Source organism: Spirosoma sp. (assembly GCF_048594605.1).
Lineage (GTDB): Bacteria > Bacteroidota > Bacteroidia > Cytophagales > Spirosomataceae > Spirosoma.
Genome location: NZ_JBMDWV010000133.1, coordinates 1 through 113,976, shown reverse-complemented (window position 1 = coordinate 113,976; position 113,976 = coordinate 1). Strand labels below are relative to the sequence as shown.

Here is a 113,976-nt window from a genome sequence, read left to right as displayed (position 1 = left end):
GGCGATCCAGAACTGAATATTCTGCAAAGTATGTTCATGAACATCGCCACAGCCAAAGTGTCGACTTCGGCGCAGGAAGCCCGTGAGATGAATTACCTCCGCCCTACCGATCAGATCGTGCTGAACCGGAGCCGCTTACTCACCGAAGCCAAGCAAGCTGCGATTGATCTGGCCGAAAATGGCTATACGCAACCCAAACCCCGCACTGACATCAAGGTGCAGGGCAAAACGGGAATTGCGCTTTTCAAGGCGGGTATAACGGCCATGCGCATGGGCAACTACATTTCGGATCATGACGCAAAAATTGCCGACAAACTGGCTTACGTTATTTGCGGTGGCGATTTGAGCAGCCCGCAAAACGTATCGGAACAGTACCTGCTCGATCTGGAACGGGAAGCGTTTCTGTCGCTCACCGGCGAAAAGAAAACTCTGGAACGTATCCAGAGCCTGCTGACAGGGGGCAAAGCATTGCGGAATTAAGTCTGCTAGTGTCTGGCTATATGCATATAGCCAGACACGCTTTCTGCTCAAACCTCCTGCTACGAAAGATAGATCTTTGAATATATACACTGACCAAATAGAAAACTATATATTTTTTCTTGTATTTTTAGAGGTTACTCAGCATATACGTGATTATATAAATCGACTATATGAAAACCTCATTTCTGATTTTAATTAACCTGCTTTTGATAAGCACAGCTTTTGGTCAGAAAAAAACTGTAACCAAACTGTACTTCTATTGCGACCCTGCCACTGAGCTTTCAACGGTATCCAATTCTGGCAATCCTATTAAAATTAACAGATGCACTTTAGTAGAAACGACGCTGGATAGTTTAGGGCTTAAGATCTTCAAAAACAAAACGATTTATATCCCTCTCAAACCTGGTGAGACTTATTACTTTCGTCGTATCATCAGCAGTCATGCAGGATTGGCTACAGCTACGCTAAGTGCCTGTTCGGAAGAAGATTTTTGGCTGAACGGTTATTTTTCGGGCATGGGTACTTATCGTCATTATTCCTTAGACCGGGATACGGGGCTCAAACTTTTGGCTGAAGAGAAATAAGAAAACAGGCCTTTTCGTATCAGATCGATATATTGCTGCTTATATAACTTTTGAAGCACTCCCAACCTTCTTGCATTTATAGAAATCAATACAGTTGTGAAAAATCTATATTTGCTTTCACTCATTAGCTTGTGGGCTTGTCAAGAACCTGACTGCCAGAAAGGGGCTGATCAAACGACAGGGTTGGTTCTTCGTACCCTAGATAGAAGTTATTTGGCTTACGACCAGAAACAGGTGATCGCTCCTCACCCATTGATGGACGTAGTAATTTTGTAGTCGTAGCGAAACTGCCTTCTGACTATCAGATTGACTATGTGCGTAATCAATAAATTTACTCAAGATATATTTTTTATGTCCTTAAACCAACGGGTGGATAGCCACTTTCTGGTTTTAGTTTCTTTATATAAGATTCGTTATAAAAGAGTTTCTATAATGTAATTTTTTTGATTTTCAGCACATTAATTCTTCATAAGATAACACTGAACACCAAATAAGGAAGCGACGAACGTGTAAAGACAGGTTCCGACTGGTTAAAAAGCATCTGTAGTACCATCGATGTTTTTAGCCAGTTGTAGACGAATGACCTGAATTTTAGACTACCTTAAAAACCGAAAAACGATAGGTTATCCGCATTTTCAATACGATACGTCTTTAACCATTTTTTCAGTAGGTTGGCGTCGGAGAAAGCTTTGAGGTCAGATTTAAGCTGTTTGATCTCGCGCTTCATCTGAGCAATGTCGCTGTTAAGGCTGAATTCCAACGCCATCGGCGAACTGATCAGATAGACCGATTTACCCATCATTTCCGACAATTCGTTTTGTACTGTAGCAAGTTCGTTATCCAGCTCGTCGGTCTGTTGTTTCAGTATTTTGTTGTAATACCTAAGCTGTTCGTCGGCCAGGTTTTCGAGATGTGCCTTGTCGATACGTTCAAATTCGAGTTGCAGACGTAGCAAGGTCAATAAATCACTCTTCTCATAAGCCTCCGTTACGCGGTGCATGATTTCCGTTTTGCGCTGCTTTTCGGATTCTTCCGGTTCCCGATCCGGGTGAAACGTCTTCACCAGATCCATATACAACGTACGCACAGCCTTTGTGACGCTACGTTCCTCGGCTAGCTTTTTGGCTTCCAGCGCCTGCTGCTTTTCCGTTTTGGGCTTTCTGAATTTCCTATCGTCGGCCTGTCGCCGTTGTTCGGCTTCACGCTGCGCTATCTGCTCCTGAACGGAAGCGTTGATCTGTTGTGGATCACGAATATCTGCGTTGTCGTCGAAATGAACGCCGAACATAGTCTCCATCATTTCTTTCATCAGGTCGGCAGTTAGCTCATCCGATTCGGCACTGGTGTTGTCGAAACCATTCGCATCGTACTTGTCATAAATAACTTTCAGATCGGTTAATCCATGTGTATCGATCAGCTCAAAAGTCATTTCCTGAATCAGATGACTCAATTTTTCTTTTCAATTTTTGCTAGTTCACTACGCTCGTAAGCCCGGTCGAACACCCGTACCATATCGGCCCGAAGCTGTGCATGCTGTTCTACCAGTGGCCGGTAATCCGTCTGAATACGTAGCTGGATTTTCTGAGCTACGTTGCGCAGTTCGGCTAATTCGTCGGTTAGGGTTTCAATTTTCTGGATCAGTCGATTGAATTCTTTCTGCGATTTAGAGAGAACGGCTTTGTTTTTGGGCGTACTGATCTGGACAATATGCTGTTGGGGATGTCTGGACATTTGCCTCAGGTTGTCGTTGAAATCGTAAAGTTATTGCTATTATGCGGTACGTTCCCCGGAAGACTATGTTTGCTACGTTGCTTCACAAAATCAGCCACTTCGATTCGAACCATCGGCTATTGATTTCGCTCGCTGTTGCTGCGCTAACCTTTTTTATAGTTCCCTATTCGCGTTCAAGCCCTATCCATCTCACTATTGTCTGGATTTCGTTTGCTCTGAGCGTACTAATTCTGGCCTGGATAACCATTTTCGTTGCTCACCCCCGCGACCTGCCTACTCTCTCTCGGATGGAAGATTCGAGTCGATTGCTGATTTTGCTGGTTGTTGTAGCAGCGGCTATGGCCAGCATTGTTGCGGTGATCTATTTACTTGGATCAACAAATAAGCAGGACCCGAACCATCAGCTAAAGATTCTGGTAGCTGGACTGGCCGTTATAAGCTCCTGGTTTTTAGTGCACACCGTTTTTACGCTACGTTACGCACACTACTTCTATGGTGATGACCCTAAACAGAAAAAGCGTCCTGGCGGACTTGATTTCCCGAACGAGCCCGAACCGGATTACCTGGATTTTGCTTACTTTTCCTTTGTGATTGGCATGACCAGTCAGGTTTCCGACGTAACGATAGGGTCGAAATCGATACGCCGGATAGCGTTGATGCACGGAGTCCTCTCATTTGCATTCAACGCCATAATTGTTGCCCTCACAATCAGCGGGCTATCGAGCTTACTGTAAGCTTATCGACTGGTACTACGTCCTTTTTTCTTCGCTTTCTCCAGCTGTTCACGTTCATATTCTTCCCGCTGGTTTTTATCGGCGAGTAAATTCCGATAGAGGCCATTTAATACGTAAATATCATCGATCTCCTCAATTAGCTGATGCAGTTGTTCACGAACCTGATTAATATTCATTCCGATAAATTGGTTGTATTACGTCGTTACCCTGATAACAACGATTTGCGGGTTTTTGGTCAGTGAAAAAAGAAATAACCCAGTGCAATTCCGGCAACTACACCGACAAAATCAGCGAACAAACCGTACGGAATGGCGTAACGCGAATTGCGAATACCGACCGAACCGAAGTATAGCGCCACAATATAGAACGTAGTGTCGGCCGATCCCTGAAAGATGCACACCAGGCGCCCAACGAACGAATCTGGACCAAACTGTTTCATGGCGTCGATCATCAGGGCCCGCGCTCCGGCCCCGCTCAGCGGTTTCATCAGAGCTACGGGCAATGCATCGGTAAAATCGGTGTTCATACCCGTCTGCGCAAACAGGTATTTCAATCCGTCGACAAGGTAATCCATCGCACCGGCATTCCGGAACGCGCCAATCGCCACCAGCATTCCAACCAGATAGGGTATAATTTTTACGGTTGTCTCGAAGCCTCCTTTTGCCCCTTCGATGAACGTTTCGAAGATCGGTACGTTCCGACGTAGTGCGCCCAGCAGAAACGCCACGACAATGGTCAGCAGGATCAGATTGCCCGTTACTTTCGAGATAATCTCGATTTCCTCTTTCGACTTACCCGACAGATACCACAGCGCCAAACCAAGCAACGTAGTGATACCGCCAAGCCAGCCTAAAACGGTTGGATTAATCAGGTTGATACGTTGTTTGATGGCTACGGCAATTAAGGCTACTACGGTTGTTACGTAGGTTCCGATGACGCAGGGAATGAAAACATCCGACGGGTCTTTTGCGCCCAGAATCGCTCGCTGCGCCATAATACTAAGCGGAATAATCTGCAGGCCCGATGTGTGTAACACCAGAAACATAATCTGCGCGTTCGACGCCGACTCTTTGTTTGAATTAAGCTCCTGCAAACTGGCCATTGCCCGCAATCCGAACGGCGTAGCAGCATTGTCGAGGCCGAGCATATTCGCCGAAAAGTTCATAATCATCTGCCCATTGGCCGGATGATTTCTCGGTACTTCCGGAAACAGTTTATTGAAAAACGGACCAATAATACGGGCTATGAGGTTAATGGCTCCCGCTTTTTCACCCACGTTCAGCAGACCCAGAAAGAAAGTCATTACGCCTGCCAGCGGCAACGCGATGTCCATTACGGCAACTTTCGACGATTCGAAAAGCCCTTCAACAACAACTTTAAAAATTTCGGTATCACCCAGAAAAATCAGTTTGGCGAGCGCCACCAGAAACGCAATAACAAAAAAAGCAACCCAGATATAGTTTAGTGCCATAGTAAGGCGAACGTAACAAGTTTTCGTTTTATTTACGACATGATTACAAAAAAAGCTAGGTCACAGAGATGCACAAAGACGCACAAAGACACGCGGAGAAAGCTCTTTGTGTATCTCTGTGTTTTCTCCGTGTATCTCTGTGTCCCAATCCTTAAAGCACAATCGTCAGAAGCGGCCATGATCAAACAAGGGCTCGTCGACGTACAGAAAATAGACCCCAGTATTCTGGTTGAGCTGAAATACTCGACAACCGATAATTTTATTGGCAAAGATGTGTACGACGATCTGACGCGGGCGTATATGCAACCAATGGCCGCTAAAAAACTGGCAGCCGCCAGTAAGTATCTGCAGGCACACCACCCCAACCTTCGGCTGCTGGTGTACGATGCCGCCCGGCCGCAGGCCGCCCAATGGAAACTCTGGAACGCCCTGCCCAACATGTCGGAAAACGAGCGTCAGAAATACGTAGCAGACCCACGAAAAGGCTCCATTCATAGTTACGGTTGCGCAGTGGATTTAACCGTTGCGACAAAAGAGGGTAAACCACTCGACATGGGTACGAAGTACGATTACTTTGGCGAGTTGGCGTATCCATCACAGGAGGACCGACTGCTGAAAGCCGGTAAATTAACCCAACAGCAAATCGACAACCGGAAAATTTTACGAACCGCCATGCGGCAGGGTGGCTTCAGTCCAATTGAATTTGAGTGGTGGCATTTTAACGCCCTCTCCCGCGCCAAAGCGAAAATGGCCTTTCGAATTGTGGATTAATACGTATTTAGACAGTGAAATAGTAACAACGCATCCTGCTCAATTGCAGCAAATACTATGCGGTATTTAGTAAGCCTTACTGCTACCTTATTTCTTTTCTCAACCTGCACACTGGCTCAGTCCGATTCTATCCGTTTAGATGTCTCTACACTAAAAGGGTCAGTTGTTCAAAGCCGTTTCTATCAGGCAGAGTTTGGAATAACATATTTAACGCTGTCAAATGGCATTAAGATCGCGCTAAAGCCAATTGCTGGTGAGAAAGACAATACAGGAGACTCAGCGATTTATATCAAGGCGGAAAGTTTAAATCAGAAAAAGCAGTACACGCGTATTGATAACGTAAGTGCACGAATAGCTGGTCATCTAATTCGTAACACAGGGGTTGCCAATCTTAACCGAGAACAACTTAATCAATTCCTGAAAAAGAACAATACTCATTTTGAAGCGACGGGTAGTAGTGTGTCTCAGGGCATCAATATGCGTACTTATAACCGCCATGTTGAAGCGGCTTTGCAGCTGGTTTATACCTTTTACACGCAGCCCCTTTTAGATTCTTCAGCATTGCGCCGAGCCTTAGACGAACTAATTCGTATTTACCAACAACCACAGTCTGACGTATCGCTAAATCATATCCTATCCGATAGTTTGCGAAAGGTATTATACCGGGATGATTACGAACTTACGGCCAATGATTTGCTTCGTGTAAATCCAGTTCACGCGTTCCAGCTTTTCAAAGAGCGTTTTGCCAATAACGTTGACGTAACGTTCACAGTTGTTGGTACGTACTCATTAGATGCGATGATTCCTTTGCTGGAAAAATACATAGGTAGCCTCCCAACCACAAAGCGCCGATATCGCCAAAAGGAGGAGGATGAAGGAAGCTTCCCAAATCCTCGTCTGCAGAAAGTTATTTATCTTTCTAATTTAACCGAGGCAGTCGTTGATTTGGTATTTATCGGTAAATTCAGACAGGTAGACGCTGATCATACTGCGTTAATCAATGCTTACGTAAACCTCCTCAAGAAGAGACTCAACCGACAAGTCGGCCGTACAGCACTTGCTAACGAGCAATTTCTGGTTGCGAAACAGTCAGGTGGCTTATTAAACGGGACTCGAAATCGAAACCGACGCACAGGGGTTCATATACAAATTCATTGTTCGCCAGCTCGCATCAGCGCAGTTACCGACTTAGTACGTACCGAAATGAGCCGATTGTTTCACCAACCGATTCCAGAGGCTGATCTCGCCGAATTCAAGCAAATAACTCAAAAAAACAACGCTATTTTTCTTAACAATAGTTATAGCTGGAATTTACTACTCTGGAGTAGTAGCTTTAGACCTGACTGGCCCGTTAAAGTTTATAATTCGGTTGCGCAACGTCTGGAATATATTAATCCAGGAGCACTACAGAAAATAGCCCGGTGCTATGCTCGAACAAAAGATATAATCACATTGACATTCTTACCCGTCCCCCCAAACAAATGACAAACTTACCGCGGGTTCTAAACACCAGATTATCAATCAGCCTGACGTTGCCTAGATGAGCTGCCAGCTAGATCAAAACCAGACTTTCATATACTGCTGATTTAATTCGATTACGTTGGCGGATTCCAGTTCCTGAATCAGTTGGTGGAGCGATACTCTAAATAAATCCAGTAATAGCCGGTTACGCAAATTACCTGTGGTTATATAAACGAGTTTATAAGGTTGTCGCTTCACCAGATACGTATTCAGAAAATCAACATCTTTGGTGATAACAATTCGCTCTTCGCTCATACTACGTTCACAAATGTATTCATCCGCAATACGTGTGTTTGTGAGTAATGCCGAAGCATGTAGCGCATCATAACCTTTAGATTGCAACCACTCTGACAATAAATGAGGTAGTTGTTCGTCAACTAAAAATTTCATGCAGCTAGGGGAAGCGATCTAAAATGGGCCAGTTGAACTGCATAATCAAGACTGGCTTTAATATCTTCTGCTTCAAGACCTGGATAGTCAGCCAGGAGTTCATCCCAGGTAGCCCCGCCCGACAGCAATTCCAAAATTGTTGTAACCAGGAGCCTAGACCCACGAATTGTTGGCTTGCCGTGGCAAATAGCTGGATCTATAGTGATTCGAGATTGCATACTGCTTGACATTTTATCAAAATTAATCAAAACACCAGATTATCAATCAGCCTGACGTTGCCTAGATGAGCCGCCAGACAAATGGCAGTCTGACCTGGTGCAAGCACTTCACTGGCAGTCTGGAGCGTATCAGCGTTGACAATCTCGACATATTCCAATCGAAACGCGGGCTTATCGGCAAAGAAACCCGCCATAGCCGCTTTTACCTGTGCTACGTCGTACCCTTCAGCTAATAGCTCGCGGCCCAGAGTGAGCGCCTGAAACAACGTAGTGGCCTGTCTCCGCTCATCTGTCGTCAGGTTTCGGTTTCGTGACGACATGGCTAATCCGTCGTCCTCCCGTACGGTTGGGCAACGTATCAGTTCGACAGGAAAGCTCAGGTCTCGAATCAATCGACGTATCACGGCAACCTGTTGCAAATCTTTCTGCCCAAAGTAAGCTCGATCCGGTTGCACGATGTTGAACAGTTTAGCAACCACAATCCCGACGCCGTTGAAATGGCCCGGTCGAAATGCGCCTTCCATTACCGTTTCCAGTTCTCCAAAATTCAGACGTAGCGCAGGCGGTGCGGGGTACATTTCTTCTACAGAAGGAGCAAACAATACATCACAGCCAGCAGCTTCAAGTTTCCTGCTATCCTCTTCCAGTGTCCGGGGATATCGGGCCAGATCGTCTGGATTATTAAATTGAACCGGATTCACGAACACACTGCTCACTACAAGATCGTTCTCCTGCCGTGCTTTTTCGATGAGCGTAATGTGGCCTTCGTGCAGCGCACCCATCGTCGGAACAAGGCCGACTTTTTGGGTTGAGCGTAGTGAATTCAGATGCTGGCGAAGGCTCGTAACTGTGTCAAATCGATGCATACTACTTCATTTTTTTCTGGCTACAATGATACGCGCTGAGTATCTTTTTTCGGGCAAAATGTATTGAAATCTGAGAAAAATTTGCTTAATTTTGCAAGTTTTTTGGTTCAATCAGACAACACACGTTCCCTTACTTATGAGCAAATTACGAATCCTTTACGTAGCCAGCGAGATCAATCCTTTTTTAAAAACGTCTGATGTTGCTGACTTCGTCCGCAAGCTGCCACAGGCCATGCAGGAGCGGGGGATGGAAATCCGAATTCTGGTGCCGCGTTTTGGACTGATTAATGAACGCAAAAACCGGTTGCACGAAGTAGTAAGGTTATCGGGTATCAATATTGCCGTAGGCGACGATGAGAAGCCGCTGATTATCAAGGTAGCGTCGATTCCAACGGCGAAACTGCAGGTTTATTTCATTGATAATGAGGACTATTTTCAACGCAAGTACGTCTTTCATGACAAAGAAAACCGTTTTTACGCCGATAATGATGAACGGGCTATTTTCTTCTGCAAAGGGGTTTTAGAAACCGTTAAGAAGCTGGGATGGGCTCCCGATATCGTTCACTGCAACGACTGGATGACGGCTCTGATTCCATTGTACCTGAAAACGACTTACAAAAACGATCCTATGTTTAAGGATACAAAGTCGGTTTTCACCGTTTATAACAACTCATTCGAGCATCGTTTTGAGGGCGATATTATCGAAAAAGCTCGTATGATGGATATCGACGATGAAATGCTTACTGAGTTAAAAACAGCTGATTTTCAGGGATTCATCCGAATTGGTTCTGCGTATGCGGATGCCGTTGTTCGGGGCGACGAGGATTCGAGCGAAAGTCTCAACGCTATTTTGAACGATCTGCCTGAGCACAAATTTGAGGCAACGGAAGATGAGGACGTAACGGATCGCTATTATAATCTTTATACACAATTGGCCGGATAACGTAACGTTTACGTTAAGACGTTCATAAATCGACACAACAAAAAGCCGGAATGTCCGGCTTTTTGCGTTTACTTTACTTCGGAAAGCAGTACGTACAACCAATTATTAATCAGGATTATGTGTGGAATTGTAGCCTACGTTGGCCACCGGGAAGCGTGTCCACTAGTCATAAAAGGATTAAAACGGCTTGAATATCGGGGTTATGATAGTGCTGGCGTTGCCCTGATGAACGGGCAAGGTTTGAGCGTTTACAAAAAAAAAGGGAAAGTAGCGGCTTTAGAGCAGGAACTGGCAGATAAAGAAACTCATGCGACTATTGGCATGGGACACACGCGCTGGGCCACGCATGGCGAACCTAACGACGTAAACGCCCATCCTCATTACTCGTTTCACCGAAAGCTGGCCATCATTCATAACGGCATTATCGAAAATTATTCGGCCATCAAACAGACCCTTCTGAAAAAAGGGCACACGTTTACGAGCGAAACCGACACGGAAGTGCTGGGGCAATTTATTGAAGACATTTGGGAAAATCAGGCCGGGGCATCGGATGCGGGTACGTTAGAGGATGCCGTACGGCTGGCTCTACAGGAAGTTGTGGGAGCTTATGCGATTGTAATCATGAACGAAGCTGACCCAACGCAACTTATTGCCGCCCGGAAAGGCTCACCGCTGGTGATTGGTGTGGGGGAGAATGAGTTCTTCCTGGCCTCCGACGCTACGCCGATTGTGGAATATACCAAAGACGTCATCTACCTGAACGATTATGAAATTGCGGTGATTAAGGACGGTACGTTAAAAGTTGTTACGCTCGACAACACGACAACTACGCCTTACGTCCATAAGATTGAGCTGGAACTGGAAGCTATCGAAAAAGGTGGTTTCGACCATTTTATGCTCAAGGAAATCTTCGAACAGCCACGCTCCATTGCCGATTCGATGCGGGGCCGGGTTCAGGCCGATCCGGGTACGTTACAGCTCGGCGGTTTGCGCGATTACCTGGATAAGCTGGCTAAGTCGAAACGTATCGTGATTGTAGGTTGTGGTACGTCGTGGCACGCGGGTCTGGTGGCTGAATATGTTTTTGAGGAACTGGCTCGAATCCCGGTTGAGGTTGAGTACGCGTCGGAGTTCCGCTACCGGAACCCAATTATTAAAGAAGGCGATATTGTGATTGCCATCTCGCAATCGGGCGAAACAGCCGATACGTTGGCGGCTATTGAACTGGCGAAATCGAAAGGGGCTACCATTTTCGGGGTTTGTAACGTAGTTGGTTCATCCATTGCGCGGGCAAGCGACGCCGGTGCGTATACCCACGCAGGGCCAGAAATCGGCGTAGCCAGCACCAAAGCCTTTACTGCCCAGGTAACTGTATTGACACTTATGGCCTTGGCCGCTGCAAAACGGAAAGGCACGATTTCGGATTCGTTATTTCGGCAATTACTGGCCGAGATGGAGAGCATTCCGACGAAAGTTGAGAAGGTGTTACAAGCTGCCGATAAGATTAAGGAAATAGCTTACATCTTCACCTACGCCCGCAACTTCATCTATTTGGGTCGCGGTCTGAACTTTCCCGTTGCGCTCGAAGGGGCGCTTAAACTTAAAGAAATCAGTTACATACATGCCGAAGGGTATCCTGCTGCCGAAATGAAGCACGGGCCCATCGCGCTGATTGACGAAGATATGCCGGTAGTGGTGATTGCCACGAAAGACAGCTCGTACGAAAAAGTCGTTTCGAATATTCAGGAAGTGAAAGCCCGTAAAGGTCGGGTTATTGCCATCACAACCGAAGGCGATACACATTTGCCCGGCATGGTTGATTTTACTATTGAGATTCCAAAAGTGCATGACGTATTGATGCCATTGGTATCAGTTGTTCCTCTGCAATTGCTTGCATATGACATTGCCGTGATGCGCGGACGTAACGTCGATCAACCCAGGAATCTGGCGAAGTCAGTAACGGTAGAATAAGTAGCAAATAGCGAAAAGTGAAAGCGCGGTAAAGGCAACTTTATCGCGCTTTTTTACTACGTGTGTTACGCACCATCCTGCTCACCTAACCAGTCGACATCAACCTGATCGTCGGTTGGGTGATTGAAGACAATCTCCCGCAACCAAGCTAAAAACTGATCTTCCTTATCAAGCTGTAGATGACTTGACGGATCAACTGGTCCTTTCTGCATTCCGTCTGCCAGGTACGTTGCTATGGCAGACGGGCGAAAGAAATGACTATGGCATCCATCCGTTGCTTCCAGATCGATGACTGAACGGACTCACGATCTGATATTTCTCCCTCAATTTTTGAGATGCCAGGCACTTCCATTACGTAGTAGAGTAGTCCATAAGCCATTGACCTCATTTATAGAAACGTCAGCTGGCAAATTTTAAAACAACTACACAACACAGACTAATTATAAAACTCGATGGGCCTTATTCATTAGTAAACTGGATAATAAATCCTCCTTTGGGCGCAAAAGAATGTTGCCAAGTAGACGTAATTAGATAGGTTTCCGTTTTAAAGTTCATCAATGAATCCGCGCCTTCCGTAATTACTTTAAATTTAGAAAAACCCTTGGCATACTTAGCCAGATTTAACTTGACCGGTACTACGTTATTCGTACCATTTATACCCACAATGTAAGAAAGACGCCCCTTCTGGCGAGCGAGTATGATCTGTTTTCCTGGTTCAGCCACAATACTTTCCGTATTATCCCAACTGGCAGGCATGTCTTTCAATAACTGTCGAACCGCTACAGGCAGGGAATCAAACATTTCTTTTGAATCCGCAAAATGGATAATTCCCGACGTATAGACCATGGCCGTAGCCAGTTCATGAACCGCCGTGTTCAATCGGGGATATTTTCGGATGGTCAGGGCAAACGGAGTATAGTCAGTAGGGCCGGCTACATTTCTGGTAAAGGGTAACACCGTGTTCTGCTCGGCGGCCAGGTCAGGATATCTGGCTTCATAGAAATAATGCTCGGTTCCCAGAACTGCTTCGGCTGTCATGAAATTTGGCCAGGTTCGGTGCCAGCCTCTTGGTACAGTAGTGCCGTGAAGGTTGATCAGTAAATGCTCCCTGGCGGCATCTTCGAAAAGGGTAGGTAAGCAGGCCATCACCTCCTGCCGATCTGAGCACCAAAAATCGATTTTGACCCCTTTAACGCCCATAGCCGCCAATTCTTTAAATCGCTTTCTTCTTTTTTCTGCGTCGAAATACCCAGCCGAATAACCCCACACCATAGGTTTGACTCCCCTGGCAGCCGCTTTTGCGATAATACCCCCTTCTTTGTCGGCTTTCTCCCAACCGGCATCGAACAACGTATAGCCGAAACCCAATGAGTTGGCCAGATCCGTAAACTGGTTATACCTATCAGGAGAATGATCCTCGGGATGAGACCACCAGGACCAGGTGGCTTTGCCCCCTTCGATCCAGGACGTATCGTCCAGTTTAGAGGCAGGCGCTAAATCGGTAATCAGGCTTGACAGCAGGATGTCCCCGGCCTGGTCCCCAACGATGATCACCCGCCAGGGCATCGTCCAGGGAAGCGTGGATGTTGGATGATTGTTCTCGCTTAAGGGTAACGTATATTTTTCGTCCTTTTCAGCAAAGGCAATTTTATACAATCCGCCCCTGGAATCGGGTTGCAAATGACAACCTGTAAACGCGCCATCTGTTGCAGACTCGGCCAGTAACAACCAGCTCTTGCCATCATTTACCTGAAAAAGGGCAGGCATACACCATCCCACCGACGGATTACGAGGGTTGCTGATTGAATCGCCGGGATGTATGTTGAAGTAAAAATCTTCATAGCCCGGAGTGACCTTCCCCGCTTTATTATACGGCTGCAACCAGCCCCTGGCATTTTTTTCAATCTGAAATCCTGTGATCTCCTGTTTGATCACCCGTGGCTTATTCGTCTGATCCGGAAACCGGTAGCGGAACGCAACGCCTTCATTTCCGGTAACCAAATCTATAATCATCAGGGCTCCCGACTTATTTTTAAAGGTTATGCTCCTGCTTTCAAGAACATGGTTTATCGTCTTGACATTGCTTACCTTCAATTCGTAGTTCTCCCTTCTCATTTCAATAGGAGACACATTAACGAGAGACAGCCCAGACGTAAAATCCTGATCATCACAGACAAGGCCAAGCGGAGAATCGGCAATGATACGTTTATTGCCGCGTGTTACGTTGTAGTGTAGTTCTCCGTTTTTACTCAAAGACACGGTAATTTTATTGGCTCCAAGCTTTGAGCTTAGGCCCATTGATTGGCTTACTGCTTTAAAACTGCTGAAAAGAAAAATTGCGCCGATTAAAAAGGGAAGGGTTTTGTCAATCAATCCATTTCTCATACTACTAACTGGGGTTCTTCGGGCCGATGTGGAGCGGTCCATGTAAAACATAATTTTTAAGGTACGCATCTTCATTAGAGAGGGCGCTTTATAAAACGCTTTCGTTCATAGCGGCTTTTGGCTGATTCGCTTGCTTCTGAGCAAAGAGCCAGTCTAACAATCCTGGTGTCTTAATTACTTCCTCCCAAATGCTATGAGCGGCAAAGGGATATTCTGTATAGCGGGGAGCACCGCCCACTTTTTTCAACGCTCGAATCATGTCGCGGGAGCCACTGACGGGCACATTCCTGTCTTTGGCTCCATGAAATGCCCAAACCGAAACGGATTTCATCCGTTGAGCCTGACGGGGATTCCCTTCCCCGCAGACAGGAATAGCAGCTGCGAACAACTCAGGGTGTTGTCCAATAAGATACCAGGAGCCATAACCACCACGAGATACGCCCGTTATATAACGCCTTTTTGGATCGATGGGAAATGCTTTGTCCAGAGCAAGAATAGCCTCAGTCGCTAAGGGGGCGATGGAAGGCGTGTTCGCTACCCCGCCCCAGCCTGAGTGGGGTGGGCATCGGGGCACCAGCACAAAAGCAGGATATTTTCGTCTGTTTTCATCAGTGGCCAACCATTTCGCCATTGGACAGGCGTCAATCTGTCGGGTGTTGTCTGACCAGCAGCTATAGGGCAGTCCAACGACGAGTGGGTAACGCTTTTCGGGATCGTACGGAAAGGGTTTCAGGAGTCGATACAATAAAGTATCACCCTGAGTGCCAATAAATCGCCCTTCGTCAAATGGCTGGGCCAACGTAGCTTCCCGAACTGAAATATGGGTCTGGTGGTAGCTTTCTCCTATAAGCTGGATAGCTACCACAAAGACACAAATCGTGAGAATAGCCAGAGTTCCCCTGGCGATAACCCATCGGTTAAGGGAAGGCGACACGGCTTCGCGACTATCAGCTCGACGAAGTTCATCAACAAAATTGAACAGAAGAAGGATAGGAACGATTTTTTCAAATAGCGATAGCCACTGCCGGATCAAATCCAGTTTAGCGTTCGGTGGATAAGGGGGTGCGTCCACAAACCAAATCACGCTCACCAGTTGAGCCAGATAAAGTAGCGCTACGACAAAACCGGTACGTTTCAGCCAGGGCTTATGGCTAGCTTTAGAAAAACAAAGACTAAGTGCATAAGTCAGATAGGTGATAATACCAAGAAACAGCACTACTTGCGGGTATTGGCCAAGAAGCGGATACAGCCTTGCCAGCACCAGGTAAAGCAGCGTAGCAACGGTGATGCAAGAAGCCACTAATCCTGTCCAAAAGGTAGCCTGATAGTTCCGAGAACGATAATACATCAACAGCAGGATAGCCGTAGTCAGAGCGATGAAGTTGGTCGCTAAAAACCAGCCAGGAAATGACGCCAGTGCATACAGATCAATGCCAAGCCGAAAATGGAGCCAGCTTTGGAATAAGCCAGCTATCAGAGTTAGCCCTAAGCTAATGCAAAGATTTTGGTAGAACTCTTTCGTCATAAAGTCATTAGCCGAACATAATCCGGGATGGGAATTAAAGACTTGCCAGAGTGAGATTTACTAGTCTAAGAATTAGCTAAAATGCCTGCGCAGTTGCCGCGTCCGTTGTGTTTAATGTACCGGGTTTTATCCTAAATCCCGAACACGTTCAGCGGATGAAAGCTTTTTATCCCTACCAACCCGACAACTTCTTTGAGTTGCTCCGAAATATTCATTATTGATGAGCCGACCTAAACCGTCCAGAAAAACGGCATTGTCAATAGAAAAATAAAATAGCCGCGCCCCTTATTTTACAGCACCGGCTGCCGGATAGGAATCGACGGGCTGTATTAGGGTAAAAACAGTTGGGCACGTAACAGGATAACTGGAAAGTAAAAATCTCCAAATCACTTCACAGATTCCTGTTTTTCATGAAATTTCAGGCAACCGCTGACCAAAGATGGGGCTATTTACGGCAAGGCAAACGCTACGTACCGATCACCCGACTTCGTTTTGAGTTTGCCACCTCCGCAGGCAATCACTACGTATTGTTTACCGTTGACGGCGTAAGTACTCGGGGAAGCATAACCAGCTGCAGGCAGTTTAGCCCGCCAGAGCTCACGGCCCGTTTTGCGGTCGAAAGCACGTATCAGTTCGTCGCGCGAGGAGGCAATGAAGAGTAAACCGCCTGCCGTAACAGCCGGGGCACCATAGTTGTCGGTGCCCGTCGGAGGCAGCCCCTTGGCCACCAGTTCAGGGTACTCGCCCAGCGGAACTTGCCAACGGTGCTCGCCTGTGTTCATGTCGATTGCCGTCAGCGTACCCCAGGGTGGACGACTCACAGGGTAGCCGGCCCGGTCGTACCAGCGGGTAAAACCAGTGTGGTGGTAGGGAGCCGTGTTAAGATCTGTGTTGCTGGCGACGGATGTTGTTTTGCCGAATAAAAAATCCACGATGGCCTTCCGCTCAGTTTCCTTCAGAGAGGTGAATGCAGGCATCATACCCTGGCCTTTGGCCAGCACCTGAGCTACAGAGGTTTCGCTACGTTTTTTAGCAATACCCATCAGTGCCGGATAGCTTCCGTCATGAGAGCCCTCCCGATTTTGGCCGTGGCAGCCAGCACAGTGAGTTTGGTAGAGTTGGCTACCAGTGCGTTCAACGGCCCTGGATGATAATGAACCGGCGGGAGTTGGAACCAGACCCATAGTAACCGGAATTTGCTTGGCAGGAACGTACATTACGCCCGTTTCGTCTACTGCAGCCCCGCCCCACTGCGCCCCGCCGTCGGTGCCGGGAAAAAATACGGTTCGGTTTGGACTCAGAGGAAGCGGATAGAACTCCTTACCCTTTTGCCAGCGCCGGAGCTGAGCTACAATGGTGTCGCGGTCGGTGACAAAGTCATTAATATCACTTTCTGAAAACGATTGCCGGGTAAAAGGCGCGGGCTTGAGAGGAATCGGCTGAGTGGGCCAGGCTTTTTCACCTGGAACGCTGGAAGCGGGCATGGGTCGTTCCTCAATCGGAAACAGCGGCTGCCCCGTGACCCGGTCGAAGACAAACAGGAAACCTTGTTTGGATAGAACCGATACGGCATCCACTTTTTTGCCGCCATGCATAACGGTGAATAAATTGGGCGGTGCGGGAATATCGCGATCCCAGATATCGTGGTGGACAGTCTGAAAATGCCAGAGTCGCTTGCCAGTGGCCGCGTCGAGGGCCACAAGGCTGTTACCAAACAGGTTCTGTCCAGGCCGTGTACTTCCATACAAATCGAAGGCCGCCGTCCCAGTGGGCACGTACACAATACCTCGCTGCCGGTCGATGGCCATACCCATCCAGTTGTTGGCACCACCGAAGTTGCGGTAGCCGTCTTTGGGCCAGGTGTCAGCTCCATATTCGCCGGGATGCGGGATGGTATGGAATGTCCAGACGAGACGCCCCGTACGCAGATCATAAGCGCGCACATCGCCGGGCAGGGCAGGTGCAACCTCCGATACCCGGTGACCCATGATGAGCAGATTTTTATACACCACGCCCGGCGTGTTGCTCACTACGTACTCATCAGCGCCGGGACGGGCGAGCCCCTCTTTTAAGTTGATTTTTCCCCCTTTGCCAAAACTGGTCACTGGCTTACCCGTTCGGGCGTCGAGTGCGTAAAGCAGCGAGCCGTAAGCGAAGAAAATTCGGGCCTGTTGTCCATCGGTCCAGTAGGTAACGCCCCGGCTATTCATAGCGAAGGTATCGTCGGTGAAGTTCGTTTTCCAAAGCTGCCTGCCCGTGGCTGCGTCGAGCGCAAAGGCCTGCGAGCCAGCCGAAACGCCGTATAGTATGCCGTCGATAATAAGCGGGTTGCATTGAATCTGGGTGTTGTTTTTAAGCGTATCGACTCCGCCAGAGGCATACTCCCAGGCAACCTGTAAGCCCGCAACGTTGCCGGGATTTAGCTGCGTGAGGGGTGAAAAATGGTTGCGATCGGGTCCGCCGTTGTATTCTGGCCAGTCGGTGGTACCGGGTTTATCGGTCATGCTGAGGAGGCAAAGGGTCAGCAGTAAGGTGGGGTAGGCAAAGCGTTTCATGAGTAGGTTCAGGGAAAGTACAAATGAACGCAAAATGGCTGAAAGTTGTGGGACTTTGTGGGACTGCCCTAGGTGTAGTCAAGTTCTTTTTGGTTCAGCCTACCAATGTCATCTGTTGGCCTATCACGAAGCTGATCCGTGTCCGCAGTTGATAAAGCCTGGCAGATCTGTTACGAAGCTCAGCGGCAGTATAGCAGTTTGCCAGCAACTATCAGTTAATCATTTTTACAGAGCTCCTGCTCCTTCCAAATCATCTACGAAAACATCCAGTTATTTCAGTACAATACGTTCTGTGTGTCTCTTTGAACTCACTGATTACTTACCACAACGAGCTAACTTTTGAGTCAGTTTGATAAAATTATTGGCTACCTTGTCATCCAGAAATACTGCTTACTCAGCGTTCGCTCTTAAATCAACGTCCTCATGTCTCTTCCGCCGGAAGCTTTCACCATTGGTGTGGAAGAAGAGTATCAAATCATCCATCCCCAAACCCGTCAGTTACGCTCCCGGGCAAAAGCTGTTCTAGCCAAAGCCCGGCAGAACCTGGGCGATCAGGTAACCCAGGAAATGTATTTGTCACAGATCGAAGTTGGCACCTCCATTTGCCACACCCTCCAGCAGGTACGACTCGAACTTCAGGTTTTGCGGGGTCAGGTTATCAATGCCGCCCATAAATCGGAGAGTCTGCTGGTAGCCGCCGGTACACATCCCTTCTCTCATTGGCAGGATCAGCAATTGACACCTACTGAGCGCTATCGGGGACTGGAAACCGACTTTCAGCAACTTACCCGGGAACAACTCATTTTTGGGTGTCATATTCACGTGGGCATACCCGACCGGGAACTGGCCATTCAAGTGATGAATCGCGTCCGCCCCTGGCTAAGTACCTTACTGGCCCTGTCTGGTAATTCGCCTTATTGGCTGGGAAACGACACAGGCTATGCCAGCTTCCGCACCGAAATATGGAGCCGCTGGCCAACAGCGGGTATTCCCTATCACTTTGATTCACGGGCTGACTATGATGGCTTGATCAAGGCTCTCACGCTCATAGGTAGCATTGCTGACGCTTCCAAGATATACTGGGACGTGCGCCCATCCTCTCATTTTGAGACTCTGGAATTTCGCGTTACCGATGTATGTCTAACCATCGATGAGGCTGTATTGGTGACGGGACTAATTCGGGCATTAGTCAGGACCTGTGCTCTGGAGGCTGAAACGAATAGTACTATATCGGCGATACGCCCTGAGATCTTACAGGCCGCCAAATGGCAGGCTGCTCGCTATGGACTTTCGCATACGCTAATTGATCCTCTGGCGGGTCGGGCGGTGACCGCAGCCGACGCTATTCGCCAAATGCTAACCTACGTTCGCTCCGCTCTGGAAACGTATAACGAATGGGATGAGGTTTCGGCCTTAGTTCAACAGGTTATCAAGGGAGGAACTGGCGCCGATCGGCAACGGGCTGCCTTCAAACGAACAGGCAATCTGAACGACGTAGTTGATGTAATGGTTCGGGAAACGGCGATGGGAGCGGTACTAAGCTAAACGGGTAACTATTCAGACGGACATACGGCCTTCAACAGGTTCGGGGTCAACATTCACCGACGACTTTTTAGCCAAACGGCTGTTTTTTGACACAGAAACTGACCATTATCCGATCGTAACCGTTACGAAACGCCTTTATAAAACGGTCCCGACTTTAACGATCAGCCTTCTCCGGAGCCATCAGCAACAGTGCCTTTACTTCGCCTACCTGCCCGTTTGGGATTGAGGTAGCCCTGAGCACAATCCGATGGTGGCCGCCAGGGAACTCAAGCCTACCCAGCGACAGCCATGCCCATTCCTTCTCGTAGACTTCCTTGCGGAGAATCCGGTCAGGGCTTGCTTTGAGTGGAGGATCGAAGCTTCTGCGCAAGGTTTGTTGCAACGACTTATTGGCCGCTGTAACGTTCAGTATCGCTCCACGGGCCGCATCCGGAGCGGTATACTGTAGGCTCAGTTGATACGTGCCCGGCCGCTCCACTATCACATCCCACCAAATCGAGTCGGCGGGTGACTGCCAGTTTATCAGCCAGTCATTTGCCCAGCCGTTGCCTTGTTTATACCGCAACTTGCCCGAAAAGTGGGCCTCCGGTGCCCGCAACAGCACCCGCCGAGCTGCCACTGGCACGGGTCGGGATGGTGCTATTGTTTGAGATACTTCGTTGAACCAGCGCTCGTAGGCAGCTTGTAACATTTGTAGCGACTGGGGGTGTTCGGCAGCCACATCCCTGGTTTGCGAGGGGTCATCGAGCATATCATAAAGCTGGGGCTTCCCTTTTTGCTGAACCAGCCGGTACTGAGTGGTGCGAACGCCCCCTGGCTCAGCAGGAAGGCCGGCCGTGCTCATATCTGCTACGTGTGTAAACAGCAGGCGGTCAGCCAGCGTATCAGTACGCCCCGTCAACAGGCCTGCCAGGCTACGGCCATCAAGCGGGTGGGCAGGCTTAAAGCGTAAACCACATAAATCGACCAGTGTCGGCAGTAAGTCGATATGGGCAGCATTGGGATGAATCCGGGTTTGCGGACGGACCTTATCCGGCCAGCGTACAAACAGCGGTACGCGTACCCCTCCCTCATCGACCGACCCTTTAATCCCTTTCATGTCCCCATTGAAGCGATGCCCATTGGGGCCGTTGTCGGTGGCAAATATGACAATCGTGTTTTGGGTCAAACCCATTTGATCCAGCCCGGCCAGTAGACGCCCCACGTTATCATCTATGTTTTCGACCATGCCGTAAATGCTGGCTTGTTCATCGCCAAGACCTTTAGCCTTGTATTTGTCAAAGTAACGGTCAGGAACCTGGTGAGGACTATGGGGAGCGTTGAAGGGGACGTAGCAAAAGAAAGGCCGGGATTGATGGCTGCCTATAAAGTTCAGAGCAGCTTCGGTCAGTACGTCGGTGATGAATCCTTTCGTAGATACCATCTCATCGTTGTGCTGTAAGTGGGTATCAAAGTAATTATTCCAGTGGCCGGCACAAAAGCCCAGAAACTCATCAAACCCCTGCCCGTTGGGGTCTTCCGGCGCGTGTTCGCCGTTGTGCCATTTACCGAAACAGCCGGTGGCATAGCCGTTCTGACGGAACACTTCGGCTAAGGTAAGTTCATCACTGCGCATGCGTTCCCAGCCCTGTGTCACCGAAACCGTACCTGTGCGAAGGTGATAGCGGCCCGTGAGCAGACTAGCACGGGTTGGAGCACAAAGCGGGCTAACAAAAAAGTGCTCGAACTGCGCTCCGCTTCTGGCCAGGCGGTCGAGGTTGGGGGTTTCTACAGAGCGATTCCCGTGTAGTCTCAGGTCGCCCCAGCCTTGGTCGTCGGTTAGGATAAACAATACGTTGGGCCTGGCAGCGGCTACCAACGGGCTGGTAACTGGACGGCAGGTCATCCATGCACTGATCATCAGCGCAGCTATGCCTATCCAAAAAGGGGTTTTCATCACCAAAAAGTCATTACTCAAGTCAAACCGGTTCCTGATAAGTTGAATACTACGTTGTCTGCTTAACAGTTAATAAAAGAAAAGTTGCCCCTTCCCTACTGAAAATCGCTTATTAAACTTTCCGAATAAGCGTAGCACAAGATACTATAACCAGATCAGGATTGGATAGGGTCATCCGTAACAGAAAACCACTCTAAGCGTACGCGTGTAGCCCGTACGCAACTGCAGCATTGAAATCACCCGCATGAGCAACTTAGTAACCATCACCATCAATGCCAGCCAGGAAAGCCTCGAAACGCTGAACCAATGGATTTAGAAATAGGCCAATACTTCGGCCGAGATTAATAAAATAGCGAACGTACTGATCAGAAATAAGGTACTATGATGTCGCTCTTCGTTCCTGACAGACTCGCCATACTTCCTCTGTTACGTAGTAGAATATCAATTAGAAGATAAGCTGGAATGATGAGCCAGGCTAACTCTGTTCTTAGCGTTTGTAAGAATACTCAATGCATGGAGATACCTGAGGTTACGATTTAGCGACGAGCCGTCTGCTTCAATCAGTGTACAATTACTTAAAGAAGCGCACCGCTAATACGAAACAGGAGAAACTGGTTCATATTAGCGACAAAGCAGAAATTGAAACTTTGTTTCTACTCCTTGCCCATTAATCGTGCCTGGATTCCAGCGTGGCATCAAAGCACCCACGCGCACCATTTCTTTTTTCAACGTTGGATCAGAATCATACGTTGGGATCAATTCCATGACTTTACCGGTTCCATCAAGGGTAGCTGTTAACCAGGTCTTTCGGCCTAATTTAACCGGAGTGTCCGTTTCCTCCATTTGATGGAGAACAAAAGCATTTAGCTTGTTTTCTCCGCCCGGAAACGAAGGCGGAGACTGTGTTTTGATCGTTGGTAAAGGACCAAATGTATTATAGGTAATTATTGGCTTACCTCCATTGAGTCCACTTTGTGCCAGCGAACCTGAACCACTAGCGATCAACAACGTAATGCAAAAGAAAAATAACAAGGAAAGATTTGATTGACTGAGCATATTCTTTATCGTTCTTTTTTGAGAAGATGCACCACGTAATCAGTTAGTTGCATACCAACACACAATATATCCTTTATTATTCTACTGTCTCAAGAAGTGGAGGACAGATAAGGTAAACGATCAGTCAACCAACTTAAAGAATCGTCAATCTGAGAGTAACTTTTTAAGCAGTTTCATCGTTTGCAGGTGGTTTAGAATACTGGCATGTGTTGCACCAGGGATTACCAAAAGCTGATCTTCAGAAGTCAAAACCGAACGTAGCTGATAAGCAGTACTGTGCGGATTATCGGTGCTGACGACAACAACCGGACTGAGCGCATTCTGAACATCCTGGTCGGTGAGGAACGTGAAGCCATTCACCGAGGGGAAAGGGTAGTATAGCAGATACGTAAAGCGATCACTAAAATCTCCACCCGCCGAGGCTGGATCAATCAGGAAAGTAAATTTGGGACGATTCGTTGAGGCTAGATGAGCCCCTATCCGGCCGCCCAAGGAATAGCCACATATCACAATCTTGTTTTCCGAATACCGGCGCTTCAGGGAGTCGTAAACAGTTTGCGCATCCGTGTAAAAATTAGCTAAGCTGATGGGTCCTTTACTTTTGCCGTGCTGACGGTAATCGGTGATCAACACGTCGTAGCCAAATTGGAGAAAAAAAGGGGCCATCGTTCCCCAGTTGGCTAGCGTACCCCCATTGCCTTTCCAGAAACAGACTACTCCCTTCGGTTGAGAAGCCTTGAAAAGCAAAGCATTTAACAACCCCTCTTTCGGAGTTTTTATCATTAATTCTTCCAGGGGTTGGGCGAAGTTATAGCGATACGTATCAGATAACTGGGTGGATCGATACCGATTCGTCTGCTGGTCTTTTTCAACGTAGAGGAACAGATAAATACCCAGGTAGAGAAGTAAAACGATGAGTAGCGAAATCCGAGTCCACCTATTGTATTTTGTTTTCTTCATTTTGCCCCGAGTCCCTGGAATCAAATCTAAGTGATTGATTTTAAAAGGATTTATTAATATATGTTAAACATCGGATCAAGAGTTGCAGTAATCAAACCCAATTTGAGAAATAGCTTTACGGCTATTCTATCGTCTCAGTAAGGAGCGTTTATCGAAATGATCTTAAGTCGGGATCGCTAGCTCTTACAACAAGCATTTTCCTCGATCAGGCTTGTTCAAACCATTAGCAAACAGGCTGATAATGGATAATTCGCTATTTAAATCATAAATTATCTTAAAGGGCTAGCAGCCAGGGTTTTACTAAAAATATTAAGTGTAGATTGTGACGGTCAACAAAGCATAAGCAATCGATCATGACCAAAGCGTTTGGGAAGTACTACATTGACCTAACTAAGTTTAATCTGGGCCTGTCTCTAATAGTCACTTTCATTAAGAGCCCAGTGGAGGGTATACTATTCTTTTTAACTGGGGGAATGATCTTGAGTCTTATTGCCTATGAATACTATTACAGGGATGAATACTATTTCTATCACAATTTGGGCCTCACCAGAACAAGGCTAGTGCTATCGGCCTGGCTTTTTAACCTGGGCATATCAGCCCTTTTGGGATTGGGTACCTTTCTGTTTAACTGATATGCATCTAACTGTAAAGAAGATAGAGAAATATTTCGGAAAGCAAGCCATCCTCAAACTGGAAAACTTCGAATTAAGAACGGGTGAAACGGTCGGCATTTTTGGCCGGAATGGTTCAGGAAAATCTACTTTGATGAAAATACTGTTTGGAACGATTAAGGCAAATGCCTGCTCACTCCAGCTGGATGCGGTGCCATTTGATCCCGCCACTACTATTGCCAGGAAGTTGATTGCTTACCTACCCCAACATAGCTTTTTACCTACTGACCTAAAAGTTAGGGATCTTATTCCCCTAATGCTTCCTGACGGAGAAGCTCAAAATCGGGTGTTCTACTCACCGGGTGTAGCCTCCTTAGACAAGCAACGGATTGGTTCCCTCTCCATCGGCCAAGTAAAATACCTGGAGTTTCTTTTAGTAGCCTACCTGGACCACCCCTTCCTGATGCTGGATGAACCGTTTTCAATGATTGACCCTCTCTATCACCAGATCATAAAAGACGTTATTTGTTCTTTAATGGCTAGCAAAGGTGTTCTCGTGATCGACCATTATTACGATAGCGTATGGGAGGTAACAAATCGAAACTATGTTCTGGTTGATGGGTCACTATCCCTTATCTGGACAAAGGACGAATTAACTAAAAATGGTTATTTGCCAAGTCGTTCCTGATTCAACGATTTCTCATCTAATCTTAGCCAGCAGTATAGGCCATAGCTGTTTTCCCAGTTGTTAGCCAGAACTTTTCTTTTGGGTGCATAAGTATAATCATTCTTTTGTGTCGCTATGAGGAGTATTTATCGATAAGTGGTTGCTGACACACTAACTCATACTGCGCATGCTTAAGGGTTGTCCGGCTAGACAATACGTTCAGTCATGGGTGAGCATTGTAGAGTCGAATTCTAAAACAGATCCTGGTGAATTACTCCTTATGTAGGCTGAAAGTCTTCAATTCTTTGCCTGACGCAAGTACGAAACAGGTCTAAAGCATTACTATTAGCTTATAAAATCCCTGTCTCTGCCGCATTAACTAAATTAAGTTACATTGCTAAGGGCATCGTCTGATGCTGCATTCTTTCATAAGATTGTATGATCACTGGATATAAGTCCATTTTAGGTACTTAAGCTATTCTACTGTCTATCGGTGGCGCATTAGTAGAACCCCCTCCCTGGGTTCTTGGAGCAAAATACTCTTTTCGTTAATTAATGTTTTCAGCGGTTCATTGGTTAAGGTATCCAATAATCGATAGCGCAATTGATAGGTTTTTACGCGGTTCGCAGTTTGAGTCCATTTCATGATCTTACAGTGGCAATTCGCATTTTCAGGTGTGTTGGTAACTTCTTCGAGTGAGCCGCCTTTCCCCTGCTTAATGAATACGTTCCGAATCCCGATCATCTCGTTGGCATCGCCCGTATCGAAACTCCAGGTTGTGGCAATGCTGGTGAGGTACTTCCTGCCTTTATCGAGCCTTAAGAGTGCATGAATGGGCGATTCAACTTTTCCCGTAGTATTCTTGATCCGCGAGTAAATCGATACTAAACCCGGCGATTCAAACTGCATATAGCCAACATGATCGATGTTGGCTCCGTGCCGATAATATAGAAAATAGCCGTCCTTATAGGTTATTTCCACCAGGTTATTGGCTACCTGATGATACCGATTGGGATCGTTGACCCGAGCCTGTGGAGCCCCTGTATAATATAGCCATATACCCGACAAACTGTCAATCTCAGCCTGAGTTGGCTGATAGGGTAAAATATTCAGGTCGCGACGTATCGTTGCCCACTCATTTCGTTCCGCTATCCAACGGGCGCTTACGAACACAAGTAAGACCACCAAAAAGAGCAGACTACCCAGCCACACTACCGTCTTTTTTCTACCTGAATCCTTTAGCCGACGAGTCAACGCTTCGTTTTGCTGTTGAGAGTCTGCCAGTTGCTGCTGAAGCGCTTTCTGCTCATCAAGCCGCACCCGAACCGACGCATCCACGCCTTCAATAAGGTTATCATCCAGCGGATTTTGTTCGAAACCCTGGCGGCCAACACCGTACAAATAAATATAGCAGGCATCAAGCAGAAACGGTCGTGGATTGGCAACGAGCCCGTTATACGCATCTTTTACCTGAACGCCGGTAATGTCATACTTTCGATGCGGATAGTCTACCTGTCTGGGGTTCGGATCAGGAAGATAGGGCGCGTGTCTGAGTTGATGCGCCGTATTAGGCAATTCATAACTGATTGAGCTAAGCAGTTTAGCAATGTCTTCGTAGTTTTTGGGGCTGGTATTCCGTACAATTTGCTGGCCTGTTGCCAGCTGATACGTATCAATCACTTTTCCAAGCAGATAAATGATCTCCTCCTTTCCCGTTTTAATTTTCATTTAACTGTCTGCTGGATAAGCGTTTATAAAATTTAATTAAGGCTTACTAAATTTTCCTAAAAATACGAGTCATTTAGTAAGCTTGAAAGGTACTTATCACCAGGCTTGAGAGTGAGAATCAATGGAGAGTAAGTATATATTTACCAAATTCTCCGTTTTATCCAAACGAATATCGACAAATCAACAGAAAACAACCTTCGTTGTTAACCGTATCAATTCATAGTGGACAGCTTAATATAATTATATACGTTTTGAAACAGCCTGAAATCCTTTTTCTAAAAATAGTCTTCCTACTTAGTTTACTGCTAACCCCTTCCTTGTATGCCGCCAAAGTCGATTCGCTGGACATTCCCAGCGGGGTTATGAAGAAAACATTGCGGGCAGTGGTTGTTTTGCCCAATTCGTATCAGTCAACCGAAAAAAGTAAGACGAGTTACCCGGTACTGTATTTACTCCATGGCGGCTATGGTCATTTTAATGACTGGATCACCAAAATGCCCGACAAGACGCTGCTGCACCGACTCGCTGACCAATACAATTTTTTGATCGTACTACCCGAAGGAGAGGTTTTCAGTTACTATCTGGACAGTCCCGTCGTAAAAGATAGCCAGTTTGAGACCTATCTGACCAAAGAAGTAATTGGAAAAATTGACAATACGTACCGGACCATCCGGACGGGCAAAGGCCGGGTAATCACAGGACTTTCTATGGGTGGTTATGGGGCGTTGTATCTAGCCACGCGCCATCCTGAGCTTTACTGCGCGGCTGGCAGCATGAGTGGTGCCTTAAACGTAGACATGAATACCTGGAAATTACCGCCTGATGCGGCTAAGGGTATTCGAGCTGAGTTTGAAAAGATTTTAGGGCCTTTTTCTCAATCACCGGATGGCTGGGCGGCTTACTCGGTCGTAGGGATGGCCGATAAAATGAAAGCCAATGGGCTGAAACTGGTGTTTGATTGTGGCGTCGATGATTTTCTGATTGAACCCAACCGGGAACTGCACCGTCGGCTGGTGTTCAATAGCACGCCACACGATTATACCGAACGCCCTGGTGGGCACAGTTGGGAGTACTGGCAAAACTCGCTTCCTTACCAAGTCTTATTTTTTAGCAAAGTGTTCGCCGAAAATGACGTAATGATTCGCTAAGGCAACTCACTTATCAGGCCCTCCACTATTTACAAATCGAATTTCAACCTATAGCATCCATGAAAACCAAACCGATTCTACTTACCTTATTTGTTCTCGCGGTGCCCCTATTGTCTGTCGGGCAAGTCAAAGACCCTATCGTAGCAGGCAAAGGTATCGCTACGGTCTCGACCGAATCAGGCGACGTTCGAGGCTACATTCACAACGGTACGTTTACGTTCAAAGGGATTCCTTACGCTAAGGCTGAGCGGTTTATGGCTCCGTCAAAACCCGACTCGTGGACGGGAGTTCGATCTTCAATGACGTATGGGCCTGTTTGTCCGATGGACCCAACCACGACCACGAATGACGAGATTGAATTTCCGTTTCAGCACAATTGGGGCTATACCAACGAAAACTGTCTGAGCCTGAACGTCTGGACGCCCGAGATCAGCAAAGCCAAAAAGCGCCCCGTTATGGTTTGGTTGCATGGTGGCGGGTTTACAGCCGGTTCGTCAGTAGAGTTACCGTCTTACGATGGCGAAAATCTAACTAAAAAAGGCGACGTAGTGGTTGTTACAGTCAATCACCGGCTGAATATCCTGGGCTTTCTGGATTTGTCGGGCTATGGCGAGAAATACAAAAACTCGGCGAATGCGGGGCTGATGGATTTAGTGTCGGCTTTACAATGGGTGAAACAGAATATTGATCAATTTGGGGGCGATCCGGGTAACGTAACCATTTTTGGCCAGTCGGGTGGTGGAGGTAAAGTAACCAGCCTGATGAATGCCCCTTCAGCGAAAGGCTTGTTCCAGAAGGCCATCGTGCAAAGTGGTAGCTACATAACCAGTTTTGCGGAAAGCGATCTGATGAAAAAAGTCAGTACTGCCCTGCTCGAAGAACTAAAGCTACAACCTAACCAAGTCGATTCGTTACAGAAAATCTCGTACGAGCGGTTAAATGCGGCTGGTAAAAGGGCACTACGAAAAGTATCTGATGGACTGAAAGCCGAAGGAAAGCCAGCTTTTGGATTAGGCTGGGGACCCATTCATGATGGCAATGTGCTGCCCTACCAACCGAACGAACCGGCGGCTATCGCCCTTTCTAAAGATATTCCGCTGCTGGTTGGTTCAACAAAAAATGAGTTTACCCCCTTTAATCCGGCTACACGCAACATTTCGATGGAGGGCGCCAAAGCCAACTTACAAAAAAAGTATGGTGATAAAACCGATGCTTATTTGGCTGCCGTGAAAAAAGCTTATCCTGAAACCGTAAAGCCATCCGATTACATCGATATCGATCTAAACTTCCGGCCACTCACTGTTCGGCAGGCCAATGCGAAAGCAGTTCCGGGGGCGGCTCCGGTGTATATGTATCTATTCACCTGGCAGTCGCCGGTAATGGATGGAATCTATAAAGCCATGCACTGTATGGAAATTCCGTTCGTTTTCGACAACATCAGCCGTTGTGAAGAAATGACCGGTGGTGGTAAAGAAGCGCATACCCTGGCCGATAAAATGAGTCGGGCGTGGATTGCCTTCGCCCAAACGGGCAACCCTAACCACAAAGGTCTACCGACCTGGCCACAATACACGGCCGAAAACGGTGCGACCATGATTTTTGACAAAGTAAATCAGGTAAAAAACAACCCGGATAAGGAGTTATTGCAGATTGCTGGTAGCAAACAGATGTAGATGCATTTTGATTTAAGACTAATTTTTATCCCACATGCCCTTTCGCTATTGTTTACTCGTTTTTCTGAGTGTTGGCCTGTTTCTTCCAGACTTTCCTGCACAGGCCAACATCGTAAAGCTTGTCATTACGAAAACCGAATCTTACGCGGGAGGAAGGGCATTTGGCAAGGCCGGAACGTATGAACGGGTATACGGACAGGCCTATGGCGAAGTGGACCCCAACCTGGCTTCGAACAAAATTATCCAGGATTTGCGGCTAGCTCCACGCAATAACCGGGGTCTCGTCGAATACGTCTCGGAGTTTATTCTGCTACGTCCCACCGATATGGCTAAGAGCAACGGACTGCTGTTTCTTAGCCTGCCCAACCGGGGGAACGTATTTCCGGCGGATACGACACTGCTCAAACGAGGTTACGTGTATCTGTGGAGCGCCTGGCAGGGTGATGTGTTGGCCGGAAATTCCCGGCTAACGATCAAGGTACCGGTTGCGACGGAAAACGGCCGTGAAATCACGGGTAAGGTTCGCGCAGAATTCCAGGTGTTTACGCCTGCGCAAACGCAGCTTCTGAGCAGTGGCCCGTTTAGTGGAGCAACGCATCACAGCTACGAAACCGTCAGCCTGGATAACACCGGTCTTCAACTTACCAAACGCGTTCACGAAGCCGATCCACACGTCCTCATTCCGAATAGTGATTGGGCTTTTTCGGATTGTACGACAAAACCCTTTCCCGGTACGCCCAGCATATCCCAACTTTCAATTAAGGGTGGGTTTGATCCGAACTACATCTATGAGTTGGTGTACACCGCTAAAAATCCACTCGTGATGGGCTTGGGGTTTGCCGCTATCCGGGACATTACGTCGTTTCTGCGCAACTCAACCACCGATGAAGCTAGTAACCGAAATCCACTGTTATCGGCAGCTATCCAAACGATCCCAATTCGGGCGGCTATTCTACAGGGCGTATCACAGTGCAGTAATTTCTGCCGAACGTTCCTGCAATTGGGCTTTAATCAGGATGAAAGCGGCAAGCGGGTGTTCGACGGCATCAACGCACACATTGCTACCCGGCGTAATTCGTTGAACGTGCGTTTTGGCAGACCGGGCGGTGGTGGTCTACAACGCGAAGATCATTTGTTTCCCAGTAACGAAGCACCGTTCACATGGCAAATAACGAACGATTCCGTTTCGGGAATCACCGGGGGAATTCTAGAGGCCTGTTCGCCGGTGGGCAATTGCCCAAAGATTATGCAAACGCTCAGTTCATCGGAATACCGGCAAATTAGGGCGTCGCTACCGACCACCGATCCGGCGGGCACAAAAGACCTGACGATTCCCGACAATGTGCGCATTTACTTTATCGCCGGAACCCAGCATTCACCCAATGGCGCGCAGGACCCACTGAGTGGTTTCCAGATGAATTACAACCCTACCCAACCTACGTTACGGGCCTTGCTGATTGCGCTGGAACAATGGGTGCTGTCGGATAAACTACCACCCGCCAGCGCCTACCCTACCTTGAAGGCAAAAACGCTTGTATTGCCCGACGCAAAAAGTATCGGCTGGCCGTCGATTCCCGGTGTGGTTTATAACGGTCTGTTCAACAACGTTCCGTTGCTCGATTTTGGTGCCGATTTTGACAGCCACTACATTACGGGTATCGTGACCAACGAGCCGCCGAAGGTGGTCAGGGAGAATGCATACGCCGTATTAGTCCCAAAAGTGAACCAGGATGGCAATGAAATAGCGGGCATCCGGAATACGACCATGCAGGTACCACTCGGTACGTATACAGGATGGGCATTACGTCGAGCGGGTTACGGAGCAGGGGATTTAGCCTCGCTGAACGGCATGTTCATCCCGTTCAAAAAAACAAAGGCCGAACGGCTAGCGACTGGCGATCCTCGTTTGTCGCTGGAGGAACGGTATGGAACACACGAAGCATACGTAGTGGCTGTCCGGAAGGCTGCCGACGACTTGGTAAAGGAAGGCTTTTTGTTACCAGAAGACGCTCAGAACGAGGTAAGCATAGCTGAGAAAAGTAACGTATTGAAATAATTCCGTAACCTATACTATGCTTTCTCTGTTTGGATTTGCCACGATTGGGATTTTTCTGGTGCTGATTATTACCAAGCGATTGTCAGTTGTTACGGCGCTGGTTTTGGTACCTTTGATCATGGGTCTACTGGCCGGATTTAGCCCAAAGGAACTGGGCGAGATGATTCTGTCGGGCATCAAACAGGTAGCTCCAACGGGTATTCTGCTCATGTTCGCGGTCCTGTATTTTGCGACCATGCTCGATGCAGGCCTGTTCGATCCGATTATTTCCGGAATCGTTCGGTACGTCAAAGGCGATCCCCTCAAGGTAATTGTCGGCACGGCGATTCTAACCATGATTGTTCATCTGGACGGCGACGGTACGGCGACGTTTATGATTGTTATGTCGGCTTTCCTACCCATTTACAAACAGCTAAAAATCAATCGACTGATCTTATCGGGCATTGTCGCGTTAAGTGTTGGTCCATTACACCTGGTACCCTGGTCAGGCACATCGGCGCGGGCCATTTCGACGCTGAAGACAGATGCTACACAGTTGTTTAATCCGAATATTCCAGCCATAATCGCTGGCATCGGATGGGTACTTTTTGTGGCCTACTGGTTTGGTCAGAAAGAACGAAAGCGGTTAGGTATTACCGACCTGGTCTATGCGCATCACGAAAATTTAACCGATCAACAGCAACAACTACGGCGACCCAAGCTGTTCTGGGTCAACGCTCTATTAACGATTGGGCTCATTGTTACGTTGATGAAAGGATGGGTTCCTACGCCCGCTCTGTTTGTGGTAGCCGGTGCGGTTGCGCTGCTGATTAATTACCCCATGCTGCCCGATCAACAAAAAGTGCTTCGAAGTCATGGCAACAATATTTTCATGGTCTCGAGTATGATCTTTGCAGCAGGTGTGTTTTCGGGCATCCTGACCGGCTCGAAGATGATCGACTCTATGGCCACCTCCTTGGTATCGCTCATTCCCCAGCAACATGCGGCCTGGTTACCCACGCTAACCGCCATTACCAGTATGCCCGCTAGCTTATTATTTACGCCGGACGCCTATTATTTTGGGGTTGTACCCATTTTGAGTCAGACCGCCACGCAGTTTGGTATCGATCCTCTCGAGATTGGCCGGGCTGCATTGCTGGGTCAAATGACGGTTGGTTTTCCGGTAAGCCCGCTCACTGCTTCGACATTCTTGCTGGTTGGGTTAGCCGAAGTCGATCTGGGTGATCATCAGAAATTTATTTTGAAATGGGCCTTCGGCACTACGCTCGTGATGACATTAGCCGCTCTACTCACCGGATCAATTCATGTATGAACGGCAAGATACTATGAAAGAAACCATTCGCATTGGCTGTGGAGCCGGCTTCTCCGGCGACCGACTAGAACCGGCGGTTATTCTGGCGCAGCAGGGGCAATTAGACTATCTGGTGCTGGAATGTCTGGCCGAACGAACGATTGCCCTGGCCCAAAAGCGGAAACGGCAAAATCCAGCACTCGGATACGATCCAATGCTGGAACGACGTATCGAACGTTTATTACCCCATTTGCTAAATAACCACGTTCGGCTGATTACAAACATGGGGGCAGCTAATCCGCTGGCGGCTGCTGAGGTAATCGTTGGTATTGCCAGACGGCTTGCGTTGTCCGTAACCGTAGCCGTCGTAACGGGTGATGATGTATTTAATCAGCTTACGGGTCACGAGATTTCGCTGGAAACTAGCCAACTCTTACAAGAATCCGGGCAACTAATTTCGGCGAATGCGTATCTGGGTGCCGATGCTATATTGCCTGCCCTGGCAACAGACGCTGACATCATCATCACGGGCCGCGTGGCCGACCCTTCGCTATTTGTCGCGCCGATGGTTCACGAGTTTGGCTGGTCGCTGGAAGATATGGAGCGGATTGGGCAGGCCACGGTTATTGGTCATTTGCTGGAATGTGCGGGCCAACTGACGGGTGGTTATTTTGCTGATCCGGGCAGAAAAGATATTCCAGATATGGCACATCTGGGCCATCCCTTTGCTGATGTTTCGGCAGATGGCACCGCCGTATTTGGTAAAGTAGACGGAACAGGTGGATTGATGAGCGTAGCAACGGCTAAAGAGCAGCTGCTTTATGAAGTTATGGATCCAAGCCGGTACCTGACTCCCGACGTAACAGCCGATTTCACTACGGTGCATTTGGCGGAAGTCGGCCCCAACCAGGTGAAAGCGACGGGTGGACAAGGACAATCCCGGCCGACTACGTTAAAGGTCAGCGTTGGCTATAATGCTGGGTTTGTTGGCGAAGGGGAGATTTCCTATGCAGGATCGAATGCAGTGGGCCGGGCAAAACTGGCCGGAGCCATTATTCAGGAACGATTGCAGGATCAGTTTGCTGATCTTCGCATTGATTACATGGGCAGTACGTCCGTTCACCGAACGAGCTTCGGTGAACGGACGGAGCCGTACGAAATCCGGCTTCGGATTGCGGGTAAAGCGTCAACCTTTGAGCAGGCTGCTCTAGTGGGAGAAGAAGTCGAAGCGCTTTATACCAATGGGCCGGCAGGTGGCGGTGGCGCCCGAAAATATGTCCATGAAGTGGTTGGTATTGTATCAACACTCATAGATCGTACTCAAATCAATCCGCAAGTTACGCTCTTTCAACCATGACCATCAAGCTCTATAACATCGCTCATAGTCGGGCGGGGGACAAAGGAAATACACTGACGCTATCGTTGATTCCTTATAAATCGGAGGATTACCCGTTGTTATGCGAAAAGGTAACAGCTTCTGCTGTCAGCTATCATTTTCGCGATCTGGTACAGGGAGAAATTACCCGGTATGAATTACCCAATCTGCCTGCTCTACATTTTGTCTGTCAACAGGCATTGAGCGGTGGGGTGACCACTTCACTAACGATCGACACTCATGGTAAAAGCCTGAGTTACGCTCTGCTGGAGATGGTTATCGACAATGAGCTCTAGCAAATAAGCACCCTTACTTTTTATTTATGGTTGAGATGGTTCTCCCTGAAAGCCCTTAGTGACCCGATGACGAGAGAATGGTCCAGAAAAGCTGATTTGCGCGTTACGTTATCTATCTCGCCCTGAGAATGTTTTAATTATATGCCATAACCGATGACAATAAAAACCATTCAGAGGAAATTGTCAGATGGATTGGCGAGCAAGTAGCGCAGTTACCATCCTATACCTACTATTATTCTTCGTTCACGAAAAGAATCGTACTTCAGTCGATAATCCACCTGTATCTAAAGAATCAATACTGCTAACTGGCTCTATGGCTGTAATTACGTAGTACTTCCAGCAATATGCTCCTTTGGTAAGATACGTAACATATAAATGACAACGTATAGACGGGATCGTTAATATAGACTTATTAAAAATAAAGTCTACAGTTCCCTAGGTCCTTTTCTTCCTCAACACTGTAGACTTTATTCCTCAACATTGGGGAACTACACTTGTTTAAGTCAGCGTATGTCAATTATAGCCTCAAAATATATAGTTAAATTTAAAATTAAATAAACTGCCAAAACGAGCTTGCAAGATTGTTTATTCATATGTTGAACGACTGCATTGCTTTGAGCAATCATTCTAAAAAATCGTTGGCAGGCATTTTGTACACTCAGCTAACTATCCTGCTAGCCTTCTCAATCGAAAACCTTTAATTGCCTGATTACCGCAAATGTGACTCTCCTCAGGGGAATGGCTTTTGTCGGTTGCCCAGTTTTATACCCACTCTATTACTTGATTGCCATGTTGAGGGCCACCACAGCTTACACGAAAGACAGGTCGCATTTACTTTCTATTCTGATTAGTCGGAGTTCGGCTTTCGTTCATTGGTTTGGCCGACTCACTATACAATTGACAGCACTTCTGGTAAGCCTGTTTTATCTGTTTGCGGTACTGGAGGTTGACCTGGGAGAAACGGGTGACAGCTTTGGCGATGTCTACGATACGTATATTTTATCCGAGCCGACGCAATCACCTAAATCAACAGTAGTTATTTACCGGGACATCTTGCCAGCAAGCCCGGTTATATCGTTCAACCAGCAGCTACCCTCTTTACCTGTAAACTGGTCCTTTGTTCTGGCATTATTCCCACTATTCTTTTATGGGTATAGGCCTCCTAAATACAGGCATCTCCATCTGTTGCATGCCATCTGGCGGCTATGAGACTTTCTCTTTTTTTACTTCAATCCTATTTGCTGCTCAATATCTGGTAGCCGGTGATTCTGTATCATTTACTGATTGGCTAAACGGACTCAAATAAATCCGCTTACGATGGCCTGTGCGATGATACACTATAGAACGATTTAACCGGTACCTGCATCCTGTCGTTTACCAACCTTACAACGTGTTTGGGTGGTAAAAGCGGCTGCCCAGTTTTACCTTGTTTATCTAATTTTACTGTCAACCATTCATGCTATGGCACCTATTGCCAACCCACTCATCGACTCGATTAAAATTCCCGGCTGTCCGAGGCCTGTTTCATTAACTACAATCATCCGCCTGCAAGGAGACGGTAACTACACCCGGCTTCATTTGCAGACCCATACTAGACCCCTGCTGGTGGCTAAAAGTCTAAAGTGGTTTGAAGAACTGTTACCGGGATTTGTTCGAGTACATAAGTCGGACCTGATTAACCCGAGCTTCGTCCAAATGCTGGACTATCATAATGCCAAAACGCTCGAAGTGCGTCTGCCGGACAAGCAAATTATTAAGGTCTCCCGCCGTCGCATTGACCCCGTTCTGATCAAGCTAAAGCACCATGCGATTCATATGTCTTAATAATGATCTGCAGCCATAAATCCAATCATTAATGAGACAATCATTATTAACAACGAGTGTTCTTCTGGCAGGGCTACTGGGTTTTGCTATCTATTGCTGGTTCTTGGTTAACTGGTATCAGGATATAACACTAGCCCATTACGAGTATCATCCAGTAGAAATCATTTTGAAATCAGTAGCCATTCTGGCCTATTGTTATTTAGCCTTTCGGTTCTTTCAGCTCAAGCTAAAAACTATCCGAACGTTTGACGAGCGCTAACCACGATCAATACAGGCTGGAACCATGACTTAATGCCGGGTTTGTTTCCAAACTTACTCGTGCAAGCAAGTGCCCTGATTTTGGAAACAATCAGGCACCTGACTACCAGACTAACTACACCAATTCAATAAATAATTACCAATCTCACCATTCACGATCTGTTGGTGCTGAAACTAGTTTCAGCACCAACGCTTTTCTTCATCCATCTATGCCTACCGCTACCTCTGGCTTCTTCTGCCTGCTATTGTTGATGACGGTTTTGCCCAGCCAGGCGCAAACTGATCGGAGGTGGCACTACCAAACCGAGGCAGGCTACTTTGCGGCCTCTACGCCCAACACGCCATTCTGGTTACGTAGCAATCAATATGGAATTGTACCTGAGCAAAGTCCGTTCATGACGCTACGTCAGTCGGTAGGCCGTGACTACCGAACCCGCTTGCCGCGTGCCGATAGTCTGAAAGCGATCCGGCGTCGGATTGATTGGGGTTGGGGTGCCCAGGCCGTCTTTAACGCGGGCTATCGCTATAGTTTGCTCATCCCCGAAGCGTATCTTAAGCTTAAGTTGTGGCAAAGCCTGGAAGTCTGGGCGGGCCGACGACGAGAAGTGATAGGTCTGGTCGATTCATCCCTGAGTTCAGGCTCCTACGCCTGGTCAGGCAATGCCCTACCCCTGACCAAAATCCAGGTTGCTATCCCCGATTACATTCCTCACAAAGGCTTATTTAGTATAAAAGGATTCTACGCCCATGGCTGGTTTGAGTCCGGTCGGTTTGTCAACAATGCTATGCTGCACCAAAAAGCCCTATATGGCCGGTTTGGCAAGCCTCATTGGCGAATCAAACTCTATGCCGGCATCAATCATCAGGTCATGTGGGGTGGAACTACGGAACGCCTGTCAGGCGGAACGGTCAAAAACAACCAGTTGCCGGATCAATTTAGCGATTACATCAAAGTGGTCACGGCAAAATCGCTCGCTAATACGGCGGATGATTCTGCTCGGGTCAGTGCCTTTGATCGGGAAAATCGGATTGGTAATCATTTAGGAACGGTCGATCTGGGTTTTGAGTATGTCGGTCAATCCTTTTCGGTGTTTGCCTACCGGCAGAACGTTTATGAAGACGGCTCCCTGGTTTATTTGACCAATATTCAGGATGGGCTTAATGGCCTGCGCATCCGAAACCGGCGCCCCCGTAATCCATCCAGGGTTCACATCGAAGACCTGCTGCTTGAATATCTCTATACCCAGAGTCAGGGCGGGGCTTTATTTATAGAAAATGTTGACGCCCAGCGGGGGCGGGACAATTACTTCAATCATTCCCAGTATCAGGACGGTTGGTCACGTTATAGGCAAACGATTGGTACACCTTTTATTAGCCCTTCGTCGAACAGTCGGACTGAATTACCGCACTACGGATTTACCAATAACAACCGCGTAGCGGTTATGCACCTGGGCCTTTCAGGTCAGGTGCTGGATTGGTTTTCCTTTCAAGTTAAAGCCTCATACAGCGAAAATTTAGGGAGTTACGAACAGCCCTTTCCCAGCCCAATTCGTCAGTTTTCTTCACTGCTATCGGTATCGTCGCCAATAATGGGGATAAAGGGCATGTCGGCTCGCCTATCAATGGCCTCAGATTTAGGAGATTTATACGAAAACACGATGGGAGTTTATCTGGGCATTCGAAAAGACGGATCATTTTAACGCTACGCTGGATGCCTTTTGTAGTCACCTTCTCTCCTTGATTTCGGTAACACTCGTGCCTACTTAATGGATTCCAATCGGGTCACCCGCCAGTAGTCAGGACAACTCATTTCGCTTACTATGGAAAGCGTACATAGGACCTTCGGTTCAAAAATCGATCGCCTAAGCCCAAAGCCTCGGAATCCACTTTCTTTTGCACTACGTATCGTCTGTACAAAAGAAAGTGAATCATACATTTTGGAACGGTTTGTGAACATTAAGTCAACAATCGCTCCCTGGTTGGCCGACTAGCTATCTGACTCGTATTTTACCTCACACTGATAGCCATCATTATCAATTAATGATTCTGTTCCTGCTGTTTTTCGAAATAGGTTTGCGGAAGTGATGCCGTCTCATACCAATACAAGCGAAGATCAATTAGAAAGCGCTTCCACTCTGAAAATGAACATGGCTTATTAGAGAAGGCAGCAGCGCCCAATCGGTAAGCTTCTTTGACATGAGTGGCATCCTCGCTCCGGGACAGCACAATAACAGGCAGTAGCCTGCCCAGTGGATGGCTCTTCAGCAACTGTAGAAAATCTAAACCGGTGTGCCCGCCAGGCAGAAGAACATCAAGTAGAACTAACCGGGGGCCTTTTCCTTCTAAATTATAGAAATAAACAACGGCTTCTTCGAAGGTGGTAACGGGAATGATAGTGGCTTCAGGAAAGTACGTTTTGGCCGTGCGCCGGAGTGTATCCACAATGGCCAGATCATCTTCGACCAGTAGAATCGGAAATTCAGTCCTACTGTGTATTGGAAGATAGGCTATTTCAGTATCGTTTATCAACTGTCGTCAGATTCTATGGTTATGGACTAGTATAGTCTTTATTGCCAGGACTCTATGTGGGCGCTACCCCTGATTTTTTCCTGTTGCTGCTGATATGCCAGGAGTTCCTTGAGCTTAATCAGTAAATCCCAATCCGTTAATCGGGAAGCCTGATTACTCACGATATCAATCAGATGCTCTATCTCCTGAATAGTCAACAAGTGGCTGGGTTGGGTCGTGCGCTCCTGACGGTATTCTTCCAGACACATCCGCTCAATATACTGACGTTCATACAGCAGATTGGTCGAAAGGCTATTACCCTCCTTTACGCTATGCGCTGCCCGAAAGACCTTAATGCGGATAATCGTTGTGGCAGGCTGAATGAGTCCCAAGCGGATCAACTCATCATAAAAGCCATTCCAACTGGCGAACTGTGCGGGTAATTTCAGGTGATAATTAAGTTGTTGATTACCCGAATCATGCTCTATTTTCTTCATTCAATGGGATGCTGCACTACATCTTCACGTAGTGCATGGTTATCAATTAAGTCGTACAAGCCTACAGGAACTAGCCGTTACAGACCCTTGAAAACTATACCAAAACAACGTCTTAGCAGGGACTACAGGCTGAGTATCCACTGGTATAGATTCGATTAAGCCGTTCGGGTTTAATGAATTTGCTCTACCTGTCGAATTTTTCTCAGCAAATGCCATTTATACACGCGTGCTTAACGTAGGTGACCTTTGTAAATAGTCTGTTAAACCGTACTTAGCGCCTGTGGCTAATTAACCACATCTTCGTACCAGGCAAGCTCCCCACCTGCACTCAGTTGATGTATGAACCTATTTATCCCTTCTTACGCCTTAAGTAAGACATCCCTCCCGGAATCTTATCCCTACAAGCCGTCTGCGACCTCAAATACCATCTCTTGAATAAACGTTTCACGTTCAGGTTGCCCTCTAGTTTATGATTCCCTGATGATTAATAGACGACTGATTTTGGACGAAACGGCAAATCCACGTTATCACCGGTGTAACAACTAATCAAGTGAATCAATACTAACGTTGATTTACAACTCCTCATTATCGATACATTATTCATTATCAACCAATTAAGGCATTCACAACAGGCGAATATGAGCTTTCGACAATGGCTGGCCTGGAGAACGTAACCTTTTTTATGACCACCGCATATGAAGCACTACGTTCCACTTTTGTTCCCGCCGGAAAGCCAAAGTCTTCAACTAAAATTTACCTATTGCCAGGCCAGTGTGCACTTACCAATCGCGTAAAAGTTCGTGCCCTTTACGTTGGTCATGGCCGTATAAATTACGGTAAAGGTTCCATCATCCTCTTCAAGCGCACAAAGTGGCGTGCGGGTTCTATGATCGCCCGCTTCGGCCCACATGTTGCTGCCCGATTGTACTTTTACGCGTACTTCGCGACCCCAGTTCACGCCATCAGCCGACAGACTGTAGCCAATTTCCTGATCGCCAAAGGAATCGAAAATCATTAAATAACGACCATCTTTCAGTTGGTAGACAATTTCATTTTCCATAAACTCGTCGGCTACCGGGATGGGATTAAAGCCTTCGGGCATCCGGGTCCAGGGGCCATTCAGTTTTTTTGCGAATGCAATGCCCGTCGGCCAGGGGCCCCTGGGCGTATGGTAATGGCCGTCGTACATCGAATACCAGGTGTTGCCCACTTTATAGGGATTAAAACAGGCAACGGCCTGCTGCCCCTCCCAGGGTTGCGACGTACTATCCGGCTCCATCACTACGTCCATGTCTGCATAAGGTCCGGCAATACCGTCACGACCTTTTTGTACCGATTTTGCCCGCCATATCCTCCCGGCATAATCGTTGCCCGCAATTTCGCCTTTGGCTTCATCCCCCGCCCGATAGGCCACGTAAAACAGGTTCCAGGCATCTTCCTCTTCGTTAAACACCACACCCGTTATCCAAACCTCCGAACGGGGATTGGTCGGGGTTCGGCCGGGAATGCTTTCTACAATCGTTGAGTGCCGCTTCCAGTTGACAGCGTCGTTGCTTGACCAATACGAAATGCGCAGATCCCTATTCGGTCGATCGAACATTTCATTGACAAACATATGGTACGTCTGGTTGATTTTGACGACCTGCCCCGTTTCAAAACCGGAGCGATTTTTACTAGCCAGCACATCGGCATGGTTAGTGCCCACCACAGGCCCTTTATGCTCGTCTACCAATTTTAATACCTTTCCTTCAGAGGCTTTTGTATTGCTTTTTCCGGCAGGCTTCCCTTGCTGCCCCCATACCTGGGCCTGGTTACCCATCAAGAGTACGAAAACAACTACGTAGTACAGCATGCAACTCCCTGTTCTTCTTACGGACATAAGAAAATAAAAATTAGTCTGCGCCTATTCTGAACGCATTCACGATACGTATTCTATTGACAATTTATGGAAGGCAAATCGGTATTGCCGGTATTAAGTTGACTAAATGGCGAAATCTACTTTTGTTCCTACTTCTCCCCCGGATGATACGTTTTCTCGACGTGTTGCTGGACATCTTCGGGGTAAAACCAGACATCTTTGAATTTGCCCTCGCAAAAAAGCGGAGCCTGGTCGGTAAAATGCTTCGTGTTGGGTCGGCTACTTTGTCCGCCCGTAACCACCGATCGGGCTTTTACTTTTTTGCCAAATTCAACCACCGCCACAAAACTGTTCCCAACGTAGCCGTAGCGTTTTTTGGTATTTGGTGCCGTACGTGCCCCGTAAGCCGCCAGTGAACCCCACACAGAGGGCGTAAAACCAACTGGAATACTTGGCTGCTGATCGTCGTAGGTTTCCTGAATTTTGCCGGTCAATCGCTGATACCGGTTGATGTCGCCCCAGGGTGTTTTCCACGTACCGAAATCACGGGTTAGCTCAGCGAGCGTTTCTTTCAGTATATTTATTTTTTCCTGTGCGGTTGTTTTCTCAATCACGAACGCCGTAAAGCTCAGGAAATCGAGCCGCTGATTTGCTGGTACGCGACTACGTGCCAGCCGCTGAATTTTTTCGCCCCAGAAAATCGCCAACGTCGTTCCAACCGACGTAGTGCCGTAGCTTTTGTTCCAGCTTTTCAGGATTTGAATGGCCTCTGCTACGTCCTGAGATCTATTGGCAGAATTAGCCGAAACCGTTTGATACGCTGTTATCAAGGCAGGAATCAACTCGTCGAATCCGGCCAGATGCGGGTCGTTGGCAGCCGCAATCAACGTATCAAGCGTAAAATTTGATTTCTGACTCAGCACCCGAACGGCGTTAATACCCCGGTAATTTTCGGCGTCTGGTGCCATGTAGATCGGGTATTTATTTTTCTCCGGGCTGTTGCTGCCCGATACAGTGAAGGGCGTTGAGTTGCAGTTCTGTATCCAGCCATTAGCCGGATTCTTCACCTGAACCAGTTCATCGACAGCGTGTAATCCTTTCCAGTCTGTTTCGGGATTACTGCCATCAACGGGCTGGCTCCAGTCAAATTTTGGGTTGCGTTTAGGCATGAAATTGCCGTGCCAATACGCAATGTTGCCATCCCGATCCGCAAAAACGGTGTTGTTCGATGCGTTTCCGTTCAGTTTCATTACGTTCTTATAGCCCGCATAGCCGTTCGCTTTTGTCCGCAAATACGATTGTTCCAGCGCTTCGAGGGGCGTATTCATCATGCTGACGGCAATCCATTTTCCATCTTTTTCGCCAACAATGGGGCCGTGTTGCGTCCAGTATAGCGTAAATTCTTTGTACTGAATCCCATTGCCGGACTTGTACGGCAGTTTTATTTTTTGCGTCCGAACGGGTTTTACTACGTTCCCATAGCGATAGAAAAAGGCATTACCTTTTTTCTCGATAGTTTCCAGGTATTCATCCATCGAATCGGCACCGCTCGACGTATGCATCCAGCCACAGTTCTCGTTAAATCCCTGATAGATAAAGAATTGACCCCACGTAACAGCGCCGTACGCATTCAAGCCTTCCTGACTGCTCATCTGGAGTTCCGACCGGAAGTAAAACGACGTATGCGGATTAATCAGCAGCAGCGCGTTTTTCGTCGCGCTTTTTGACGGCGCAATCGCAAAGCCGTTAGAACCAACGGGTTCACGCTCATATTTGTCGAAATCGTTGATCGACGAGGTGAATTTGTTGTGCTCATAAAAAGCCTTTAGTCGATCCGTAGAAATGCCGCTTATATTCCCGCCAATACTTCCTTCGCTAAACATCAGCGGCATCCACGGCTGAAAGCGCGTAAGCAATCGGGGCTTTACGTCCGGATGTGTATATAAATAATAGTTGGTGCCGTCAGCGAAGGCGTCGAGCAATTTTTTCATCCAGGCTGGACTTTTTTTGTAGATCGCAATTGCCTGCGTCGAATCCAGAAATAGGCGGGCGCGCAAATCGTGGTATAAAGCAGACTCGCCTTCCACTTCGGCCATCCGACCAATCGCATCGATGTAATTTTCTTCGACGCGGGCAAAATCATCCTCGCATTGTGTATACAGCGCACCAAACACTACGTCGGCATCGGTTTTTCCGTATATATGCGGCACACTCCACGTATCGCGTGTAATCGTAATCTGCTTAGCCTGCTGTTGCCAGCGCCCAATTTCGGCTTTTGTAAACGATTGCGCACGAACGAACGTAGCACTGAGAATGCTACACAAAACAATAATCGACTGGAAAAGCGAGCGTAGCGAATAATTCATTGACGAAGAAAGATGAGCGACAGGTTATTTGACAAAAATAAAATTTCCCGATTGGAATCGCTTCGATGATACGTAGAACCTGTTTAAACTTTCTAAAATAGACGTCATAGAGAGTGATTTTGTCATTCCTCCCTACGGTCGGAATGACAGAACCAGACCAATTTCTGCCCTTGAGAGAAAAGTTTAAACAGGTTCGTAGTAATTTCCGTGACGTTACGTTCCGATTCAACTTTATTTTGATGGTCAGGCAACCCTTTTTTCAAACCCAGCATTTCTGTCATTGAAACCAGTCAACCGCTATGTCAAAACAACTTGTCGAACAGTGCCAGCGCGGGAACGCTTTTGCCCAAAAGCGGCTGTACGACCAGTTTGTGAACCGGCTGTTTCGGGTTAGTCTGCGCTACGTTCGGAATGAGCCCGAAGCGGAAGAAGTACTGATGAATGGGTTTCTGAAAGCATTTCGCGCCATCGCCGATTTTACGTATCGCGACGATAACGGACTGGAAGCCTGGCTTCGGCGGATTGTGGTCAATGAAGCGTTGCAACACCTACGTAGCAACCGACACTTACCGCTTTTTCAGGCCGACGATGATGCGGAACGCCAGCCTGATCCGGTTCCATTGCCCGATACAAATCTGGATGCCGAACGGATTTACGCCCTGATTCGGGAGTTACCGCCTGGCTATCGAACCGTGTTTAATCTCTACGCGATTGAAGGATTTACGCACCGTGAAATTGCCGAACAGTTGAATATCTCTGAAAATACGTCAAAATCACAACTCAGTAAAGCGCGTGCCCTGTTGCAAACCTGGTTAACCCATTACGGCTATGAAGCAGAAACCCGACGAAATGCCTGACGCCTGGGTGCGCCAATCACTCCGGCAGCTGCCCGATGCACCACCGCCCGATTCGGCCTTCGATTCGGAACGGTTGTGGGCGCAGCTACGTCCTGAACTTCAGGCTCGGCCCGTTCGCCGACGGATGCGCTGGATTTGGCTGGCAGCCGCTTGTCTGGCTGGGCTTGTGCTGAGTTGGTTTTTCTGGCAAAATCCACACACTGATCAGCCTGTCGTTGCTACGCATCATTTCTTACCAAAACCATCGGTTAAAGCATCTGGTAAAGCAAAATCGCTGGATAAAGCCGACACATTAGTCCCTGTTTTTGCCCAGCGTTCTCGTCAAAAAACAAGCAGACAACCGACTGAAAAACAATACGTTGCTCCACAGGCTTCGACCCACGTAGCATCCGTCTCACATCCTATAATTCAGGACGTAGCAGTTCCGCTTGCTGATTCGACGGCCACAACGATCGAACCATCTTTGGTTGCTGAAAAAACAATGGAACGTAGCAAACCGAACGTAACGACGGTTAAGCCGAAGAGACGATTTCGGCTTATGCACGAAAACGAGCTACGAGCCGAAGAAGAAGCCGCTCCCAAAATTTACCGAACCGACCATTTTGTTCGTATCGGATCAGGACGTAGCGATGCGCCCGTCTCGGAACCTCGTCAGACAGAACCTCCATTATCCCTAACGACTAAAAAAAGCCAATAACCATGCGTTTATTTCTGCTGATTACTACGCTGATGCTGAGCGTAGCCGAAATTACTATGGCCCAATCGACCGGTTCACGATTGAGCGAGCCCGGAGTACGACGAAAGTTTATCGGTATCAGTCATATCGAAATTGATCTGGGACAACGTAACACATTGCTGATTGGGTTCGACCGGTACGCGCAGGTTCAGGCTCATAAAAACATCGATTCGGTGCTACGTATGTTTGTGGCCGACTACCGCAAAGTGGAAGACACAACGCAAAGCCCAACCCGTGCGATCCATACGCTATTCAAGCTCCGTGACGAAGCGCGGGATTTGTCGCTACGTTACACGCCACAACCTACCACCGATTTTCGTGTTCAGGATGGCGAAAGTCCGGTTGAGATGAAAACGCAGCAGGATACACTTCAGGTTTCCTGGGTTCCAGCTTTATCAAAGGCTATTCCGAATGATTTTGCCGTTTATTTTTTCGTCAACAGCCTTCACGATCTTGAACGTCTGCTCAGCACGGGCGGAGTCAATCAGAAAGTGGAAAAAGCGCTGGAATCGGTACGTGACTTTAAGCATCACGACCTGACCAATCCCAGATACGGATTTAGTCTACTACAAAGCGCCGATAACAAGCCAACGTTCCGCACACCGGGCCTCATTGGCGAGCCGTTTCTTAGTTTTCATGCTGGCGTTGGTGTAGGGCTTATTCGAACCCAGTGGGTACCGTCGCTGAATTTCGAGGTGGAGTTGGTGCCCAGTCGGTTTCGCCGGGTGGGCTACAGCATTGGGTATACAGGCAATTTCTTTTTTGGTCAGTCAAATACGGATATTACCATTCGCGATTTTCTGAATGTAGGGGTCAATTTTTATCGCTTCAATAAAGATGGTCGCACAGCCGCCTTCAACCGACAAGTTGGTTCATTTTACATCGGTCTACCACTACGTCGGGATGATTATTTTTTTGAGCGAAATACGATTCGTGTGGGCGGAACCGTCTATCATAACGGTTTATTCAAAGTGCAGCCAGAGCTTTATATGAGTAATTTCAAAAATGTTTACCCCGGACTGCGACTTGTTGTTGGTTTTTAATCCTAAACAGCTTCTACCTAAGCCAGTCATCCAAAATCGATTTTTGAAGTTTGTCGGGATTAGGTAACCGGGTTATCTGAAAACTACGCTCGGATTTTTTGGCGAGCGGAATCAACTTTTCGTCGGTGGCTCCGTCCTGAGCGACCAGCAGCTTGACAGGTGCACCGGGTTTGAGTGATTTCAGACCCGCTACGGTGGCGGTTTGGTCGTTTAGTTTGGAAATAACCGCTCCGCTACGTATACCAGCTTTCCAGGCGGGTGACTCCCACTCAACGTCGGATACATAAAGCCTGTCAGCTTTTTCCCGTACAGCCAGTCCCAGCCACGTATCAGAAACTTGTCTGAGCGTCGTGTCAATGGCTAATCCAGCGTAGTTGAGGTATTTCGGATAATCGATTGCTTTGACCGTCGAAGCGTAGTTAAACACCTCTTGCAAGGACGTACCGGCCGTTTTTTCGCAGACGGCCCGAAACTCTTCATCTGTAAACCCACGATTTTTTCCCCGATAATAGTCCTGATAAAGCGTTCGCATTACGTTGTCGAGCGACTTTTTGTTCTTCGTTTCATGGCGAATCCTGAAGTCGAGCAACATCCCCAGAATCGGCCCTTTTTCGTAGTAGGAAATGGTTTTGTAGGCATCGTCGCCGGTACGCCCAAACGGGCCATCTTCCCAGGTTTCGTAACTGGCCTGCGTCGCCGACTGAAATAAATGACCGGGCTTGTTTTCGTACGCAGCGAGATTGGCACGTAGTGCGCTCAGTAGTTCATCGTCCGTCATCAGCCCGGCCCGACGTAGCATCAGATACTCATAATAAACGGTAAACCCTTCCGACACCCAGAGCATATTCGTCCGGTTTTCCTGGTCGTAATCAAACGGGCCAAGTGCTACGGGGCGAATTCGCTTTACGTTGTAATGATGGAAATATTCGTGCGCCAGAAACTTATACAGGCGTAGTTTGCCCTGCGGTGTGTTCAGCCCATTACCATCAAAACTGATGGACGTAGAGTTCAGGTGTTCGATACCTCCCCCACCCGGCCCAATGGCAATAAACGTATAGTGTTTGTAGGGAATGTCGCCAATGATGGCCGCTCCCGCATCCACGATCTTTTTCAGGTCGTTGATGAACTGAGTCCGGTCGAAATTTCCGAGGTCATAGCCAATAAAATAATGCGGAATGCCATTCACTGAAAACGCAGGAAGCTGCTCCAGATTTCCCATCAGCATGGGGCTGTCGTAGAGTATGTCAAAATCAGGAGCCGTGAACGTATTGACTTTCCCCGGAATTGAGTCCAGCCCCGTCGCAATGATTGATTTCCAGCCAGAATACGGATGCAACGTAACGGTAACGGGCTGCTGAAGCTGGTTTGCTACGTGCATAAACACGCCAGCCGGTGAAATGTAGCCTTTGTTTTCGTCCAGATAATTCCCGGCAACAAAATTGCGCATAGCTTTTACGTCATACGTTACGTTCAATTCGGGCGCTTTACCGGCCTGCACGCGCCAGGTGTTTTTTCCTGCTTTTGCCCACGTTAGCGCCTTTCCGGCTTTATCAGTCACCTGAAAATTATCGACGTTGCTGGCGTAATTCATCAGTTGGTAATAGCCCGGTGTCCAGGCAGGCATTTTAAAATCGACCGATTCGCTGCCCTTGTTGACGTAACGTAGCGTGACGTGAAACAGGTGATTTGCTGGCTGGTTCATAGTTACGTCGAAAGCCATCATCTGCGTCGTTTTCTGAGCAGCCGAATGGATGGGGAGAGCCAGAAAAGCCAAATAATACGTTGCCCGGTTAATAATTTGAACAGAGCGACAAAGCCATGATTGAGCCAGTAGCGAGAATTTAATCATGATCTGATGGGCAAGAATAATTGGCTGCGGAGGCAGGTTATGTACCAAATATAACCCTATGCCCGTCTGCTGATACTACGTTCTGACAAGTTATTGAAAAGGTTAAACTACGTCTTGCCAAACATCAATCAGCTCCGCTCCATCGGCTAACAACAGCTACACACGTTGCCACCCCTTACTTATAAACAGCAGTAGCCTTAAACCAAGTCACCGCTCAAAAGCTTCCGAAGGATTAGTTTGTATGAAAATGTAGAGACTAAAGCGCTCTTATTCATGTATATACATTTAGTTTTTTTGTTACTTTTTCCTATTATACAAGTCAACTAATCACATATTAATATGTACATAAAATACTGTTGTTTTCTTAAATCACTGTTTTACAAAAACGTATGCGTAAAAAACTCCTTTTCGTCCAGATTTGCCTCTGGTTATGTTGCATGCTAGCTCCAGTGTGGGATTCGCTCAATGCCCTACGGCGGCTAGTTTTACCCAAAATATAACGGCCGCGACCTGCCCCTCGAATGGCATCATTCAACTCAGTCACCCTTCTGATGTTCCTGTTACGGGCGGCAATGGTATTTCAGGCGCTTTGTATCAAATCACTTCGGGGCCCGCTGGTGGTGGTTACCAGACCACCGCTCAAAGTGCTAATACGTTTGAAGGGCTGCCGCCAGGTAGCTACACGATCTCAATTACTAAAGATGGCTGTAGCCCTGTTTCGGTAACTGTCAATGTAGCCAACAATTATACCCCATTGGCGTTAAGCACAACTGTATCGAATGTTTGCTCGGGTAGCTATGCCGTTAGTGCTACCATTACAGCCAACACTACAGGCGGTAAAACACCCGTTGAATACACATTCCTGAAAACAACCAACGCCAACACGCCCGATGCAGGATTAACCTACAGCTCGTCATCGACGTTTAACGTAACGTCGGCAACGGGTAGCTATGGCACGTACCTGGTGCGTGCGAAAGACCAGTGTGGCGTATTTACCACTCAAATGGTCGATGTGGTGCCCACCAATCCCAAAGCATCGTTTAAGTTCGAAAGTGCAGTCGATGTAGATTGTAACAATTACAAGATTTATGGGCGCTTGCATGTCAATGGCAGCGCAATCAACTTCATACCGGGCTATAAGGTCGAAATTTTCGACGTAACAGCGAGTGGCAGTCTGCCTGATCCATGCTCAGTGCCTGCAGGAGCCTCGCCGGTCTATTCATTCACCATGAATACGTCTGCCGATCTACAAATACCGGTATTTCCGAGAGCTTACAGAAATTTGGTTATTCGGACAACCAGCCCCTGCGGTGAGCCCGAAGTAACCTGTATCGACCTGGATAATAACAGTAATTTCGTTCGCCTGTTCGATGTAAATAATACTACGTCGTGCAACACAAATAGCGGTGGTGTAAACAGAGTGAATATCATGTCTACCCAACATCGGTATTCTTACCCGCTCACGATAACCATTAAAGATCACGCTACGGGTACAGTGTTAGCCACCAACACCTATACGGATCCTGCCGTCTATCGCTTTCTGACGGAGGTTGATTACGTAGCCGCCGGATACGATGTAACGATAACGGATGCCTGCTCGAATACAGAAACAGAATTTATCGTGCCCGCTGGTCCGGGAGGAGCTACAACGGTCATCGTTCAGGATATTCTGGAGTGTGCTGTTACGCCTGGGGCAAAAGATGCTCGGATATTGTTTACGGGTGGTGCTTTAGGCGCCTATAATGCCGGATCGGTATTTAACCTCATATCAGGTCCATCAGGGCCTTATTCGCCACCCATCCCTGGTGATTACGATGGAAAAAATTATGTGACCTGGCGAAACTTGACGCCCGGTATCTATACGGGACAAATTAGCACCACGTCTACCGGTTGTGGACCAACCAGTTTTACGTTTGCTGTACCCAATAATAGCTCGACTGATCCAGGTTTGGTTTTTAATCTGGATGGAAGCACGACAATGCTTTGTGGAGGAACAGGCACCATTACCAGTACGCTTGATTATAATGGCTGGGGCGTCGTTAAATTCGATCTGCAAAATGCTTCTGGCGGTGTTATTGCCACAAACACGAACGGAACATTTGCCAATCTGGCCGCAGGAAATTATACAGTCAGAGCTTATGCAAAAACAGCGTGTGACACGGAGGTTTCTGCGACAAAAACCTATACCATCAATCCGGACGGCGCACCTCCAGTTATCACAAAAAAAGTAGGTATTGTTTGCGAAGATGGAAACACTACGCTGGCCACCGGAAAAGCAATTCTTGAATTTAACGGGGTGTCGCCTTACCTGCTCGAAATCAAACCAGCCAGTTCATCTACCTGGACAACCGAGGCTTCTGGCTTAACCACGAATACATATACGATCGACAATCTGGACGCCAACGCAACGTACGATATTCGACTGACCGACAATTGCGGCAATTCAACCGTCACCACGGTTTCCATTAAACCACTGGAAGCTCAGTCAGTAACTAATACAGACCAGCCTTGTGTGGGATCACCTTACACACTAAGCGCGCCAGATTTTCCAAACACTACGTATTCGTGGACAAAAGACGGCAGTGCTATCTCAACCTCCCGCGAGATCCACTTCACGTCCTTCGCGCCATCTGATAACGGTACCTACGTCTGTACCCTAACGGTGGGTGGCTGTGTGATCAGAACAATCACCGTAACGCTCAACAGTAATAATTGCGGAAATCCGTTCCCTGTTAACTTGGTTTCATTTACGGCGAATTCTGTCAATGATCGGGCTGTTCAACTCGACTGGGTAACTGCCAACGAACGCAACAACAGCCATTTCCTGCTTGAACGTAGTAAAGATTTAACCAACTTCGAACTAGTTCGCAAAATACAGGCCAAGGAAGGACAAAGTTTCCAACGTAGCACATATACACTGATCGATGAGAAAGCGTACCGAGGCACCAGCTATTACCGCCTGACTCAAGTCGATCTGGACGGGAAAACTACCCGCTATCCAGCTATTAGCATCGTACTACGTAGCGAAGCGTATGGAGTATATCCAAATCCGGTTAGTGGGCATCGATTCACCCTTAGCTTGGACGAGCCCCAAAACGCGGCAATTTCGCTCTATTCGGCAGGGGGGCAGGCCATCAGCTTTCAGAAAGTTAGCAAAACTGAAACGAGTCTTGAGCTGAGTACTCAGGGCAAATTGACAGCCGGGGTTTATTTACTGAAGGTGGAAGAACGTGGGCAAACCCGGACGTATCGCTTAGTGGTCAACTAACCTTAGCCGATTCTTTTCATTTCCCGGTTGATTACAAAAAAAGATCTGCCTATGTCGACATAGGCAGATCTTTTTTTTATGAAAATCAGTTAACCATGAGAGATAAAAAGCAAGTGTGTTTTCTACCTCGAATTAACCCGTTCTTATTTGCCTTACTCCTTTGTAATCAACTCTTTATTCACTATATTTACTACCCCAATTTTTCAACGAACAACCATACTAATGAGCCAGATATCGGTACTAAAACCACATTTGGCAACTCAATCTGCATGAAGAAAGGACGCTCAAATCCAAACCAGCTCCAGATCGATTTTCTGGCCTCTTTCCGACAAATGCTTGTAAGCCTGGGCAATTCTGAGAATTTGCCGGTTAATGAGAATCTTTTTATGCGCATGACTGATCAGTGGGAAAACACGCGGGCCATTCCTGCGAACCTTCTGTTCCAGAAAAGTCCGGTAGAAGCCGTTGTTTTTCGTTTGCAGAAAACAGATGACCGCCTTCGTTTCCCAGATGAATTCATTGCAGGCGAAATTCGTGGTGAACAGGGCCTGACGGGCTTTTCAGCAAAATTCCGGGAACAGGGTTGGGTTATACTGCCCAGCGAACTGTCGACCATGTATAAAAACCTGTTTCTAAATATTCTGGCGGCTTCTATTGGCCTGGAATATCTTTATTCATCGCGGAAAGAGCTATTGACTGAAGCCGAGCGCGTAGCACTGGCTGCTATGCTTCCTGAGGCCGAAGTACGTAAGTTTTTTGGCCTGCGTTTGTCTCGCTTTCCGGATAGTTTCCGCAGTGAAGTAGCTAATTATTTCAATATGCCATTCGATTACGTACTGAAACGTGCCAATCATCTGGGCATGGTGTCCGAACAGGTTATTGAAGAAGCCAGTTCGCAAACGCTACGTTCGCCAATTCTGCGTCGTCCGCAAAGTAGTCGAGCTGCTTAAAAAGCTTACTTATTATAAAAAGCCGGGAAAGTACCAATGTACTTTCCCGGCTTTTTCATGTTCTATGAACTGGCTCAAACACGACTTCATAACTTAGCGAAAACTCTTATTATGAGATGACTATACCTAAATAGCTCCTACTTTAACAAAATAACAAGCACTTCGAACATTATTGACTTTTTTCAAGACACGTCATTTATTAACCAAGAAAATCAATCGACTAAGTAATTTTTTCATACTTCGGTTTGGAAGTACGATTTAGTTAGTGCTGTTTTGCATACCCTATCAATTCAATAGATTATAACTACTAATAGTCTATCTAATATCGGGAGAATAGGGAGAATGCGTAAAACATCAAACAAATCACTACGAAGGCACTCAAAATCCCGTACAACTTCCTGGTTGCTAACACGATTCACTGAGGCCCGGCTACGACCAAACACAGTTAGGAATGAAACAAGTTTTAAAAGCAATTTTTCTGCTAGGGGTACTTTTCACACCTTCATACTTATCAGCCCAGAATGCACCCGTTATAAATTCGACCGTATCTGGAAAAATTGTTGATGCCATTACCAAAGAAGCACTAATTGGCGCTACCGTAACTATCAAAGGCATAACCAATGGCTCAGTAACGGACATAAACGGCCAGTTTAATCTAGTAACTGCTCAAAAATTACCATTTACAGTAGTGATTTCGTTTGTCGGTTATCAGACGAAGGAAGTGGTTTTAACCGATAATAACGTAGAAATTCTGCTTCAAGAGGCCGCTAATCAGTTGGACGACGTAGTGATTACGTCCCGACGGCGGCAGGAGTCAGCGCAGGACGTTCCCATCCCGATTTCAATCGTAGGGGGTACGCGTGCTGAGGATGCCGGAGCTTTCAACGTAAACCGATTAAAAGAACTGGTGCCAACGGTTCAGTTATATGCTTCCAATGCCCGGAACACTACGCTGAATATTCGCGGCTTAGGTTCTACGTACGGCTTGACGAACGATGGTATTGACCCGGGTGTCGGATTTTATGTGGATGGTGTTTACTACGCTCGTCCGGCGGCTACAGCGCTCGATTTTATCGATATTGAACAGGTCGAAGTATTACGTGGCCCTCAGGGAACATTATTTGGCAAAAACACAACAGCCGGGGCCTTCAATATTACAACCCGTCCTGCCGGTTTTACACCAAGCGGAAGTTTCGAGTTAAGTTATGGCAATTACGGATACATCCAGGCTAAAGCCTCACTCACTGGTCCACTCAGCAACAAGCTTGCCGCCAGAGTATCATTTACCGGCACGCAACGTAATGGTACGTTCTATAACGTGCATACGCAACTTCCGATCAATGACATTAATAACATTGGCGTAAGAGGCCAGCTCCTATATGCACCTTCCGACAACGTAAAAATTACCCTGATTGCGGATGTGTCTGACCAAAAACCGAATGGATACGGTTGGCCAGTAGCCGGAGTTGTTCCGACAAAACGAGCCGCTTACCGTCAGTTCAATGCGATCATTGCCGATTTGAATTATAAACTTCCTTATTCAAGCGCTTTTGAACGTATCGTTGACCTCGACACGCCCTCAAAAGCGGATAATCAGCTTGGTGGTGTATCGTTGAACGCTGACATTAAACTAGGTGGTGGTACGCTAACCTCTACAACTGCATGGCGCTACTGGAAATGGACTCCGTTGAATGACCGTGATTACATTGGCCTGCCCGTCTTTACTATTTCTGCCGGGAATTCGGTACATGATCAGTGGTCGCAGGAGATACGCTACTCCGGCAAGATTTCGTCCCGGTTAAGCGGTGTTGTTGGCTTATTCGGACTATGGCAGGATTTAAAATCTGACCCGGTACAGACTGAAGAAGCGGGTTCGGCCCAATGGCGTTTCGCGCAAAGCTCCACTAGCGCCCTATGGAAAACGCCCGGCCTGTTCGATAACTTTGGTATTCGTACAACCAACCGCATTCAGAGTACAGGCTTAGCTGTTTTCGGACAAGTAGACTGGGCCGTAACCGACAGAATTCACATACTGCCGGGCGTTCGCTATAACTACGACAAGAAAGTAGCCAACTACAAACGGGAAACGTACGGAGGTCTGCAGACAACCGACCCTGCTCTGATTGCCCTAAAGAACGGCGTTTATACGAACCAGGCGTTTGATACCGATGTATCGGAAGGAAATTTCTCTGGTCAGCTCACCTTACAATATCGGGCAAGCAGTGCTTTCAATGCTTTTGGTACGTATTCGATAAGCTATAAGCCTGTTGGGGTTAATATTGGTGGATTGCCAACGGCCAATGGGCAGGTACTACTTGACTTAGCCAGAGTAAAGCCTGAGTTTGTAAATCATCTCGAATTTGGGGTAAAAACAAAGCCAACGCCTAATTCTGTTCTGAACGTAGTGTTCCATAATACCGAGATTAAAGATTACCAGACACAGGTACAAACGGCAGAACCGGGAGTAAACAGAGGTTATCTGGCTAATGCAGAGAAAGTTCGCGTAGTAGGTATTGAACTAGACGGAAATATACGAGTAGCCAATTTCTTAACGCTGAACGCAGCCGTTGCTTATACAGACGGCAAATACGTAACGTTTAAAAACGCCCCTGTTCCTCTCGAAGAAACCGGTGGCGAGCAAGCCTTCAAAGACATTTCGGGGGGTGCGTTACCCGGCATTTCAAAATGGTCAGGTTCTGTAGGAGGTGAGGTGACAGCTAGAGGAAAACTCATCAGCTTAAAAGGTAATTACTTTTTTGGTGTAGACGCTTTTTATCGTTCATCGTTTTCATCGAGCCCATCACCTTCCCAGTATTTAAATATAGACGGCTACTCATTGATAAACAGCCGACTTGGTTTCAGAGCCTCAAGCGGAATCTCGGCATTTGTCTGGGCTAGAAACTTGTTCAATACAAATTACTACGAACAGTTACTGGCAGCACCGGGTAGTGCCGGGCATTATGCCGGAATTGTAGGTGACCCACGTACCTATGGTATTACGTTACGATATACATTTTAACAACAAGTATTAGCAATAACTTGTGTTCCGGCCGTTATATGATACGTAATGATCTCGTACAGTATAAGTACCTGAATGCTTAAACTCCTATTCAGCTAGAGTCATTTAGTTTACAGACAAACAAACTAAGTAACTTTTTATTTAGGAGACATTTTTTACATTTGCGAAAGCTGTTTGTGTTAAATTTACTTAAACACGAACAGCTTTCGTAGTTTTACGGATTGCTAGGGCTGTGTTAGACTGCTTTCTGCGCGACTAAGCCTATGCTTTATCAATCCAACTATGAAGTTTTTCTCTCTCTACATAGTACTTTTCTTACTAAGTACGACAGCGGTTTGGGCACAACTAAATCTGGCAGGTATCGTCACCGACGAAAAGAATCAGCCACTGGAAGGGGCCATTGTTATTATTCGAGGGACCAGTCAGGGCACGGTTTCAAAAGCTGATGGCCAATTTTCTTTTCAGTCAACGGAGTCCCTGCCGCTTACACTTACCGTATCGTTTATAGGCCATTACCAACAGAATATTCCCGTACGAGGGAATAATTTCCGCCATATTGTTGTACAGCTTACGGCCGAAAAAATCTTGACCGACCAGACGACAGTAGCCGTTAGTCGAACTCCTGAAGATATTCAGAATGCAGCGCTAACAGTAGAAAAACTTGGTGCACAATCCTTTCAGCAATCTCCGGCGATCAGCCAATTCGACGCTTTGCAGTACGTAACAGGTGTTGATTTCTTAACCCAAAGCCTAACGTTCAAGTCGGTAAATACGCGTGGATTTAGCTCGACCAACAATAGCCGTTTTTTGCAGCTTACCGACGGAATGGATAATCGTTCACCCGGGCTGGGTTCTGGTTTTGGAAACGTAGCAGGCCTTCCCGACCTGGACGTTGAAAGTATTGATCTGGTTCCTGGTGCATCATCGGCACTCTATGGCCCGGACGCCATGCAAGGGCTAATGTTAACGACAAGCAAAAATCCGTTTACGTACCAGGGTTTAAGCGCTCAGGTAAAAGTGGGAGTTAATAACGTAGGAAAAACCAATTTTGGTCCGAAGAGCTACACAGATTTATCCTTTCGCTATGCCAGAGAAATCAGCGAAAGACTGGCAGTAAAAGTTAATTTTCAACACATTGGCGCTACTGATTTCATTGCCGACGACTACAGTGATCGCTCGACGAGCGCCCGAAGCAGCTTCTTTCTGACCGATGCCGGTCGAGGAGGTGTCGCTACAGGCATCGGGTACGCACCGATTAATAATGCCAATACCAATTTTGAGTACGATGGTGTAAATATATACGGAGATGATGTCAATGGCGGTGGTGCCTTCCGATTCCCCGACAACTACGCAAATATCCTGCTAAGCAGAAAGTTAGTGACACGTAACGGATATACAGAGTTGGACATTCTGGGCAACAACGGCAAGGTCTTTAATAACCGGGCTAATGCGTCGTTGCACTATAAACTTTCTGATAATATTGAAGCGTCGTTAGGGTGGTATTATGGTTCCGGGAATTTCATTCGTACCAATAATTACCGCGAGTACTTTCCCAATTATCAACGGCATCAGTTCAAGGCTGAGGTGCGGGGTAAAAATTTCTTTTTACGAGCATATACCACCCAACAGAACGCCGATGGATGGAACGTTGGGCAGACCGCTACCGCCATAAACAATAGCTGGAAATCATTGAATCAGTGGGCCGTTGAATTTGGGCAGGCCTACGTAGAAACCAAAGTCAGTGTTGGCCTGGCTCGTACAGAAGCGGATCGGGGTCGTTACTTACCTGGCTCAAATCAATTTAATACACTGCGAGATGCCTACGCCAATACGTACAACACCGATTTTATTCCAGGTTCTACCATTGCTCGTGGTCGACGCTTCCGCGATGATTCGCAGCTCTGGCATTACGAAGGCATGTACTCATTTAAAGATTTTCTGCGGGTAGCAGACGTAGTGGTAGGAGCCAGTTGGCGACACTACGCTCTTGAGTCAGGAGGTACGTCTTTCGCACTTAAAAACGATGGCTCAGAATACACGATTAACGAAATCGGTGCTTATGTTCAGGCTTCCAAAGAAATAAATCTGGATAACGTAACGATCAAGCCAACGTTAGCCATTCGGTACGATGAAAATCAGTACCTGAAAGGCGGCTTAACCCCTCGTTTTTCAACTGTAATCAGCTATGGTGTACATCACTTGCGTGCATCGTGGCAGACAGCCTTCCATAATCCAACTCCCGAGCAACTGTTTTCGGCACCAGCTCCCGGTTTAGGAGGTCAGGTGGGAGGTTTACCGATCGCTTATAACAGTACTGGACTGAACGTAAATCCAGGTTATTTACAAAGCGAAACCGTACTTTACCAGAGCAATCCACAAGCAATTCCTCCGCCGAGAGTATATTCCATCGACCCAAATCGATTTACGACGGAAAAGTTAAAGACATGGGAAGTCGGCTATAAAACGCTAATTAAGAACAAAATGCTTGTTGATGCCTTTTATTTTTCCAGCCAGTATTCCGATCTCCTTTCTTTCCAGACATTGTATCAGTTGCTTACTCCGGGAACCAGTACGACTGCACTTTTAAGCTCCGTCAATTACCGTACCTTACAGGTTAACGTCAATAACAGAAACGAAGCTTTCGTACGGGGAGCCGGTCTTACTATTGACTATAATCTGGGCGATGGTTTTACACTAAAGGGTAATTATACCCATCAAATTGGCCTGGTAACGCTTCGTGATGATCAGGGAGTGATTCGCACTGATTTAGCCGGAGCACCTGTTATAAAACGCAAAATGAGCGATCCTGAAGTAGTGCAGTTAAGCCGAAATTTCTTCAATTCACCCGAAAATCGATATACAGTTTCGTTGAGTAATCCTCGTCTAACCGACCACCTTGGCATCAACGTAACGTACCGATGGACAGATAAAATGTGGTACGAACAGGGAATCACGGCAGGAGATGTTTGGCTTCCTTCCTGGACAAGCCTGGATGCCCAAGTCTCTTATAAGATTCCACTGCTTAAATCACTGATTAAACTAGGCGGGACCAATATTCTAAATAAATATTATGCTCAGGGGTATGGGTTGGCGCAAATTGGGGGCTTGTACTACGTTAGCCTTACATTTGACGAATTAATGCGCTAAAGTAAAAAGCCTCGATCATTGCTGACCGAGGCTTTTTGCTTATGTGACTAAGTTGATACTTAGACCGTTGCCCGTTTTTTGGTGCGGGCAAACTGTTCACGCGATTCAGTAATTGATTCCAGCTCTTCCTTCGAACCGACAATCGCGTTTTGGTAACGACGAATACCCGTACCTGCAGGAATGAGGTGTCCAACGATAACGTTTTCTTTAAGTCCTTCTAACGTATCGCGTTTACCACGAATCGACGCTTCACTCAATACTTTGGTCGTTTCCTGGAAGGAAGCAGCCGAGATAAAGCTATCGGTACCCAGCGACGCCTGCGTAATACCCATCAGCGTTGGTTGCGATACAGCCGCCATTGCGTCACGGACAGTCACTAGAGCCAAATCACGGCGTTTCAAGCTTGAATTTTCATCACGTAACTGACGACTCGTTACAATCATACCGGGTTTGAAGTTGACCGATTCACCAGCATCCATGACAACTTTTGCGTCAAGAACTTTATCATTCTCTTCACGGAACGACCACTTATCGACAACCTGTCCTTCAAGGAAATTCGTATCGCCTGAGTCAATGATTTCTACTTTCTGCATCATCTGACGCACAATAGCTTCGATGTGCTTATCGTTGATTTTCACCCCTTGCAAACGATATACTTCCTGAATTTCATTCACTAAGTATTCCTGAACAGCCGTTGGGCCTTTAATCGCCAGAATATCACTTGGCGTGATGGCGCCATCAGATAGAGGAGCACCAGCCCGCACGAAGTCATTATCCTGTACAAGGATAAATTTCGATAGCGGTACAAGATATTTCTTCTTCGTTCCGTCTTTCGACTCGATGAAAATCTCCCGGTTACCCCGTTTGATAGTACCATATGTAACAACACCATCAATTTCGCTTACCACAGCCGGATTTGACGGGTTTCGAGCCTCGAACAATTCGGTCACACGTGGCAGACCACCCGTAATGTCGCGTGTTTTACCGACGTTACGTGGAATCTTCGCCAGCGGTTGACCAGCCTTAATTTTCTGACCTTCCTTCACAACCAGACGCGAACCAACCGGCAGGTTATAGCTCTTCTGTAGCGGCCCACCATCATTATCCGGTAAGTGCAGCGTTAGAGTCGTAGTGCCCTGTACAACAATGGCTGGGTTTTTTGCTTTATCGCGGCTTTCAATGATCACCATTTCTTGGAAGCCCGTCTGTTCGTCGAACTCCTCACGATAGGTAATACCATCTTCAATTGCATCAAATGTCAGTGTACCTGTCAATTCGGAGAGAATAACGGCGTTGTATGGATCCCAGGCACAGATATCGTCACCTTTTTTCACCACATCGCCTTCTTTCACCCGCAGGAATGCACCGTATGGTACGTTGTTGCTGATTAAAACCTGGTTACGATCTGATGGATTCACGATTCGAACTTCGCCCGAACGTCCCATAACAACCGTTTGCGGATTACCTTCAGCATCTTCCGATTCAACCGTACGCATTTCTTCGAACTCGATCAAGCCGTCAAACTTCGCCTTGATCGAAGCATCAACAGCAATGTTCGAAGCCGTACCACCCACGTGGAAGGTACGTAGTGTTAGCTGTGTACCTGGCTCACCAATGGATTGCGAAGCAATTACACCTACCGCTTCACCGATGTCAACCATGCGACCCGAAGCCAGGTTACGACCGTAACACTTGGCACAAACACCCTGACGCGATTCGCAGGTCAGTACTGAACGAATTTCAACCGTTTCAATGCTAGTTTCGTCAATCTGAGCCGCTACATCTTCCGTAATCAGTTCACCCGCACCAATAATCAACTCTTTCGAGAGCGGATCATAGATGTCATGAACCGTTGTACGGCCGAGAATACGCTCAGAAAGTGGCTCAACAATATCTTCGTTATCTTTCAGCGCCGAAACCTGAAGGCCACGCAATGTGCCACAGTCTTCCTCGCTAATGATAACATCCTGTGCTACGTCGTGCAGACGACGGGTTAGATAACCAGCATCGGCCGTTTTTAGAGCTGTATCGGCCAGACCTTTCCGGGCACCGTGTGTCGAAATGAAGTATTCCAATACGTCGAGACCTTCTTTAAAGTTCGACAAAATCGGGTTTTCAATAATCTCACCAACGGAGCCTTGCAGGTTCTTCTGTGGCTTAGCCATCAGACCACGCATACCACCCAACTGACGAATCTGCTCGCGAGAACCACGGGCGCCTGAGTGCATCATCATGTAGATGGAATTGAAACCACCCTGATCCGCTTCAAGTTGCTTCATCAGCGTTTCGGTCAGACGAGAATTTACGCGCGTCCAGATGTCAATAACCTGATTATAACGCTCGTTCTCTGTAATAAGACCCATCAGGTAGTTGTCCCAAACGCCCTGTACTTCAGCCTTTGCTTCTTCAACAAGCGGCTGCTTGGCTTCTGGAATCATTACGTCGCTCAGACCGATAGAAAGTCCACCTTTGAACGCCATCTGGAACCCAAGTTCTTTGATTTCGTCCAGGAACTGCGCCGTCCGTGCACCACCCGAAATCTTGAAGATAAGCGCAATAATTTGTTGCAGCTTTTTCTTCGTGAGCAGTTCATTGATATAACCAACCTCCTCAGGAACAGCCTGGTTGAACAACAACCGACCTGCTACGGTATCGATTACTTTATAAACCAGCTGATCGCTTTCATCGCGGACTTTTAGCCGACACTTAATATTGGCGTGCTTCGAAATTTTGCCTTCGTTGATACCGATGATTACTTCTTCAGCTCCATAAAAGGTCATGCCTTCACCTGATATTGGATATTCTGGTGTGCTCTTGCGGCCCTTCGTTACGTAGTAAAGACCCAGCACCATGTCCTGCGATGGTACAGTAATAGGCGCACCGTTAGCCGGGTTCAGGATGTTGTGCGACGCCAGCATTAACAACGACGCTTCCAGAATAGCTTCCTGTCCCAATGGTACGTGAACAGCCATCTGGTCACCATCGAAGTCAGCGTTGAAAGCCGTACAAACGAGTGGGTGCAACTGAATCGCCTTACCTTCGATCAGTTTCGGCTGGAATGCCTGAATACCCAGGCGGTGCAGCGTTGGAGCCCGGTTCAGCAGTACGGGATGGCCTTTCAATACATTCTCCAGAATATCCCAGATAACAGGGTCTTTCCGGTCAACTATTTTCTTAGCCGATTTCACCGTTTTAACGATGCCCCGCTCGATCAGTTTCCGAATAACGAACGGCTTGAACAACTCAGCCGCCATGTCTTTCGGCAGACCACACTCGTGCAGTTTTAATTCAGGACCTACAACGATAACCGAACGTCCTGAATAATCGACACGCTTACCGAGCAGGTTCTGACGGAAACGTCCCTGCTTACCTTTCAGCATATCAGACAGCGACTTCAGCGCGCGGTTGCCTTCTGAACGAACAGCATTCACCTTACGTGAGTTATCAAATAGAGAATCGACAGCCTCCTGCAACATCCGCTTTTCATTACGCAGAATTACTTCAGGCGCTTTGATTTCGATAAGACGCTTCAGACGGTTGTTCCGGATGATAACCCGACGGTAAAGATCATTCAAATCAGACGTAGCAAACCGGCCACCATCAAGAGGAACAAGTGGACGCAGCTCGGGTGGAATTACCGGAACCATCTTAATCACCATCCATTCAGGGCGGTTTTCAATACGTCCGTTGGCCTCGCGGAACGCTTCAACAACCTTCAGGCGTTTCAGCGCTTCTGCTTTACGTTGCTGCGATGTATCCGTAGCCGCTGCGTGACGCAATTGGTAAGACAGTTCGTCCAGTTCGAGACGAGACAACAGCATTTCCAACGCTTCAGCCCCCATTTTCGCAATAAACTTATTGGGGTCTTTGTCGTCAAGATGCTGGTTGCTACTTGGCAACTTGTCAATAATGTCAAGATATTCGTCTTCCGTCAGGAAATCAAGCTGGTTGATACCGTCTTCAGCTTTCACACCGGGCTGAACCACTACGTAGCGTTCGTAGTATATAACCTGGTCAAGCTTCTTAGTCGAAAGACCTAACAGGTACCCAATCTTGTTTGGCAGGCTACGGAAATACCAGATATGCGCGACAGGCACCACCAGTTCGATGTGGCCCATGCGTTCCCGGCGAACCTTTTTCTCGGTCACTTCCACCCCACATCGGTCGCAGATAATGCCTTTGTAGCGGATTCGTTTGTATTTCCCACAGTGACACTCCCAGTCCTTTACAGGCCCAAAGATGCGCTCGCAGAACAAGCCACCCATTTCAGGCTTATAGGTCCGGTAATTAATAGTCTCCGGCTGTGTCACTTCGCCGTAGGAACTCTCCAAAATAGACTCCGGCGATGCCAGGCTGATCGTCACGCTCTGGAAATCGCTATTGAGTTTTTTGTTCTTTTTGAACGACATTGGTTGGAGATTTAACAAGTGAAGTTTACAGTTTTCTGTTTACTGTCTTCAGTTAGCCGTCGCAGAAATTGTTTGCGGCAGCCAACTGAAGACAGAAAACTGTAAACTGAAAACTTTTTATTCTAATGTAATTTCAAGTGCCAAACCACGTAACTCATGAACAAGTACGTTGAATGACTCAGGAATGTTCGGCTTCGGCAGGTTTTCACCTTTTACAATAGCCTCATATGCTTTCGCACGACCTACTACGTCATCAGATTTGACGGTCAGAATTTCCTGTAGAATATTAGATGCGCCAAAAGCCTCCAATGCCCACACTTCCATCTCACCAAACCGCTGACCACCAAACTGGGCTTTACCACCCAGCGGTTGCTGCGTAATAAGCGAATATGGCCCAATCGAACGAGCGTGCATCTTATCGTCCACTAAGTGGCCGAGTTTAAGCATATAGATAATACCAACTGTAACAGGTTGATCAAAACGCTCACCCGTCAAACCGTTATACAGATACGTCCGGCCAAACGAGGGCAATCCTGCTTCGTCCAATTCGTCAGCTACTTGTTGTTCTGTAGCACCGTCGAAGATTGGCGTAGCATATTTGCGATCCAATTTCTGACCAGCCCAGGCCAATACGGTTTCATATATCTGGCCTAAGTTCATCCGGGATGGTACCCCCAGTGGGTTCAGTACAATATCTACCTTTGTACCATCTTCAAGGAACGGCATATCTTCATCACGCACAATCCGGGCTACAACCCCTTTGTTACCATGACGACCGGCCATTTTATCCCCTACTTTCAGCTTACGCTTTTTGGCGATATATACCTTCGCTAATTTTACAATGCCAGCTGGCAGTTCATCACCAACTTCGAGTGTAAAGCGTTCCCGCTTGAAACGTCCCGTGATTTCACTGCGACGGTTGTTGTAGTTTTTTACTAACGAAACAACCATTTCGTTCAGCTTCTCATCGTCCGTCCAACTGTTCAGATTAAGATCAGCCAGGAGGTTAGCTTCTTCCGGTACGGCATATCCGCTTTCATCACGATAAGCGTTTTTGTCCGGGAACAAATTCTCCGTGATATTCTTCCGATTGAATTTTACACCCTTGCTAACGATTTCGTCACCAAATTTATGCTTAACACCAGCACTGGTTTTACCATCCAGTAAAGTCACTGTTTTTTCAATCATACGCGCCCGAAAATCATTAAGCTCCCGGCCATATTTTTTCATCAGTGACTTCACTTCATCTTTATGCTTACCACGCTCTTCTTTCGCCGGGCGGGCAAATAGTTTAGTGTCAATAACAACACCTTTCAATGATGGTGGTGCCTTTTTAGAAGCGTCCTTCACATCGCCGGCCTTGTCACCAAAGATAGCACGAAGCAATTTTTCTTCCGGCGTTGGATCGCTCTCACCTTTTGGCGTAATTTTACCAATCAGAATATCGCCTTCTTTAACTTCCGTGCCGACGCGAACGATACCGTTTTCGTCAAGATTACGTACTGTTTCTTCTGATACGTTCGGAATTTCGGAAGTCAATTCCTCTTCGCCACGCTTCGTATCACGAACTTCCAGCTCAAACTCTTCAATGTGAATCGAGGTAAAAATATCCTCTCGCACCACACGTTCAGAGATTACAATAGCATCCTCGAAGTTGTAGCCCTGCCATGGCATGAAAGCAACTTTCATGTTTCGGCCAAGCGCTAACTCACCAGCCTGCGTTGCATATCCTTCGCATAATACATCACCTTTCTTTACCTTCTGGCCTTTCAGCACGGTTGGCTTAAGGTTGATGCAGGTATCCTGATTTGTCCGACGGAACTTGATCAGATTATATGTCTTTTTATCCTCGTCAAACGTAACCGCTAGCTGATCGTCGTCAAGATTGTATTTAACAACGATTTTAGTTGAGTCAACAAACTCAATAATACCATCGGCTTCAGCAATAACCAGCGTTCGTGAGTCAACGGCCACGCGACCTTCCAATCCTGTTCCAACAATAGGAGCTTCAGGACGTAGCAAAGGCACGGCCTGACGCTGCATATTCGAACCCATCAGGGCACGGTTTGCATCGTCATGCTCCAGGAATGGAATCATGGAAGCCGCTACCGACACGATTTGGTTAGGTGCAATATCCATGAACGTTACGTTCGAAGGTTCAGCCATTGGGAAGTCACCTTCGAAGCGAGCTTTCAGACGATCAACCTGGAAGTTACCTTTAGCATCAATACCTGCATTTGCCTGAGCGATATAATGCGTATCTTCTTCCTCTGCCGTCAAATACATCACAGGCTTGTCCATCGACACTTTACCGTTTTCAATAACCCGATACGGTGTTTCGATAAAGCCCATGCTATTAATTTTCGCGTAGACACAAAGCGACGAAATCAGACCGATATTCGGGCCTTCCGGCGTTTCGATTGTGCATAAGCGGCCGTAGTGCGTATAGTGTACGTCACGAACTTCAAAACCAGCACGTTCACGCGACAACCCACCAGGTCCCAGAGCTGACATGCGACGTTTGTGCGTCACCTCAGCCAGCGGGTTGGTTTGGTCCATAAACTGAGACAACTGGTTTGTACCGAAGAACGAGTTAATCACTGATGATAGCGTACGGGCGTTGATCAGGTCAACAGGTTTGAAGTCCTCGTTATCCCGAACGTTCATCCGTTCTTTGATTGTCCGCGCCATACGCGCCAGACCAACACCAAATTGAGCATATAATTGCTCACCAACAGTCCGCACACGACGGTTGCTGAGGTGGTCAATATCATCGACAACGGCTTTCGAGTTAATCAGACCAATCAAATACTTCACAATAGACACAATGTCTTCCGTGGTGAGTACTTTCATATCTGATGATATATCCAGACCGAGCTTTTTGTTAATCCGGTAACGACCTACATCACCCAAATCATAGCGCTTATCGGAGAAAAACAGGCTCTGAATAATCTCACGAGCAGTCTGCTCATCTGGCGCATCAGCGTTACGTAGTTGCCGATAGATTTGCTCGACAGCCTCTTTTTCAGAGTTAGAGCTATCTTTCTGCAACGTATTGTAAATAATATTATAATCGGCCATGTTCATGTCCTCCTTGTGCAGGATAACTGATTTCTGGCCAGAGTCAGTAATGACATCTATATCATCAACCGTAATAACCGAATCCCGTTCGAGGAGTACTTCATTCCGGCTAATAGAAACTACTTCGCCTGTATCTTCGTCCACAAAGTCTTCCGTCCAAGTACGCAGTACCCGGGCAGCTAACCGACGGCCAATCGCTTTTTTCAGGTTAGCAGGCGTTGCTGCTACTTCTTCGGATAAGCCAAACAAGTCTAGAATATCTTTATCCGAACCAAAGCCAATAGCCCGTAGCAACGTCGTTACCGGAAATTTCTTTTTCCGATCGATGTATGCATACATGACATTGTTCACGTCGGTCGAGAACTCTATCCAGGAACCCTTGAACGGGATAATCCGAGCAGAATACAGTTTGGTACCATTCGTATGCTTGCTCATCGAGAAGAATACCCCCGGCGAGCGGTGCAACTGAGAAACAATAACTCGCTCAGCGCCATTAATGACGAAAGAGCCTTTCTCAGTCATATACGGAATGTTACCCAGGAAAACTTCCTGCTCAATCGTCTCGAAGTCCTCATTATCAGGATCACTATTTGAAAGGCGCAGCTTAGCTTTCAGCGGTACTGAATATGTCAAGCCCCGATCAATAGACTCATCGACTGAATATTTTGGTGGATCGACCGAATAGTCTATGAACTCCAACGTAAAGTTCTCGCGAGAGTCCGAAATAGGGAAATTCTCCTGAAATACCTTGAACAGACCTTCTTCTGAACGTTGGTTCGAAGGCGTATCAAGCTGGAAAAAATCTTTAAAGGATTTTACCTGGATATCCAGAAAATCGGGATACCCAATCACTGGCTGAATCGTCGCAAAATTTTTGCGTGTACTGATTTTCGCGTTTGTCGCCAAGATTGTGCTTCGTTTAGTGCGTAACCGATTCTTAATGAGTGCGTTGCGAAGATTTGCCACGGCACTCGAACTAAGTGGCTATTTAGACCCCGGACGTCACCCGACCTAAGGGGCGTAAATAGACAACATAAGGCAATAAAAATTAGTTTGTCTTTTGCAATAGCTTAGACAAAAAGTCTCCAAACAGGAAAAGACCAGACGTTGGTCTGGCCTCCCCTACCTGGAGTAATATGCGAATGAGTGTAGCTTATTTAACTTCTACTTCAGCACCAGCTTCTTCAAGTTGCTTCCGCAGCGCTTCAGCCTCGTCTTTTGCAACACCTTCTTTCACTGGTTTCGGAGCACCGTCAACTAGTTCTTTAGCTTCTTTCAGGCCCAGACCAGTTAGGTCTTTTACTAGTTTAACGACTGCCAGTTTAGCAGCCCCTGCCGATTTCAGAATAACATCGAATGATGTTTTCTCAGCAACAGCCGGAGCAGCATCGCCACCACCTGTAGCACCACCAGCTACCATTACGGGAGCAGCAGCAGCTGGCTCAATTCCGTATTCATCCTTAAGGATAGCAGCCAGTTCGTTAACTTCTTTAACCGTTAGGCCTACAAGCTGCTCAGCGAACGCTTTTAAATCTGCCATTGTAGTATTTTCTAAATTTGATTGTGATACAATATTGAAAAATGAATGCCGGAAAATTAAGCTGCTTCCTCGCGCTCCGACAGCGTTTTGAGGATACCGGCTAATTTGTTACCGCCACCTTGCAAAGCCGAAATAACGTTTTTGGCAGGGGATTGCAACAGACCGATAATTTCACCAATCAGCTCTTGCTTGCTCTTCAATGCGATGAGTGTATCAAGCTGATCAGCGCCAATAAATAGACTATAATCGATTGAAGCAGCCTTCAACTTCAGTTTATCGCTCGTTTTACGAAACTCTTTAATAAGCTGAGCTGGCGCTTTCCCGTTTTCCGGATGAAACATCACGGCTGATTGACCATGCAGTGCCGTATCGTTGAGCGGACTGTAATCCGCATCGAGAGGTTCAAGTGCTTTTTTGATGAATGAATTTTTCACCACTTTGTACTCAATACCCCGTTCAAAACACATCCGACGTAACGTATTGACCTCAGCAACCGTCATGCCATTAGCTTCCGTGATATAGAAGAAGGGAATCGTCTGAAACTTTTCAGCTAACTCCTCAATAATTGCTCCTTTTTCTTCGCGTTTCATGGCTTAAACTCCGGCTACCGTGCCTTTATCAATCGTTACTCCCGGACTCATCGTGCTCGACAGGTTGATCGTTTTTACGTATGTTCCTTTCGCCGATGAAGGCTTCAATTTCAACAACGTACTAATGATCTCCTGCGCGTTTTCAGCCAGTTTTTCTGGCGTAAACGATACTTTACCAATACTGGTGTGAATAGCTCCCTGCTTATCGACTTTAAAGTCAATTTTACCGGCTTTCACCTCACGAACAGCTTTACCAACTTCTGGCGTTACCGTACCCGATTTTGGGTTTGGCATTAAACCACGTGGTCCTAATACTTTACCCAGACGACCAACTTTAGCCATTACGTTCGGCATTGTGATAATTACATCAATATCCGTCCAGCCTTGTTCAATTTTCTGAATATAATCGTCTAGTCCCACGTAATCGGCACCAGCCTCTTTCGCTTCGTTCTCTTTGTCCGGGGTGCAAAGCACCAAAACGCGAACCGTTTTGCCTGTACCATGTGGTAACGTAGCAACACCACGTACCATTTGGTCGGCTTTACGCGGATCAACGCCTAACCGAACGTCAATATCCACAGAAGCATCAAATTTAGTATACGAAATCTCCTTCAGAATCTCAGCCGCCTGTTGGAGCGAGTATTCTTTAGAAGAATCGTATTTCGATTGCGCTTCTTTCTGTTTTTTTGTTAACTTAGCCATCTCTGTGTTTGCTTAGGCAAGTCTGATTATTTCTCAAAGGGCGATGTACCTGTCACCGTGATACCCATACTGCGGGCTGTACCAGCTACCTGTTTCATAGCCGACTCAACCGTAAAAGCGTTCAAATCGGGCATTTTCGTCTCGGCGATTGTCCGAACTTGATCCCACGATACTGATCCCACTTTTTTGCGGTTTGGTTGGGCAGATCCGCCTTTCAGCTTAGCTGCTTCCATCAGCAGAACCGGTGCAGGTGGTGTTTTAATTACGAAATCAAAGGACTTGTCCTTATAGTACGTAATCAAAACCGGTAATACCATCCCCATCTTATCCTGCGTCCGGCCATTAAACTGCTTGCAGAATTCCATGATATTTAAACCTTTGGAACCCAAAGCCGGACCGATCGGAGGTGCGGGGTTAGCTTGCCCACCTTTGACTTGCAGCTTAACGTAGCCACCTACTTCTTTTGCCATTGTGGTAATTTAGTTACGACCGCATGGGCGGTCCTGTCACTACTGAGGTTTCTAACTGGTTCGTCACATAACCAATCCGCACACCTTTCGTAACAAATCAACTGTTTTGGCTGGTCATCCTCTGAGGGAAGCATAGGATGCCAAACTACGGATAACTAATTATTTAATTAGCTTTCCTTTTCTACTTGTGCGTAACTGAGTTCTACCGGAGTATTCCGGCCAAATATTTTTACAACGACGTTCAATTTCTTCCGGTCGTCGAAAACTTCTTCTACAGTACCGATGAAGCCGCCAAAAGGTCCATCAACTACTTTTACATTTTCGCCTTTAAGGTATGTAGCAGTTGGTATTACAACTTCCTGTGTTTCTTCATCAACCTTACCTAAAATACGATTTACCTCGGCCTGACGTAATGGAACAGGAACTTTCGATGTTGTTCCAACTTGGGAGTTTCCTAAAAACCCCAGCACCCCTGGCATATTCAGGATCATATCGAGAGCCCGATTGTTACTCAGATCAGCCGAAATAAGGATATAGCCGGGGAAAAACGACTTTTCACGAACGCGTTTTTTACCATTACGCATTTCGTATACCTTCTCCGCTGGAATCAATACCTGCGGAATCACTTCGTCTAATTTTTGTCGAATAATCTCGTTATCAAGATAGGATTTGATTTTCTTTTCCTGACCCGACACTGCTCGAATGACGTACCATTGTATGCCGCTCATGTTTGTAAGTCAGTTTAGAATGACTGATAAAACGCATTCAGTCCGTTCTCAAATACTAAATCAATTAACCCGACCAGTAGCGCAAAAATCAGCGAGGCTACCAGAACCAGCGTCGAGCTGGATTGGAGATCGCTGAATTTAGGCCAAGTCACGTTGTGCTGAACTTCCTCCCAGGAGGCTTTCAGAAACGATACAAACTTGTCCATATATGTAAGGATTGGCACGGGTGGAGAGATTCGAACTCCCATCAACGGTTTTGGAGACCGCTATTCTACCCTTGAACTACACCCGTTTGAACTATTTCGAAACAGTGTGCCCCCGAAACGGACTGCAAAAGTACGAAATAATCTTAAAAAACAAGTGCATTCCTGTGTAGAAATGCACTTGTTTTTATTTATCTAATACTAGTCAAGAATTTCTGTTACCTGACCAGCGCCTACGGTACGGCCACCTTCGCGTATAGCGAAACGTAGACCTTTTTCCATAGCGATTTTATTGATCAATGTTACGTCAATCGTGATATTATCACCTGGCATTACCATCTCAACATTTTCAGGCAGAGCAATTTCACCTGTTACGTCCGTGGTACGGAAGTAGAACTGAGGACGGTACTTGTTGAAGAATGGAGTGTGACGACCACCTTCTTCCTTCGACAATACATAAACTTCCGCTTTAAACTTCGAGTGAGGTTTTACTGAACCAGGCTTACAAATAACCATACCGCGACGGATATCGGTTTTTTCAATACCACGGAGTAGCAATCCTACGTTATCACCAGCTTCGCCACGGTCCAGAATCTTCCGGAACATTTCAACACCCGTAACAACCGATTTCAGGTTCTCAGCACCCATACCGAGAATTTCAACTGGATCACCCGAGTTGATAACACCCCGTTCGATACGACCCGTTGCAACCGTACCGCGACCTGTGATCGAGAATACGTCCTCTACCGGCATCAGGAACGGAAGATCCGTTTGACGAGGAGGTAGTGGGATAAAGCTATCAACGTTGTCCATCAATTCTTCAATGGTTTTTACCCATTTAGCATCGCCGTTTAGACCACCAAGAGCCGAACCTTGAATAACAGGGATGTTGTCTCCATCAAAGTTGTAGAAGCTTAGTAGCTCACGGATTTCCATCTCAACCAGTTCGAGCAGCTCAGGATCGTCAACCATGTCCACTTTATTCATGAACACAACAAGCTGAGGTACGCCTACCTGACGAGCAAGCAGGATGTGCTCACGGGTTTGTGGCATTGGTCCGTCTGTCGCAGCTACCACCAGGATAGCGCCGTCCATCTGCGCAGCACCTGTTACCATGTTTTTCACATAGTCAGCGTGGCCTGGGCAGTCAACGTGTGCGTAGTGACGATTCGCCGTTGCATATTCAACGTGCGATGTATTGATAGTGATACCGCGCTCTTTTTCTTCGGGAGCGTTGTCAATCGATGAGAAATCCCGTACTGCGGCCAGACCCTTTTCGGCCAGCACTTTCGTAATGGCAGCCGTAAGCGTCGTTTTACCGTGGTCAACGTGACCAATCGTACCGATATTTACGTGCGGTTTCGAGCGGTCAAAATTCTCTTTTGCCATGTTTTTAAAACGCTATTGTGAACTGTTTTTGTTATTGAATGAATTCGCTGTACTTAAATTAAACCCAGCGAAATCATACCGTTTGAGGTCTGACGCCATTTGGGCTTAAAACGTCAAAAAGACTCCGTAAAAGAAGTCTTGAGCCGTTACGGGGACTTGAACCCCGGACCTCTTCCTTACCAAGGAAGTGCTCTACCGCTGAGCTATAACGGCAAAAAAATAGAGTTGTAAGGTTTTGAAGTCGTACAGTCGTAAAGTTTCTCTCGTCTGAGCGTTACTAATTTTATAACTATTCAACTCTATACCTTTAGAACTCAGCAATTGAGCGGAAGACGGGTCTCGAACCCGCAACCTATAGCTTGGAAGGCTATCGCTCTACCAATTGAGCTACTTCCGCAAAAAAGAAGTTGTAGAGTTTTAAGATTGTATGGTTGTAAAGGTGGCTTCTGACCTGAAATAGCTTTACAACTATACGACTTTGTAACTTTTCAACTTCTTCTGGTGGGGAGTGGAGGATTCGAACCTCCGAAGGCGTACGCCAGCAGATTTACAGTCTGATCCATTTGGCCACTCTGGAAACTCCCCAAAAATCACTGTTAAAGAACATTTTCCGTCCCGTTTCCGGTTTGGAGTTGCAAAATTACATGTTTTTGCGGTGTTGTCAACAGGTGATTTAAAAATAATTTAAAACACATGAGTGTTATCTCACTAATTCCGTGAGCTTCTTTCCGTTAGGATAAATTATATCACTGATACGCCACCGACTAGCGATCTGACTTAGCTCTACTCGAATACCTTCTGGCTTGTTGTTGTTTAGAAACGTTACGTAGACAACAGCTTTTGACCCCCCTACTGCCGCTGGTTCTACCCATGTCTTTTTAATCATAGGATCCGGAGCATTAAAAAGCAGGTTTGTTTTTGTTCGGTTGACTTTACCCCCATTTCTCTGCGCATCATTCCAAATTAGTTCAGCCGTAGGCTTGGTAAAAAATTGCTCGATCAGCGCACGGTCTTTTGATTCGCGAAGCGGATTCTCTTTTTTATTATGTTCAAAATAAAGCGCCCGAACTAATCGATCAGCTGCCGTACGAGGAGCACCAGGTGCAGGACGCTTTGTCAATGCTACGCTACTATCTTCCTGTATATTACTTTTTGCAGAGTCAGTTTTGGTTTCCTGCTCCGGTTTCGATTGACAGGAGATTATAATCAACAAAATCCCTATACATGATCCTAGTCTTAGCATGCTCGTTTGAAGTTTTGGTCAAACTGGTATGCGATTTAAAGCTCCAGATTCCACAGTCCTACCTATAACAGGCCTACAGACTGTGGAATCTAAAACACGGAACATTACCAGACTTTAATACGGTCTTCAGGCTTCTTATACATCTTATCGCCCGGTTGAATGTTGAAGGCCTGATACCAGGCATTAATGTTTGATAAGGGTCCATTACAACGATACATACCCGGCGCATGCGGATCAACTAAAATTAATTGAGCCTGGGTTTCTGGTAGAACATTGATGCGCCACACCTGCGCCCACGACAAGAAGAAACGTTGATCTGGTGTGAAGCCATCAATTAGACTCTTTTTTCCGCTCGACTTACCTTGTGGCGTTTTTTTGAACGCATCATAGGCAATAGCCAGCCCCCCCAAATCAGCCAGATTTTCGCCAAGCGTAAGCTGACCATTGACTTTGATCGAGTCGAGTACTTTAAACCCGAAAAACTGCTCCTTTACTTGGTCCGCACGCTTTTTAAAGTTATCAGCATCTGCTTTGGTCCACCAGTCACGTAGCGTACCATCGGCGTCATATTGGCGGCCGGAATCATCAAAACCATGCGTCATTTCATGGCCGATTACAGCGCCAATACCTCCATAATTGATAGCGTCATCAGCCTCAAAATCGAAGAACGGAAACTGCAGAATAGCTGCCGGGAAAGCGATTTCGTTATTAACAGGATTGTAATAGGCATTCACAGTTGGCGGTGTCATTCCCCACTCCGTCCGATCAACAGGTTTCCCTAATCGATTGATCATATAATTGTACTGCCACTTACTCGCCGATTTTACATTCCCATAGAAATCATCACGAGCAATACTAACCCCTTCGTAGTTTTTCCATTTGTCAGGATAGCCTATTTTGCGTTTGAAGGACAACAACTTAGTCAGCGCTTTCTTTTTTGTATCCTCGCTCATCCAGTCGAGGTTTTTAATATGCTCTTTATACGAGGCTTCCAGATTATCCACTAAGGTCAGCATCCGCTGCTTAGCTTCTGGTTTGAAATATTGCTGAACGTAGAGCTGCCCAAGCAAATCACCCAGCGAACCATCGATCAGGCTGCTGATACGTTGCCAACGGGGTGTCTGCTCCTTTTGGCCAGTCAGTATTTTTGAGAAGGCAAAGTTTTGTTTTACAAATGCATTACTCAGGTAAGGCGCGGCTCCTTTCAATAGGTTCCAGCGCATATATGTACGCAAATCCTCAACAGGCGTAGCCGTAACCAGACTATCAAGTGATCGGAAGAAAGCTGGACTTTGTACCAAAACTGTATCCTGAGCTTTAGCCCCATATTTCTCTAGTTGATCTGCCCAGTTAATACCAGGTGTCTGCTGGCTAAAACTGGCTGCCGTAAATTTGTTGTACGTTTTATACGGATCACGCAAATCAACGCGCGGCATTTGCGCTTTGGCCAGTTCCGTTTCCATACGTATTACTACGTCGGCATCTTGCGAAGCCTGAGTAGGTTCTTCGCCAATCAAGGCTAACATTTTGGTCAGATGCTCTCGGTAGGCATCTCGGATTTTTACGCTACGTGCATCATTTTTCAAATAATAATCACGATCGGGAAGCGTAGTACCGCCCTGACTAAGCTGAGGTAAGTATTTCGATACGTTTTTTCGGTCCTGTGCAACAAAGAAACCAAATAACATTCCATTGCCCTGCGTCCGCTGGTAAGCCAATTCATCGAAGAAAGCGGCTTTGTTATTCACCTTATCGATACGTGCTAAATCAGATTTGATGGGTTCAATTCCACGCTTCTCAATGGTCAGGCTATCCATGCCACTTGCGTAGTAATCGCCAACCATTTGGTACAAACGCCCTTTCGTAGTAGTCTTTGAGGCATCTTCGAGCAGCGACTTCATGGCATCCAGACTTTTTTCCCGTAGCTCATTGAAGCTGCCCCATGATGTTTTCGAGGCCGGAATTGCGTTTTGCCGAAGCCAGTTTCCGTTTGCGTATTGATAGAAGTTATCCCCCGGTTTCACGGACAAATCCATGTTTTGAGGATCAATAAATTTTTGAGGATCAGCGGCCATTATACCGACCGCCAGCACTGTAATTAACAGAAAAGCAAAGCGCTTTTTCATAAAATCAGAATGATTGAGTTGACCAGGACAAAAATACGTAATGCGGACGAAAACCTGTGCTCAATAGCGATTAACCTATAGATTACACAGACTTTGGCCCGCATTACGTATCGGGATTAATTATTTGCTTGCAGTCAGTGAGGTTTGATAAGATTTGACATACGTACCAGCTTTATACCGATCAAATGGCTCTTTTTGATGGTAGTTGTTAGCAAAATACGTAATGATTTGGTGAAATGTACGTGCATCCAGGTACCCCCCTATTGGTTGGATCAGATTGAATTTCTCGTCTAAAAAGACTGTAGATGGGTAACTCATCTGATTGTTTAATAGTGCTGCGGCCAGTTCGTGCACCCCCCGACTACCGCCACTGATGTATTTGAACGTTTGCTTTCCCAGTGTTACATCGGCCGTTTGTTCAGCATTGAACCGAACAGGATAAAAATTTTCGTTAACGTAGTCGGCAATAGCGGGTTGCGCAAAGGTTTTACGATCCATCACTTTGCACCAGCCACACCAATCGGTATACACGTCGACCACAAATTTGCGGGGCTTTTTTTGCGTCAATGCATACGCCTGCTGAATAGTCAGCCATTTAATTTGCTTTGCTTCATTAACAGCAGATGTATGGGTTGCTACGGCTGTAGGCAACGTAGTGCGGAAGGCGCAGATCGTCAGTAGAACGAAGGCTCCGCAAAAAAGAAGTAAGCGATTCATAAGCTCGTTATTTCGATAATAACGAGCTGAAACCTTAAAAATTAGATTTAGCGTTCAGGATCGCGGATTAAAATTACTTGGGTTCTGCTACTTAATAGCCCGTAAAATCTCGCGTTTATGCGGAGGTCCCGGGTGTTTTTCAACGGTCAGACCTGCGGTCCGCATGTTACGTTGCACCTCGCTTTTAGAACAATACGTAGTTAATACCCCCCCAGGCAACAACAAATCAGCCAATTGCTGAAAAATCTCCGCGCTCCAGAGCTCAGGCTGCGCCGTTGGAGCAAAGGCGTCGTAATAAATCAGATGGAAACGTTCCGGCGTTCGTAAATCCTGGAGTTTTTTATCCAGCTTGGTCAGACTAAAATAAGGGCTTATGGCAACGGGCTCATTCCACACAGATTCATGCAGATTGGTCAGGTAACTCGTATTTAATAGTTCATCGTAGTTAAGCAGATAAGCCTCGTGAACCGGAAACGGATAAGCCTCGACTGCTACGTAATCAATTTGCCGCTGCCGTAGCTCGGCTTCGCGGGCGGTCAGTAACGCATTAAGCCCTGTGCCAAACCCCATCTCGAAGATACGTAGCGTCGAATCGTTGAATTTATCGAACGCGTGGAATAAGCCTAACTCGATAAACACCCGCTGCGATTCCTGCCAGGCACCATGAATGGAATGATACGTTTTATCAAGAACCTGATTGATGGCAGTGTGCGAACCATCGGCTGTTATTATCAGACGGACGTCAGCTTTCATAATTCTATCGGTTTTTGAGCTATTTTTGCCCCGTAATCAATCTATAAGGCACAATAGTTGTGCATGGGTTTGCCCTGTATTGTCCAATTGCGCATTATTCATTACACCGTATCAATCACTTATTAAACACAATGATTCAACGCGTTCAGACAATATTTTTGTTTCTTATTACAATTGCAATGGGCGTTGCGCTGGTAACCCCGCTCTGGGAAAAAACAGGAATACAATCCTCGGAAAAGGCTTATCTCACTGCGCTTCAATACACTCAGCAACAGGCTGTTGCGCAGCAGGCCGGTATCCCAGCCCAGGAAGTGCCCACAACAGCCGTAACATCAGTTTGGTATCTGGCTTTGTTGATCGCTCTGGTTGGTCTGGTAGCCCTCTACGCCGTTTTTCAGTTTCGTAACCGCCTGCTACAAACGGCCTTGTGCGCTGTAAATGCGCTAATGCTCACCGCCATTATGGGTATTATTCTATACCGAACGCTCTATGCGGGCAAAGCGTATGGCAACCCCGACGATCAGGGTTCGTTTCTGACTGGCTTCTACGCCATTATTGCTGCACTGGTTTTCAATGCTCTCGCGAATCGGTTTATACGTCGCGATGACAAGCTTGTGAAAGACTCGAATCGGTTACGTTAATACGTATCAAAAACCGTATATCCGGCAGGTTAGTCAACTTTATGATTAATCTGCCGGTTTTTTTGGGCCTGTCGTGAGCATTCATTTCTAACCCGTTTCGCCGTAACTTGAGCGAGAATTACAACCGCAACTACGATGAAAAAACATTTTTTACCCTTTCTCTGTGGTTACCTTTTTACGTTGAGTGGGCTTTCAGCTCAGCCCACTCCAGTAAGTGTAGCTGTCGATTCTACAAAGGGGAAGGCTCGCCCCATCGGCATAGGCATTGCCGATTTCACAAAAGGTATGGAACGCAACCCGGGGTTTTTGACCTATTACTGGGATGCGAAAAGGGGGAAAATCTGGCTCGAAATCAGTACGTTCGACACCGAATTTCTCTATTACCCGACCCTTGCGCAAGGTGTAGGCTCGAACGATATCGGCCTTGATCGCGGGCGTCTTGGTCAGGAGCATATTGTAAAGTTTCAACGTAGCGGTCCGAAAGTTCTGCTGATTGAGCCCAACTACGCCTACCGCGCCATTAGCAACGACCCGCTTGAACGCCGGGCAGTCGAAGAATCGTTTGCAAAATCCGTTCATGCCGGATTTGACGTAGTCGCTGAAGATAATGGCAAAGTGCTTGTTGATTTGACGCCGTTTTTGATGCAGGATGCCGTTGGAGCCGCGCAGGCCATTGCACGAACGAAACAAGGTACGTACAAATTCGATCCGGCACGTAGCGCGATGCATTTACCCCGAACGAAAGCATTTCCACAAAATACGGAGTTTGAGGCTGTCATTACGTTAACCGGCGAGAATCCAGGCGCTTTTCTGCGTGAGGTTACGCCCACTCCTACAGCGGTTACGGTTCATCAGCACCATTCGTTTGTGCAATTGCCCGACAATAATTACAAACCCCGACTTTTTGATCCACGGATTGGCTACGGAGGGATTGAGTATTTCGATTATGCTACGCCCGTTAGTCAGCCGATTATGAAACGGTATATTTCCCGGCACCGGTTGGAGAAAAAAGATCCGTCAGCAAAAGTTAGCGAAGCCGTAAAACCGATTATTTACTATGTTGATCCGGGCACGCCCGAACCAATACGTTCGGCATTGGTGGAAGGTACCGCCTGGTGGAACCAGGCGTTTGAAGCGGCTGGCTACAAAAACGCGTTTCAGGTCAAACTACTTCCGGCTGATGCCGATCCAATGGATATTCGCTACAATCTGGTCCAATGGGTACACCGCTCAACGCGGGGATGGAGCTATGGCGGTAGCATCAGTGACCCACGCACGGGCGAAATCATTAAAGGAAAAGTAACGCTCGGTTCATTACGTGTCCGGCAAGATTACCTGATTGCACAGGGTTTGGTGGGTGACTATACTGGCGCCGTAAACTCCTCTTCCGATCCAATGATGCAAATGTCAATTGAACGATTACGGCAATTGGCAGCCCATGAAGTTGGGCATACACTCGGTTTGCCGCACAATTACATTGCCAGCACACAGGGCGGTGGTGCATTTGGACGCGCTTCCGTTATGGATTACCCGACTATGGTAGCCAAAATAAAAGGAGCTAGTATTGACTTGTCTGACGCCTACGCGAAGGGAATCGGCGAGTACGACAAATGGAGCATTCGCTACGGTTATGAACAATTTCCGAGTGGTGCTAATGAAAAACAGGCGCTCGACAAAATCGTCAATGACATGCATAAAAGCGGGCTCACTTTCCTAACCGATCAGGACGCCCGGCCCGAAGGATCGGCGCATCCTGGCACGCACTTATGGGATAATGGCACGAACGCTGTCGACGAATTAAAACGAGTGTCGGAGGTTCGGAAAATCGCTCTGACCAATTTTACCGATAAAAAAATTCCAGCTGGTACGCCCATGGCTACGCTTGAGGAAGTACTCGTGCCGATGTACATGTTCCACCGATATCAAATTGAAGCCGCTGCCAAAGTCGTGGCTGGACAGACGTACACGAACGCATTACGTGGCGATGGACAGCCAGTTGTCTCAACAGTTCCTGCTCAGGAGCAAAAACGGGCGCTGAATGCTTTGCTGGCTACAATCGATCCTAATTTTCTGGCTCTTCCCCGGCCTATTCTGGCTCTGATCCCTCCCCGTCCGTTCCGGTACGATCCGAACTTTCGGGAAGTTTTCAAACGCCGTACGGGAATTACATTCGATCCACTGGCAGCACCTGAAGCAGCTGCGGGTATGACGTTACAAATGCTGTTTAATCCCGAACGCGTAAGTCGGCTCGTTATGCAATCCGCCCTTGACCCGACTCAACTTAGCCTGGAAGAAACGCTCGATCAGTTGCTGGATGCTACGTGGTATAAAGCCGACCCGACGGATAGCTATCAGGCTGAAGTGAAACGACTGACGGATAAACTATTACTTCAGAAACTAATTGATCTGGCTAATAATCAGGAAGCTACCTCACAGGCACGGGCTGTAGCAGGTTTCAAACTAAATGAGTTAAAGAGTAAACTCTCGGCAACATCTACGAATCCGAAAGTTGCCGCTCATCAGATGTTTGCGCTGGAGCAAATTCGTCGGGCCGATGATAACGTAGCGGATCTTCGCCCAACAAATTCTCAAACTCCACCCGACGGTATGCCTATCGACCCCGGTCAGGAGTGGCTTGCCCCTATCTGCGACTGGCGCTAAACAATTCGACCTGATTTTCAGTACGTTATATTCTTTCGATCTGATTCTAACCGTATTCCGGGACGCACGGTCTAATTTTGGGCCGTGCGTTTGTGTTGATAATTGTAAAATAACGTAGTATGAAGAATTTAGTAGCCGCCTTTCTTTTTCTTAGCAGCAGTTTGTCAATAGCACAACAAGTTGCGACACCGACCGATACTGCTACGTATATAAAAACAATGGCTGGCGTTTCGGAGCCCATTCCACTTAAACCAACTCCTGAACAAAATACCGAAAAAAACGAGTTAAAATATAACCTGAATCAGTCGGGCTCACACTTCTTCAAAGTTACGTTTCTAAATCAGACCTGGCTCCGATTTAATCAGAGCAACCCCGGCACAACGGTCATCAGCGAGCCGAAAGACAATACGTTCGATATTGGTTTGCGACGCACCCGGATGCAGCTTTTTGGGCAGATCAGCGATCACGTCTTTCTGTATTTCCAGTTCGGTATGAACAACTTCAACTACCTCAACGGTGGTTTTAGTCCGTCAGCCTCATCGAACCGGAAAATCCATGCATTCTTTCACGACGCTGTGGGTGAATATCTAGTCTGGAAAAACAAGGATTATCTAAAAATTGGCGGTGGATTAACCATCGTTAACGGCTTATCCCGCTTCTCGGCGCCGGGCGTCAGTAATATTATGAGCATGGACGTACCAGTTTTTGCGCAGGCTACCGTTGATCAGACGGACCAGTTTTCGCGAAAATTGACTCTTTATGCGCGTGGTCAGGTTGGCCATCTCGACTATCGGGTAGCTTTGTCTGATCCTTTTCCTGTTCAAACCAGTGGATCAGCCCTTTCAACCTATGGACAAAACTCCATTTTTTCGCTGAAAGGGCACCATAAGCAATTTCAGGGCTTTTTTATGTGGCAGTTCTTCGACAAAGAAGCACATCAAACGCCGGGCTACAATACAGGTACGTATCTGGGATCGAAGAAGATTTTTAACCTGGAAGCGGGTTTCATTACTCAGAAAAATGCGACGGTGCGTGTTGCTTCGGCTGGCGATACTACGTATCACAACATGAATCTGTGGTCGGTAGCTTCTTTTCTGGACATTCCATTAAATAAAGCTAAAGGCACAGCCGTGAATGCTTACCTAGGCTATTTTCACACCGATTACGGAACCAACTACCTGCGATTCAACGGGATTATGAACCCAGCAAGTGGTGTTGCAAGCGGGTATCCTTCGGGCACACAGGGAAATGCCGTACCAATGTTCGGCACCGGAAGTGTTATCTACGGTCAGCTTGGTTATTTATTAAAACGCGATTTATTCGGGTCTGGCAACGGTACGCTCATGCCCTATGTTCAGGCACAAGTCGCTAGCTATCAGCGTATAACACAAACATTGGGCATCTATAACCTTGGCCTAAACTATCTGATCAAAGGCCACAACGGCAAACTCACACTCGATTATCAGAATCGCCCAATCTATGAAGCTGCTGGTAACCAATACGCCCCGAGCGGCCGCCGAGGGCAACTAACATTGCAATACCAGGTGTTTATTTAAGATCATCCGACGCTATTTATTAATTGCATCCTGACAATTGTCAACTGTCATGCCGTTCATATCACGCCTGGCCGTATTTTCTGTAACTTCCGACATTTCAAGGCGAGTGCGCGTAATACTTGATTTCAGATCACCCCGTACGTAGTATTTCTTACCGGCTTCAACATCCAAATCAAAACTCGTTTCTTTCTTAAAAACCTCAATACCTCCATTCTGAGCCGTCAATGATAATTTACCAGGCTTAACTTTATACTCAATATACCGGTTGTTGCTGAGTTTACAGATTTTCGTACCATTGGCAAAAATACTGTAGTTAATTCCTGATCCGAAAAATTGACCGCCCCGGTAGATGTAGACCGTAGCGAAGTACTCGGATTTCGGGCTGCGAACAGAATCGCTTCGAAACGCGGAACTAATAAAACTCAAGCAAAGTAAGGTAATCAGAGACGCAGTTTTCATCGTTAAAAAAGTCGGTAAACCCTGGAGCAATATCGTTCAGTAATGAAAAAACGAACCAAAAGACTTAGTAACCGTAATTGAAAAAGCCTGCTCATGTAGAAATGGCAGGCTTTTTTACTTCTAGAACTCTTGTATCTCTAAAGCACATTCAGCGTGCTAAGTACGCTGTTCATGTTCCGAACCGCATCGGCCGATTTATTGAAAGCAGCCTGCTCTTCGTCGTTCAGTTTATAATCGATGATTTCTTCCCAGCCACTACGTCCCAAAACGACGGGCACACCCAAACATATATCTGACTGGCCGTACTCGCCTTCCAGTAATACGCAGGATGGAATAACCCGTTTCTGATCACGCAGAATGCTTTCAACCATATAGGCGCCCGCAGCACCGGGAGCATACCAGGCCGATGTACCAATCAGGCCCGTCAACGTAGCACCACCTACCATTGTGTCGGCAGCTACTTTTTTCAGCGTTTCTTGATCCAGAAAATTACTGACCGGAACACCCGCTTTTGTCGCCAGACGAGTCAGGGGAATCATAGTAGTGTCGCCATGACCGCCTATAACAGATGCCTGTAAATCATTCGGCGAACAATTCATTGCCAGTGACAAATATGTTTTGAATCGAGCCGAATCCAATGCACCGCCTAAGCCGATAACCCGATTTTTAGGCAACCCCGACGATTTCAGTGCCAGATACGTCATCGTATCCATTGGGTTGGAGATGATAACAAAAATCGTGTCGGGAGAGTGCTTCAGAATATTTTCCGTTACGCCTTTTACGATGCCAGCATTGATCCCGATCAGATCCTCACGGGTCATGCCGGGCTTACGCGGCAACCCCGACGTAATGACAACGACATCAGAGCCCGCTGTTTTTTCATAGTCATTTGTAGAACCGATCAGTTTAACGTCGCAATCGAGTAAAGTTGACGCCTGGAGCATATCCAGCGATTTACCTTCGCTAATTCCCTCTTTAATGTCGAGCAGAACTACTTCATGGGCAAGCTCACGGCGGGCAATGTTATCGGCACAAGTGGCTCCAACGGCTCCGGCGCCTACTACGGTAACTTTCATACGGAATTCGGAATTAAAGGGTTAACAAACGCCCGCAAAAGTAAGGCCCCAGTTCAAGACAAACCAATAGCGTTCAAATTAAAACTTCTGCCTCAGTTGCTCGTTTATAAACTATTCAGGATTTTTTTTTTGTTAGACGTTTACTATTCCTTGCTTCATCAGTCTAAAGTAGGCTGAAATGCCAAAAAATCAATGAAAAACAGTAGCCTTATATCCCGGATTTTATCCTCCATTTTTTTCAAGCGAGCCAACGCTGGTGCTGCTGGTTACGCCCGCAATTCGCAAAGACTTTTTACGTTGATCCGAGAGGCTATTCACAAAAGCGGTGGTTTATCGGGCGCAAACGTTGCCGTTTTCCGGGAGCAGTTAGGCGTCGTTACACGTCTGCTACGCGCTTACGCATCAGGACAATACCGTGCAATACCCTGGAAAACGTTGCTTCGGATTATTGCCGTGCTAGTTTACTTTGTTTCACCGATTGACATCTTACCTGATTTTCTACCTATCGTAGGTCTGACGGACGATATTGCCCTGATGCTGTGGCTATTTAGCGGGGTCAAAGATGATATTGATACGTTCCGGCAGTGGGAACAGGGTACCACAGCTTCAGGTGATTCCGGCACTTCTCCCGTAAGAACAATAAAAATCGGATGATTGTATCCGTTTCAGGTTCCCGATTCATTAAATGTTAGCCAGTCAGTAGATGGAAACCAGATTCGCTTTTATTACGTAAGTTTCCCTACGTTTTAATAGATTGTACGAGAGAGTTTTGTTAATTTTGCATACATTCAAATTCCAAGTATCATGATTTCGGCAAGCATTTTGGCATTTATGGGTTTGGGCGGTCAGGAAATGATCTTTATCTTCCTAGCACTGCTTCTTTTGTTCGGCGCTAAGAAGATTCCCGAACTCGCACGGGGACTTGGTAAAGGCATTAAAGAATTCAAAGACGCTACTAAAGACGTTCGCGAGAATATCGAAGACGGTCTGAAAGAGTCAGAGAAATAATTTTTTATTATACACAGACAATCAGGCGGCCCCAATCTGGAGCCGTCTGATTGTCTGTTTTTATTAGTTTATAGTTTTCAGAGCTATTTCTCAATATTGTGCTGGGGAATGTTTTTGCGCGAAACCTGAAACTACTGATTACAACTGATTACCTGTGACCCCTTACCGCAGCTTCTCCGCCGTTCAGGCCGATCTTAAATCGGGTTCAATTACCTGCCGCCAGTTGGTAGAGCAATACCTTACTCGCATTGAAGATCATAAATCACTCAACGTTTTTACCGAAATATATGCTGATGAAGCCCGGCAGCAAGCTGACGCTGTCGATCAGAAACTAACGGCTGGTACGGCAGGTAAACTGGCCGGAATGGTTATCGGTATCAAGGACGTATTGAGTTATAGCGGACATGGCGTACGGGCAGGAAGTCGGATTCTGGAAAATTTCACCGCGCAATTTACCGCTACTGCCGTACAACGTCTGCTAAACGAGGATGTGATTATTATTGGCCGACAAAATTGCGATGAATTCGCGATGGGCTCGTCAAATGAAAATTCGGCCTTTGGTCCGGTACGTAACGCAGTTGATCCGGATCGCGTACCGGGCGGCTCAAGCGGTGGTTCAGCCGTGGCGGTGCAAGCGGGCTTATGTCTGGCTTCGATTGGTTCCGATACAGGCGGGTCAGTACGTCAGCCGGCTGCCTTTTGCGGGGTTGTGGGCCTAAAGCCAACCTATGGGCGGATCAGTCGGTGGGGCTTGATCGCGTACGCTTCTTCCTTTGACTGCATCGGCCCGATTGCCAATACAGCCGATGACGCTGCTTTACTCCTTGAAATTATGGCGGGTGCTGATGAGTTCGACAGTACGGTGTCCAGTAATTCAGTTGATACATATACTACGGCGCACTTACCCGATCGACCACTACGTATCGCCTATCTTCGTGACGGCGTTGAGAGTGAGGGCGTTGACCAGAGCATCCGCGAAGCAACGCTAAATAGAATTCAGGCTTTGCAGAAGGCGGGGCATACGGTAGAACCGATTGATCTGACGCTTTTAAAATATCTGCTTCCGACGTACTACATTCTGACGACGGCCGAAGCGTCGTCAAATCTGTCGCGTTTCGATGGGGTACGGTACGGTTACCGAAGTATGCCGACAAATACATCAACTTCTGATCTTTTGTCGTTGTACAAAAAAAGTCGTACGGAAGGATTTGGTGCTGAAGTTCGTCGACGGATTTTACTCGGCACCTTTGCCTTGAGTGCCAGCTATTACGACGCGTATTATACCAAAGCGCAGCAAGTTCGGCGATTGATTCGCCAGGAGACGGAACGTTTGTTTGAGAAGTATGATTTTTTGCTCTCCCCTACTACGCCAACACCGGCGTTCAGACTGGGCGAGAAAACCGGCCGAAATAGTGGAGAAGATCCGCTGCAAATGTATCTGGCCGATATTTTTACGGTACAGGCCAACGTAGTGGGTTATCCAGCTATATCAATTCCCAACGGGACTGATGCCAACGGTCTGCCCATTGGTTTACAGCTGATGGCGCCCCCCTTTGCCGAAGGGAATTTAGTGGCTTTAGCGAAAAGCCTGCAAGGTGAATAATCGGGACCGCTGACGCGGTAGCTTAAATACATATAGGTAGAATGCGGATTCTTAGAAATTCAACTGCATTCACAGTATAGATTTAACCATTAAATAACGGAACGAACCTAGCCGAAGATCGCATGAAGTATCTGAACCTACGCCTTTTGAAAGCAGGCCTGTTAAGTACAGCGTTGGGTCTGACAATAATGGCTCGCGCCGAAATAAAAAGCCAGCCCGGACAGCAGCAAACGGATAATTCGAACAACAAGCAAGATTCCCTCGTCGCTGTTAACACGGTTCCCGATAGTGTCCTTCGCGAGCGTCTGGCCAAACTTCAGAAAGACGTCCCTCTTACGTACCACAAAGCTGTTCAATCCTATATTGATTATTTTACTTTTCGCAAACCGAGCATAACCAAGTTGATGCTCGAGCGCCAACCGCTTTTTTTTCCGCTCTACGAACGGATGCTGGCCGAATACGAACTGCCGGATGAGTTGAAATACCTGTCAATTGTGGAATCATCCCTAACTCCCCGTGCTGTTTCGCATTCCGGAGCCGGTGGTTTATGGCAGATTATGCCCGGTACAGGGCGCGACCTGAAATTGTATCAGGACGATTACATTGATGAGCGAATGGACCCGGTGAAAGCGACGGAAGCGGCCTGCAAATATCTGCGGGATCTGTACGCCATCTTTGGCGACTGGGAATTGACGCTGGCCGCTTACAACTGCGGACCAGGAGCTGTGAAGCGTGCCATGCGCCGGTCGGGAAAGGGCTCCTATTACACACTTTACGACAACCTGCCCAAAGAGACTCGCGGTTATGTTCCGCAATTCGTAGCGTTTACGTATTTGATGCATTATGCTAACGATCACGGCATTTTTGCTGAGAAATATGAGTACCCTATACCAATGGATACGGTTCAAATTACGGGATACTTTAATCTGGAAACCTTCGCGAAACATAGCAATATGTCGCTGACGGATCTTCAGAAGATGAATCCTGCTATTACAACAACAGTTCTACCTACACATACGAATCGTTACCCATTACGTGTGCCTCGTCAGCAATACGCTTATTTTGCCAGCAATCGGCGGGTAATTATGGATTCTGCCAGTCGGATTCCGGCTAGTATGGAGCATATTTTGCTAGCCCATGCCGAAGCTGTTCAATATGGTGATGAAGCAAAGAAAGATTGGGCGGCTTTAGGCCAGAATCCATTAGCCAAAGCACGTTTTGAAGAAACTCCTGCTCAGGAAACGGTGGCTGCTTCCGAAAAATCACCAAAGTCAATCAATCAGTCAGCCGAAGAGGAACTAGCCGACAATCCTGAAGAAGACTTAGAAGCGGTTGTTAAGCGCAGGCCCCAGAAACAGATTTATGTAGTCAGAAAAAAAGACAATCTGGGCGATATTGCTGATCGTTATAACATAGAGCTTTACGACCTGAAACGCTGGAATCACCTTCGTTCTACCACAATTCATCAGGGGCAGAAATTAGTTATCCTTAAGGAAGTTGCCGAAACGCATAACGAGCGCCTGGCTGATCAGGGTACTTCCAAATCACGTAAAAAGGCAGAAACCGTCGCTAAAACGAAAATTTACAAACCTCGTTATCACCGGGTTCAGGATGGCGACACACTTTGGAACATCGCTCAGCGTTACGATGGGCTGACCATTGATCGACTTAAAAAGCTAAACCATATCCGCAGCAACTCGCTTCGATTAGGCCAAAAGCTGATTGTCGGTTAAACCCTCATTCTTCAGAGTCGATGTTCTATTTTAAGACATGGCGCCGTAAAGCTGACTCCTGAAAACCAACGTAGTAAACCCACGATTTCAGTAGAAAAAGTCGTGGGTTTTTCGTATCTTTATCTTTACATAATTGCCTTAAAAACAGGCGTTTTAATCAGCAAATGATTGCTTATTTAGACGGAATTCTTTCCTATAAAGAACCTACGCATACTATCATTGACGTACACGGCGTAGGATACATGGTTCACATCTCGCTTCAAACGTATTCTGTGCTACCCGGTGGTGGCGAACGCATAAAATTGTTTATTCATCATCTGTTCCGGGAAGATTCACAGTCGCTCTACGGATTTGCTAACGCTGATGAGAAATCACTTTTTCTCGATCTGATCGCCGTTTCGGGAGTTGGACCAAACACAGCACTAGGTATGCTCTCAGCTATGCAGCCCGGCGATTTGCGGCTGGCTATTTTAGGAGAGAATGTGCGGGCTGTACAGGCGATTAAAGGCATTGGTGCCAAAACAGCCCAACGTATCATTCTTGAACTACGCGACAAAATGAAACGGTCGGGCGTGGTACCTAACGGACCAACGTATCGTCAGCAGGCGGCAAACCCGGTTCGTGAGGAATCGCTGGCAGCTCTGATCGCTTTAGGCTTTCCTAAACCGACTGCAGAAAAAAGTGTGGACGATGCTTTACGGGAAGAACCCAATCTTACGGTTGAAGAAGTCATTCGTCGGGCACTACGTTAGCTATCTACAAAAACGGGACTAGTAGCTTGACTGGTCCCGTTTTTGTAGATAGCTGATAATATTTAGTCGACACCGGCGGCTTTTTTGGTTTTTTCTTTTGCTACCGCTTTCAGTTCTTTAGCTTCACCTTTCAATTCTTTTTTAGCAGCCTTCTCCATTTTCCGATCGGCTTTTGCCATTCTTGTTTTAGGATCGGAAACTCCCGCAATTTCAAGTCCTTTGCCCGTTCTGGCGTTCTCTCTAAGCTCGCGAGCTTTAGCAACTTTCTTCTCGGCCTTCATTTCTTTTTTAGCGGCTTTCCCCTCTTGTACTGCTTGAGCGAAGCCGATTTGTGCTACCGTCAGCAACGAGCCGATGGAGGCAGCGATGATGAGTTTTTCATAATTATTACCTGTTTACAACATACCTCACTACGCAGTAAGGTTTTTTGATATTACGAAACGCATCACTCCCAGATTTGTTTAAAAACCTATTAGTCAGTCACATATATCTATATACTCTGTAGGTAATAGTTATTTTTGACTAAGTAATTGATTATGAGTAATTCTCTACCAAAAGCTATTTCGCGTATAGTATCAGTCAGACAAACCATTTTTTTTCTTACAAAAAAATAATCTCCGTCCTCATGATTCTCCTCAACGTAGTACTGGCAGACAGGTTACTCGGCTTGATTAACGGGGGTTTTCTTCAGATTCGTTTCCAGATACGCTGTGTATTGCTGAAATAACAACAACTGCGTTGTTGCGCTATACGCTACGCCATGCGCTCCAGGCGGATAAATACGTAGGTCGGCATCTTTACCAGCATCTTCGAGGGCGTTCATCAACTGAAACGTATTACGAACGTGGACATTCTCATCCATTGTTGAGTGCGCAATAAACATCTTGCCGGCCAGATTCTTTGCATAAGGCGACACCGCACTCGCTTTATATTTCTCTTCATTTTCGGGCAGTAGCCCCATATAGCGTTCGGTGTAAATGGTGTCGTAAAGCCGCCAGTCAGTAACGGGTGCGCCTACGAGCGAGACTTTAAACACGCCCGGATGAGTCAGCATTGTATAACTACTCATATATCCGCCGTAACTGTGTCCGCGAATGGCCATCCGACTGCCATCTACCCAAGGCTGCTTCGTCAGATACGTTGCGGCTTCTACAAAATCCTGGCTTTCGTACTTACCCAGCTTTTCGTAAACAATCTTCTCAAAATCACGACCATATCCCCCACTTCCCCGGTTGTTAACGCTCACCACTACGTATCCTGCTTGTGCCAGCCACTGATGCCAGCCCGTAGTCGCAAAATCATTATATACCGATTGAGAACCGGGCCCGCCATACACATCCATCACGACCGGATACTTTTTTGTAGCTGGGTCAAAATCAAGTGGCTTGATAATCGAAATGTCGATTTTCTGGCCGTCGGACGTAGTGAAACTAACCAGTTCTTTAGGTGCATACGTATGGCCTGCTACGTAGTCAGAAACTCGTTTATTGGTTTCCAGCGCTTTCAGAAGTTTTCCGTTCGTGTCGCGTAGCTCAACCTGCGTTGGCGTCTGCACATTCGAATACCGATCAATGAAATACTGACCATTGGGTGAGAAATTTACAGTGTGGCGACCTGGTACAGTGGTGATTCGGCGCTTGTTTTTCCCATCCAGATCGGCCACGCACAACTGACGTTCCAAAGGCGATGCTTCGGTTGACGTGAAGTAAACTTTCTTTGTTTTTGGATCAATGTGATGAACGTACGTTACTTCCCATTTGCCACTCGTAACGGCATTCAATAATTTGCCCGTATAATCGTAGCGATACAAATGCGAATACCCATCACGTTCCGAAACCCAGTAGAACTCCTGAATACCGGCCGGGAAATAAAGCAGATGGTTAATGCCTGCGAAAAAGTCAAAAACATCGATCCATGTATTGGATTTTTCCTCGAAAATTTGCCGCGCTTCCCCCGTTCTGGCATTCGTCATAAACAACCGCAAGTGATTTTGCTTCCGATTCAGATGCACAAGTGCCAGCTGACCTTCCTGCGAAGTCCAGTAGATGCGGGGAATGTAGCCATCACCCAACTCAACGTTCATCCATTGTTTTGCTACGTTCGCTACGTCAATGACGCCGATACGTACCGTCGGATTCGTATCACCCACTCGCGGATATGGCAACGAGTCATATTTCTCGTCAAGACCTTTATAATCAGTGAGTTTATACATGGGCACCTGCCGCTCATCGGATTGCCAGAAGGCGATGAACTTACTATCGGGCGACCATTCCCACGCCTTTGCCAGACCAAACTCCTCTTCGTACACCCAGCCAAAACGTCCGTTCAGAAAGGCAGGCTTAGCGTCGTTGGTAAGCTGCGTTTCTTTTTGAGTCGGAAAATCGAATACGAACAGATTACCACCGCGTTCGTAACCAATTTTCTGTCCATCAGGCGATAATTCAGCAGTTTGCGCATCTTTCGCCACGATTTTCAGACTCTTGCTGGCTACCGAATAAACGTAGTAATCCGACACGCCGGAATGTCGATAGATGTGCCGGAAGTTGGTCTGGAAAAGAATATTTTTCGAATCTTTCGACCACTGAAATGATTCGTAAGCAAACGATTTTTCCGTGCCGGGAAATTTAAATTGACTTCCGTCGAAAACGATTTCTTCTTTCTGGTCTTTCGGAGACAGCGTTTTAATTACGCTTTGCCCATCGATAAATGAGAATTTACTGCCCCCATCAATCCAGTTCACGCTACGTGGTCCCTGCGATCCATTCAACTGAGGAGTAGCTACGATCGCTTGTTGAAGCGTAGCATAACGTTGTTTGGTCTGCTGACCGTTCGATAAGTGAGCAATACATAAAGTACTGCAAATTAGCCATACGATTCGGCTTTTTCTGATCATGAAGTGTACAGGCTTTGTTGACGATCAAAATTACTAAAAATTGAGCATCTGATTCCGCACAAAAAACCTACAGACCACCGACCTTTTTTACGCAACCCATTCAGAATCCTGTCGAGATTATCTACCGTATCTAGTCGCAAAACATAACAACATAACACTCTGTTATTCAGCCAGTTAACTTGGAAAAAGAGAAGATATAACCTTCTCTTTTTTCAAGTTAAAAACTTAAAGTTTCACGGGCAATCCAGTTCGGGTGGATTCATAAATGGCCTGAAAAAGCGCTACGACTTTCCGGCCATCTTCGCCGGTTACCATGGGTGGACGATTCTCCCGAATAGCGTCCCGGAATTCGGCAATCTGTAAACCAAAATAATAGACCGTAGCGTCGATGGTTTTAAAGAACTCCGTGTCCTCAGCGACAAACTGAGCCAGTTGACTTTCTTCACCCGGTACGGTCCATAGATCATTAACTGGTGGATCTGTAATGGTTGACATACCGGCAATAAACAAAGCACCGCCGTCGGTTTGAACGCCCACTGATGCTCCATTCTCGCCATGCACATGCACCTTTCCGAAAATACCGGGCTTCTGGCTGTTGCTGACAATGATGTTTCCCAAGCCTCCATTCTTGAACTTAATGATGGCTAAAGCAGTATCATCAACTTCTATATAAGGGTGATTCAGGTTACGCCAAACGCCATAAACTTCCTCGATATCACCCATGAACCAGAGCAGCAAATCCAACTGATGCGGGGACTGATTGACCAGTACACCCCCGCCTTCTTTGTCCCACGTACCGCGCCAGGCATCGCTCTTGTAGTACGCTTCGTCGCGCCAGCCGAGCATCTGAACCGTTCCCAGAACAGGTTTTCCGATTTTGCCCGAATCAATTGCCTGCCGGATACGCATGGATGGTGCATAAAACCGACGCTGACTGATCGTACCGAGATACCGGTTGTTACGTTTGGCGGCTTCTATCATTGCATCGCAGTCTCCGAGTGAGGAAGCTAGTGGCTTTTCGATCAGTACATGCGCACCCGCATTGAGGGCGGCAATCGCTGGTTCGCGGTGGGCCGGATGTGTTGTGCAGATAAGACATAAATCCACGTTCTCGCGATCAATCATATCGTACACATCGCTATAAGCGCGAATATTATATTGATTCGCAAAGTCTTCAGCTTTTTGATACGTTCGTCCGTAAACAGCAACTAATTCGGTATCAGGTGTTTGCAAAACGGCTTTGGCATGAAGATGAGCCACTTTACCGGGGCCAATAACGGCGATACGAAGGGGATTGGACATAAGTTTAAAGGGTATTCCAACGAAATGAGTTAAATCAGAGTCTTCTACTCGAAAACCAGTAAAATTATGCAAAGTTGGTTTGTAAGGCTCATGCTAATCACGAGCTTAACCAGTTGTAACAAAGACGCGACCGTTCTGGAAGACCCCTTATATCGGAAGTGGCAGATCGTACAGATTCAGTATAAGACAGGCGAGCTGGTTACTGCATCAGAAGCAAATACGTGGGCAATTGTTACGTTCAAATCGAATGGTATGCTGCTATATGGCAACGATGGAAAATACGAAGCCTGCTGTTCACCCAACCGCTTTACCCGTAAAGGCACTACGTTAGATCTGGTTGATGTAGCCTCTATACCCCTTCCGGAACGGACGCCAAATCCGACATGTACGCTGGTCGACTGTGCTCCCTTTGATAGTTCCTGGCAGATTGAAACATTGTCTGACAAGCAATTGATTATTAAACAGACAAAGGCAGTTATTACGTATAGGCCGTACCCTTGATATAAAGCAGGGAGTTTCTTCCCGCCAAACTTTTTGACCTATGAAAAACCAGCTACTTCTGACGTCGCTTTTACTAATTCTGCTTGGGGCCTGCCACAACGACGTTGACTCACCTAGTTTATTGTACAAACGCTGGCACCTGGCCAGAACTCGTCATTTACAAGATGCGACCTGGTATACATACCATAGTGAGGTCTACTACGATGTAGAATACCGGCCGGATGGTACGCTCATTCATCGTCGGGATGGTCAGGTAGCAACTCTTTGCTGTAATGCGAGCCGGTTTAGCCAAAAGGGTTCAACAATTGACTATGACGAATTTCTATACTGCCCAAACGCATCATGCGTTTCCCGTCCCAATGCCGTAATCATTGTTTTAAGCGAGGATTCGCTTATCCTGTTGGCAAATAATCGACTAGAGCAATATGAACCGGCAAATTAATTTACGGTTTCAATACGACCTTGATCAGCCCTTTTTCTTTTGCATACAGCCGCTTAAACCAGTCGGCACCTTCGTTGAGCGGGACTTCAGCGCTAAGAATGGCTTCAACATTGATACGTCCCGACGAAATCAACGCTAGTGCAGCTTCATACTCGCCATTAATAGCGCAGGAACCCTGCAAGCGTAGCTGTCGAGTTACCACAGCTTGTAAGGGAATCTCGACGGTTGGCGCCAGATTACCTACTAACGTAACAGTAGCTCCTTTCCGAACACAATCTATTGCGGTTTTAACCGTCGGCCCAGCCCCGACAACCTCGAACGATACGTCGGCTCCGCGTCCGTGCGTGAGCGTCTGAACCTGTTTCGCTACGTCGCCACTGCGTGCATTAATCACGTTCGTTGCCCCGAGGTTTTTTGCCAGCGCCAGCCGGTCATCGTCCAGATCGATAGCGATAATTGCCCCACAACCAGCCAGTTTTAACGCCTGAATGATAAAGAGTCCGATCATGCCCGCGCCCACAACAACCGCCGACTCATTGACCTGAATGGGCGTCAGACTCAGCGCATGGAGCGCTACAGCCACAGGCTCAACCAATGCCGCCTGCGTAAACGTTACGTTCTCAGGAATGGCATACAGGATGTGCTGCGGTACCGCTACAAATTCGGCAAAGGCACCCTGTCGTTTAAAATCAGGTGTCGACACGCCCACTACTTCCCGACCATCGCTAAGATTGTACTGACCCCGTCGGCTATACCAATCATCGAGCGCGTAGACGGTTGAATCGAACGTAACACGATCGCCAACCGACCAGTTTTTCACCTCGGCACCAACTTCTGCAATAATCCCGCTGGCTTCGTGTCCCATCACTATTGGTGGAATACGTCGGCCGCTACTGCCATCCATGCCATGAACGTCGGAGCCACAAATACCGACGGCCTGAACACGTACCAGCACCTCATCCGGGCGGATAGTGGGCTTTGGTAAATCCTGTAAATCGAAATGATTGTATTCGGTAAGAACGAGCGCTTTCATGAGTCATACAGGCAAAAACTGCCCTTAGTTGTCAATATCAAAAGTGGATTTTCATCCGCTCTACTGTTTCTGATAAATCCTGATAAATGTTTCAACCGGCACCTGTTCGTAATTGCCCTGGTGCAAGTTCGGATTAACTTCATACGTAACGACCTCATCCATTGAATCGGGTAGCTCGCCGAACAGTTTAGTAGCGGCCGTAGCCGTATATTTCTTTTTAACCCAAACTAAGCGCTGTTCGGGTTCTTTTCCCCAAATCGGATTATCGCCCAGCACGAGTTGAATTTTTGCCCAGTCGTTAAAAAAATACTCCTGTAAGAGTGGAATAATTCGGTCGCGGAACGTGGCACACAGATCGGCGTAGGTTTCAACGCAGGTTAAGTAGGCATGTCCAATCTGATGATCACGATCGAGCAAGTATTCGATACGTTCATTCATCGTTCGCAGCAATTGCGCCAGATCAACTCCATCGACAGTTCCCAGAACCGACGGATCAGGCAGCATTTCGCGGAACAAAAAACGACGACGTAACGCAATATCCAGAAGAGCTATCGAACGGTCGGTTGTGTTCATGGTACCAATCACGAATAAGTTGACAGGTACACCAAACCGCTCCCGCGAATACGGCAATGTTACCCAGAGTTCGTGTTCAGCACCGAGTCGTTTATCAGCTTCGAGCAACGTAATCAAATCACCAAATACATTTGCTACGTTCGCCCGGTTTACTTCATCAATAAGCAGATAATGCGCGGGTGCTTTTCGCAATTTCTGACGCCGATTTTCGGGTGAATCGATCAGGCAATCGGCTATGCTACCATAGCCTGCCTGATTAATGGCCGACAGACAAGCCTTGTGAAAAATTCCTTTCTGAACTCGATAACTAATCTGTCCGTTAATCACCTCCGGCCGGATGCCTTCAACAAATTCTTCATAACTGTACGACGGATGAAACGTAATCAAGTTGGAATTTTCATTCCGCAGATAAGGTTGTAACGCGTAGGTTTTACCCGTTCCTGGCGGCCCAAACAGGATCAGATTATGCGGTTGATTTGGTAGCTCTGTATCGGTCTGATAAGCCGCTTCGGGTTCTTCAACATCGTAGCCGTTCAGCGCGCGTTCGGCCAGGGTTGGGTCGTCGGCCAGCCGGATCAGATCGCTCAGAAAAGCATCATCTTCGGCAGCCTGATAAACGTCTGTATTGTGACGCGCTGAATGCGGACCTCGCTTATTGCTTTCAACCAGTTCGAGCAGGCAGTCTTCCCAGCACGTTCGCAACGTAGTGTTGTAAAGCAAATGAACGTTAGCCTGACCAATAATGATTGTCAGATAGTCCGACTTCTCAGTCAGCGGTTCAAATACGAACTCTTCAATACTTTTGAGCCGCTCAGAGCAGTTTTTTTTGACCGTTAAATGATACTCGACTTCGCCCCGACGTGGCTTTTGAATACGTAATGCCTGAAAAAAATTAATATTTGCCGTAATCGATGCTTTGTCCTGCCGCACCACAAACGCCAGCCGGGCGTCGCCGTTCGGTAGGTTGATTATATCAATAAGATCTTTCAGCAACCCAAAGAAACGCCGAACCGCTTCGGCATGACCGATGTCTCGAATACGTTCAATAAGGGCTTGTTGCTGGGTATCGGCAATCACAGAAGAAGAAATTATCGTCTACGAAGTTACGATTTTTTCCAGTTTTGAGACGTACTATTTACTTCTAACCTTGAGGACAAATAACTTCCGATGCTCACTACGTCGGCAAATACACCTGAAGCTACTCGTGAACAATGACTTCTTCGTTATTTAATTCGATAAAGCTATAACGCCCAAACAATTCATCGATTGCTGGAATTGCTCGCCTAAATAAGTCTAGTAAAGGGCGATTTTTAATATTTCCGGTTGTTACTAAAAGTAGCTTAGGAGGTTGTTTAAAAAGTAAGTAGCTGTCCTGAAAGTCAGAGTCTTTTGTAATAACAATACGGTTCTCAAGAGCTGCAAGTTGCCTGATTACGGTATCGCTTGTTTCGTCTTTTTCAGGCAGGTCATCAGTATGAATGATATCAAACCCCTTATTACGTAATATCTCGGCTAACAGATAAGGCAGTTGAGCATCAATAAAATACTTCATGCTAACACCTTATGAATGCTTTTGACGCTTGCTAATCGACTTGCATAGGCCAGACAAGCGCGTATGTCTTCCTCTTCTAAAGCAGGGTAATCGTCTAAAATTTCCTGATGCGTCATACCAGCAGCCAGCAGGTCAAGAATTAGCTCAACCGGGTAACGCTTATTACGTATCGTTGGCTTGCCATGACAGATGTCTGGATTCAGTGTAATTCGCTGCAGAAGTGTATTTTCCATACCGTCCATTTTCTCTATAACGCAATTTACGCCAAATAACTTCCGATGCTCACTACATCGGCAAATACGCCAGAAGCTGTCACTTCTGCACCTGCGCCTGGCCCTTTCACCACAAGCGGTCGCTCTTTGTAACGTTCGGTCGTAAATGAAACGATATTGTCGGCGCCGGTTAGCTGATAGAACGGGTGGTCTATCCCTACAGGACGCAATTCAATGGTAGCTTTATTGTTTTCAAAACTGGCTACAAATCGCAGTTTTTCACCCTTGTTTTCTGCTTCGCTGAGTAAGTTCTCAAAGTAAGCATTGTTACGTTCCAGTTCCTCAAAAAAGGCCGGAATCGTTGGGGCATCCAGGCACGACTGTGGTAGTAAGTTCGTAATCGTTACGTCTTCCGGCTCCAGCGAAAAACCCGCTTCGCGCGCCAGAATCAGAATTTTACGTGCTACGTCCAGACCACTCAGATCGTCGCGCGGATCAGGTTCCGTATACCCTTTTTCTTTGGCTTCACGCACTACGTCGGCAAAAGATTTACCGGGCCGGAACGTATTGAAAATGAACGACAACGTACCGGATAAAATCGCTTCAATTTTCAGAAAACGATCCCCCGCCGTCATCAAGCCCTGTACTGTGTTGATGATTGGCAAGCCAGCGCCAACGTTCGTTTCATAGAGGAACTTGACGCCCCGATTCAATGCAGTACGTTGCAGGCGTCGATACTCGCTGTACGGTCCGGAGTTAGCTACTTTATTCGGCGTAACAACCGAAATGTTAGCATCGAGCAGCGACTCGTAAAACTGAACGATGTCTTTGTCCGATGTGCAGTCGATGAATACCGAGTTCGGCAGGTTATAATCTTTTATTTTTTCAACAAAAGCAGGTAGCGAAGTCGTTACGCCCTCGGCCAGCAGCCGTTCACGCCAGTCGTCCAACGAAATACCCTGTGGATCGAGCAGCATCTTTTTGGTATTGGTCATGCCCACCACGCAAACTTTCAGCAGCTTCTCCGAACGCAGAAATTCCGCCTGGTCGAAAATTTGCTTCAGTAGGGTTTTACCAATCAGCCCCGTCCCTACCAGATACAGATTCAGAACACGCGCTTCGGACTGGAAGAAGATGTTATGCAGCGCATTGAGGGCTTTCGACAGGTTGTTTTTGTTGATCACCACCGAAATGTTGATTTCCGACGACCCCTGTGCCACCGCTACAATATTGACCCCGTTTTTGCCTAAAACCGAGAATAGTTTTCCGGCAATACCCGAGCTTTTTTTCATGCCCTCTCCTACCGTCGCAATCACTGACAAATCGCGTTCGATGGCGATGTTATCGATATGACCGTGTTCAATTTCGGTAGCAAATTCAGCGTCCAGAATGGCTTTTACGTTCTCGGCTCCGCGCGGATCGATGGCAAAACAGATTGAGTGTTCTGACGAGGCCTGCGAAATGAGAATGACACTGATTTTATGAGCTGCCAGCACGCCGAACAACTTGGCCGATACGCCTGCTACGCCAATCATTCCCGATCCCTGTACGTTCACCAGAGCGATGTCATCAATACTTGAAATACCCGTAATGGTATATTGCCGACGATCGGCGGTACGGCTCACAACCGTACCGGTGTGCGTTGGGTTAAACGTATTGAGTACACGAATGGGAATATTTCGGGCAAAGGCAGGCTGTAGACTGGGCGGATAAATCACTTTAGCGCCAAAGTGGCTGAGTTCCATAGCCTCGGCATACGTAATGGTCGGAATATTGAAGGCGTTGGGCACCTTGCGCGGATCAGCCGTCATCATGCCGTTTACATCCGTCCAGATATCAATGATTTCAGCGTTTAAAGCGGCTCCGATAATACTTGCTGTATAATCCGATCCACCCCGGCCGAGCGTAGTGGTTTCGTTTTTCTCAGTCGATCCAATAAAGCCGGTGATCATTTGCAGATCTGTCGTTTTGGCGAAATACTCCTGAATTAGTTGATTCGTCAGGGTGTAATTCACTTCGGCATGGCCAAACTGCGCATCAGTTTTGATCAGTTTACGCGCATCGCAGTATTGCGCCGGTATACCCCGGCTTTTTACGCATTCGGTAATGACAGTTGTAGATAAGCGCTCGCCAAAGCTGGTGATCAGATCGAGCGTACGTGGCGTTAGTTCGCGGATCAGCGATACGCCCCGTAACAGATCTTCCAGTTCGTTGATTATCCCCCGAACATTGGCAAATATTTTGCTCTGCTCCTTTACAGGTATCAACGCTTTTACTACGTTGAAATGCCGATCTTCGATGCGCCGGACAAGCTCCATATAATCGGTTTCGCCCGATGTAGCCATCCGGCCTATTTCAATAAGCTGGTTCGTTACGCCACCCATCGCCGAAAAGACAATGGCTATCTGATCACCGTTCTGGCGGTGGTTTTCGATGATTTGAATAACTCCTTTGATGCTCTCGACCGAGCCAACCGACGTACCGCCAAATTTGAGAACCTGCATTGATAATAAGCGAATGTGTGAATTTCGAATGAGTGGCTAATCAAGTTTATTCACTCATTCCGGAATCTATTAAGGTCGATGAAGAATAGAGAACCGCAAAGATAAGCGAAAGCTGGCACCTGTTCTGTCAAATTCTCTAACTCGTTGATTCGCTGATGAGCAGACCAAATAAAAAGCCCTGTTATGGTTTGTAACCATAACAGGGCACGTGATGCCGGGAGTATATTTTTATTTCGGCGCCAAAACGGCTGACTCATTGATCAGTTTCCAACCCGTTCCGACGGCGAGTACATCTTCAGCCAGCGCCACCAGCGGATCAGGCAAATCTTTATCGTGTGTAAGCCACTGACGCAAATAAAAAAAAGCAAATGAACCAATCGTAGCACCTATGGCTCCCAGAGTGGCCCCATACGTAGCGTCATGCCCATCGGCCTCGGTTAGCGCGGCTCCCGACAAAGCGCCCGACGCAATACGTCCCCATACCTGAGGCTGGGCAATTCGGTCGGGTGCATTCGGTAATTTGTCCCCGACTAGTTCGCCACCGGCCATAATACCCAAAACCGTTGTGGCCGCTGGCGCTGCCAGAAAATGAAGCTTAGAGTCGGTTGGCAGACTGGCTTTCAGATGGGATAATTTATAACTGACAAGAGCCGGAGCGGTCATACTACGCATTCCGGCCACCAGACCAATCTGAAAAGCTTTAAAAGCAGTTTGAATCATAACGTTTTCGTTGAAGTATATCAGTTGAACTGCGGTTGTATCGGTTTGTTTTATTTGCCAATTAGCCAGAAGCAGAGAAGAAACAACGCCGGTCAATTTATTAGTGCAGAGTACGGCACTACCATTAAATCATAGATTTTCAGGCTATTAAAGGACTCAGCAAAATGTATCTGAACCCTTTTTAATTTTTTCTTAATTTTTTCCACAAAAAAGAAATCCAAAATCCGCTGCTTACCGTAAATGCATCAGAAAGGTTTCAGATAGTTGTTCGTTCTGATGCACTTCTAATGCCATCAATTGAAATCGTCAAGCCAGTAATGGTTTTTCTATAAAAGCTCTAATAGGGAGGCCGGGAAACCGGCAGGGTGATGCGAAAGGCATCGGAGATTTTCTCCGGTGCCTTTTTTGGTCTTTTTCATCCGACTATTTTTTTGTTGTTTGCGTTTGAATCTGCCCGCGTCGGCTCACAACCTCATATGAAGTTCCTCCGCATTTTTCTGAAAATTCTACTCGGTCTCGTTGTTATTATCCTGCTGTTTCTGGCTGTTAGTCTGGCCCCTGTTGACGATACGCCTTACCAGCAAATGCCGTATTATGAGCAAACGAAGCAACGCCTGGCTCAGCTCCCCGCTTCACCAGCTCCCAAAACTACCATTCAAGCTGGCTGGGCGAAAGAAAGTATTACGCCTTCGTTCACAACGCCAACGGGTGGCTACGGCGCACGGCGCGGTAAACACTGGCACGTAATCAGCGATTCTATTTTCGCTCGCGCCATCGTTCTCAACAATGGCAGTAGCCAAGTAGCCATTGTTGGTTTAGATCTGCTTATTACGCCACCGACCGTTGAAGAAGCACTGAAAAAACGTTTGCCCGAAGTGGGATTGCGCTGGGAGAATGTCTACATGGGCGCTATTCATTCGCATAATAGCCTGGGAGGCTGGGCACCGGGCCTGGTCGGTCAATTGATTGCTGGCGAGTACAATGAGAAAATCGTTACGCTTATTACCGATGGTGTACTTAATGCCATTCGAAAAGCGCAAGCCAACGTAGCGCCTGTAAAAATCGGCTATGGACAGGTAGACGCCACCGACCATATTTACAACCGGATCAGATCGTCGGGACCAACCGGCCCGCTCGATGGAATGATCCGTCTGATAAAATTCCAGAAGAGTCAGGGCGAATCAGCGCTGCTTTGCTCATTTGCGGGTCATGCCACACTCTTCGACGATGACAAATGGAATTACCTCAGCCGCGACTATCCGGGTTCGCTGGTTGATCGGCTGGAGAAAAAATCGGCTGACTTCGCCGTATTCATGGCTGGTTCTGTGGGTAGCACAGGACCCGAAGCGCGCGGCAAAACCGACTTTCAGGAAGTTCGAAACTACGCGGGAGACCTGGCACTACGTATCGAACGTACCGTACCGCAAATCCAGCTAAAACCTGACAGTACGTTAAAAATCCTGACCTTACCGCTGGAGCTTCGCGAACCACATCCGCGTGTTATTGGCAACTGGCGTGTTCGTCCCTGGCTGTTCTACACCATTTACGGAGATTATCCATCTGACCTGAAAGCGCTACGGATCGGCAATACCGTTATGATCGGTACTCCCTGCGATTTTTCGGGCGAACTGTCAGCCGAAATGCAGCCATTAGCCAAAAAGAAAGGCGTCAACCTGATGATTACCAGTTTCGATGGCGGCTACATTGGCTACGTAACCCCCGACAAATACTACAATCGTCCTCATTACGAAACCCGCGACATGAACTGGTTTGGTCCATACAACGGCGCCTATTTTGAAGAAATGATGACCGGATTATTAGATAAACTATAGCCTTATCTGCCGACACGTTTACCTCCATCAATCCGACAAACCAATGCATTTTACTCTTGATGACATAAAGAAACGGGTAGATCAGTTAGCGCTGATAATAAACGCACCATCCGATTTATTGCCGACTTATGGCTATTCCAGAGACTCCGCCTACCCACATGTAGAGGTTGATAGTTCCGGTCATATGCACTACGTAGTTGTTGAGCGGGGGCAGGAACTTGAACGCAAAACAACCGACCAACTAAACGATTTACTTTACTGGATTTTTACCGACGTAACGTTTTCGATGGCGAACGATTTTGAAATGAAGAACCGAATTGAAAGCCAGGATTTCAGACGCATATTGTTTAAAAAGCAGGAAGAATTACTGGGCATATTAAGTGAAGAATGGCAACAAAAAGAAAGGGATGCTCACGAAAAAATTCTAATAAATCATCCTTTTACCGATTAAAAGGATTGGAAACGAATTAGAGTAGAAAAAACATTAGCTGGCCAAAATAGCATGATTCTCCGCTTAAGCGTACTACTTACGGCACTGATGAGTTTCCTGGGGGTTACACTCCCCGATGAACCATCCGCCGTTATTCGGGTAAATCTACTGGGATATCGTCCCGGCAGTCCAAAAGTTGCGGTATGGGGTAGCCAGGACGAGCGAACACTTTCGGAGTTTGAACTCGTTGACGAACAGACGAATGCGGTTGTCCAACAGCTTCCGGTCGGCAAAGCATTTGGGGCTTACGGACCTTTCCGACAAACGTACCGACTCGATTTTTCGGCAATCCGAAAACCGGGCAGGTACTACGTTCGCACTGCTGATGGTACGCGCTCGCCTGGTTTTCAGATTGCCGAAGATGTGTACAAAGGCGCGGCTGATTTCTGTTTGCGGTACATGCGTCAGCAACGTAGCGGTTATAATCCATTCCTGAAAGATTCCTGCCATACGCACGACGGTTACACGATGTACGGCCCCATGCCCGACAGCACGCACGTCGACGTAACAGGCGGCTGGCACGACGCAACCGATTACCTGCAATACGTAACGACCTCAGCGAATGCGACTTACCATTTGTTGGCCGCCTTTCGAGATTTCCCGACTACTTTCGTCGACCAGCATCAGGCGAATGGGCTGGACGGTGCGAACGGTCGACCCGACGTACTGGACGAAGCCAGGTGGGGGCTCGACTGGCTGCTAAAAATGCACCCCACCGACGACTGGCTGTTTAACCAGATTGCCGACGACCGAGACCATGCCGGGTTTCGTTTGCCCAAGGAAGATCCATTCTACGGCAAAGGATTTGAACGTCCGGTTTATTTCGCTACGGGACAACCTCAGGGCCTTTTCAAGTACAAAAACCGGGCGACGGGCGTAGCATCCACAGCCGGAAAAGTCAGCAGCGCGCTTGCCCTTGGTTATCAATTGATGCGTCGTCGGCCGGCTAACGAAACCGATCAGCGTTACGTTGATTTGCTTCGAAAACGCTCACAAACGGCGTATCAACTCGGTTTACAAAAACCGGGAAATTGTCAGACAGCACCTGGCCGGGCGCCTTACTTCTACGAGGAAGACAATTACAGCGACGATATGGAGCTGGCCTCCGTTGAGCAGTGGAACGTAGCGGGCGGAGTGAATAAGCGGACTGCTACGTTGTTAACTTCGGCGATGAATTACGCCCGTCAGGAACCCGTTACGCCCTGGATTCTGAACGATACGGCCCGGCATTATCAGTGGTATCCATTCGTGAACATCGGTCATGCTGAGCTGGCAAAAAACCTGACCGGGGGCCAGCGGAAAACGGTTACAGATTTCTATAAAACAGGTATTGCCACGATCTGGAAACGTGCCCAGACAAATGCGTTTTACCGGGGCGTACCGTTCATCTGGTGCAGCAACAACCTCACTACGTCGTTTACCACGCAATGCTTCTGGTATCGGCAGCTTACCGGCGACAAACAATATCTGGCTTTTGAACAAGCGAACTTCGACTGGCTTTTCGGTTGCAATCCATGGGGCACCAGCTTTGTATATGGGCTTCCCGCTGCTGGCGATACGCCCGTTGATCCGCATTCATCGTTTACACACTTAAAGAATTATCCACTTGATGGCGCGCTGGTCGATGGTCCGATACGAAGCAGTATTTATAGAAACCTGCTCGGTATCGAACTTCACAAGCCCGACGACTACGCGGCTTTTCAAAGCAACGTAGCTGTTTATCATGACGACTACGGCGACTACAGTACTAACGAACCCACAATGGACGGTACGGCTACGCTAATCTATTTGCTGGCCGCCAAGCACGCCGAGCAGATGACATCTCAACAGAATGCTACGTCTCCGAAAAGGCTCAATCGGCCCGTTAAGAAACCCATGCAATCCAGACACACAGAAGTAAAATCAACGTATTTCAAAGGTGCTATAATTAGGGGGGACACAACCCGTAAACGACTGTCGCTGGTTTTCACCGGAGACGAATTTGCCGATGGAGGCTCAACAATAGTCCGGACGTTGCGAAAGCATAAGGTTCGGGCTTCGTTTTTTCTGACGGGTCGCTTTCTGCGAAATCCGGCTTTCACATCCTTGATTCAGCAACTGGTTCGGGCGGGTCATTACGTAGGTCCTCACTCCGACCAGCATTTGTTGTATTGCGACTGGGTAAAGCGAGATAGTTTGCTTGTCAGTCGTGAGCAGTTTATACAGGATTTGCGCGCCAACTACGTAGCGTTGAATCGGTACGGACAACGTAACAAAATCCGGCTGTTTTTACCGCCCTACGAGTGGTATAACGATAGTATTGCCGCCTGGACAAAAGCCGAAGGTATTCAGTTGATTAACTACACGCCCGGTACGTTAAGCCATGCAGATTACACAACACCTACCGATCGCAACTACCGTAGCAGTAACACCATTCTACAATCCATTTACCAGTACCAGTCTAAGCACTCAGCCGGATTAAACGGCTTTATTTTACTAATGCACATCGGAATGGCCTCTGATCGTACCGATAAACTTTATGACCAACTGGACCATTTGCTGGCCAACCTTCAGCAGAAATCGTATCAATTCGTTGTTGTTGATACGTTGTAACAGTCCTTTGGAAATCTGAGTGATGCAGTTCGCCTATTCATACAAAAAAGCAGACCAGCAAAGCCAGACTGCTTTATCCTATCTCTTATAAAATTGATTGTATCGGCACTATCATTTCAGCAGAACCATTAACGATAGCTTATTGACGTTGCCAATGCAATGACGACACGTAGCCAAATGAGTATAAATTTAGTACGTATTGCCTGACAAATTTGAAAGCAGGCTTCTGGTTAACCAAACGGATACGAGCCAAAGCCTGTTTTTGAGGGCCGAAAGTCAAATTTTAAGGGTCAGGAAATTGCCTCTGGTACTGAGTTGTTTATTTACCGAGCCACTTTTTAAAATCGTTCAGACGATCGGGGCTGACGAGTACTTCATGCCGGGAAGAAGGATACAGCGTCAGGCTTAGCTTGCCGCCAGCGTACGTATGAATCGATTGGATAGCCGATAAGCTGACCAGGTAGGCCCGATTGACGCGAAAGAACTGATAAGGATTAAGTAAGTTCGTTAGTTTATCCAGGCTGTATTCAACCACCATATTTTGTCCATCCTGCGTGGTCAGGTAGGTGGTTTTCTCTTCATAAAAAAAGTAGGCGATTTGATCCACGCCGACACTTTTAATCTTTGTGCCAATCGTAACCATGAACCGATCTTTGTAAGAGGCCTGGCCTGGAGAATCCTGCCAGTTTAGTAGCGTTGACCATTTTGAAGGAGCCATCATGTTGGCGTACTGTTTTTGCCGGGTCCATTTGAACTTGTCAATGGCGGCCGCCAGCTCATTTTCATCAATTGGTTTAAGCAAATAGTCGATGCTGTTCGCTTTAAAAGCCTGAATGGCGTAGGAATCGTAAGCTGTCGTGAAAATGACCGGAATGGTCAATTTCGCTTTCTCGATTAAACCAAACGCGCTGCCGTCTTCCAGGTGAATATCCATAAATACCAAATCCGGTTGGGTAGCCGGTGTCTGATCGCGGAACCACTCGATAGCTTCCGCTACGGAGGACAGAAAAGCCACAACCTTTATCGAAGAATCATAATCCACTAAGAGTATTTCCAGGCGATGGGCGGAGAGCGATTCGTCTTCTAAAATGGCTACATTCATATTAAAAGGGGAATGCTGACAATGAAGGTATTATCCTCGCGAGTAACCAGTACCGGACGGTCGGTAAGTAGTCGATAGCGATTAGTTATATTAGCAAGGCCGATTCCTGTGGATTTTTCGGTAAACGTTTTATCAGCCAGACGATACTGAATTGGGTTACTGACCAACAGATAATTACCCTGAATGGCCAACGTAACGATCAGGGGTTGCTTCCGCAACATCTGGTTATGTTTGACCGCATTTTCCATCAGGAGCTGCAGGGTTAAAGGGGCAATATTATAGCGGAGGGATTCATCCTCTGAAATTCTGTTGACCAGTTGAAATTTACCGTCAAATCGGATATTGAGTAAAAAACAATAGGCATCCAGAAATTCCAGTTCCGTTTTCAGATTGATACGTTCGGAATCCCGCTGCTCCAGAATATAACGGTAAACTCTGGAGAGGTGATTAATAAAACGAATGGACAATTTAGGGTTGACATCTACAAGGGACGACAGAATACTAAGGCTATTAAACAAGAAGTGCGGATTCACCTGATTCTTTAAAGCATCAAATTGCGCCTGAGAAGCCGCCCGTTTTAGCTGTTCGGCGTTTACCTGCAATTGAGCCACAACTTTATCTCTCCGACGATTGGCAGCTAAATAGTACGCCATCAGTAAGGCCATAACAGTCAGCGCAGTAACTGCTTTCCGGCCGCGTTGTCTATTACCAAAACCGTTTCTGAACTCCGCACGATTTGTCTTGTTTTCAATATAAATTACTGTGTTTTCCGGGTCACCGTACGCTTTGCGTGCCCGGTGCAGAAACTCAAAAAAAGCCCAGTCGAAGCTAAATGATAGTACGCCCGCAATCAGCAAAGTGGCTAACTGAACCGTAAATTTGCTATCCAGTTGAAAAAGCCTTCCCGAATGGCCATATAACCGATTCTCCAACCATTCAGTAAGGCTGAGCCAGAAGGTGAAAAGTGCAATAGTGATGGGAATTTCCGATAGCCAGATGAATCCCCAAAAAGGTCTGATCGACCCGATATCGAAGGAATTTAAGTTAATATAAAAGCGAAGTGGCCAGTAAATGGCAAATACAGTAGCTGCCAGCCGGATTTTCTGAGGTAGGGTTAGGTTTATGTTATCGGATACCTCCATAAAAATTGACCGTCAGCCAGGCCAATAGCTCAAGTAATTTAGTTAATCCAGGCTATCACAAATATAGGTAGGGCGTAGTGTTGACGACCTTAATGGATACCCTCTTGTCTTAAACAATCGATCAGCAACGTAGCACCAAAACTTTAGGATTAAAAGCGGGTTGATATATAGTAAAGCGCCGACATTCGGCAGCCTCACTTACTCAACAAACGGTTATGCGCTCATTCGTCACTTGCTTTGCCCTTTGCCTGTTTGGCACTATTTGCTTCGGCCAGGCCGATTCCTCCAAAACAACACAGCAACCCACCGAAAAACAAATCGCGATTCCTGGCGTCGACACGCCCGTTTCGGGTGGAGGACTTACGGCACAAACGCCCGAAAATCCGGTAGTTATGCCGAAAAACGGCGATAAGAAACGCCGAACACAGCCACCGAGCGATCCGCGATCGTTTGGCGTAGCAGTGCCGCTTGGCAAAACCAAAAAAGACACTACGTTACGCCAATAAGGAAAGTACATGATTGTGTCTTTAGCCAGGTATGGTTCTGCTAACGATAATTAACGGATCGAGAGCGGAAGGTATTTATCAGATCAATAACGTTCTGTTTAAACTGGGGGTAGTGTGATTCCCACGCCATCTGGTCATTACGTGTGGCCAGCTCTTCCTCCGGTATCGTCCAGAAATAATTGTCGTAAACGTAGTCGGAAAACAACCTTACTGATTCCGATTGATAAAGGTCAAGAAGATACGCATCGTCAATCTGGTAAGCATAATCGCTTATCAAATGAATAAAATTCAGGATCTCCCAGCAATCTTCCCGTTTGCAAGCTGAAAGCCAATTAAATTGATCTGAATGAATTTTGGCTACTATAGAGTCAAGGTCATGCGTGTAATTCGATGACGGTTGAATGCTAAGGCAGGCTTTCGCCCAATCCGTTATATTCTGACTATCGAAGAGAGCAGCGTTTGGATTTAAAATGTAATGTAACCCATTAGGTATGCTCTCGAAAACCATTACGTTGTTCGATTGATCCAATAAGATTTTATCGTCTCTGTTATCGGTCGAATCCTCTCCCCAAACGATGTATTTCTCAAGACCGCTGATTCTGATACCAATGAAATATTTCCCGTAAGAGCCAGAAATAGCGTCAAAAATGTCACCGGATTTCATGATTGAACGTCTCTAGTTTGTGGGCTTTTCCGGTACGGGTGCCGATGCGTGAAATTCCTGATAAATCCGGTGCATATAGTTGTCCAGCAAGTTCAGAATACGTTCCCGATCATGCGATTGAACAATCAGCCCCACATGGTATTCACGTTTGATTCGCCAGTTGATTTCCGGTTCGCTAAACACCGACATATCGGGCCATTGCTGCCGGGCCAGCGAGACAATCAACCCCGCATAGCCCGCTTTATCGATGGGTGGTACGTAGTGCTCCCTGCGGGCCATAGCCACTTCAAGTTTAGCCCATTCGCTCCAGAGATTAACACCGGATGCGGCTTCCACCATCTCGGCAATGTGCGCCCCGCCAACCCGTGAGGCTGTTTCCAGGAAATACAATTCGCCATCGTGGTCGCCCCGGATAAATTCAGAATGAGAAGCGCTGTATTTCATCCCAAAGGCCGCCAGGACCTGATCGTTCATCTGCTGCAGCGCTGCTGTTTCGGGCGTATCAAGTGCTAACGTAGCTGTTCGAAACACACCACCACCGTGCGCTACCTCCATGGGTGTTGCCAGGTACTGACTTACCCGCGTAAAAACCGCTTTTCCATCCACCGACAGCGCATCGACGTGATACACTTTCCCCGGCTTGAACTCTTCGATCAGATAATGGTGCCGATTGTCGCCCAGCAGGTGAATGGCCGACCAGGCTTCGTCCAGGGAATGTACTTTTCGGATACCCGTCGCTGACGCTTCAGAGCGAGGTTTAATGAGCCAGGGCGCTTCTGTCTTTTGTAAAAACGACGTAACGGTTTCGTCGTAAAAGAGCGAACTAAAAGTTGGTATGCGAATACCCGCCGAAGCTGCCCGCATACGCATAGCCAGTTTATCGCGAAAATAGCGGGATGTTGTCTGACCCATCCCATCAATACGAAACGTTTCGCGAATAAGCGCCCCTTTCTCCACGTCGAAATCATCCAGAGCTACAACACGGTCAATTTTGCGGGAACGCATCATGTGCGCCAGCCCCAGAATCATTTGCTCCAGATCGCCGGGAGCATTGCTATGCGAGGATAGAAAAAAGAATTCATCAATAGCTTCACGCGGCCAGGCTTCGTTAGCCAGTTTCTGATCCGTCAGCAAATAAACCGTGTTGCCCAACTCCTTGCAGGTACGCATGAAATCGTGCCCTTTAAAAAACGTAGCAATGCATAAAATAGACAACTGACTCATAGTAACGTGTTTTGACGGTTGTATTTTGAATGAATTGTATTTTAACGAAAAAGATACGGCCAAAAGCTCAAACGACGAATTTTCAGGAAGCTAATTCCTGAATTAGCCAGTATTTGACCAAAAAAACGGCTCTATTCTTGTTTAAGATGTCATTCGGGGTTTTAAGAATAAATTAAAAATCTGCAAAGACAGTATTTTTTGACCGTTTAATGGTTTCATTTTCTATTCGTAAGCCCTGTGTCATGCCCTATTTAAGAAATTTTGCCTTATTCTCCTTTTTCTTTCTTGGATTAATCAGTGCGTATGCCCAGAATACGTTTGAGGCAAATTACGACGAATCAAAGGTTCAGCCCTATACGTTACCTGACGTTTTAAAAACTGCCGCGAACCAGAAGGTTCAGAATAAGACGACATGGGAAACGGTGAGACGTCCCGAAATCATCAGGCTTTTTGAAGAAAATGTGTACGGCCAGATGCCTAAATCCTACGACCGGCTCACGTACTCCGTAAAAAATACGAATGCCAGCGCAATGGCCGGTAAGGCAACCCTGAAAGAAGTGCTGATTGAGGTTGTTCATAATAGTAAGCCGGTAAAAATAAATCTCGTTCTTTTTGTACCTAAGAAGCCCCAAAAACCTGTTCCGGGTTTCCTGCTGATCAACAACCGGGGCAAGGACAATACGGACCCGACCCGAGCGCATAAAAGTGACTTCTGGCCAGCCGAGATGGTAATTGACAGCGGTTATGCCGTAGCTGCTTTTCATGTCAGCGATCTGGCCCCTGATGATACGTCGAGATATGTAAACGGGGTACTTCAGCTTTATCCGGAGCAGCTAACCGCCAATAACGGTATGCGCGCCATTGGTGCTTGGGCCTGGGGCGCCAGCCGCGTACTGGATTATTTTGAAAAAGATGCTGACATCGATGCGAAAAAGGTCGCCGTCGTTGGTCACTCGCGGGGCGGTAAAGCATCGTTATGGGCTGCCGCCGAGGACAAACGATTTGCCATGTGTATTACTAATTGCTCAGGTAACACGGGAGCGGCCCTGTCGCGCAGACGGTTTGGCGAAACGATTCGCCGAATAAATACTGTTTTTCCGCACTGGTTTACCAGGAACTACAAAAAATTCAATGATAATGAGGACGCACTACCCGTAGATCAGCATATGCTGATTGCTGCTATCGCGCCAAGACCGCTTTATGCAACAAATGCCTCGAAAGACCTCTGGGCTGATCCTAGAGGAACATTTTTAGCATTAAAGAACGCGGAGAACGCATATGGTTTATACGGCCTTAAATCGAATCTCCCAGCCGAATCACCCGGTATAAATCAACCCATTGTTAACTCCCAAATGGGCTATCACAATAGAGAAGGAGAACATGACCTAACAGCCTACGATTGGAGCAATTTCCTGAAATTTGCCAGAGTCCATTTCAGGAAATGAGCCTTAATGCCTGGTTAACGCACTCACTTACTGCTAACCGAATGTAGCACCAGAGGAAACTATAGTACTACGTTCGATTAATGAACATGGTTTTCTACTGGTTGACCATTGTTTGCAAATACTTGATTAGCAAACGGATACCAAAACCTGTAGCGTTTTTCTGAGAGCCGAATTCGTTGTCGGCAAAGGCCATGCCCGCAATATCCAGATGCGCCCAGGCTGGATGTTTCTCCGTAAAGACTTCCAGAAATTTGGCAGCACTGATAGCTCCGGCAACAGGCTTACCACTGAAATTTTTCAAATCGGCTACGTCCGACTTAATATCCTCGCGGTAAACATCCCAGATGGGCAAACGCCACAATCGCTCACCCGTTTGATTGGCGGCCTGGGTCAAGTGTGTTGCCAGTTCGTCGTTCTGGGTAAACAATCCCGCTGCGTGATAGCCCAAGGCAAGTATAACGTTACCAGTTAGCGTAGCCAGGTCAATCAATACGTCGGGCTGGAAATGGCGCACCATATACCCCAGGCCATCAGCCAGAATCACGCGACCTTCAGCATCAGTATCAATGATTTCAATGGTTTTGCCAATGTATGACGTAACGACATCACCGGGCTTCGTGGAACGTCCGTCAATAGCGTTTTCCGTGGCCGGTACAATTCCAATCAGATGAATAGGCAACTTTAGTTTGGCAGCCACCTCAACCGTCCCCAGCACCGCTGCTGCGCCCCCCATGTCGCTCTTCATCAGATGCATATTGGCCGATTGCTTAATCGACACACCTCCCGTATCGAACGTAACGCCTTTACCAACCAAACCCACTTTAGGCAGATTGGACGTATCGTCTGGTCTGTATTCAGCCATAATAAGCACCGGAGGCACGTCGCTTCCCTGACTCACACTGAGCAAAGCACCCAGCTTCTGGTTTTCCAGTTCTGCTTTGTCGAGTATCGTTACGTTATATCCATACTGTTTACCGGACGCAACGGTCCAATCGGCCAATGTCTGGGGCGTTTTGTAATTCGCAGGTGCATTCATCAAGTCCAGAATTTGTCGCTGCGTCTGCGCTATGGCCTCGGCGCGAGCCAGTCCCTCCTGCGAGGCAGTCAGCTGATCGGCACGTACGTAAAGAGTGAGCTTTCCCGCTTCCGAAAAAAAGGGAGCCGCTTCCGGTTTATCTGTCTGATACAATTTCAGGTCATAGCCTCCCCAGCGAACGCCCAGCACAACGGCTTCTACGACTTCATGATTAAACGCCGACAGATCAATACCGAGTTGCGCGGGCAGCTTTTCTTTCTGATCAAAAAAGAGTTTTCGGAAAGCACGCAGCCAATCCATCTCCTCTGGATCAGCACCTAATCCGAGCAGATACGTTCTGCTCCCATCTGGACTGTACGCAGAGATTACTTCTTTAGCAGCCGCTTTAAAATCGCGTATAAGCACAATCGACGGTACGTTCAGCTTAGAAGCCAGTCCAGTGAGTTGCTCTGTCAGCGTATCGGTTTGCGCAACCGGAATAATCAGGTCGCCTGCAGTGGGCGATTGAGGATTTAACGTAATAATCACAGGAGAAATTGATGTTTAGCTATAACCAACGTATCAAGTAAGCGATAGAGTTCGATACGATTGACGGTTAATAGAATAACCACTCGACCGCTTTTGGAAATTCGCGACTCCAGTGCGCTTCCTGATGAAGTCCGGTTGGATCGACAGACAGATGCACTTCGATAGCATTTCCACCGTATTGTTGTCGTGCCAGAGCCTCCTTGAATCGCTGAATATTGGGAATCATGTAACTCGATTCTTTTTCGCCACCATAGGCGTATATTTTCACGGGCACAGCCGCCTGAAAACGAATAGCGTCGAAGTAGATTTTAGGCGAAATCCACAGTGATGGCGAAAAAACCATCATTCGCCCGAAAACGTCCGGATGCATCAGGCCGGCATAGATACTGATCAGCCCTCCTAACGAGCTACCGCCAATACCCGTATGAGCCGCGTCGGGTAAGGTCCGAAAGTTTTGATCAACCATCGGTTTCAGGGTCCGGCGAATAAAATCCAGATAATACTGTCCTCTACCCGTACCAGCGCGCGTACGTTCCAGCGTAAATTCCCGTATCCGCTCATCATACGCGTGATCAATTGAAACCAGAATCACTTCATGATGATTCCGAGCGGCTAGCAAAGCCATTTTTTGATCGATTTCCCAACTCCCGTAGCCAACGCCCCCACCGAACAAATTCTGTCCGTCGTGCAGATAAAGCACCGGGTAGCGCTTATCGGTATGCGCATAATCGTGAGGAAGCAGCACGTGTACCCGGCGAGTGCGGTCAAGTTTGGGTACTTTAAACGTATCGCCCAGCAGTTCGATTTTAGGCAATAATTCTGGGTTGAATGGCCCCCCAAACCATCGCCAGTGAGGAACATACTCTTGCTTCACACCGGCAGTACGCAGTGCGGTGCGGTTTTCAACGCTTTCGCCCGATGCACTCAGTTCAACATGCTCCCAGCCGCCACGGGTATACTTGTACTCCAATTTTGCGGGCAATTCCAGATCCTCCGGAAACTCATATTCGTATTCTCCGGGGCCGGTTGGCTGCATTCGAAACCTGTCTACATCAGGAAACCAATCACAGAAATTGCCTGAAACAAACACCGGACGATCATCGATAGAAGGTGTTTTTAATTCTAAACGTAAAGACATACGTACAGAATCGGATACCAGGGGAAGTTGGTTCAGATCAGGCAGAAAAAGTTAGTGTAATAAAAGGATTAGGTTAGTCAAACCAGTTTCCACTGTTCAGTGAGGGCCTTAACAATTTTAACTAACTGCTTATAGCTGGCGGGTTTTGTCAGAAATTGGTTAGCGCCTAAGGCCAGACTACGCTGACGGTCGGAGTTATCCGATGACGTTGTCATCATGACGACGGGAAGATGAGCAAAAGCGGACGTATTACGGATCTGAGCAAGAGTTTCAAAACCGTTCTGGCGGGTCATATTGATATCGAGAAGAATCAACCGGGGCAGTCTTTCGCAGTTAACCAGTTTAGGCAAAAGCTGGTCTCCGTCATTAAGCGTCAGTACAGATACCGACTTTTCAATAGCCCCAAAAGCTGATTCGATAAAGATGCGGTCATCGTC

General features: G+C 47.1%; 92 protein-coding genes, 4 tRNA genes and 1 pseudogene. 41 read left to right on the top strand and 56 right to left on the bottom strand.

The window, feature by feature from the left end:
• Positions 1-480: pseudogene (locus tag ACOJS8_RS08685) on the top strand (3-hydroxyacyl-CoA dehydrogenase); the annotation flags it as partial.
• A 170-nt stretch (positions 481-650) separates the two neighbouring features.
• The gene (locus ACOJS8_RS08680; RefSeq protein ID WP_420148142.1) at positions 651-1,064 is read left to right on the top strand and encodes a hypothetical protein; all 414 of its coding nucleotides are present in this window, start codon (positions 651-653) and stop codon (positions 1,062-1,064) included.
• A gap of 601 nt (positions 1,065-1,665) precedes the next feature.
• Here ACOJS8_RS08680 and ACOJS8_RS08675 read toward each other — a convergent pair.
• Together ACOJS8_RS08675 and ACOJS8_RS08670 are read right to left on the bottom strand one after the other, a co-directional pair.
• Positions 1,666-2,493: a hypothetical protein gene (locus ACOJS8_RS08675; RefSeq protein ID WP_420148141.1), complete on the bottom strand. Its 828-nt coding sequence runs from the start codon at positions 2,491-2,493 to the stop codon at positions 1,666-1,668.
• A gap of 17 nt (positions 2,494-2,510) precedes the next feature.
• Positions 2,511-2,795, bottom strand: a complete 285-nt coding sequence (locus ACOJS8_RS08670; RefSeq protein WP_420148140.1) for a hypothetical protein — start codon at positions 2,793-2,795, stop codon at positions 2,511-2,513.
• A 41-nt stretch (positions 2,796-2,836) separates the two neighbouring features.
• Here ACOJS8_RS08670 and ACOJS8_RS08665 point away from each other — a divergent pair, with 41 nt between their 5' ends.
• Complete coding sequence (locus tag ACOJS8_RS08665) at positions 2,837-3,529, top strand: DUF1345 domain-containing protein (protein ID WP_420148139.1); 693 nt, start codon at positions 2,837-2,839, stop codon at positions 3,527-3,529.
• Positions 3,530-3,531: 2 nt separating this feature from the next.
• On the opposite strand, the gene ACOJS8_RS08660 is transcribed toward ACOJS8_RS08665, so the two are convergent.
• Entirely contained in the window at positions 3,532-3,705 is a 174-nt protein-coding gene (locus ACOJS8_RS08660) for a hypothetical protein (RefSeq protein ID WP_420148138.1), read from the bottom strand.
• A 59-nt stretch (positions 3,706-3,764) separates the two neighbouring features.
• Positions 3,765-5,000 carry a nucleoside recognition domain-containing protein gene (locus ACOJS8_RS08655; RefSeq protein ID WP_420148137.1) on the bottom strand — a complete coding sequence of 412 codons (1,236 nt, stop codon included), beginning with the start codon at positions 4,998-5,000 and terminating at the stop codon, positions 3,765-3,767.
• A 177-nt stretch (positions 5,001-5,177) separates the two neighbouring features.
• Between ACOJS8_RS08655 and ACOJS8_RS08650 the strand changes: the two genes are divergently transcribed.
• The gene (locus tag ACOJS8_RS08650) at positions 5,178-5,771 is read left to right on the top strand and encodes a M15 family metallopeptidase (protein ID WP_420148136.1); all 594 of its coding nucleotides are present in this window, start codon (positions 5,178-5,180) and stop codon (positions 5,769-5,771) included.
• 57 nt (positions 5,772-5,828) lie between these two features.
• Complete coding sequence (locus ACOJS8_RS08645) at positions 5,829-7,256, top strand: insulinase family protein (protein ID WP_420148135.1); 1,428 nt, start codon at positions 5,829-5,831, stop codon at positions 7,254-7,256.
• Between the two features lie 72 nt (positions 7,257-7,328).
• On the opposite strand, the gene ACOJS8_RS08640 is transcribed toward ACOJS8_RS08645, so the two are convergent.
• Genes ACOJS8_RS08640 through panC form a run of 3 tightly spaced genes read right to left on the bottom strand, consistent with a single transcriptional unit; the run spans position 7,329 to position 8,766 of the window.
• Positions 7,329-7,682 (bottom strand): DUF5615 family PIN-like protein, encoded by a 354-nt coding sequence (locus ACOJS8_RS08640; RefSeq protein ID WP_420148134.1) that lies wholly within the window; start codon positions 7,680-7,682, stop codon positions 7,329-7,331.
• The gene (locus ACOJS8_RS08635; protein ID WP_420148133.1) at positions 7,679-7,900 is read right to left on the bottom strand and encodes a DUF433 domain-containing protein; all 222 of its coding nucleotides are present in this window, start codon (positions 7,898-7,900) and stop codon (positions 7,679-7,681) included. Before ACOJS8_RS08635 ends, ACOJS8_RS08640 begins: the two co-directional genes overlap by 4 nt.
• 26 nt (positions 7,901-7,926) lie before the next feature.
• Positions 7,927-8,766, bottom strand: a complete 840-nt coding sequence (gene panC / locus ACOJS8_RS08630; protein ID WP_420148132.1) for a pantoate--beta-alanine ligase — start codon at positions 8,764-8,766, stop codon at positions 7,927-7,929.
• Positions 8,767-8,902: 136 nt separating this feature from the next.
• Between panC and ACOJS8_RS08625 the strand changes: the two genes are divergently transcribed.
• Both ACOJS8_RS08625 and glmS read left to right on the top strand, forming a co-directional pair.
• The gene (locus ACOJS8_RS08625) at positions 8,903-9,709 is read left to right on the top strand and encodes a glycogen/starch synthase (protein WP_420148131.1); all 807 of its coding nucleotides are present in this window, start codon (positions 8,903-8,905) and stop codon (positions 9,707-9,709) included.
• A gap of 117 nt (positions 9,710-9,826) precedes the next feature.
• Positions 9,827-11,680: a glutamine--fructose-6-phosphate transaminase (isomerizing) gene (gene glmS, locus ACOJS8_RS08620; protein ID WP_420148130.1), complete on the top strand. Its 1,854-nt coding sequence runs from the start codon at positions 9,827-9,829 to the stop codon at positions 11,678-11,680.
• A 65-nt stretch (positions 11,681-11,745) separates the two neighbouring features.
• Here glmS and ACOJS8_RS08615 read toward each other — a convergent pair whose 3' ends face one another.
• From ACOJS8_RS08615 to ACOJS8_RS08595, 5 genes are all read right to left on the bottom strand, one after another.
• A complete protein-coding gene (locus tag ACOJS8_RS08615; RefSeq protein WP_420148129.1) occupies positions 11,746-11,892 on the bottom strand; it encodes a hypothetical protein in 147 nt (48 codons plus the stop codon).
• Between the two features lie 20 nt (positions 11,893-11,912).
• Positions 11,913-12,059, bottom strand: a complete 147-nt coding sequence (locus tag ACOJS8_RS08610; RefSeq protein WP_420148128.1) for a hypothetical protein — start codon at positions 12,057-12,059, stop codon at positions 11,913-11,915.
• Between the two features lie 80 nt (positions 12,060-12,139).
• Entirely contained in the window at positions 12,140-14,065 is a 1,926-nt protein-coding gene (locus ACOJS8_RS08605) for a glycoside hydrolase family 97 catalytic domain-containing protein (protein WP_420148146.1), read from the bottom strand.
• Positions 14,066-14,153: 88 nt separating this feature from the next.
• The gene (locus ACOJS8_RS08600; RefSeq protein WP_420148127.1) at positions 14,154-15,590 is read right to left on the bottom strand and encodes a prolyl oligopeptidase family serine peptidase; all 1,437 of its coding nucleotides are present in this window, start codon (positions 15,588-15,590) and stop codon (positions 14,154-14,156) included.
• A gap of 449 nt (positions 15,591-16,039) precedes the next feature.
• Positions 16,040-18,145 (bottom strand): PQQ-binding-like beta-propeller repeat protein, encoded by a 2,106-nt coding sequence (locus tag ACOJS8_RS08595; RefSeq protein ID WP_420148126.1) that lies wholly within the window; start codon positions 18,143-18,145, stop codon positions 16,040-16,042.
• Positions 18,146-18,568: 423 nt separating this feature from the next.
• Here ACOJS8_RS08595 and ACOJS8_RS08590 point away from each other — a divergent pair, with 423 nt between their 5' ends.
• On the top strand, positions 18,569-19,690 hold the full coding sequence (locus tag ACOJS8_RS08590; protein WP_420148125.1) for a carboxylate-amine ligase: 1,122 nt from the start codon (positions 18,569-18,571) through the stop codon (positions 19,688-19,690).
• 154 nt (positions 19,691-19,844) lie between these two features.
• On the opposite strand, the gene ACOJS8_RS08585 is transcribed toward ACOJS8_RS08590, so the two are convergent.
• The 3 genes from ACOJS8_RS08585 to ACOJS8_RS08575 all read right to left on the bottom strand — a co-directional run bounded on the left by ACOJS8_RS08585 (position 19,845) and on the right by ACOJS8_RS08575 (position 23,642).
• Entirely contained in the window at positions 19,845-21,626 is a 1,782-nt protein-coding gene (locus ACOJS8_RS08585) for an arylsulfatase (RefSeq protein WP_420148124.1), read from the bottom strand.
• Between the two features lie 621 nt (positions 21,627-22,247).
• The gene (locus ACOJS8_RS08580; RefSeq protein ID WP_420148123.1) at positions 22,248-22,682 is read right to left on the bottom strand and encodes a hypothetical protein; all 435 of its coding nucleotides are present in this window, start codon (positions 22,680-22,682) and stop codon (positions 22,248-22,250) included.
• A 144-nt stretch (positions 22,683-22,826) separates the two neighbouring features.
• Positions 22,827-23,642 carry an alpha/beta hydrolase gene (locus tag ACOJS8_RS08575; RefSeq protein WP_420148122.1) on the bottom strand — a complete coding sequence of 272 codons (816 nt, stop codon included), beginning with the start codon at positions 23,640-23,642 and terminating at the stop codon, positions 22,827-22,829.
• A 633-nt stretch (positions 23,643-24,275) separates the two neighbouring features.
• Between ACOJS8_RS08575 and ACOJS8_RS08570 the strand changes: the two genes are divergently transcribed.
• Entirely contained in the window at positions 24,276-24,941 is a 666-nt protein-coding gene (locus ACOJS8_RS08570; RefSeq protein ID WP_420148121.1) for an ATP-binding cassette domain-containing protein, read from the top strand.
• Between the two features lie 466 nt (positions 24,942-25,407).
• On the opposite strand, the gene ACOJS8_RS08565 is transcribed toward ACOJS8_RS08570, so the two are convergent.
• Positions 25,408-26,649, bottom strand: a complete 1,242-nt coding sequence (locus tag ACOJS8_RS08565; protein ID WP_420148120.1) for a hypothetical protein — start codon at positions 26,647-26,649, stop codon at positions 25,408-25,410.
• Positions 26,650-26,891: 242 nt separating this feature from the next.
• Here ACOJS8_RS08565 and ACOJS8_RS08560 point away from each other — a divergent pair, with 242 nt between their 5' ends.
• The 10 genes from ACOJS8_RS08560 (at position 26,892) to ACOJS8_RS08515 (ending at position 38,270) form a co-directional block, all read left to right on the top strand.
• The gene (locus ACOJS8_RS08560) at positions 26,892-27,797 is read left to right on the top strand and encodes an alpha/beta hydrolase (RefSeq protein WP_420148145.1); all 906 of its coding nucleotides are present in this window, start codon (positions 26,892-26,894) and stop codon (positions 27,795-27,797) included.
• Between the two features lie 59 nt (positions 27,798-27,856).
• On the top strand, positions 27,857-29,470 hold the full coding sequence (locus ACOJS8_RS08555) for a carboxylesterase/lipase family protein (RefSeq protein WP_420148119.1): 1,614 nt from the start codon (positions 27,857-27,859) through the stop codon (positions 29,468-29,470).
• 34 nt (positions 29,471-29,504) lie between these two features.
• Positions 29,505-31,526, top strand: coding sequence for an alpha/beta hydrolase domain-containing protein (locus ACOJS8_RS08550; protein WP_420148118.1), 2,022 nt, complete (start codon positions 29,505-29,507; stop codon positions 31,524-31,526).
• 16 nt (positions 31,527-31,542) lie between these two features.
• A complete protein-coding gene (locus ACOJS8_RS08545) occupies positions 31,543-32,838 on the top strand; it encodes a CitMHS family transporter (protein ID WP_420148117.1) in 1,296 nt (431 codons plus the stop codon).
• Positions 32,839-32,851: 13 nt separating this feature from the next.
• Positions 32,852-34,174, top strand: coding sequence for an acyclic terpene utilization AtuA family protein (locus ACOJS8_RS08540; RefSeq protein ID WP_420148116.1), 1,323 nt, complete (start codon positions 32,852-32,854; stop codon positions 34,172-34,174).
• The gene (locus tag ACOJS8_RS08535; protein WP_420148115.1) at positions 34,171-34,488 is read left to right on the top strand and encodes an AtuA-related protein; all 318 of its coding nucleotides are present in this window, start codon (positions 34,171-34,173) and stop codon (positions 34,486-34,488) included. Before ACOJS8_RS08540 ends, ACOJS8_RS08535 begins: the two co-directional genes overlap by 4 nt.
• A 789-nt stretch (positions 34,489-35,277) precedes the next feature.
• On the top strand, positions 35,278-35,697 hold the full coding sequence (locus tag ACOJS8_RS08530) for a hypothetical protein (protein ID WP_420148114.1): 420 nt from the start codon (positions 35,278-35,280) through the stop codon (positions 35,695-35,697).
• 252 nt (positions 35,698-35,949) lie between these two features.
• The gene (locus tag ACOJS8_RS08525; RefSeq protein ID WP_420148113.1) at positions 35,950-36,312 is read left to right on the top strand and encodes a LytTR family DNA-binding domain-containing protein; all 363 of its coding nucleotides are present in this window, start codon (positions 35,950-35,952) and stop codon (positions 36,310-36,312) included.
• 31 nt (positions 36,313-36,343) lie between these two features.
• On the top strand, positions 36,344-36,571 hold the full coding sequence (locus ACOJS8_RS08520; RefSeq protein WP_420148112.1) for a hypothetical protein: 228 nt from the start codon (positions 36,344-36,346) through the stop codon (positions 36,569-36,571).
• A gap of 208 nt (positions 36,572-36,779) precedes the next feature.
• Positions 36,780-38,270 (top strand): capsule assembly Wzi family protein, encoded by a 1,491-nt coding sequence (locus ACOJS8_RS08515; RefSeq protein WP_420148111.1) that lies wholly within the window; start codon positions 36,780-36,782, stop codon positions 38,268-38,270.
• A 337-nt stretch (positions 38,271-38,607) separates the two neighbouring features.
• Here the strand turns inward: ACOJS8_RS08515 and ACOJS8_RS08510 are convergent, their stop codons facing one another.
• From ACOJS8_RS08510 to ACOJS8_RS08495, 4 genes are all read right to left on the bottom strand, one after another.
• Positions 38,608-39,099 (bottom strand): response regulator, encoded by a 492-nt coding sequence (locus ACOJS8_RS08510; protein ID WP_420148110.1) that lies wholly within the window; start codon positions 39,097-39,099, stop codon positions 38,608-38,610.
• A gap of 38 nt (positions 39,100-39,137) precedes the next feature.
• The gene (locus ACOJS8_RS08505) at positions 39,138-39,575 is read right to left on the bottom strand and encodes a hypothetical protein (RefSeq protein ID WP_420148109.1); all 438 of its coding nucleotides are present in this window, start codon (positions 39,573-39,575) and stop codon (positions 39,138-39,140) included.
• Positions 39,576-40,332: 757 nt separating this feature from the next.
• Positions 40,333-41,454, bottom strand: a complete 1,122-nt coding sequence (locus ACOJS8_RS08500) for a hypothetical protein (RefSeq protein WP_420148108.1) — start codon at positions 41,452-41,454, stop codon at positions 40,333-40,335.
• Between the two features lie 128 nt (positions 41,455-41,582).
• Positions 41,583-43,799, bottom strand: coding sequence for a penicillin acylase family protein (locus tag ACOJS8_RS08495; RefSeq protein WP_420148107.1), 2,217 nt, complete (start codon positions 43,797-43,799; stop codon positions 41,583-41,585).
• A 299-nt stretch (positions 43,800-44,098) separates the two neighbouring features.
• Between ACOJS8_RS08495 and ACOJS8_RS08490 the strand changes: the two genes are divergently transcribed.
• Genes ACOJS8_RS08490 through ACOJS8_RS08480 form a run of 3 tightly spaced genes read left to right on the top strand, consistent with a single transcriptional unit; the run spans position 44,099 to position 46,435 of the window.
• The gene (locus ACOJS8_RS08490; RefSeq protein WP_420148106.1) at positions 44,099-44,656 is read left to right on the top strand and encodes an RNA polymerase sigma factor; all 558 of its coding nucleotides are present in this window, start codon (positions 44,099-44,101) and stop codon (positions 44,654-44,656) included.
• Positions 44,628-45,353 (top strand): hypothetical protein, encoded by a 726-nt coding sequence (locus ACOJS8_RS08485; RefSeq protein ID WP_420148105.1) that lies wholly within the window; start codon positions 44,628-44,630, stop codon positions 45,351-45,353. The genes ACOJS8_RS08490 and ACOJS8_RS08485 overlap by 29 nt, the downstream gene beginning before the upstream one ends.
• A 2-nt stretch (positions 45,354-45,355) precedes the next feature.
• On the top strand, positions 45,356-46,435 hold the full coding sequence (locus tag ACOJS8_RS08480) for a hypothetical protein (protein ID WP_420148104.1): 1,080 nt from the start codon (positions 45,356-45,358) through the stop codon (positions 46,433-46,435).
• A 13-nt stretch (positions 46,436-46,448) separates the two neighbouring features.
• On the opposite strand, the gene ACOJS8_RS08475 is transcribed toward ACOJS8_RS08480, so the two are convergent.
• Positions 46,449-48,284 carry a M61 family metallopeptidase gene (locus ACOJS8_RS08475; protein WP_420148103.1) on the bottom strand — a complete coding sequence of 612 codons (1,836 nt, stop codon included), beginning with the start codon at positions 48,282-48,284 and terminating at the stop codon, positions 46,449-46,451.
• 430 nt (positions 48,285-48,714) lie between these two features.
• On the opposite strand from ACOJS8_RS08475, the gene ACOJS8_RS08470 reads away from it, so the two are divergent.
• The 4 genes from ACOJS8_RS08470 (at position 48,715) to ACOJS8_RS08455 (ending at position 58,668) form a co-directional block, all read left to right on the top strand.
• A complete protein-coding gene (locus ACOJS8_RS08470; RefSeq protein ID WP_420148102.1) occupies positions 48,715-51,552 on the top strand; it encodes a T9SS type A sorting domain-containing protein in 2,838 nt (945 codons plus the stop codon).
• A gap of 269 nt (positions 51,553-51,821) precedes the next feature.
• Entirely contained in the window at positions 51,822-52,502 is a 681-nt protein-coding gene (locus tag ACOJS8_RS08465) for a hypothetical protein (protein ID WP_420148101.1), read from the top strand.
• 451 nt (positions 52,503-52,953) lie between these two features.
• Complete coding sequence (locus ACOJS8_RS08460; protein ID WP_420148100.1) at positions 52,954-55,521, top strand: TonB-dependent receptor; 2,568 nt, start codon at positions 52,954-52,956, stop codon at positions 55,519-55,521.
• 282 nt (positions 55,522-55,803) lie between these two features.
• On the top strand, positions 55,804-58,668 hold the full coding sequence (locus ACOJS8_RS08455; RefSeq protein ID WP_420148099.1) for a TonB-dependent receptor domain-containing protein: 2,865 nt from the start codon (positions 55,804-55,806) through the stop codon (positions 58,666-58,668).
• A gap of 59 nt (positions 58,669-58,727) precedes the next feature.
• On the opposite strand, the gene rpoC is transcribed toward ACOJS8_RS08455, so the two are convergent.
• From rpoC to mnmD, 17 genes are all read right to left on the bottom strand, one after another.
• Positions 58,728-63,077 (bottom strand): DNA-directed RNA polymerase subunit beta', encoded by a 4,350-nt coding sequence (gene rpoC, locus ACOJS8_RS08450; protein ID WP_420148098.1) that lies wholly within the window; start codon positions 63,075-63,077, stop codon positions 58,728-58,730.
• 117 nt (positions 63,078-63,194) lie between these two features.
• Positions 63,195-67,064, bottom strand: coding sequence for a DNA-directed RNA polymerase subunit beta (gene rpoB, locus ACOJS8_RS08445; protein WP_420148144.1), 3,870 nt, complete (start codon positions 67,062-67,064; stop codon positions 63,195-63,197).
• 247 nt (positions 67,065-67,311) lie between these two features.
• The gene (rplL, locus tag ACOJS8_RS08440) at positions 67,312-67,698 is read right to left on the bottom strand and encodes a 50S ribosomal protein L7/L12 (protein WP_420148097.1); all 387 of its coding nucleotides are present in this window, start codon (positions 67,696-67,698) and stop codon (positions 67,312-67,314) included.
• 56 nt (positions 67,699-67,754) lie between these two features.
• Positions 67,755-68,288 (bottom strand): 50S ribosomal protein L10, encoded by a 534-nt coding sequence (gene rplJ / locus ACOJS8_RS08435; RefSeq protein ID WP_420148096.1) that lies wholly within the window; start codon positions 68,286-68,288, stop codon positions 67,755-67,757.
• Between the two features lie 3 nt (positions 68,289-68,291).
• Positions 68,292-68,990: a 50S ribosomal protein L1 gene (gene rplA, locus ACOJS8_RS08430; RefSeq protein ID WP_420148095.1), complete on the bottom strand. Its 699-nt coding sequence runs from the start codon at positions 68,988-68,990 to the stop codon at positions 68,292-68,294.
• 26 nt (positions 68,991-69,016) lie between these two features.
• Positions 69,017-69,460, bottom strand: coding sequence for a 50S ribosomal protein L11 (rplK, locus tag ACOJS8_RS08425; RefSeq protein WP_420148094.1), 444 nt, complete (start codon positions 69,458-69,460; stop codon positions 69,017-69,019).
• Between the two features lie 167 nt (positions 69,461-69,627).
• Positions 69,628-70,188, bottom strand: coding sequence for a transcription termination/antitermination protein NusG (gene nusG, locus ACOJS8_RS08420; protein WP_420148093.1), 561 nt, complete (start codon positions 70,186-70,188; stop codon positions 69,628-69,630).
• A gap of 14 nt (positions 70,189-70,202) precedes the next feature.
• A complete protein-coding gene (gene secE, locus ACOJS8_RS08415) occupies positions 70,203-70,394 on the bottom strand; it encodes a preprotein translocase subunit SecE (RefSeq protein ID WP_093832236.1) in 192 nt (63 codons plus the stop codon).
• A 12-nt stretch (positions 70,395-70,406) separates the two neighbouring features.
• A tRNA-Trp gene (locus tag ACOJS8_RS08410) sits at positions 70,407-70,480 on the bottom strand.
• Positions 70,481-70,592: 112 nt separating this feature from the next.
• Complete coding sequence (tuf, locus tag ACOJS8_RS08405; protein WP_420148092.1) at positions 70,593-71,780, bottom strand: elongation factor Tu; 1,188 nt, start codon at positions 71,778-71,780, stop codon at positions 70,593-70,595.
• 141 nt (positions 71,781-71,921) lie between these two features.
• Positions 71,922-71,993, bottom strand: a tRNA-Thr gene (locus ACOJS8_RS08400).
• 111 nt (positions 71,994-72,104) lie between these two features.
• Positions 72,105-72,177: transfer RNA gene (locus tag ACOJS8_RS08395), tRNA-Gly, on the bottom strand.
• Positions 72,178-72,279: 102 nt separating this feature from the next.
• Positions 72,280-72,365, bottom strand: a tRNA-Tyr gene (locus ACOJS8_RS08390).
• 115 nt (positions 72,366-72,480) lie between these two features.
• Positions 72,481-72,900, bottom strand: coding sequence for a hypothetical protein (locus tag ACOJS8_RS08385; RefSeq protein WP_420148091.1), 420 nt, complete (start codon positions 72,898-72,900; stop codon positions 72,481-72,483).
• 227 nt (positions 72,901-73,127) lie between these two features.
• Positions 73,128-75,149, bottom strand: a complete 2,022-nt coding sequence (locus ACOJS8_RS08380; RefSeq protein WP_420148090.1) for a M13 family metallopeptidase — start codon at positions 75,147-75,149, stop codon at positions 73,128-73,130.
• A 120-nt stretch (positions 75,150-75,269) separates the two neighbouring features.
• Positions 75,270-75,866, bottom strand: coding sequence for a thioredoxin family protein (locus tag ACOJS8_RS08375; RefSeq protein WP_420148089.1), 597 nt, complete (start codon positions 75,864-75,866; stop codon positions 75,270-75,272).
• Between the two features lie 87 nt (positions 75,867-75,953).
• A complete protein-coding gene (gene mnmD / locus ACOJS8_RS08370) occupies positions 75,954-76,619 on the bottom strand; it encodes a tRNA (5-methylaminomethyl-2-thiouridine)(34)-methyltransferase MnmD (RefSeq protein WP_420148088.1) in 666 nt (221 codons plus the stop codon).
• 131 nt (positions 76,620-76,750) lie between these two features.
• On the opposite strand from mnmD, the gene ACOJS8_RS08365 reads away from it, so the two are divergent.
• The 3 genes from ACOJS8_RS08365 (at position 76,751) to ACOJS8_RS08355 (ending at position 81,477) form a co-directional block, all read left to right on the top strand.
• Positions 76,751-77,260 carry a DUF4293 domain-containing protein gene (locus ACOJS8_RS08365; protein ID WP_420148087.1) on the top strand — a complete coding sequence of 170 codons (510 nt, stop codon included), beginning with the start codon at positions 76,751-76,753 and terminating at the stop codon, positions 77,258-77,260.
• Positions 77,261-77,395: 135 nt separating this feature from the next.
• Positions 77,396-79,921 (top strand): zinc-dependent metalloprotease, encoded by a 2,526-nt coding sequence (locus ACOJS8_RS08360; protein ID WP_420148086.1) that lies wholly within the window; start codon positions 77,396-77,398, stop codon positions 79,919-79,921.
• Between the two features lie 119 nt (positions 79,922-80,040).
• Positions 80,041-81,477, top strand: coding sequence for a hypothetical protein (locus ACOJS8_RS08355; protein WP_420148085.1), 1,437 nt, complete (start codon positions 80,041-80,043; stop codon positions 81,475-81,477).
• Between the two features lie 12 nt (positions 81,478-81,489).
• On the opposite strand, the gene ACOJS8_RS08350 is transcribed toward ACOJS8_RS08355, so the two are convergent.
• Both ACOJS8_RS08350 and mdh read right to left on the bottom strand, forming a co-directional pair.
• On the bottom strand, positions 81,490-81,936 hold the full coding sequence (locus ACOJS8_RS08350) for a DUF2846 domain-containing protein (protein ID WP_420148084.1): 447 nt from the start codon (positions 81,934-81,936) through the stop codon (positions 81,490-81,492).
• Between the two features lie 137 nt (positions 81,937-82,073).
• Positions 82,074-83,012 carry a malate dehydrogenase gene (gene mdh / locus ACOJS8_RS08345; RefSeq protein WP_420148083.1) on the bottom strand — a complete coding sequence of 313 codons (939 nt, stop codon included), beginning with the start codon at positions 83,010-83,012 and terminating at the stop codon, positions 82,074-82,076.
• Positions 83,013-83,204: 192 nt separating this feature from the next.
• On the opposite strand from mdh, the gene ACOJS8_RS08340 reads away from it, so the two are divergent.
• The 5 genes from ACOJS8_RS08340 to ruvA all read left to right on the top strand — a co-directional run bounded on the left by ACOJS8_RS08340 (position 83,205) and on the right by ruvA (position 88,108).
• On the top strand, positions 83,205-83,666 hold the full coding sequence (locus tag ACOJS8_RS08340; protein ID WP_420148082.1) for a YkvA family protein: 462 nt from the start codon (positions 83,205-83,207) through the stop codon (positions 83,664-83,666).
• Positions 83,667-83,816: 150 nt separating this feature from the next.
• Positions 83,817-84,020: a Sec-independent protein translocase subunit TatA/TatB gene (locus ACOJS8_RS08335; RefSeq protein WP_420148081.1), complete on the top strand. Its 204-nt coding sequence runs from the start codon at positions 83,817-83,819 to the stop codon at positions 84,018-84,020.
• A 154-nt stretch (positions 84,021-84,174) separates the two neighbouring features.
• Positions 84,175-85,623, top strand: a complete 1,449-nt coding sequence (gene gatA / locus ACOJS8_RS08330; RefSeq protein ID WP_420148080.1) for an Asp-tRNA(Asn)/Glu-tRNA(Gln) amidotransferase subunit GatA — start codon at positions 84,175-84,177, stop codon at positions 85,621-85,623.
• 122 nt (positions 85,624-85,745) lie between these two features.
• Positions 85,746-87,356 (top strand): LysM peptidoglycan-binding domain-containing protein, encoded by a 1,611-nt coding sequence (locus ACOJS8_RS08325; RefSeq protein ID WP_420148079.1) that lies wholly within the window; start codon positions 85,746-85,748, stop codon positions 87,354-87,356.
• Between the two features lie 164 nt (positions 87,357-87,520).
• Positions 87,521-88,108 carry a Holliday junction branch migration protein RuvA gene (gene ruvA, locus ACOJS8_RS08320; RefSeq protein WP_420148078.1) on the top strand — a complete coding sequence of 196 codons (588 nt, stop codon included), beginning with the start codon at positions 87,521-87,523 and terminating at the stop codon, positions 88,106-88,108.
• A 62-nt stretch (positions 88,109-88,170) separates the two neighbouring features.
• On the opposite strand, the gene ACOJS8_RS08315 is transcribed toward ruvA, so the two are convergent.
• The 3 genes from ACOJS8_RS08315 to ACOJS8_RS08305 form a co-directional block, all read right to left on the bottom strand.
• Positions 88,171-88,455 (bottom strand): hypothetical protein, encoded by a 285-nt coding sequence (locus ACOJS8_RS08315; protein ID WP_420148077.1) that lies wholly within the window; start codon positions 88,453-88,455, stop codon positions 88,171-88,173.
• Between the two features lie 311 nt (positions 88,456-88,766).
• Positions 88,767-91,001, bottom strand: coding sequence for a S9 family peptidase (locus tag ACOJS8_RS08310; protein WP_420148076.1), 2,235 nt, complete (start codon positions 90,999-91,001; stop codon positions 88,767-88,769).
• A gap of 225 nt (positions 91,002-91,226) precedes the next feature.
• Positions 91,227-92,303, bottom strand: coding sequence for a Gfo/Idh/MocA family protein (locus ACOJS8_RS08305; protein WP_420148075.1), 1,077 nt, complete (start codon positions 92,301-92,303; stop codon positions 91,227-91,229).
• A 66-nt stretch (positions 92,304-92,369) separates the two neighbouring features.
• Here ACOJS8_RS08305 and ACOJS8_RS08300 point away from each other — a divergent pair, with 66 nt between their 5' ends.
• Positions 92,370-92,804, top strand: a complete 435-nt coding sequence (locus tag ACOJS8_RS08300) for a hypothetical protein (protein WP_420148074.1) — start codon at positions 92,370-92,372, stop codon at positions 92,802-92,804.
• Between the two features lie 40 nt (positions 92,805-92,844).
• Positions 92,845-93,246 carry a hypothetical protein gene (locus ACOJS8_RS08295; protein ID WP_420148073.1) on the top strand — a complete coding sequence of 134 codons (402 nt, stop codon included), beginning with the start codon at positions 92,845-92,847 and terminating at the stop codon, positions 93,244-93,246.
• Position 93,247: 1 nt separating this feature from the next.
• On the opposite strand, the gene ACOJS8_RS08290 is transcribed toward ACOJS8_RS08295, so the two are convergent.
• The 6 genes from ACOJS8_RS08290 to ACOJS8_RS08265 all read right to left on the bottom strand — a co-directional run bounded on the left by ACOJS8_RS08290 (position 93,248) and on the right by ACOJS8_RS08265 (position 99,840).
• Entirely contained in the window at positions 93,248-94,279 is a 1,032-nt protein-coding gene (locus ACOJS8_RS08290; protein ID WP_420148072.1) for a galactitol-1-phosphate 5-dehydrogenase, read from the bottom strand.
• Positions 94,280-94,339: 60 nt separating this feature from the next.
• Entirely contained in the window at positions 94,340-95,929 is a 1,590-nt protein-coding gene (locus ACOJS8_RS08285) for an McrB family protein (RefSeq protein ID WP_420148071.1), read from the bottom strand.
• A gap of 121 nt (positions 95,930-96,050) precedes the next feature.
• Entirely contained in the window at positions 96,051-96,404 is a 354-nt protein-coding gene (locus ACOJS8_RS08280; RefSeq protein ID WP_420148070.1) for a DUF5615 family PIN-like protein, read from the bottom strand.
• Positions 96,401-96,637, bottom strand: a complete 237-nt coding sequence (locus ACOJS8_RS08275; RefSeq protein ID WP_420148069.1) for a DUF433 domain-containing protein — start codon at positions 96,635-96,637, stop codon at positions 96,401-96,403. Before ACOJS8_RS08275 ends, ACOJS8_RS08280 begins: the two co-directional genes overlap by 4 nt.
• Positions 96,638-96,663: 26 nt before the next feature.
• Positions 96,664-99,120 carry a bifunctional aspartate kinase/homoserine dehydrogenase I gene (thrA, locus tag ACOJS8_RS08270; protein WP_420148068.1) on the bottom strand — a complete coding sequence of 819 codons (2,457 nt, stop codon included), beginning with the start codon at positions 99,118-99,120 and terminating at the stop codon, positions 96,664-96,666.
• 228 nt (positions 99,121-99,348) lie between these two features.
• Positions 99,349-99,840: a DUF4126 family protein gene (locus ACOJS8_RS08265; protein WP_420148067.1), complete on the bottom strand. Its 492-nt coding sequence runs from the start codon at positions 99,838-99,840 to the stop codon at positions 99,349-99,351.
• Between the two features lie 476 nt (positions 99,841-100,316).
• Here ACOJS8_RS08265 and ACOJS8_RS08260 point away from each other — a divergent pair, with 476 nt between their 5' ends.
• Genes ACOJS8_RS08260 through ACOJS8_RS08250 form a run of 3 tightly spaced genes read left to right on the top strand, consistent with a single transcriptional unit; the run spans position 100,317 to position 104,754 of the window.
• Positions 100,317-101,672, top strand: a complete 1,356-nt coding sequence (locus ACOJS8_RS08260) for a neutral/alkaline non-lysosomal ceramidase N-terminal domain-containing protein (protein WP_420148143.1) — start codon at positions 100,317-100,319, stop codon at positions 101,670-101,672.
• A gap of 43 nt (positions 101,673-101,715) precedes the next feature.
• The gene (locus ACOJS8_RS08255; RefSeq protein ID WP_420148066.1) at positions 101,716-102,123 is read left to right on the top strand and encodes an Imm63 family immunity protein; all 408 of its coding nucleotides are present in this window, start codon (positions 101,716-101,718) and stop codon (positions 102,121-102,123) included.
• A gap of 51 nt (positions 102,124-102,174) precedes the next feature.
• Positions 102,175-104,754 (top strand): glycoside hydrolase family 9 protein, encoded by a 2,580-nt coding sequence (locus ACOJS8_RS08250; protein ID WP_420148065.1) that lies wholly within the window; start codon positions 102,175-102,177, stop codon positions 104,752-104,754.
• Between the two features lie 319 nt (positions 104,755-105,073).
• Here the strand turns inward: ACOJS8_RS08250 and ACOJS8_RS08245 are convergent, their stop codons facing one another.
• Together ACOJS8_RS08245 and ACOJS8_RS08240 are read right to left on the bottom strand one after the other, a co-directional pair.
• Positions 105,074-105,856, bottom strand: coding sequence for a LytR/AlgR family response regulator transcription factor (locus tag ACOJS8_RS08245; protein ID WP_420148064.1), 783 nt, complete (start codon positions 105,854-105,856; stop codon positions 105,074-105,076).
• The gene (locus tag ACOJS8_RS08240; RefSeq protein ID WP_420148063.1) at positions 105,853-106,998 is read right to left on the bottom strand and encodes a sensor histidine kinase; all 1,146 of its coding nucleotides are present in this window, start codon (positions 106,996-106,998) and stop codon (positions 105,853-105,855) included. The genes ACOJS8_RS08245 and ACOJS8_RS08240 overlap by 4 nt, the downstream gene beginning before the upstream one ends.
• A 215-nt stretch (positions 106,999-107,213) precedes the next feature.
• Between ACOJS8_RS08240 and ACOJS8_RS08235 the strand changes: the two genes are divergently transcribed.
• Positions 107,214-107,504: a hypothetical protein gene (locus ACOJS8_RS08235; protein WP_420148062.1), complete on the top strand. Its 291-nt coding sequence runs from the start codon at positions 107,214-107,216 to the stop codon at positions 107,502-107,504.
• A gap of 40 nt (positions 107,505-107,544) precedes the next feature.
• Here ACOJS8_RS08235 and ACOJS8_RS08230 read toward each other — a convergent pair whose 3' ends face one another.
• Together ACOJS8_RS08230 and ACOJS8_RS08225 are read right to left on the bottom strand one after the other, a co-directional pair.
• Positions 107,545-108,168, bottom strand: coding sequence for a hypothetical protein (locus tag ACOJS8_RS08230; protein WP_420148061.1), 624 nt, complete (start codon positions 108,166-108,168; stop codon positions 107,545-107,547).
• Between the two features lie 12 nt (positions 108,169-108,180).
• On the bottom strand, positions 108,181-109,392 hold the full coding sequence (locus tag ACOJS8_RS08225) for an ATP-grasp domain-containing protein (protein ID WP_420148060.1): 1,212 nt from the start codon (positions 109,390-109,392) through the stop codon (positions 108,181-108,183).
• Between the two features lie 242 nt (positions 109,393-109,634).
• Between ACOJS8_RS08225 and ACOJS8_RS08220 the strand changes: the two genes are divergently transcribed.
• Positions 109,635-110,837 (top strand): dienelactone hydrolase family protein, encoded by a 1,203-nt coding sequence (locus ACOJS8_RS08220; RefSeq protein ID WP_420148059.1) that lies wholly within the window; start codon positions 109,635-109,637, stop codon positions 110,835-110,837.
• 94 nt (positions 110,838-110,931) lie between these two features.
• On the opposite strand, the gene ACOJS8_RS08215 is transcribed toward ACOJS8_RS08220, so the two are convergent.
• The 3 genes from ACOJS8_RS08215 to ACOJS8_RS08205 all read right to left on the bottom strand — a co-directional run.
• Positions 110,932-112,401, bottom strand: coding sequence for a leucyl aminopeptidase family protein (locus ACOJS8_RS08215; RefSeq protein WP_420148058.1), 1,470 nt, complete (start codon positions 112,399-112,401; stop codon positions 110,932-110,934).
• 67 nt (positions 112,402-112,468) lie between these two features.
• Positions 112,469-113,539 (bottom strand): alpha/beta hydrolase, encoded by a 1,071-nt coding sequence (locus ACOJS8_RS08210; protein WP_420148057.1) that lies wholly within the window; start codon positions 113,537-113,539, stop codon positions 112,469-112,471.
• Positions 113,540-113,616: 77 nt separating this feature from the next.
• A partial coding sequence (locus ACOJS8_RS08205; RefSeq protein WP_420148056.1) for a response regulator occupies positions 113,617-113,976 on the bottom strand: 360 nt, incomplete at its 5' end.

Coding starts and splice junctions, on each gene's coding strand:
- ACOJS8_RS08680 (WP_420148142.1), top strand. CDS start 651: ATGAAAACCTCATTTCTGATTTTAATTAACCTGCTTTTGATAAGCACA.
- ACOJS8_RS08675 (WP_420148141.1), bottom strand. CDS start 2,493: ATGACTTTTGAGCTGATCGATACACATGGATTAACCGATCTGAAAGTT.
- ACOJS8_RS08670 (WP_420148140.1), bottom strand. CDS start 2,795: ATGTCCAGACATCCCCAACAGCATATTGTCCAGATCAGTACGCCCAAA.
- ACOJS8_RS08665 (WP_420148139.1), top strand. CDS start 2,837: ATGCGGTACGTTCCCCGGAAGACTATGTTTGCTACGTTGCTTCACAAA.
- ACOJS8_RS08660 (WP_420148138.1), bottom strand. CDS start 3,705: ATGAATATTAATCAGGTTCGTGAACAACTGCATCAGCTAATTGAGGAG.
- ACOJS8_RS08655 (WP_420148137.1), bottom strand. CDS start 5,000: ATGGCACTAAACTATATCTGGGTTGCTTTTTTTGTTATTGCGTTTCTG.
- ACOJS8_RS08650 (WP_420148136.1), top strand. CDS start 5,178: ATGATCAAACAAGGGCTCGTCGACGTACAGAAAATAGACCCCAGTATT.
- ACOJS8_RS08645 (WP_420148135.1), top strand. CDS start 5,829: ATGCGGTATTTAGTAAGCCTTACTGCTACCTTATTTCTTTTCTCAACC.
- ACOJS8_RS08640 (WP_420148134.1), bottom strand. CDS start 7,682: ATGAAATTTTTAGTTGACGAACAACTACCTCATTTATTGTCAGAGTGG.
- ACOJS8_RS08635 (WP_420148133.1), bottom strand. CDS start 7,900: ATGCAATCTCGAATCACTATAGATCCAGCTATTTGCCACGGCAAGCCA.
- panC (WP_420148132.1), bottom strand. CDS start 8,766: ATGCATCGATTTGACACAGTTACGAGCCTTCGCCAGCATCTGAATTCA.
- ACOJS8_RS08625 (WP_420148131.1), top strand. CDS start 8,903: ATGAGCAAATTACGAATCCTTTACGTAGCCAGCGAGATCAATCCTTTT.
- glmS (WP_420148130.1), top strand. CDS start 9,827: ATGTGTGGAATTGTAGCCTACGTTGGCCACCGGGAAGCGTGTCCACTA.
- ACOJS8_RS08615 (WP_420148129.1), bottom strand. CDS start 11,892: ATGCAGAAAGGACCAGTTGATCCGTCAAGTCATCTACAGCTTGATAAG.
- ACOJS8_RS08610 (WP_420148128.1), bottom strand. CDS start 12,059: ATGGCTTATGGACTACTCTACTACGTAATGGAAGTGCCTGGCATCTCA.
- ACOJS8_RS08605 (WP_420148146.1), bottom strand. CDS start 14,065: ATGAGAAATGGATTGATTGACAAAACCCTTCCCTTTTTAATCGGCGCA.
- ACOJS8_RS08600 (WP_420148127.1), bottom strand. CDS start 15,590: ATGACGAAAGAGTTCTACCAAAATCTTTGCATTAGCTTAGGGCTAACT.
- ACOJS8_RS08595 (WP_420148126.1), bottom strand. CDS start 18,145: ATGAAACGCTTTGCCTACCCCACCTTACTGCTGACCCTTTGCCTCCTC.
- ACOJS8_RS08590 (WP_420148125.1), top strand. CDS start 18,569: ATGTCTCTTCCGCCGGAAGCTTTCACCATTGGTGTGGAAGAAGAGTAT.
- ACOJS8_RS08585 (WP_420148124.1), bottom strand. CDS start 21,626: ATGAAAACCCCTTTTTGGATAGGCATAGCTGCGCTGATGATCAGTGCA.
- ACOJS8_RS08580 (WP_420148123.1), bottom strand. CDS start 22,682: ATGCTCAGTCAATCAAATCTTTCCTTGTTATTTTTCTTTTGCATTACG.
- ACOJS8_RS08575 (WP_420148122.1), bottom strand. CDS start 23,642: ATGAAGAAAACAAAATACAATAGGTGGACTCGGATTTCGCTACTCATC.
- ACOJS8_RS08570 (WP_420148121.1), top strand. CDS start 24,276: ATGCATCTAACTGTAAAGAAGATAGAGAAATATTTCGGAAAGCAAGCC.
- ACOJS8_RS08565 (WP_420148120.1), bottom strand. CDS start 26,649: ATGAAAATTAAAACGGGAAAGGAGGAGATCATTTATCTGCTTGGAAAA.
- ACOJS8_RS08555 (WP_420148119.1), top strand. CDS start 27,857: ATGAAAACCAAACCGATTCTACTTACCTTATTTGTTCTCGCGGTGCCC.
- ACOJS8_RS08550 (WP_420148118.1), top strand. CDS start 29,505: ATGCCCTTTCGCTATTGTTTACTCGTTTTTCTGAGTGTTGGCCTGTTT.
- ACOJS8_RS08545 (WP_420148117.1), top strand. CDS start 31,543: ATGCTTTCTCTGTTTGGATTTGCCACGATTGGGATTTTTCTGGTGCTG.
- ACOJS8_RS08540 (WP_420148116.1), top strand. CDS start 32,852: ATGAAAGAAACCATTCGCATTGGCTGTGGAGCCGGCTTCTCCGGCGAC.
- ACOJS8_RS08535 (WP_420148115.1), top strand. CDS start 34,171: ATGACCATCAAGCTCTATAACATCGCTCATAGTCGGGCGGGGGACAAA.
- ACOJS8_RS08530 (WP_420148114.1), top strand. CDS start 35,278: ATGTTGAGGGCCACCACAGCTTACACGAAAGACAGGTCGCATTTACTT.
- ACOJS8_RS08525 (WP_420148113.1), top strand. CDS start 35,950: ATGGCACCTATTGCCAACCCACTCATCGACTCGATTAAAATTCCCGGC.
- ACOJS8_RS08520 (WP_420148112.1), top strand. CDS start 36,344: ATGAGACAATCATTATTAACAACGAGTGTTCTTCTGGCAGGGCTACTG.
- ACOJS8_RS08515 (WP_420148111.1), top strand. CDS start 36,780: ATGCCTACCGCTACCTCTGGCTTCTTCTGCCTGCTATTGTTGATGACG.
- ACOJS8_RS08505 (WP_420148109.1), bottom strand. CDS start 39,575: ATGAAGAAAATAGAGCATGATTCGGGTAATCAACAACTTAATTATCAC.
- ACOJS8_RS08500 (WP_420148108.1), bottom strand. CDS start 41,454: ATGTCCGTAAGAAGAACAGGGAGTTGCATGCTGTACTACGTAGTTGTT.
- ACOJS8_RS08495 (WP_420148107.1), bottom strand. CDS start 43,799: ATGAATTATTCGCTACGCTCGCTTTTCCAGTCGATTATTGTTTTGTGT.
- ACOJS8_RS08490 (WP_420148106.1), top strand. CDS start 44,099: ATGTCAAAACAACTTGTCGAACAGTGCCAGCGCGGGAACGCTTTTGCC.
- ACOJS8_RS08485 (WP_420148105.1), top strand. CDS start 44,628: ATGAAGCAGAAACCCGACGAAATGCCTGACGCCTGGGTGCGCCAATCA.
- ACOJS8_RS08480 (WP_420148104.1), top strand. CDS start 45,356: ATGCGTTTATTTCTGCTGATTACTACGCTGATGCTGAGCGTAGCCGAA.
- ACOJS8_RS08475 (WP_420148103.1), bottom strand. CDS start 48,284: ATGATTAAATTCTCGCTACTGGCTCAATCATGGCTTTGTCGCTCTGTT.
- ACOJS8_RS08470 (WP_420148102.1), top strand. CDS start 48,715: ATGTTGCATGCTAGCTCCAGTGTGGGATTCGCTCAATGCCCTACGGCG.
- ACOJS8_RS08465 (WP_420148101.1), top strand. CDS start 51,822: ATGAAGAAAGGACGCTCAAATCCAAACCAGCTCCAGATCGATTTTCTG.
- ACOJS8_RS08460 (WP_420148100.1), top strand. CDS start 52,954: ATGAAACAAGTTTTAAAAGCAATTTTTCTGCTAGGGGTACTTTTCACA.
- ACOJS8_RS08455 (WP_420148099.1), top strand. CDS start 55,804: ATGAAGTTTTTCTCTCTCTACATAGTACTTTTCTTACTAAGTACGACA.
- rpoC (WP_420148098.1), bottom strand. CDS start 63,077: ATGTCGTTCAAAAAGAACAAAAAACTCAATAGCGATTTCCAGAGCGTG.
- rplL (WP_420148097.1), bottom strand. CDS start 67,698: ATGGCAGATTTAAAAGCGTTCGCTGAGCAGCTTGTAGGCCTAACGGTT.
- rplJ (WP_420148096.1), bottom strand. CDS start 68,288: ATGAAACGCGAAGAAAAAGGAGCAATTATTGAGGAGTTAGCTGAAAAG.
- rplA (WP_420148095.1), bottom strand. CDS start 68,990: ATGGCTAAGTTAACAAAAAAACAGAAAGAAGCGCAATCGAAATACGAT.
- rplK (WP_420148094.1), bottom strand. CDS start 69,460: ATGGCAAAAGAAGTAGGTGGCTACGTTAAGCTGCAAGTCAAAGGTGGG.
- nusG (WP_420148093.1), bottom strand. CDS start 70,188: ATGAGCGGCATACAATGGTACGTCATTCGAGCAGTGTCGGGTCAGGAA.
- secE (WP_093832236.1), bottom strand. CDS start 70,394: ATGGACAAGTTTGTATCGTTTCTGAAAGCCTCCTGGGAGGAAGTTCAG.
- tuf (WP_420148092.1), bottom strand. CDS start 71,780: ATGGCAAAAGAGAATTTTGACCGCTCGAAACCGCACGTAAATATCGGT.
- ACOJS8_RS08380 (WP_420148090.1), bottom strand. CDS start 75,149: ATGAAAAAGCGCTTTGCTTTTCTGTTAATTACAGTGCTGGCGGTCGGT.
- ACOJS8_RS08375 (WP_420148089.1), bottom strand. CDS start 75,866: ATGAATCGCTTACTTCTTTTTTGCGGAGCCTTCGTTCTACTGACGATC.
- mnmD (WP_420148088.1), bottom strand. CDS start 76,619: ATGAAAGCTGACGTCCGTCTGATAATAACAGCCGATGGTTCGCACACT.
- ACOJS8_RS08365 (WP_420148087.1), top strand. CDS start 76,751: ATGATTCAACGCGTTCAGACAATATTTTTGTTTCTTATTACAATTGCA.
- ACOJS8_RS08360 (WP_420148086.1), top strand. CDS start 77,396: ATGAAAAAACATTTTTTACCCTTTCTCTGTGGTTACCTTTTTACGTTG.
- ACOJS8_RS08355 (WP_420148085.1), top strand. CDS start 80,041: ATGAAGAATTTAGTAGCCGCCTTTCTTTTTCTTAGCAGCAGTTTGTCA.
- ACOJS8_RS08350 (WP_420148084.1), bottom strand. CDS start 81,936: ATGAAAACTGCGTCTCTGATTACCTTACTTTGCTTGAGTTTTATTAGT.
- mdh (WP_420148083.1), bottom strand. CDS start 83,012: ATGAAAGTTACCGTAGTAGGCGCCGGAGCCGTTGGAGCCACTTGTGCC.
- ACOJS8_RS08340 (WP_420148082.1), top strand. CDS start 83,205: ATGAAAAACAGTAGCCTTATATCCCGGATTTTATCCTCCATTTTTTTC.
- ACOJS8_RS08335 (WP_420148081.1), top strand. CDS start 83,817: ATGATTTCGGCAAGCATTTTGGCATTTATGGGTTTGGGCGGTCAGGAA.
- ACOJS8_RS08325 (WP_420148079.1), top strand. CDS start 85,746: ATGAAGTATCTGAACCTACGCCTTTTGAAAGCAGGCCTGTTAAGTACA.
- ruvA (WP_420148078.1), top strand. CDS start 87,521: ATGATTGCTTATTTAGACGGAATTCTTTCCTATAAAGAACCTACGCAT.
- ACOJS8_RS08310 (WP_420148076.1), bottom strand. CDS start 91,001: ATGATCAGAAAAAGCCGAATCGTATGGCTAATTTGCAGTACTTTATGT.
- ACOJS8_RS08305 (WP_420148075.1), bottom strand. CDS start 92,303: ATGTCCAATCCCCTTCGTATCGCCGTTATTGGCCCCGGTAAAGTGGCT.
- ACOJS8_RS08300 (WP_420148074.1), top strand. CDS start 92,370: ATGCAAAGTTGGTTTGTAAGGCTCATGCTAATCACGAGCTTAACCAGT.
- ACOJS8_RS08295 (WP_420148073.1), top strand. CDS start 92,845: ATGAAAAACCAGCTACTTCTGACGTCGCTTTTACTAATTCTGCTTGGG.
- ACOJS8_RS08290 (WP_420148072.1), bottom strand. CDS start 94,279: ATGAAAGCGCTCGTTCTTACCGAATACAATCATTTCGATTTACAGGAT.
- ACOJS8_RS08280 (WP_420148070.1), bottom strand. CDS start 96,404: ATGAAGTATTTTATTGATGCTCAACTGCCTTATCTGTTAGCCGAGATA.
- ACOJS8_RS08275 (WP_420148069.1), bottom strand. CDS start 96,637: ATGGAAAATACACTTCTGCAGCGAATTACACTGAATCCAGACATCTGT.
- thrA (WP_420148068.1), bottom strand. CDS start 99,120: ATGCAGGTTCTCAAATTTGGCGGTACGTCGGTTGGCTCGGTCGAGAGC.
- ACOJS8_RS08265 (WP_420148067.1), bottom strand. CDS start 99,840: ATGATTCAAACTGCTTTTAAAGCTTTTCAGATTGGTCTGGTGGCCGGA.
- ACOJS8_RS08260 (WP_420148143.1), top strand. CDS start 100,317: ATGAAGTTCCTCCGCATTTTTCTGAAAATTCTACTCGGTCTCGTTGTT.
- ACOJS8_RS08255 (WP_420148066.1), top strand. CDS start 101,716: ATGCATTTTACTCTTGATGACATAAAGAAACGGGTAGATCAGTTAGCG.
- ACOJS8_RS08250 (WP_420148065.1), top strand. CDS start 102,175: ATGATTCTCCGCTTAAGCGTACTACTTACGGCACTGATGAGTTTCCTG.
- ACOJS8_RS08245 (WP_420148064.1), bottom strand. CDS start 105,856: ATGAATGTAGCCATTTTAGAAGACGAATCGCTCTCCGCCCATCGCCTG.
- ACOJS8_RS08240 (WP_420148063.1), bottom strand. CDS start 106,998: ATGGAGGTATCCGATAACATAAACCTAACCCTACCTCAGAAAATCCGG.
- ACOJS8_RS08235 (WP_420148062.1), top strand. CDS start 107,214: ATGCGCTCATTCGTCACTTGCTTTGCCCTTTGCCTGTTTGGCACTATT.
- ACOJS8_RS08230 (WP_420148061.1), bottom strand. CDS start 108,168: ATGAAATCCGGTGACATTTTTGACGCTATTTCTGGCTCTTACGGGAAA.
- ACOJS8_RS08225 (WP_420148060.1), bottom strand. CDS start 109,392: ATGAGTCAGTTGTCTATTTTATGCATTGCTACGTTTTTTAAAGGGCAC.
- ACOJS8_RS08220 (WP_420148059.1), top strand. CDS start 109,635: ATGCCCTATTTAAGAAATTTTGCCTTATTCTCCTTTTTCTTTCTTGGA.
- ACOJS8_RS08210 (WP_420148057.1), bottom strand. CDS start 113,539: ATGTCTTTACGTTTAGAATTAAAAACACCTTCTATCGATGATCGTCCG.